Here is a 114,080-nt window from a genome sequence, read left to right on the forward strand (position 1 = left end):
CTCGTGCGAGCATCTCGTCCGCCTCGGCCGGCCCCCAGGTGCCGGCGGGATACTGCGCGGGCCTGCCGTTCTTGCTCCAGAACTCCTCGATCGGATCGAGGATCTTCCAGGACAGCTCGACCTCCTCCAGCCGGGGGAAGAGGTTGGAGTCGCCCAGCAGCACATCCAGCAGCAGCCGCTCATAGGCCTCCGGGCTGGACTCGGTGAAGGACTCGCCGTAGGCGAAGTCCATCGAGACGTCCCGCACCTCCATCGACGTCCCCGGCACCTTCGAGCCGAACCGCATGGTCACGCCCTCGTCCGGCTGCACCCGGATGACCAGGGCGTTCTGTCCCAGTTCCTGGGTCGCCGTGTGATCGAACGGTGAATGCGGGGCGCGCTGGAAGACCACCGCGATCTCCGTCACCCGGCGGCCCAGCCGCTTGCCGGTGCGCAGATAGAAGGGGACGCCCGCCCAGCGGCGGTTGTCGATCGCCAGCTTGATCGCGGCATAGGTGTCGGTCTTTGACCTGGGGTCGATGCCGTCTTCCTCGAGATAGCCGACGGCCTTCTCACCGCCCTGCCAGCCCGCCGCGTACTGCCCGCGCACCGTGCCCTTCGCCAGATCCTTCGGCAGCTTCACCGCGCCGAGCACCTTGGTCTTCTCCGCCGCGAGGGCATCCGCGTCAAAGGACAGCGGCTCCTCCATCGCGGTCAGCGCCAGCAGCTGGAGCAGATGGTTCTGGATGACGTCGCGGGCCGCGCCGATGCCGTCGTAATAGCCCGCCCGGCCGCCGATGCCGATGTCCTCGGCCATGGTGATCTGCACATGGTCGACGAAGGACCGGTTCCACACCGGCTCGAAGAGGGTGTTGGCGAAACGCAGCGCCAGAATGTTCTGGACGGTCTCCTTGCCCAGATAGTGGTCGATCCGGAAGACCTGCTCCGGGGAGAACACCTCGTGGACGATCGAGTTGAGCTCCTTGGCCGAGGCCAGATCATGGCCGAAGGGCTTCTCGATGACCGCACGCCGCCAGGAGCCGCCCTGCTGATCGGCCAGCCCGTGCTTCTTGAGCTGCTGCACGACCTTGGGGAAGAACTTCGGCGGCACGGAGAGATAGAAGGCGAAGTTGCCGCCCGTGCCCTGCGCCTTGTCGAGGTCCTCGATGGTCGCCTTGAGCTGCTCGAAGGCGTCGTCGTCGCCGAAGTCGCCCTGGACGAAGCGCATCCCCTGGCTGAGCTGCTGCCAGACCTCCTCGCGGAAGGGGGTGCGCGCATGCTCCTTGACGGCGTCGTGCACCTCCTGTGCGAAGTCCTCGTGCTGCCACTCACGGCGCGCGAAGCCGATCAGCGAGAAGCCCGGCGGCAGCAGCCCCCGGTTGGCGAGGTCATACACCGCCGGCATCAGCTTTTTGCGTGACAAATCGCCCGTGACGCCAAAGATGACCAGACCCGACGGCCCCGCGATCCGCGGGAGCCGTCGGTCTGCAGCGTCACGGAGCGGGTTCGCTCCGATCACACCGGACAAGGTGGGTCAGCCCTCCGACGGGGTGAGGCGCTCAAGCTCCGCCTCGGTCGACTTGAGCAGATCGTTCCAGGACGCCTCGAACTTCTCGACGCCCTCGTCCTCCAGCAGCTGCACCACGTCGTCATAAGAGATGCCGAGCTTCTCCACGGCGTCCAGATCGGCGCGGGCCTGCTCGTATGTGCCGCGCACCGTGTCGCCGGTGATCTCGCCGTGGTCGGCGGTCGCCTCCAGCGTGGCCTCCGGCATGGTGTTCACCGTGCCGGGCGCGACCAGCTCGTCGACGTACAGCGTGTCCTTGTACGCGGGGTCCTTCACCCCGGTCGACGCCCACAGCGGACGCTGGCGGTTGGCCTGCGCCTTGTCCAGCGCCGCCCAGCGGTCGGACCCGAACACCTCCTCGTACGCCTCGTACGCCAGCCGGGCGTTGGCGAGAGCGGCCTTGCCGCGCAGCTCCTTGGCCTCCGGGGTGCCCAGCGCGTCCAGCCGCTTGTCGATCTCGGTGTCCACGCGGGACACGAAGAACGACGCCACCGACTGGATCTTGGACAGGTCCAGGCCGCGCTCCTTGGCCTTCTCCAGACCGGCCAGGTAGGCGTCCATCACCTCGCGGTAGCGCTCCAGCGAGAAGATCAGCGTGACATTGACGCTGATGCCCAGACCGATCACCTCGGTGATCGCCGGCAGACCCGCCTTGGTGGCCGGGATCTTGATCAGTGTGTTCGGCCGGTCCACCAGCCAGGCGAGCTGCTTGGCCTCCGCGATGGTGGCCGCGGTGTTGTGGGCGAGACGCGGGTCCACCTCGATGGAGACCCGGCCGTCCTGCCCGCCGGTGGCGTCGAAGACCGGACGCAGGATGTCCGCCGCATCCCGCACATCCGCCGTCGTGATCATGCGGACGGCTTCCTCGACGGTCACCTTGCGCGCGGCGAGATCCGCGAGCTGCTGCTCATAGCCGTCACCGCCGCTGATCGCCTTCTGGAAGATCGAAGGGTTGGTGGTGACGCCCACGACGTGCTGCTCGTCGATCAGCTCGGCCAGATTGCCCGAGGTGATCCGCTTGCGCGACAGGTCGTCCAGCCAGATCGCGACGCCTTCGTCGGAGAGGCGCTTGAGTGCGTCTGTCATGAGAGTTGCATCTCCTAGTCCTTATGCAGAATGCGTATGACGCCGTCAGCGCGCGGCGGCCGCGATCGATTCCCGGGCGGCCGCGGCGACCGCCTCGGCAGTGAAGCCGAACTCGCGGAAGAGGACCTTGCCGTCCGCCGAAGCGCCGAAGTGCTCCAGCGAAACGATGCGGCCCGCATCGCCCACATAGCGGTGCCAGGTCAGGCCGATCCCGGCCTCGACCGCCACCCGCGCCTTCACCGAGGGCGGCAGCACGCTGTCGCGGTACCCCTGCTCCTGCTCCTCGAACCACTCCACGGACGGCATCGACACCACCCGGGCCGGGACGCCCTCGGCCTGCAGCTGCTCCCGCGCCGCGACCGCGAGCTGCACCTCGGAGCCGGTGCCGATCAGCACGACCTGCGGCTCAGCGGCCTGCCCGGACGGCCCTTCGGCCTCGAACAGCACATAGCCGCCCTTCGCCGCGTCCTCGTTGCGGTCATACGTCGGCACGCCCTGCCGGGTCAGCGCCAGACCGTGCGGGGCGCCGACGCCGAACTCCTTGGTGTAGCGCTTGAGGATCTCGCGCCAGGCGATCGCCGTCTCGTTCGCGTCCGCCGGGCGGACGATGTTCAGACCCGGGATCGCGCGCAGCGAGGCCAGGTGCTCCACCGGCTGGTGGGTCGGGCCGTCCTCGCCCAGGCCGATCGAGTCATGCGTCCACACATAGGTCACCGGCAGATGCATCAGCGCGGACAGCCGCACCGCGTTGCGCATGTAGTCCGAGAAGACGAGGAACGTGCCGCCGTAGATACGGGTGTTGCCGTGCAGCGCGATGCCGTTCATCACCGCGGCCATCGCGTGCTCGCGGATGCCGAAGTGGATCGTGCGGCCGTACGGGTCGGCCTCCGGCAGCGGATTGCCCTCGGGCAGGAACGACGACGTCTTGTCGATCGTGGTGTTGTTGGAGCCAGCCAGGTCGGCGGAGCCGCCCCACAGCTCGGGCACGACCCCGCCCAGCGCCTGCAGCACCTTGCCGGAGGCGGCGCGGGTGGCGATGGAGTGGCCGGTCTCGAACTCGGGAAGGGCGTCCTCCCAGCCCGCCGGCAGCTCGCCCGCGCGGATCCGGTCGAACGCGGCCGCACGCTCGGGGTGGGCGGTGCGCCAGGCGGCGAACGTCTTCTCCCACTCGCCGCGCGCCTCACGGCCGCGGTCCAGCGCCCGGCGGGTGTGCTCGATGACCTCGTCGGACACCTCGAAGTCCTGCTCCGGGTCAAAGCCCAGGACGCGCTTGGTGGCCGCGACCTCCTCGTCGCCCAGCGCCGAGCCGTGCGCGGCCTCCGTGTTCTGCGCGTTGGGCGCGGGCCAGGCGATGATCGAGCGGGCCGCGATGAACGACGGCCGCTCCGTCTCCTCCTGCGCCGCCTTCAGCGCCCGGTACAGGCCCGCCGGGTCGAGGTCGCCGTTGGGCAGCTGCTCCACGCGCTGCACATGCCAGCCGTAGGCCTCGTACCGCTTCAGCGTGTCCTCGGAGACGGCCGTCTCCGTGTCGCCCTCGATCGAGATGTGGTTGTCGTCCCAGAGCAGGACCAGATTGCCCAGCTTCTGGTGGCCGGCCAGCGAGGACGCCTCGGCGGCGATGCCCTCCTGGAGGCAGCCGTCACCCGCGATCACCCAGACGGTGTGGTCGAAGGGGCTCTCGCCCTGCGGCGTCTCCGGGTCGAACAGACCGCGCTCGTAGCGGGCCGCCATGGCCATGCCCACGGCGTTGGCGACGCCCTGGCCCAGCGGGCCGGTGGTCGTCTCGACGCCCGCGGTGTGGCCGTACTCCGGGTGGCCGGGGGTCTTGGAACCCCAGGTGCGGAAGGCCTTCAGATCGTCCAGCTCCAGCCCGTACCCGGCGAGGTAGAGCTGGATGTACAGGGTCAGAGACGAGTGGCCCGCGGACAGCACGAACCGGTCACGGCCGGTCCAGTCGGGGTCCGCCGGGTCGTGCCGCATCAGCTTCTGGAAGAGAACATACGCGGCGGGGGCCAGGCTCATGGCCGTACCCGGATGGCCGTTGCCGACCTTCTGTACGGAGTCCATGGCCAGGACCCGGGCCGTGTCAACGGCCCGCTGGTCCGATGCGGTCCACTCGAGGTCTGTGGTGGTCGGCTTGGTGCTCACCCTGAGTCAGGGCTCCTCTCCACATGTCGAATCCCGGCGGCTGAGGTCGCACCGGGCGCTGTCGAGCCTACCCTCGCCCGGGCGCTCATCCATTCGAGCGCCTGATCGGGCGCCGACGGCAGCCGATACGGGCATCCGTACTGCCAGAGTGCCGCCCCCCGCGGCGCTTCGCCTCCCGGCGGCCGGCGGGTGTGACAGCCGGCTTCCCGGGACGGACATCCGGTGCTGATGACACCGCGGCCATGGGCATGACCGTGTATACGCGCGGCGTGCGGATACCGCTCAACACGAGCCCACCCCGGCGGAGAACGGCATATGGGCAACGTCTAGAGTGGCGTGGTACGCGCAAGTCTTTACCGGGCCTTCACTCCCGGAGCTTGCTGGGATTTCTCTGTCAGGGGTGTGCGTGACGGCCGTCGAGTCCCGACCCGCAGGGGTCGTCTTGACTCCCAGCCCGGGGGGCCATCGGCCGTTCGGGGCCCGCGTCAAGGCATTCGTGGCGCTGACCAAGCCGCGGATCATCGAGCTGCTGCTGATCACCACCGTGCCGGTGATGTTCCTGGCCGCTCAGGGCGTACCGGACCTGTGGCTGGTGCTGGCCACCTGCATCGGCGGCTACCTCTCCGCGGGCGGCGCGAACGCGCTGAACATGTACATCGACCGCGACATCGACGCGCTGATGGACCGCACCGCGCAGCGCCCCCTGGTCACCGGCATGGTCTCGCCCCGTGAGGGCCTGGTCTTCGGCATCACCCTGGCCGTCGTCTCCACGCTGTGGTTCGGACTGCTCGTCAACTGGCTGTCCGCCGCCCTCGCACTGGGCGCGCTCCTCTTCTATGTCATCGTCTACACGATGATCCTCAAGCGCCGCACCGCGCAGAACATCGTGTGGGGCGGCATCGCCGGCTGTATGCCGGTGCTGATCGGCTGGTCCGCGGTGACCGACTCGATGTCATGGGCCGCCGTCATCCTCTTCCTCGTCATCTTCTTCTGGACGCCGCCGCACTACTGGCCGCTGTCGATGAAGGTGAAGGACGACTACGCGCGCGTGGGCGTGCCGATGCTCCCGGTCGTCGCCTCCAACCGGGCGGTGGCACGGCAGATCGTCGTCTACAGCTGGGTCATGGTCGCCGTCTCGCTGCTGCTGCAGCCCCTCGGCTACACCGGCTGGTTCTACACCGCGGTCGCCCTGGCCACCGGCGGCTGGTGGCTGTGGGAGGCACACGCACTCCAGGCGCGGGCCAGGGCCGGTGTCACCGGCGGCAAGCTCAAGGAGATGCGGCTCTTCCACTGGTCGATCACCTATGTGTCGCTGCTCTTCGTCGCGGTCGCCGTCGACCCCTTCCTGCGGTAGCGACGCCGGTGCGGGGCCGGGCGTGGCCCATGCCACCGCGCCCGGCGGTCGCCAACTGATCTACTCGTCGGTAGCATCCTGATTATGGAGACCCAGTCAGACGCCCGCGCCGAGCGCCGCGCGGCCAAGCTCGCCAAGCAGATCCGCGCGTTCGCCAAGCAGCACGGCGGCGCCGAGGGCCAGCTCGCCTATCTGGGCCAGATGGGCACCCGCATCGTGCTCGTCGGCGAGGACGGGGGGTGGGGGGACCTGGTTGCCCCGAGCCATGCGATCGCCCAGGCGGCGGCGGAGAAGGCCGGGATCACGATGCATGAGTCGTTCGACGGGGACTTTGCGGCGAAGGTGCGGACGGGGCCGTACGAGTGGACGAGGATGGCGGGCATCCAACTGGGCGGCCCGCCCAACGCCTGACCCGTCCCCTGGGGCTCCGCCCCCAGTTTCGGGAAGTGGGGGTCCCCCCAGGGCGTAGGGGGAGGGGCTGGGGAGCAACACCTCACCCCGGGCCACGCGTTAGGAGTGTGACAGCACGGCCCGCGCCCAGGAGCCCCGCATGATCGACGCCGCATCCGTGGCGAACCTCGTGGATCAGCACTGCCACGGCGTACTCCGCACCGAACTCGGCCTCGGCACCTTCGAGGCGTACCTCGGCAGGACGGCGGGCCCGCCCGCCCCGGGCACCACGTTCTTCGACACGCAGACCGGCTTCGCCGTACGGCGCTGGTGTCCGCCGCTGCTGGATCTGGAGCCGCACTGTCCCCCGGCCCGCTATCTCGCCCGCCGCCGGGAGCTCGGTGTGCTGGAGGCGGGACGGCGGCTGCTTCGGGGGAGCGGCATCGCCACCTATCTGGTGGACACCGGGCTGTCCGGGGACCTCAGCGGGCCGTCCGAGATCGCCGCGGCGGGCGCGGCCGAGGCGCGGGAGATCGTCCGCCTTGAGCTCCTCGCCGAACAGGTCGCCGACACCTCCGGCACGGTGGAGTCCTTTCTGGCGAACCTCGCCGAGGCCGTCCACGGCGCGGCGGCCAACGCGGTCGCCTTCACCTCTGTCGCGGGTATGACGACACCGCTGGCCGACGCACCCGAGCCCCCGGGCCCCGGCGAGGTACGCGGCGCGGCGGGCCGCTGGCTGGCCGGGCGCGCCGTCGGCGACCGCCTCGGCGACCCCGTCCTCGTACGGCATCTGCTGTGGATCGCCGTCGCCTCCGGGCTGCCGCTCCAGCTGCACGTCGGGGTGGCGGACCCGCTGGTCCTTTCCTCCTTCGCGGCGGCGACGGCCGGGCTCGGCACGGACCTCGTGCTGCTCGGCGGCTATCCGCACCACCGTCACGCGGCGCATCTGACGAGCGTCTTCCCGCATGTGTACGCGGATCTCGGCCCTGCCCTGGCGCACACCGGAGCCAGGGCGGCGGCCGTTCTGGCCGAGCTTCTTGAGCTCGCGCCGTTCGGGAAGCTTCTCTTCTCCAGCGGCGCCCGCGGGCTTCCCGAGCTCCATGTCGTCGGCGCCCGGAGCTTCCGCGAGGCGCTGGGCAGGGTGCTGGGCGGCTGGGTCGCCGAGGGGGCCTGGTGTCTGCAGGACGCCCAGCGGGTCGCTGCGATGATCGCCGAGGGCAATGCGCGCCGTGTATACGGCCTCGCGCCGGCGGCTCGGCTCCAGGACCCGGCCGTCTGCCGGGGCTGACCCGCGGCGGCGGAGGGCCGGACAGGAGCCGGTCACACGGCGCGGCGGCCTGGCAGTGGCAGGGACAGGGATGCCGGAGCCGGAGCCGGTCGTATGGCGGGGTGGCGGACGGCCCGGAGCCGGTCGGCGACGATCAGCGCGGGCGGGAAGCCAGGCCGGTCACCCTGGGCGGTTGGTGTGCGCGACCGGCGGCGGACCGGCTCGCGGCGGTGTCCGGCGTGCTCAGCCCGTCGACCGGAACGGCCACCTCCGGACGGCGGCCCGGCTCAGGCCCGTACGGCCAGCTCCCGCTCCTCCGGGGACGGAATCCCCGGGGCCGTGACCTCCCGCTCGCGCAGGCTGAGCGCCAGCCGCAGCACCGCGATCCACATCAGAGCCGAGCCGAGCATATGGGCCCCCACCAGCACCTCCGGGACGCCGGTGAAGTACTGGACATAGCCGATGCCGCCCTGGGCGAGCAGGACCAGCAGCAGATCGCGTGCGCGCGCACGGATGTCGTCGGGGGCGTCCGCCACCCGCAGCGCCAGCCACATCGCGGCCGCCAGCGCGCACACTGCCCAGGCCGCGGCCGCATGGACATGCGCGACGTCCGCCCAGTGCCACGGCATGCGCGGCACCTCGCTGCTGTCGCCCGCGTGCTTGCCCGAGCCGGTCACCGCGGTGCCGACGGCGATGAGCGCCACCGAGGCGACCACGATCGCCCAGGACAGCTGCCGTACGGGCTTCGGCACTCGCACCCGGGGCCTGCCGTCGCCCTCGCGGGTGCGCTGCCAGGTGATGACGGTGACCGTGAGCAGCCCGTTGGCCAGCAGGAAGTGGCCGGCCACCGTCCAGGGATTCAGCCCTGCCAGCACCGTGATGCCGCCGAGCACCGCATTGCCCATCACGATCCAGAACTGCGACCAGGCGAGCCTGCTCAGCCCCCGCCGCCGCGGCTTCACGGACCGCGCCGCGATGATCGTCCAGCCGACGGCCGCCGACAGCACATAGGTGAGCATCCGGTTGCCGAACTCGATCAGCCCGTGGATGCCCTGCTCGGGCGTGGTGAACAGGGAGTCGTCCGTGCACTTGGGCCAGGTGTCACAGCCGAGGCCGGAGCCGGTCAGCCGGACCGCGCCGCCCGTGACGATGATGACGACGCTCATCACGACGGCGGACAGCGCGGCGCGCCGGAGCGTCTTCGGGGAGGGCGTCCAGCGCTGGGCGATGAAGGCAAGAGGGGTCTGCACGGCCCTCATCGTAAGAGGGGGCTTGTGCAACCGTTCACGAGGGGTACGAGTCAGGCCAGTCGGATCATTCTGCGCCGGGCCCGGCGCGGGCCCGGCCCCGGACGCCCTGACTGTTCCCCGCTGTTCCTGTTCCCGCCATTCCCACCGGAACAGCCGCTATTCCCACCGGAACAGCCGCGCCGCCGCCCCCAGACCCACGGCCGCCCACACGGCCAGTACGCCCAGATCCGCCCACGGCAGCGCCGCGCCGTGCTGGAGCACCTCGCGCAGCCCCTCGGAGAGCGCTGAGATCGGCAACAGCCCGAGCGCCGAGGCGACCGGGCCGGGGAACTTGTCCAGCGGCACGATCACCCCGCCGCCGATCAGCAGCAGCAGAAACACCAGATTCGCCGCGGCGAGCGTGGCCTCCGCCCTGAGGGTGCCCGCCATCAGCAGCCCGAGCCCGGAGAACGCCGCGGTGCCCAGCGCGAGCAGCAGCAGCACGGAGAGCGGATTGCCCTCGGGCGACCAGCCGAGGCCGAAGGCGATGGCCGTCAGCAGGCCGATCTGCAGCAGCTCGGTGGCCAGCACCGAGAGCGTCTTGGCGCACATCAGCGCCCAGCGCGGGATGGGCGACGCACCGAGCCGCTTGAGCACCCCGTACCGCCGCTCGAAGCCTGTGGCGATGGCCTGTCCGGTGAACGCCGTGGACATCACGGCGAGCGCGAGCACGCCGGGGGTGAGGAAGTCCACCGGCTGGCCGCTGCCGGTGTCGACGATGTCGACCGTCGAGAACAGCACGAGGAGCAGAGACGGGATGATCACGGTGAGCAGCAGCTGCTCGCCGTTGCGCAGCAGCATCTTCGTCTCGAAGACGGCCTGCGCGGTGATCATCCTGCCGAGGGGCGCGGCGCCCGGCTTCGGTGCGTATGTGCCGGCGCTCATCCGCGCAGCTCCTTGCCCGTCAGTTCCAGGCTGTGCTCTCCCGGGGGACAACCCCCGGACCCCCGGTCGTCTTCGTCGTACCGCGCCGTCATCCGCGCAGCTCCTTGCCCGTCAGTTCCAGAAACACGTCTTCGAGGGTGTGGCGCTCCACGGAGATGCCGTCCGGCATCACTCCGTGCTGGGCGCACCAGGAGGTGACCGTCGCCAGCAGCTGGGGGCCGACCTCGCCGGTTATCCGGTAGGCGCCGGGGGTCAGCTCGGCGGCGGCTGAACCGTCCGGGAGGGCCTTCAGCAGGGAGCCGACGTCCAGCCCCGGCCGTCCGGTGAAGCGCAGGGTGTTTTCCGCGCCGCCGCGGCACAGCTCCTCCGGGCTGCCCTGGGCGATTGCCCGGCCGGCGTCGATGATCGCGACATCGTCCGCCAGCTCCTCGGCCTCGTCCATGAAATGCGTGGTCAGCACGGTGGAGACGCCGTCGGCGCGCAGTTCCCGCACCAGCTCCCAGGTTGCGCGGCGGGCCTGCGGGTCGAGCCCCGCCGTGGGTTCGTCCAGGAAGACCAGTTCGGGCCGGCCGACCACGGCCATCGCCAGTGCGAGGCGCTGCTGCTGCCCGCCGGACAGCCGCCGGTAGGCGGTGCGGCCGCAGGAGCCGAGGCCCAGCCGCTCGATCAGCGTGTCCACATCCAGCGGATGGGCGTGCAGCCGCGCCATGTGCCGCAGCATCTCGTCGGCGCGCGCGCCCGTGTAGACGCCGCCGGACTGGAGCATCACGCCGATGCGTGGCCGGAGCTTCGCCGCGTCGGCGACCGGGTCGAGGCCCAGCACGCGCACCGCGCCCCCGTCCGGGCGGCGGTAGCCCTCGCACACTTCGACGGTGGTGGTCTTGCCGGCGCCGTTCGGGCCGAGGACCGCGGTGACGGAGCCCGCGCGCACATCGAGATCGAGGCGGTCCACGGCCGTCTTCGTCCCGTACCGCTTGACCAGACCCCGGATCTCGACGGCGGACTCGCTTCGCATGCCGGGAAGTCTAGGCGGGGAGGAGCACCCGTCGGGCCATGGGGGCGAAGGTCCGCCGCCCACCGGTCCGTCCCCCGTCCGGGCGTCGGCATGAACGGAATCTTCGGTACCGGAAACAGCCCTCGTGCGGCCGCCGCCCCATGGTGCGCGATTCCGCTGGAATTCCTGGCGGAAGGCCAGGTCAAGGCCAGGTTACAGCCTATTGCGCGGTGATTTCGGACCGCCGGAAACCCCTTCCTCCTTAGGTAACCCTTAGTGACGAAGCGCACCGGCTCGCGCGGCCGACGCCGGTTGTCACGGTCAGAAGAATTACGCAACAATGGCGTTGTGAAAAACGGCGAGGCCAGGCGGGAGACACCGCAGGAGGAGCTCGCGGCAGGGGTGCGCTCGGACCATTCGACGCGCAACCGGGTCGCGCGGTCCATCCTGGACCACGGCCCGTCCACTGTGGCCGATCTCGCCGGCCGTCTCGGCCTCACCCAGGCCGCCGTCCGCCGCCACCTCGACGCGCTCGCCGCGGAGAATGTGGTGGAAGCCCGTGAACAGCGGGTCTACGGAGCACGCACACGGGGACGGCCCGCCAAGGTGTTCGCGCTCACCGACTGCGGCCGGGACGCCTTCGACCAGTCGTACGACGAGCTGGCCGTGGACGCCCTCCGCTGGATCGAGCGGACCGCGGGCGAGGAGGCAGTCGCCGCCTTCGCCAGGGACCGTGTCGCAGCGCAGGCCGAGGCGTACCGCAAGGCGGTCGACGAGGCCCCGCCCGAGGAGCGCACCCAGGCGCTGGCGAAGGCCTTGAGCGCCGACGGGTACGCTGCTACGGCGCGCAGCGCGCCCCACAATCAGCAGGGTGAGCAGCTCTGCCAGCACCACTGCCCGGTCGCCCATGTAGCCGAGCAGTACCCGCAGCTGTGCGAGGCGGAGACCGAGATCTTCTCCCGACTGCTCGGGACGCATGTGCAGCGACTGGCCACGATCGCCCACGGCGACGGGGTCTGCACCACGTTCATCCCCAAGACTTCATCCACAGCATCTGCAAGCACGGCCGGGAGGAACCCCGCATGACTCTCCCCACGGAGACTGCCCACCCCGAACTCGAGGGTCTGGGCAGGTACGAATTCGGCTGGGCCGACTCCGACGAAGCCGGTTCCGCTGCCAAGCGCGGCCTTTCCGAGGACGTCGTCCGCGATATCTCCGCGAAGAAGAACGAGCCGGAGTGGATGCTGAAGCTGCGGCTCAAGGGTCTGCGGTTGTTCGACAAGAAGCCCATGCCGACGTGGGGCTCGGATCTGTCGGGTATCGACTTCGACAACATCAAGTATTTTGTGCGGTCCACCGAGCAGCAGGCGGCCTCCTGGGAGGAACTGCCTGAGGACATCAAGAACACCTATGACAAGCTCGGCATCCCGGAGGCGGAGAAGCAGCGTCTCGTCGCCGGCGTCGCCGCCCAGTACGAGTCCGAAGTCGTCTACCACCAGATCCGCGAGGACCTGGAGGCCCAGGGCGTCATCTTCCTGGACACCGACACGGCGCTGAAGGAGCACCCGGAGCTTTTCAAGGAGTACTTCGGCACCGTGATCCCGGTGGGTGACAACAAGTTCGCCTCCCTGAACACGGCCGTGTGGTCCGGCGGATCGTTCATCTACGTCCCCAAGGGCGTGCACGTCGACATCCCGCTGCAGGCCTACTTCCGCATCAACACGGAGAACATGGGCCAGTTCGAGCGGACGCTGATCATCGTCGACGAGGACGCCTACGTCCACTACGTCGAGGGCTGCACCGCCCCGATCTACTCCTCGGACTCGCTGCACAGCGCCGTCGTCGAGATCATCGTCAAGAAGGGCGGCCGCTGCCGCTACACGACGATCCAGAACTGGTCGAACAACGTCTACAACCTGGTCACCAAGCGTGCCGTGGCCTACGAGGGCGCGACCATGGAGTGGGTCGACGGCAACATCGGCTCCAAGGTCACCATGAAGTACCCCGCCGTCTACCTGATGGGCGAGCACGCCAAGGGCGAGACCCTCTCCATCGCCTTCGCGGGCGAGGGCCAGCACCAGGACGCGGGCGCGAAGATGGTCCACATGGCCCCCAACACCTCCTCCAACATCGTCTCCAAGTCGGTGGCGCGAGGCGGCGGCCGCACCTCCTACCGCGGTCTGATCGAGATCGGCGAGGGCGCCCCGGGCGCCAAGTCCAATGTGCTGTGCGACGCGCTGCTCGTGGACACGATCTCCCGCTCCGACACCTACCCGTATGTCGACGTCCGCGAGGACGATGTGTCCATGGGCCACGAGGCCACCGTCTCCAAGGTCTCCGAGGACCAGCTCTTCTATCTGATGAGCCGGGGCATGAGCGAGGACGAGGCGATGGCGATGATCGTGCGCGGCTTCGTCGAGCCGATCGCCAAGGAGCTGCCCATGGAGTACGCGCTGGAGCTCAACCGGCTGATCGAGCTGCAGATGGAAGGCGCGGTGGGCTGACCGCCGGCTGCCGCCACCCCCTGACCCCAGGTCCCATCTGGCTCACCCCATGAGCCTGCGAGCGAGCCGAAGGGCGCGCCGGTGCCCGCCGGGCACGGCGTCCGGAGGCCACACGCACTATGAATGCAGAAAGTGAGCGCTAGGACAGCCATGGCTGAGGCTCAGAACATCCCGGCGGGATCCACCACCGCCGGCTCGATCGCGGTGGCCGCCGAGTCGACCGTCGCCACCCGGATGAGTGCGCCCCCGTCCTTCGACGTGGCGGACTTCCCGGTGCCGCACGGCCGTGAGGAGGAGTGGCGCTTCACTCCGCTGGAGCGGCTGCGCGGGCTGCACGACGGCACGGCTGTCGCCAACGGCGCCGGTGTCAAGGTCGTCATCGACGCCCCCGAGAGCGTCATCGTCGAGACGGTCGGCCGGGACGACGAGCGGCTCGGCACGGCCGGCACTCCCGTCGACCGCGTCGCCGCCCAGGCGTACAGCTGCTTCGAGCAGGCCTCGGTCGTCACGGTGCCCAAGGAGGCCGTGCTCACCGAGCCCATCCGGATCGCGGTCCACGGCGAGGGCGGCACCGCCTTCGCCCACCAGGTGATCGAGCTCGGCGCCTTCGCCGAGGCCGTCGTGGTCATCGACCACACCGGCGACGCCGTCCTCGCCGCCAATGTCGACTTCGTCCTGGGAGACGGCGCCAAGCTCACCGTCGTCACCGTCCAGGACTGGGACGACAAGGCCGTCCACTGCTCCCAGCACAATGCGCTGATCGGCCGGGACGCCTCCTTCAAGTCGGTCGTCGTCACCTTCGGCGGAGACCTCGTACGGCTGCACCCGCGGGTTGCGTTCCGGGACACCGGCGGCGAGGCGGAGCTCTTCGGCCTCTACTTCACCGACCAGGGCCAGCACCACGAGCACCGGCTGTTCGTCGACCACAACACCCAGCACTGCAAGTCCAACGCGGTCTACAAGGGCGCGCTGCAGGGCGACGACGCACACGCCGTGTGGATCGGCGACGTACTGATCCAGGCCGCGGCCGAGGGCACGGACACCTATGAGATGAACCGCAACCTCGTCCTGACGGACGGCGCGCGGGTCGACTCGGTGCCCAATCTGGAGATCGAGACCGGCGAGATCGTCGGCGCCGGCCACGCTTCCGCCACCGGCCGCTTCGACGACGAGCAGCTGTTCTATCTGATGGCCCGCGGCATCCCGGAGCACGAGGCCCGCCGTCTCGTCGTCCGCGGCTTCTTCGCCGAGCTGGTCCAGCAGATCGGCATCGACGATGTCGAGGAGCGGCTGATCGCCAAGATCGAGGAAGAGCTGGAGGCGTCCGTCGCATGACGTACGTACGCGCCTGCGGCCTGAGCGAGCTGGACGAGGACACCCCCAAGCGGGTGGAACTCGAGGGCACGCCGGTCTCGGTCGTCCGCACCGAGGGCGAGGTGTTCGCGATCTACGACATCTGCTCGCATGCGAACGTCTCCCTCTCCGAGGGCGAAGTGGAGGACTGCCACATCGAATGCTGGCTGCACGGCTCCAGCTTTGACCTCCGCACGGGCAAGCCCGACAGCCTTCCCGCGACGCAGCCCGTCCCCGTATACCCCGTAAAGATCGAAGGGGACGACGTGCTCGTCTCCGTCACCCAGGAGTCCTGAGGCACCCATGGCAACGCTTGAAATCCACGACCTGCACGTCTCCGTCGAAGCGGAGACCGGCCCCCGCGAGATCCTCAAGGGCGTCGACCTGACCGTCAAGCAGGGCGAGACCCACGCCATCATGGGCCCCAACGGCTCCGGCAAGTCCACGCTCGCCTACTCGCTGGCCGGCCACCCCAAGTACACGATCACCGGCGGCGCCGTCACCCTGGACGGCGAGGACGTCCTGGAGATGAGCGTCGACGAGCGCGCCCGCGCCGGCGTCTTCCTCGCCATGCAGTACCCGGTCGAGGTTCCCGGCGTCTCGGTCTCCAACTTCCTGCGCACCTCCGCCACCGCGATCCGCGGCGAGGCCCCCAAGCTGCGCACCTGGGTCAAGGAGGTCAAGGAGACCATGGAGCGTCTCCACATGGACCCCGCCTTCGCCGAGCGGAACGTCAACGAGGGCTTCTCCGGCGGTGAGAAGAAGCGCCACGAGATCCTCCAGCTGGAGCTGCTCAAGCCGAAGATCGCGATCCTCGACGAGACCGACTCGGGTCTGGACGTCGACGCGCTGCGCATCGTCTCGGAGGGCGTCAACCGCGTCCGCGAGAGCGGCGAGGTCGGCACCATGCTGATCACCCACTACACGCGGATCCTGCGCTACATCAAGCCCGACTTCGTGCATGTCTTCGCGAACGGCCGCATCGCCGAGTCCGGCGGCCCGGAGCTCGCGGACAAGCTGGAGGCCGAGGGCTACGAGGCATATGTGAAGGGTGGCGTATCGGCGTGACTGCACCCCGCCAGGGGCTCCCCGGCCTCCTCGACACCGAGGCGATCCGCAAGGACTTCCCGATCCTGGACCGCCGACTCCACGACGGCAAAAAGCTCGTGTACCTGGACAACGCCGCGACGTCCCAGACGCCGCGCCAGGTGCTCGATGTGCTGAATGAGTACTACGAACAGCACAACGCCAATGTCCACCGCGGTGTGCATGTGCTCGCCGAGGAGGCCACGGCGCTGTATGAAGGCGCCCGCGACAAGGTCGCCGCCTTTGTCAACGCGCCCAGCCGCGATGAGGTGATCTTCACCAAGAACGCCTCGGAGTCGCTGAACCTCGTGGCGAACATGCTGGGCTGGGCCGATGAGCCCTACCGGGTGGACAGCGAAACCGACATCGTCATCACGGAGATGGAGCACCACTCCAACATCGTTCCGTGGCAGCTGCTCTCGCAGCGCACCGGCGCGAGGCTGAAGTGGTTCGGCCTCACCGACGACGGCCGGCTCGATCTGTCCAATATCAATGAGATCATCACCGAGAAGACGAAGATCGTCTCATTTGTGCTGGTCTCCAACATCATGGGCACGATCAACCCGGTCGAGGCGATCGTCCGCCGCGCCCAGGAGGTCGGCGCGCTCGTCCTGATCGACGCCTCGCAGGCCGCCCCGCACATGGTGCTGGACGTACAGGCGCTGCAGGCCGACTTCGTGGCCTTCACCGGGCACAAGATGTGCGGCCCGACCGGCATCGGCGTGCTCTGGGGCCGGCAGGAGCTGCTGGAGGACCTGCCGCCGTTCCTCGGCGGCGGCGAGATGATCGAGACCGTCTCGATGAGTTCCTCCACCTATGCGCCCGCGCCGCATAAGTTCGAGGCCGGTACGCCCCCGATCGCCCAGGCCGTCGGCCTCGGCGCGGCCGTGGACTACCTCACCTCGATCGGCATGGACAAGATCGCCCAGCATGAGCACATCCTGACCGAGTACGCGGTCAAGCGGCTGCAGGAGGTCCCCGGCCTGCGGATCATCGGCCCGACCACGGCCGAGGACCGGGGCGCGGCGATCTCCTTCACGCTCGGTGACATCCACCCGCACGATGTGGGCCAGGTGCTCGACGAGCAGGGCATCGCGGTCCGGGTCGGCCATCACTGCGCACGGCCGGTCTGCCTGCGGTACGGAATTCCTGCGACCACACGAGCGTCCTTCTATCTGTACTCCACGCCGGCGGAGGTTGACGCCCTCGTCGACGGGCTGGAGCACGTCCGTAACTTCTTCGGATGAGGGGCTGCTGACCTTGAAGCTGGATTCGATGTACCAGGACGTCATCCTGGACCACTACAAGCACCCGCACGGGCGCGGTCTGCGGGATGGCGACGCCGAGGTGCACCATGTCAATCCGACGTGCGGCGATGAGATCACCCTCCGAGTGAAGTACGACGGTCTGCGCATCGCGGACGTCAGCTATGAGGGCCAGGGCTGCTCCATCAGCCAGGCCAGCGCCTCCGTGCTGAACGAGCTGCTGGTCGGCAAGGAGCTGTCCGAGGCGCAGAAGATCCAGAGCGTCTTTCTGGAGCTGATGCAGTCCAAGGGCCAGATCGAGCCGGACGACGCCATGGAGGAGGTGCTGGAGGACGCGGTGGCGTTCGCCGGCGTCTCCAAGTATCCGGCGCGGGTGAAGTGCGCTCTGCTGAGCTGGATGGCGTGGAAGGACGCGACCGCCCAGGCGCTGGGCGGGGGCGCCGAGACGTCCGATGACGCCGATGAGGCTGTGAGGAAGACGGCATGACCGAGAACGCAGGGGCCGCGGTGAAGCCGGCCTCCGAGGAAGAAGTCCGTGAGGCGCTGTACGACGTCGTCGACCCCGAGCTGGGCATCGACGTGGTCAATCTGGGCCTGATCTACGGCATCCACATCGACGACTCCAATGTGGCGACGCTGGACATGACCCTGACGTCGGCGGCGTGTCCGCTGACCGATGTGATCGAGGACCAGGCGAAGGCCGCGACGGACGGCATCGTCAATGAGCTGAAGATCAACTGGGTCTGGATGCCGCCGTGGGGCCCCGACAAGATCACGGACGATGGCCGTGAGCAGCTGAGGGCGCTCGGCTTCAACGTGTGACACGCGTTCTGGCGCGTGAAGCGGCCGTGCCCGCCGGACGAACCGTCCGGCGGGCACGGCCGTTTGCGTCGCTCGCCGTCATCCGGCGGGTTCGTGCTGGGCCCCGTGGGGCGCCTGGACCTCCTGGGCCGCCTGGGCCAGCGCGGGGGCCAGGTTCTCCTTGCGGATGCGCTGGTCGACGTAGAGCAGGCTGTTCACCAGCTGAGGGAAGATCGCTGCGGCGATCTGGCCGATCAGCGAGCCGATGGCGAACGTGATGAGGCCGACCGCCATGGCGGCGAGGGCCTGCGCCGGTGAGGCGTCGGGGTCCACGGAGGCGCCCGGCAGCAGCGTGGCGAAGCTGAACGGCAGCTGGATGATGTAGGCGGCCACCGCGGCCATGATCGCGGCCAGCAGTGAGATGCCGAAGATCCGCCACCAGTCACCGCGCACCAGCTGGGACGAGCGCCGCAGGGCGGCGACCGGGCTCTGCCGCTCCAGGACGGCCACAGTCGGGGCGAACAGGAACTTCACCCAGAGCCAGACCGACAGCGGAACGGCGGCGAGAAGCAGCAGGGGCAGCAGCGCCCATGCGGCGGTCGCGCCGCTCTGCGTGGCCGCGCCCGCCATAAGCAGGACGAAGCCCGTGGCATACAGCAGGAAGGGGACGGCGAAGACGGTCAGATTCCCCAGCAGGACGGCCCCCAGCACCGAGGGCAGCCGCCCCCAGGCCCGCCGCCACACCGCGCCGAAGATGACCCGGCGGCCGATCACGGCGTCCTGGAGCACGGCCGGGCAGGCCGCCGAGAGCAGCGCCTGGGCGAGCACCATCACGGCCACGCCGATGAGCCAGACGCAGACGAAGGCGACGATGAGCGGACGGATGTCCTCCCACGGCGGTTCCTCGTAGGCCGACGTGTTCACCAGGACGTCGACATGCTCGCTGACCGCAGCGTAGGCGAGCGCGACCACGCCCGCGAAGAGCGCGGCCGCACCTCCGTAGACCGCGAGGGCCATGCCGAAGAGCTGCTTCCAGCAGCGGCCCATCGTCGCGAAAGCGCCCCCGTATATATCGCCCATCCCCAGCGGTCCGAGGGGGATCACGCCCGGTTTGGGCGGCGGGGGCGGAGGCATCCAGCCACCGCCCCACCCCGGCGGCGGGCCTGCGTAAGGCGGATTCCCATAAGCCACTGATGTCTCATCCTCCCCTTGTGCATACGAACGGCACACCGTAGCGCTTGGTGTTCGCCGCGGGTTCCCGGGGGTGTCGACAGTTGTATGTACACCCGTACGCATCGATGTGTACGCTTGTACGCATGGGGATGGGATACGGACTGCTCGCCGCGGCGATAGCGGCGGAGGTGGCCGGCACGACGGCCATGAAATACAGCGACGGCTTCACCCGCCTATGGCCCTCACTGCTCACCGTGGCGGGCTACGGCCTGGCCTTCACACTGCTCGCGCAGACACTCAGAACGCTGGCCGTCGGGACGGTCTACGCGATCTGGTCGGGCGTGGGCACCGCCGCGGTCGCCGCCATCGGCATGATCTGGCTGGGCGAGTCCGCCGGACTGGTCAAGATCGCCGGCATTGCGCTGGTGATCGCCGGGGTCGTGGTGCTGAGTCTGGACGGAGCGCACTGATGGGCCGCCGCTATGACCCCGAGCGCCGCCAGCGCATCATCGACGCGGCGATCCGCGTCGTCGGGCGCAGCGGGATCGCCGGGCTCAGCCATCGCGCGGCGGCGGCCGAGGCGGATGTGCCGCTGGGATCGACGACGTACCACTTCCGCTCCCTCGACGAGCTGCTGGTCGCCGCACTGCGCCAGGCCAACGAGGGCTTCGCCGCGGCGGTCCGGGACAGCGGCGCCCTCGCCGACCCCGAGGCCGACGTCGCCGCGGAGCTCGCCCGGCTGATGGGGGAGTGGCTCGCCGGGGACCGTGCGGGCGCCGAGCTGGAATACGAGCTCTACCTGGCCGCCCTGCGCCGCCCCGCCCTGCGCCCCGTCGCCGCGGAATGGTGCCAGGGCGTCGCAGACACCGTGGCGCGCCGCACGGACGCGGTGACGGCGCGGGCGGTGGTGGCGCTGATGGACGGGATCTGTCTGCAGGTGCTGTTGACGGGGGCGGAGTATGACGAGGGGTATGCGGGGGAGATGTTGGGGCGGGTGCTGCGGGGGTGAGGTGGGGGCCCCTGGGGCTCCGCCCCAGACCCCGTTTTCCGGGGGCTCCGCCCCCGGACCCCCGCGCCTCAAACTCCCCCAGACGGAGTCTGAGGGAGGTGGCTGGGGGAGCTGTGAGGACAAGGCCTTCAGGCCGTACCGGGCGCGGCGGCGCGAAGCTGCCGCCTCCTGGGGCTGCGGGGCGGCAGCCCCTCCCCCCGAAGGGGGGTCAGGGGCGCGGAGCCCCCAGTTTCGGGAAGTGGGGGTCCCCTAACGCCCTGGGGGCGTAAGGGGAGGGGTAGGGGAAACGGCCCGCCGCAGGCGACCGGCCGGCCTCGTGGCGACCGGGAGGTGAGACCGGTTCGCCCCCGGCACCCGCGGCCGGTTAGGTTCATGGCATGACTGACTCGCCCGACAGCACCACAGCTCCACGCACCACCGGCGCCGTCGCCGCCGGACTCGCGACGATCACCCCCGAGGGCGCCGTCCTCGACACCTGGTTCCCCGCGCCCGTGCTCGCGGAGGAGCCCGGGCCCGCCGGGACCGAGCGGCTCTCGGCGGACCGGGCCGTCGAACTGCTCGGGGACGGCGCGGCCAAGGCGATCGGGCCCGACCCGCGCCGCGGCGTCGAGGTCGTCGCCGTGCGCACCGTCATCGCCTCGCTCGACGACAAGCCGCTGGACGCGCACGACGCCTATCTGCGCCTGCATCTGCTCTCCCACCGGCTGGTCCAGCCGCATGGGCAGAACCTCGACGGCATCTTCGGGCTCCTCGCCAATGTGGCGTGGACGAGCCTCGGCCCGGTCGCCGTCGAGCAGGTGGAGACCGTCCGGCTGAACGCCCGCGCCGAAGGGCTGCACCTTCAGGTGACCAGCGTCGACAAGTTCCCGCGTATGACGGATTACGTCGCCCCCAAGGGCGTGCGGATCGCCGACGCCGACCGCGTCCGGCTCGGCGCGCACCTCGCCGAGGGCACCACCGTGATGCACGAGGGCTTCGTCAACTTCAACGCGGGCACCCTCGGCACTTCCATGATCGAGGGCCGGATCTCCGCGGGCGTCGTCGTCGGCGACGGCTCCGACATCGGCGGCGGCGCGTCCACCATGGGCACTCTCTCCGGCGGCGGCAACGTCCGGATCGTCATCGGCGAGCGCTGCCTCATCGGCGCCGAGGCGGGCATCGGCATTCCCCTCGGCGACGAGTGCGTGGTCGAAGCCGGTCTGTATGTCACCGCCGGCACCAGGGTCACCATGCCCGACGGCCAGATCGTCAAGGCCCGGGAGCTGTCCGGCGCGAGCAACATCCTCTTCCGCCGCAACTCCGTCACCGGCGCGGTCGAGGCCCGCCCCAACAACGCGGTCTGGGGCGGTCTCAACGACGTGCTCCACAGCAACGACTGACCGTCGAGGGCTTGTCGCCACCCCATCGGGTGCCTCTGCGTGACCTTTCCTGTGATCAGCGGATGAACAGGTCAAGCGCAGAGGCACCTGCGTTTTCCGAGGACGGAGAGGCGATATGAAGCTCAGGACGACCGTTGTCGGCGCGCTCGCGGCCATCGCATCGCTGGCGCTGCCCGGCGCCGCCGCACACGCCGACGAGACGCACACCGACTCGCACAACGCGCCCGTCGTCGCGCTCCTCAACACCGGTCAGATCGACGACCCGATGGAGGACGTCCTGGAGCACGCCGCGATCCTGGGCTTCACCTACGTATTCGACTGAGCCAGCGCCTCATACGCTGCCAGCAGCCCGTCGGTCATCTCGCGGCCGGCGGGCCGCAGGGGTTCCCGCACCCCGCCCGACGGCAGCCCGAGCGCCCCGAGCAGCGCCTTCGCGGTGACCGTGCCGGGCAGCCCGGACGCCATCATCAGCTCCGTCAGCGGCAGCGCCAGCGCATGGAGCCGCCGCGCCCGCTCGTTGTCCCCTGTGTCATACGCGTCCAGCACGGCCCACAACTGCCGTGGCACGACATTGGCGACCGTGGAGACGAAGCCCGCCCCGCCCACGGCGTACAGCGGCAGGTTCAGCTCCTCGCACCCCGAGTAGTAGGCCAGCCCGCTGCGGGAGATGACCTTCGCGCTGCCCAGCAGGTCATAGGCGCAGTCCTTCACCGCGACGATCCTGGGGTGCTCCGCCAGCCGCAGCATCGTGTCCGGCTCGATGCGCACACCCGTACGGCCGGGGATGTCGTACAGCATGACCGGAACGCCCACGGCGTCCGCGAGCCGCAGGAAGTGCGCTTCCACCGCGTCCTGCGGCGGTCTGCTGTAGTACGGGGCCACCGCCAGCACCCCGTCCGCGCCCGCCGCCTCGGCCTGCCGCGCGAGCTCCAGCGTATGCCGGGTGTCCGCGGTGCCGACGCCCGCGATCACCGTCGCCCGGTCGCCGACGGCCTGCGCCACCGCCCGTACGAGCGTGGCCTTCTCTGCGTCGGACGTCGTGGGCGACTCACCCGTGGTGCCGCTCAGCACCAGGCCGTCGCACCCGCCGTCCACCAGGTGCGCGGCCAGCTTCTGCGCTCCGTCGGGATCGAGCGCGCCGGTGTCGTCGAACGGCGTGACCATCGCGCACAGGGCGCGGCCGAAAGGCCCGAAGGTCCCAGAAGAGGGGGAAGAGGCAATGGAGTCCATTCACGCAGTGTGACCGGCCCGGAGGGCAAGCTCCAGTGAGATCTGCTTCAGCCGATTGCTTAGCACCGCTACGCAGAACGCTCCCCCCGCCGGATCGAGCGGGTCGGCCTTTCCCCGTACGAGCGGTGCACGCCCGCGCTGAGCCTCAGCGCGGGCGTGCAGCGGCTCACGGCGCGGCCCTACGGGCGGAAGCGCAGCACCTGCGGGTCGTGGTCGCTGTTCTGGTCCGCGAACTCCGCGTTGATGTGCACGCTGTCGTAGCTGAAGCGGCGGATGGCCGGGCTGGTGAGGATCTGGTCCAGGACCTGGCTGTTGCCGTCGTACACGTACGAGTAGCGCTCCGAGCGCGGCAGGGAGGTGATCGCCGCGCAGAGCACCCCGCCGTCCGTCAGCGTCTTCGTCGTCTCCGAGAACTCGAAGTCGTTGATGTCGCCGACGACCAGCACACGGGCGGCGCGGTCGGCCTTGAGGAGGTCCTTGACGAAGGTGTTGACCGCCTTCGCCTGCAGGTGGCGCTCCACCTCGGAGGAACGGTTCGGCGGCTGGCGGTGGGAGGCCAGCGACTCATCGCCGCCCTTCGAGGAGAAGTGGTTGGCGATCACGAAGACCGTGCGGCCGCGGAAGGTGAACTCGCCGGCCAGCGGCTTGCGGCTGTTCTCCCAGGCCTTGTTCGCCGGGTCGATCCGGCCGGGGGAGTGGGTCAGGGCGACCTGGCCGTAGTCCTTCGTCACCCCGGTCGGGGTCGTCGCATCGCCGCCCGGGCGGTCGGTGAAGGACACCCGCTCCGGGTTGAAGAGGAACACCTGGCGGATGTTGCCGCCCGGCTGCCCGCCGTCCTTGTTGTTCTCCGGGTCGATGCCGCGCCACTCGTACGCGGGGCCGCCCGCCGCCTTGATCGCGTCCGTGAACTTCCTCAGCGTCTCCTCGGCGCCGACCGTGCCGTCGTTCTTCGGGCCGCTGTCGTCCTGGATCTCCTCCAGGGCGAGGATGTCCGGCGACGCGAGATTGCCGACGACCCCGGCGGCGAGCGCGTCGAACTTCTCCTGCGGGTCCGACGGGTCGAGGTTCTCCACGTTGTATGTGGCGACCGCGAGCTCACCGCGGTACTGCTTGCGGGTCTTCTCCCGCGTCAGACCGCGGTCCACGACCGTGCCGAGGGTGCGCGCGGCCAGCGTGTAGCCGCCGTACTGGCTGAAGTCCAGCGGTCCCTCGGTCCGGCCGGCCAGCACATCGCCGACGTTCGCCTTGGGGAACGGCTGCTCGGCGCGCGGGGTCAGCGACTGGATCTTCAGCCGGCCGGTGTTCTGGGAGGTGTACGAACCGTAGACGGTGCCGCCGCGGCGATTGCGGTGCTCGAACGGATTGACCGTCACCCACATGTCGGAGTACCGGCTGGTGGCCCCGACGACCCGGGAGGAGCCGATGCGTACGTTCATCCCCTCCAGCGACTCGTAGTAGTCCAGCGCATAGCGGTGGGGCCGCAGCGGCAGGTCGTTGATGCTGCCGTCCGCGGCCGGGTCGCCGGACGGGGCGTACGTCCACGGCACCGACCACAGGGAGATCACTTCGGGGGAGGGCACCGGATTGCCGGACGAGACGACGGTGACGGCCGGCCTGCTGATTTCGGTCAGCGACTGGTTGCCGGAGGACTTGCCGCCGGGGACGTACTCCGTGACGGTGCCGGAGACCGTCACACGGTCGCCCACCGCCACGGTCGGCGCGGAGCCCGTGTAGACGAACAGGCCCTCGCTGGTGGCGTCGTTGCCGTCGCCCTCGGCGTCCTGGAACCAGAAGCCCTTCGAGCCGTAGGTCCGTACACCTGTGACGATGCCCGGGACATCCGAGACCTGCTGCCCGGCGAGCGGGGATATCCGGGTGGTGCCCTGGATGTCGTGGATGCGGACGACCATGTCGTCCGAGGCGGCGGCGGAGGCCGGGGAGGAGCCGGCGAGCAGACCGGCGGCCAGCGCCGCGGCGACGACGGCCGAGAGCGCGGAGGGTCTCGGCAGGGCGGAGGAAGACATGCGAACTCCGGAGTGAGGGGTGGTCAGAAAGGCGGAGTGGAGCTGTGCGGTGGCTCTACGCGCGTCAATCTCTTGGCTGAGAAGGGTACTTGTCAAGGGTTGACAGGTGTATCCGCGATGACGCGTGGATGAACCGAGTCGCGGCCGGCGCGGCGACGGCCACCGGGGTCTGCCGCACTGCTCCCGGCCGCCCGCGGGCGAGCGCGGCGAAACGGGCGGGATTGCGTCTACGCTGGGGATCTCGCAGGCCCCGCCAGGATCCGTTCGCGTACGCGCCGAGGAGATCGACCAGATGCCCGAAGACCGCCCCACCCTGCCCCCGGTGCTGCTGCACACGGACGCGGAGCTCGCACGGGACGCGCTCGCCGCGCCGCTGCTCTCCAGGGCCGTACGGCTCGCCCGCTGGGCAGGTCCTGCGACGCGGGTCGGCGCGGGCGGCGAACTGATCGAGGAACAGCTCCCTGCGGCCGCTGGCGAGTTGGGGCTCCCCGCCGACCAGGACGGCGCGGCGCATGCGAGCGAGGCATGGCGCATCGCGGTCGACACCGGACTCGTCGAGGTCTCGGAGCCGGACGAGAACGCCGAGGACGAGGAGGCGGAGTACGGCGGCGCGAGCGCCGGGGAGAGCCTGGAGCTCGTCACCTCCGGCAGCCCCCAGGACGTGCTCGCCATCTGGCAGGAGGCCTTCGAGGCCGTGCACGCCGATGCCACCGCGCCCGTCCTGGACGACCTCGACGACATCCTCAGCGAGGACGGCGAGATCGACTTCTCGGCGCTGGACTGGGACCCGGAGGCGGAGACCGAGTTCCTCGACGGGGTCCTCGGGAACCTGTACCTCCTCACCGTCTCCGGCGGCGGCGCTGCCGAGGAGCCCGTGCCGCTGCCCGCGCTGGCCGCGTCGATGATCGTGCCCGACGACATGGGCGAGCCCACCGACGACGTCCTGGAGCAGGTGTCCGAGGCGATGATGCGGCTGGACGACCAGTTCCGGCTGTTCGAGCCGCTCGGACTCGTCGAATACCGGCCGGTGGACGAGGCGCTGCTGGCCGAGGAGGCCGGCGATGAAGCAGCCGTGCCGCCGGGGGACGAAGAGGACGTGTCCCGGTACGGGCTGGTCCGGCTGACACCCCTCGGGCTGTACGGCGTCCGGACCCGGATGCTGGAGGCCGGGGTGGACGCGCCGGCGGTCGGGGACCTGGCGGACAAGGACGCGGACGCGCTGCTCGACGGGCTGGCCTGCTACCCGGAGATGGCGGCGCGGGCGGAGACCGAGCAGTGGCTGGCGCGGCGCGGAGTCGGGGACGCGGCGGTCCAGCTCCTCGCGGCGGCCAAGGGCGCCGACGAGGGCGCTCCACTGCGCCGGCTTCACTGCCAGCAGGCGCTGACCCTCGTCGGCGCCCAAGCCGAGCCCGCGGTACGGGCAGTGCTGGACGACCCCGAACTGGGCGGGCTGGCGCGGGTGTGGCTCGCCGAACGCGGCGCGACGGATGTGCCGCCGCCGTCCGAGTCGATGGTCTTCTGGCTGGCCATCGACACCATCGCCGCGCAACTGGACGCGGAGGGCGAGCCGGAGGAACTCCAGGAGCTGGTGGAGGGCCTGGTCGGGCGGCACGGCGGGTTCTTCGAGCAGGCATGGCGGGTGGAGCATCCGGCGACGGCGGAGGTGCTGGAGGCGATGGGGAGGCTGCACGGGGACAGGAAGCTGGCGAAGGAGGCGCGCAAGGCGGCCTTCAAGGCCCGCTCCCGTCAGGCGTCCTGACGCCCCGGGCGTCCTGCGGGGCCGGGGTGCGCCCGGGGTTGCGGCTGCCCGTCCGTGCGGCACGCCCGTGGCCCGGGCCGGTGCCTTTCCCACCCACCCGCCCGTTTCCGGCACCTCGTCGGGTGCGGGCCGGGGCGCCCCGGGGGGCGCGGCTGCCCGTTCGTGCGGGTTGCCCGTGGCGGGGGCGGGTGCTTGTCCCTCCCGCTTTCCCCCTTCGCCCTGGGGGGTGGGGGGACCCCCACGTTTCCAGCACCTCGTCGGGTGCGGCGGGTGGGTGGGGGGTCCGGCACCCCGCCGGGTGCGGGTGAGGGGGGACTCGCATCCTGTCGGGTGCGGGGACGCCGGGGCAGTCGGCCCGTCTGGGGCGGAGGGGCCGTGCAGGGTCGCCCCCGCAGAGGACCGGCGGCAAGACCGGGGTGACCCTGACAAGGGCGGTCACGCCGCCGGCCTTGAGGAGGTGAGCCCGGAGGGGCCCCGACCACCCGAGGCGGGACAAGGCCCCGAGCCCCAGGGCACCCAAGGAACAGGCAACCCGCGCCGCGCAGGGGCCCCGGCGTGCCCAAGGGCCCGAGGAGCCCGTGCCCTGCGGAGGTCGGCGTGCTCAAGGGCCCGAGGAGCCCCGCGGTCTGCGGAGGTCGGCGTGCCCAAGGGCCCGAGGTGCCCGTGCCCTGCGGAGGTCGGCGTGCTCAAGGCCCCGAGGTGCCCGCGGTCTGCGGAGGCCAGCGGCCCGAGGTGCCCGCGGTCTGCGGAGGTGGGCACGCCCGGGGAACCCTCACGGCGCGAAGCGCCGCCAGGGGGTGTAGGGGGCGAAGCCCCCTACACCAAAAAGGGGCGGGTGGGTGGGGAAAGGCCCCGCGCCCGCGGAGGAGGGCACGCCCCGGCGACCCCCACGGCGCGCAGCGCCGCACAGGGGTGTGCGGGGCGAAGCCCCCACACCCACACAGGGCGGGTGGGTGGGAAAGGGCCCGCGCCCGCGGAACGGCGCGTACGCGCCGTCCGCACACGCCCGCCCCCCGCCACAATCCCCACCAGAAGTCCCCCGATGTCGGGCTTCGTTCAGGCGGCGTTTATACGCGAGCGCAAGGGTGACGCCCGACATCAGCCACGCTGGATGCGTCCCTCAGGAGACCTTGATGCCGCTCACCCGCAGGGAGTTCACCAGACAGTCCGCGCTCACCGGCACCGCCGTCGCCCTCACCGGCGCCGTCGGCTCGCTCGCCACCGCGCCCGGCGCCCTCGCCGCCGAGGAGGGCGACACCCTCGGCCAGGGCGTCGCCGACGACGGCTACGGCGACGGCTACGGCCACCGCTGCCGCCCCGGCTACGGCCCGCTCCTCCCCGACCCGGAGGGCATCCTCGCGCTGCCCGCCGGCTTCCGCTATGAGATCGTCACGCACAGCGGCGTCACCCGGCTGGAGTCCGGCGAGTTCACGCCCGCCAAGCACGACGGCGCCGCTGCCTTCGACGGCCCGCGCGGAGTGACGCTGCTGGTCGTCAACCATGAGCTGAAGGGCCCCCGGGACCGGTGGGAGCACCCCGTGCCGCTCACCGAGGGCCTGGTGTACGACCCGGCCGCGGCCGGCGGCTGCACCGTCGTGGAGATCCGCCGTGACGGCCGTACCGCCGAGTGGGTCGGCATCGCCGGCACCTCCACCAACTGCGCAGGCGGCGGCACCCCCTGGGGCACCTGGCTGACGTGCGAGGAGAACTCCGACCGCGCCGGCGAGAACGGCATGACCAGGGACCACGGCTATGTGTTCGAGGTGGACCCCTATGACCGCCGCGCCAACCGCGATCCCAAGCCCATCAAGGCGTTCGGCCGCTTCGACCACGAGGCCGTGGTCATCGACCCCCGCCGCGGCCACGCCTATCTGACGGAGGACGACTCCAAGCCGAACGGCCTGTTCTACCGCTGGGTTCCGCCGCGCGGCTTCACTCATCGCCGCGTCCGGCTGCGCGACCTCGCCGATGACGCGGGCGTGCTCCAGGCGCCCCGCTGCTTCGATTCGGGCGGCCGGTTCGTCGACGACCTCTCCCGTGCGGCCCGTATCGGCACGGTGTACGGGGTCGACTGGATCGACGTCCCCGACCGCGACGCCAAGGAGACCCCCGTCCGCGAGCAGTTCGGGGACGGTGAAGTGACTCGCGCCCGCAAGCTGGAAGGCATGTGGTGGGGCGACGGCGGCGCGTACTTCGTCTCGTCGTACGCCCGTGGCGAGAGCCCCGGCGAGCCGCACGACGGGCAGGTCTGGTTCTACAACCCGCGCCGCCGCACGCTCACCCTCAAGGTGCTGCTGGGCGTCAACGCGAACCGGGACGAGGACGGGGCGTTCGACGGACCCGACAACATCACGGTCTCCCCGTACGGCGGACTGGTCCTCGCCGAGGACGGCGAGGGCATCCAGCACCTGTTCGGCGCGACCGACCGCGGCCGCACCTACCCGATCGCCCGCAATGACCTCAACGACAGCGAGTTCGCGGGCGTCGTCTTCTCTCCCGACGGACGCACGCTGTACGCCAGCATCCAGGAGCCCGGCATCCTCCTGGCCATCACCGGCCCGTGGCGGCGTCACTCGCCCCGCCACTGAGTGTGCGCTGAATGTGCGCGGCCGGCCTCCTGCCGCCTGTCCCGGCGGCAGGAGGCCGACCGTGGCGCGCGCTCACCGGCCCCGGCGCGGGCTCACCGGCCGCGGCGCGCGCTCACAGGGCCTGGGCCGCCGGCTTGACCATGCCGCGGACGGTGCGCGACTTCACGAAGTCGCCCATCGCGGTCATCTCCCACTCGCCCGAGAACTGCCTGATCAGCTTGGCCATCATCACACCGGTCTGCGGCTCTGCGCTGGTGAGGTCGAAGCGGACGAGCTCCTCGCCGGTCATGGCGTCGATCAGCCGGCAGTACGCCTTGGCGACCTCCGTGAACTTCTGTCCGGAGAAGGAGTTCACCGTGAACACCAGGCCCGTCGCCTCCGCGGGGAGCCGGCCCAGGTCCACGACGATCACCTCGTCGTCGCCCGCACCCTCGCCCGTGAGATTGTCGCCGGAGTGCTTGACGGCCCCGTTGAGGATCGACAGCTTGCCGAAGTAGCAGCTGTCGAGGTGATTGCGGTTGGGGCCGTAGGCGATGACGGAGGCGTCCAGGTCGATGTCCTTGCCGCGGAACGCGGGCTCCCAGCCGAGGCCCATCTTCACCTGGGACAGCAGCGGCCGGCCGCCCTTGACCAGGGACACGGTCTGGTTCTTCTGGAGGCTGACCCGGCCCTTGTCCAGATTGATCTTCCCGGCGCCGGGCGCGGCAGCCCCGGCAGCCCCGGCAGCCCCGGCAGGCGTCGGGGCCGCGGCAGCCGCCGGGGGCGCCGAGGGCATCGGCGGGGCGGCCACGCGGGGGTCGGCGGCAGCCGGGGCGGCGGGGGCGGGCGGAGCCATCGGCGCGGCGGCCGGCTCCTCGTCGACCGAGACGCCGAAGTCCGTGGCGATGCCCGCCAGCCCGTTCGCATACCCCTGGCCGACCGCGCGCGCCTTCCACGCGCCGTTGCGCAGATAGATCTCGACAACGACGAGCGCCGTCTCCGCACCGAGCCGCGGGGGAGTGAAGGTGGCGAGCGCCGTCCCGTCGTCGGCGTTGCGGAGGGTGGCGGTGGGCTCGATGCCCTGGAAGGTCTGCCCTGCCGCGTCCGGGCTGGCGGTGACGACGATCTTCTCAATGCCGGGCGGCACCGCGGCGGTGTCCACGATGATCGCGTCGGGGGCCGCCCCGCCGCCCGAGCGGTAGGTGACACCGGGGCCCGTGGGCTGGTTGTAGAAGATGAAGTCGTCGTCGGAGCGCACCTTGCCGTCGGCGGTGAGCAGCAGGCCCGATACGTCGAGCCGCACCGGAGCGGCGACGTCCACCGCCACACGGGCGGCGGAGAGGGGAATGTTCGAGCCGGGGGTCATAGCTGTCATGCCAGACGTAACGAGCGAGACGCCTTTACCGTTCCATTGCCTTCGCCCCGTCCCGCCCGTCCAGCCCGCCGTCGTCAACCGGGCGTCGCCCGAATCCGCCTGCGCCGGGTGACGGTGAACCCGATGGTCCGCTCATCCGGCCATCCTCATGTGTGCACGGCCGTACAGCACGTGAATATCCTTCATCCCGTGGGTGGGAGCTCCTTCCGTACGGAAGATGTGGACGAGGCACGGGTGGAGATCGGCGACAAGTTCTACGCCACGTCCATCGACGTGCTCGGACGGGAACGGTCCTTCGCGGCCCGGTTCGACACCGTGCGCCTCGGGGCGCTGACGATGGGCGACTTCTCCTTCGACGCCGATGTGCGGCTGCGCTTCGGGGAACTGGGCCACTACCACGTCGACGCGCTGCTCTCCGGCTGCCTGGACTGGCGGCAGGGCGAGCGGAACACGGCCACGGCGACCGTCGACGAGGGTGTGTTCTTCGATCCGGCGGGCAAGGTGTCCCTGGACCGCTGGAGACGCGACTGCCGGGTCCTCGCGGTCAAGATCGACCCCCAGGAGCTGCGCAGCCATATGGAGCGGCTGCTCGGCCGCGCCCTGCCCGGCCCGCCGCAGTTCGTTCCGCGGATCGATCTCTCCACCGCCGCCGGGCGCGGCTGGGTGCGGCTGGTGCAGCGGACGGTCGAGGACGCCGCCCGGGAAGACTCGCTGCTGCGGCGGCCGCTCGTGGCCGCACCCTTGCAGGAAGCGCTGCTCAACGGCCTGCTGCTGGCCGCCGACCATCCCTACCGGGATGAGCTGGACCGCCCGCCGCCCGCTCTGCGGCCCGCACCGGTCAAGCGGGCCGTGGACGCCATCCACGAGCGCCCCGAGCATCCCTTCAGCACCGCGGAACTCGCCCAGATCGCGCAGGTCAGCGCCCGCTGGCTGCAGGAGGCCTTCCGCAGATACGTGGGGATGCCGCCGATGGCGTATCTGCGGGACGTCCGCCTGACGCGGGTGCGGGAGGAGCTGCGGCGCGGCGACCCCGCCGAGCTGAGCGTGAGCGATGCCGCCTGGCGCTGGGGTTTCGGCCACACGGGGCGGTTCGCCGCCCAGTACCGGGCGAGGTTCGGCGAGGCGCCCTCCCAGACGCTTCGGGCACGCTGACCGGGCCCGTGCACAGTTCGGTGCGTTTTCCGGACTGACTGTGCGCGGAACGGACCGCCTCCGGGAGCAAACGCTTCTAAGGTCCTGACCACGGGTGAGTGGCGTCGGCGCTACTCACCCTCGCCCCTCACCGCCCACTCGCCCGTGCGAGTGGGCGGTTCGGCGCGGGCGCCATGCCCGGCGGGCCCGCGCCGAACCCTTCAGCGTCCTGTGCGATCGGCGTCGTGTCCGTTCGGCGGCAGGGCCGTTCAGCGCAGTGCCGCCGCCATCGTCTTCTGCGCCACCGGGGCTGCCAGACCGTTGCCGCTGACCTCCGAGCGCGCCGCGCCCGAGTCCTCGATGAGCACCGCGACCGCCACCTCCTTGCCCGTCGTCGAGCTCTTCGCGTACGACGTGAACCAGGCGTACGGCGTCTTGCTGTTGTTCTCACCGTGCTGGGCGGTGCCGGTCTTGCCGCCCACCTCGGCCCCGGAGATCTTGGCGTTGGAGCCGGTGCCGTCCTCGACCACCGTCACCATCGCACTGCGCAGCTGCTCGGCCGTCGAGGAGGAGACGATCCGCCGTTCCTCGCCGTCCTCGTACGACTCAAGGGTGTCGCCGTCCGCGTCCACCACCTTGGAGACCATATGCGGCGCGGCCAGCACCCCGTCGTTGGCGAGGGCCGCGGACACCATCGCGATCTGCAGCGGGGTGGCGGTGACGTCGAACTGTCCGATGCCCGTCTGCGCCACCTGGTCCTTGCTCATGTCCGAGGGGTACACGCTCGGATAGGCGCGCACCGGCACATCCTGCTTCTTGTCGTTGAAGCCGAACTTCTCCGCCATCGCCGTCATCTTCTCCTCGCCCAGATCGGCGGCCAGCTTCGCGAAGACGTTGTTGCACGAGTACCGCAGCGCCGTGCGGAGGGTGGCGTTCTCGCAGGGCGCGGCAGGGTTCTCGTTGTTCAGCACCGTACGGGTGCCAGGCAGGGTGTACGGGTCGGGGCTGTCGGTCTGCTCGTCGACCGAGTCGTACAGGCCGTTCTCCAGCGCCGCCGCCGCGACCACCAGCTTGAAGGTGGAGCCGGGCGGCAGCGGCTGCCGCAGCGCCCGGTTGACCATGGGCTTGTCCTCGTCCGACTGCAGCTGCTGCCAGTTCTCGCCGTCCCCCGTGCCGGTGATCTTCGACGGGTCGTACGAGGGCGTGCTGACCATGGCGAGGATGCGCCCGGTCTTCGGGTCGATGGCGACGGCCGCGCCCTTCTTCTTCCCCAGCGCCCGGTACGCGGCCTTCTGCACCGCGGGGTCGACGGTGGTCAGCACATCGCCCGGCTCCTGCCGCTTGCCCGTCAGCGCGTCGACCGGGTTCTTCAGCCGGTTGTCGGTGCCGTCGAGGACCTCGCTGTAGATGCCTTCGAGCTGGGGCGCCCCGTACACCTGCGAGCTGAAGCCGGTGACGGCCGCATACAGCTCGCCTTCCTTGTATGTGCGCTTGTACGCCAGATCACTGCCGCTGGTCCTCTCCGAGCCGGTGACCGCGGAACCGGCCACGATGATGTCGCCCAGCGGCTGCGCATACTGCGCGATGACCTTCCGCCGGTTGTGCTTGTCGTCCGCGAGAGCGTCGGCCTGGTACGCCTGCACCCAGGTCGCCCGCACCAGCAGGGCGAGCACCAGCAGCAGACCGAAGACCGAAGCATGCCTGATCGTCTTGTTCATCGCGAAGACAAGGACGAGTGGCGCAAAGCGGTACGTTCCAGATGGCCGCTCTTCTCAGGAACTCTTCATCCGGGCTCCCCCCCCACGCGGCCTGCCCGGCCTTTCGCCAGTGGGGCGAGATTCAGCGGGGCGAGATATAGCCCGACTCATACGCGGCGATCACCGCCTGGGTGCGGTCCCGTGCGCCGGTCTTCGCGAGGACCGCCGCCACATGCGTCTTCGTCGTCGCCGGTCCCACACCCAGCTGCACGGCGATCTCCGCATTCGTCAGTCCGGTCGCCATCAGCCGCAGCACCTGGGCCTCCCGCTCGGTCAGCCGCGCCGCCCACACCGGAGGGGACGGCGCCCCGCCGTGTGTGTGCTCCGCGGCCAGCGACCGCAGCGCCGACGGAAACAGCAGCGAGTCGCTGCGGGCCACCAGCCGCACCGCCTGGACCAGCTCCTCCGCGGCGGCCCGCTTGAGCAGGAAGCCGGCCGCACCCGCGCGCAGCGCGTCGTACACATAGGAGTCGTTCTCGAAGGTGGTCACCACCACGATCCGCGGCGGCCCGTCCGCCAGCCCGGCCAGGATCTGCTCCGTGGCCCGGATGCCGTCGATCTCCGGCATCCGCACATCCATCAGCACCACGTCGGGCCGCAGCTCGCGGACCACGGAGACGGCTTCGGCGCCCGTCGCCGCCTCCCCGACGACCCGGAGGTCGTCCTCCGCGTCGAGGATGACCCGCAGCGCGGTGCGGACCATGCGTTCGTCGTCGGCGAGGACGACCCTGACCTCCCGCTGCTCGCTCATCGGCCGCGTCTTGCTCATCGGACGTGTCCCTTCAGGGGCAGCACGGCGGACAGCCGCCACACACCCTGTCGGGGCCCTGCCTCGGCGTGGCCGCCGAGCAGCGAGGACCGCTCGGCGATGCCGCGCAGCCCGCGGCCGCCCCCCGGGCGCACCGGGCCTGGCCTGCCGGGCAGCGGATTCTCCATCGTGATCTCCAGCTTCTCGTCGCCCACCACGACCGAAAGGGCCGCCGGGGCGGCCTGCGCGGGCCCGCCCGCATGGCGCAGGACGTTGCTCAGGCCCTCCTGGACGATGCGGTACGCCTCCCGGGAGACGGCCGCCGGGACGGCCGCCAGATCGCCCTTGGACGTCAGGGACACCGGCACCCCGCTGCGCGCGAGCAGCCCGTCGAGGGCGTCGAGTCCCGGCCCGGTCAGACCGCCGGCCGCCTCGGCCCCGCCGTCCCCACTAGCCCCGAAGTCCCCGCGGTCCCCGCTGGACCCGTCGTCCTCGCCCTGCCGCAACAGGCCCAGTACGGAGTCCAGTTCGCCCACCGTACGCCGTGCGGTGTCCTCGATCGCCGCCAGCGCCTCCCGTACGAACTCCACATCGCCGGGCGCGTCGCTGTCCAGGACCCGGCGCGCCGCGCCCGCCTGGAGGGTGACCGCGCTCAGCGCGTGGCCCACCGAGTCATGCAGCTCCCGGGCCAGCCGGTTGCGCTCGGCCAGTTCGGCCGCGCGCCGCTCGGCGGCCGCCAGCCGGTCCTCCGGGGTGGGGCCCAGCAGCAGCGGGGCCGCACGGGCCAGCAGCGCGCCCGCGGCCGCCGACCACGCGGCGAGCGCCAGCAGCATGGCGACCCCGGCGAGCGGGGCGAGGACCAGGGCAGCCGGCCGGGCCAGCATCTCGGGGGCCCCGAGCCAGTGCCGCACCGACCCCGAGAACGGCACGATCATCATGGAGACGGCGAACGGAGGCAGCGCCAGCGACGCCCCGCTGATCAGCGCGCCCACGCCGAAATGCAGCGTGCACCAGGCCGAGGTGCGCAGCCGTGCGGCCCGCGTGCGCGCGGGCCCCACCGCGCCGTCCGCGAACCGCTCCGGAGGCACCCCGCACAGGGGCCGGGCGACGGCTGCGGACAGCGGCCGGGCCATCGGGGCGAGGGCGGTGAGGGCGACGATCGGCAGCGCCGCGCCGTACGCGCCGAACTGCAGGGCGGCAGAGTTGTCGAAGAGGCCGCCGGCGCCGCTGAGCGGACCGACGAACACGGCCGCGAGCAGCCAGTACGGCATCAACAGCGCGCCGCCGAGAATCAGATGGACCCAGCGCAGCCTGGCCCGCCTGCCGAACAGCGCGCCAAGCGCCCGGCCCAGGGCGCTCACACCGTGCCGCGCCGCCGCAGCAGCGAGGCGATGCCGCAGGCGAACAGGATGCCGGAGATCATCTCCACAGCGTAGGCGACGGGCAGCAGCGCCGGCACTTCGCCGGACGCGTCCGCGACGGGCAGCAGTGCCGCCAGCGTGAGATAGCCGCCCCAGGCGCCGAGCACCGCCGACCCCACCCAGGCCGCGGCGAGGGCCGTGCGCACCCGCGCGCCGGGAAAGCGGCGGAAGGCGAGCGACACCGCCCCGCCGACGGCGAGCGCCGCGAACAGCGCACGGACAACCTCCAGCACCCGGAAGTCCGCGGTCCGGGAGGCGACCGTCTCCGCGGACAGCCCCATCTCGGCTCCCAGCGCCCACATCACATGCAGCGCCGCGGGACCGAGTGCGGCCAGTGCCCCGGCCGTGACGGCCGCGCGCATAAACGGTCCGGTCGTCGCGGACGGCAGCTCCCAGATCCGGCCCCGCCACACCCGGCTCCAGCGCGCCCGCGCGTACAGCGTGAACAGCCCGCCGAGGGCGAGGCCCTGGACGATGAAGCCCCCGTAGACGACGGCGAACACCCAGGAGTCGAGGAAGGCGGCGTCGGACGCCTCCTGCGCAGCCGTCGTCCCGCCGAGCGCGGCGACGGCGAGCTGAAGCGGAAAACCCACCATGATCGGGGCCAGCAGACCCGAGGCGGCCCATATGGGGGCCGCCAGCAGCCAGGCCCGCACCCGCAGCCCCCACGGCTGGGTGAGCAGCAGCGCCAGCAGCACGACGCAGGCGTCCATGAGGAGCGTGACGACATTGGCGACGATCATCGTGCCGCGGTGGTCCAGCAGAACGCTGCCGTCAGGGATGCCGATGCGGCTCCCCGCGATCCAAGCGGCCTTGAGCGTGACATAAGGGACGCAGGCGGCGATCGCGACGGCGCGCAGCACGACGGGCAGCCGGGCGGCCGCACCCGGGGCGTCCGGTGCTGTGGCGAACATGGTCGGTGTCATGCCTCCACGCTCCCGGGCCGGGCCCCGGCGCACCTCGTGCGCGGCGACGATCTCCCTCCCCCTTACGGGGGAGGAGGGCGTCCGCACCTCCCCGGCCGGGGCTCAGCCGTCGAGCGTCAGCACATACTCGTCGATCTCCTCGCCGCGGGCGTGCGCGAAGCCCCGGCCCTTCCCGGTGACGCGGAAACCGCACTTCGAGAGCACCCGCAGCGAGCCCGCGTTGTCGGCCGCCGCGCGCGCGTACAGCGGCCGCTCCGGCACCAGCTCCAGCAGCGCCCGCAGCGCGGCGGTCGCCACGCCGCGGCCCCAGTGGCCGCGGCCGATCCAGTACGTCACCTCACGCTCGCCCGGCGGCCCGTACACGGCGGCGTGCCCCGCGGGTACGCCGTCGGCCAGCACCGTGCGGTTGATGTCCCCGGAGGCGAGCACGCGTGCCCAGTGCGCGTCGAAACGGCCGCGGTCGGCCGGGTCCTCCGGTGTGAAGGCGGCCATCCGGGCGGCCTCCGGGTCCTGCATCTGCGCGAAGAACAGATCCAGGTCCTCCGCGCGCACCTCGCGCAGCGAGATCTCCATGTCACAGCCTCCTGGTGGCGAGGGTCAGCCGGTCCCGGGCGTCGAGGAGCGCGTCCTTGATCGTCTGCTCATGCGCGGGCGTGAGCCGTGCCGCCGGCACCGAGCAGCTCACCGCGTCGCGCGCGGGCGTGCGATAGGGGATCGCGACGCCGAAGCAGCGCAGCCCCACGGTGTTCTCCTCGCGGTCCACCGCATAGCCCTGCTCGCGGACCCGGTGCAGCTCCTCGATCAGCTGCTCGCGGTCGGTGATCGTGTTCTCGGTCACCGCCGCCAGCGTCTCCGGCAGCAGCTTGCGGACCTGCTCGTCGCCGTACGTCGCCAGCAGCGCCTTGCCCAGGGCGGTGGAGTGCGCGGGCAGCCGCCGGCCGACGCGGGTGAAGGGCCGCAGATAGTGCTGCGACTGGCGGGTGGCGAGATAGACGACGTCGACGCCGTCGAGCCGCGCGAGGTGGATCGTCTCCGCGGTGTCGTCGGAGAGCCGGTCCAGCGTGGTCCGGGCGGCCGCGACGACCTCGTCCCCGTCGATGTACGAGGTGCCGACCAGCAGCGCCCGTACGCCGATGCCGTACCGCGTGCCGGTCGCGTCCGTCTCCACCCAGCCCAGCTCGACCAGTGTGCGCAGCAGCATATAGAGGCTGGACTTCGGATAGCCGAGCGCCTCCTGCACCGCGGCCAGCGAATGCATGCCCGGACGCCCGGCGAAGAACTCCAGCAACTCCACCGTCCGCACCGCGGACTTGACCTGCGCCCCGCCGGAATCAGCCGCGACCATATCCCCCTCGCCCCTTCCGCGTTCACCACCAGGAACGCCGTTCAGCCTACCGAGCGGGGCGACTCCACGACGACGGTGCGCCGCAACCGCGGCCGCGCCTCCCGCGTCCCCCGCACCATGATCCGAAACGCGACCCCCGCCGACCTCGACGCCGTCGTCCGTACCCACGCCGAGGCCCGGGCCACGTACTACCGCGGACACATCCCCGACGAGCAGTTCGACAGCCCCGAGGCGCACGCCCGCAGCAGAGCGGCCTGGGAGACGGCCATCGCGCGCGGCGGCGTGCTGTGCGCCGAGCACGGCGGCGCGCTGGCCGGGGTCGCCGCGTTCCGGAAGCGGGAGCAGGGAGAGGGCATGACGCTGACACAGCTGCACGTGGCCCCCGCCCACTGGCGGCGCGGCATCGGGACGGCGCTGCACGACGCGTGCGTGAGCCGCTGGCGGACCGCCGGAGTGACGCATGCCCGGCTGGAGGTGTTCGAGCGCAATCTGCGGGCCCGGGCCTTCTACGCCGCGCACGGCTGGCTGCCGCATCCGCTGACGCCAAGCGCGGGAAACCACGTGGTGCTGACCCTGGCCGTCCCCGCGGCGACGGAGGAGATGTACTCCGGGGACAGCCGCTGAGCATGGAGGAGACACGGGGATATCCGGTTGACCGCAGGGGTACGGCGGCCAAGAGTGAGCGCATGGAGATCAAGGACGCCCGCGCTGAGTTCACACCCGAGTCGGTCTATCTGAACACCTCCACCTGCGGGCTGCTGCCGCGCCGCACGGTGCGCGCGATCGCCGCGCTGGCCGGGGAGCTGGCCGCCGGACGTGCGGCCGGGGCGGGGGACATGGCGGCCGTCGACGCGGCCCGCGGCTCCTTCGCGCGGCTCGTGGGCGTGCCCGAGGGCCGCGTCGCCGTCGGCGGCTCGGTCTCGGTCCATGTCGGGCTGATCGCCGCCGCACTGCCGTCCGGCGCGGAAGTCCTCCTCCCCGAAGGGGAGTACGCCTCCGTGATCACGCCCTTCACGGTGCGCGGCGACCTCAAGCTCCGCTACGCGCCGCTGGATTCGCTCGCCGAAGCCGTACGGCCCGGCACCCATCTGGTGGCCTTCTCGGCCGTGCAGTCCGCGGACGGCCGGCTCGCCGATCTGCCGGCGCTGCGGGCCGCGGCCGCCGCCTGCGGGGCCCGTACGCTTCTCGACGCCAGCCAGGCGGCCGGCTGGCTGCCGCTGGACGCCGGTGCCTGGGACTTCACCGTCACCGGCGGCTTCAAGTATCTCCTCTGCCCGCGCGGCGCGTCCTTCCTCACCCTCACCGAGGACGCCCAGCGGACGCTGACGCCCTTCCACGCCGGAACCTACGCGGCGGAGGACCAGTCGGGCAGCCTGTACGGGCCGGTGGAGCGGCTCGCCCGCTCCGCGCGCCGCTTCGACGAGCCTCCGGCGTTCCTGGCGTACCACGGTGCACAGCAGTCGCTGGGGCTGCTGGAGGAGATCGGGGTCGAGGCGGTGTACGCCCATGACACCGCGCTCGCCGGGCAGCTCCGGGAGGGGCTGCGGCGGCTGGGGCACGAGCCGCTGGGAAGCGGGAGCGGGCCGTCCGCGATCGTGGCCGTGCCGGGGCTCGGGCACCGGGCGCCGGAGCTGGCGCGCGCGGGCATCACCGCGGCGGACCGCTCGGGCTGTCTGCGGGTGTCCTGCCACCTGTACAACTCCGCCGCCGATGTGGACCGGCTGCTGGATGCGCTGTCCGGCTGACCGCCTGACCGGCGACGCTGCGCGCGGACGGGGCGGGCGCGCCATGGCGGGCGAAACAGGCGGGCGGTGCGCCGCGCACGGGGATGGCGCACCCTGCCTGCGGCCGTGCCCGCGCCCCGGCTCAGCCGCGGCGCTCCGGGCAGCCCGCCGCCTCCGGGCACAGATTGGCCTCGACCTTGGACAGCAGCCGGGCGAGCTCCGCGCGCTCGTCGGGGTCGAGGCCCGCGAGCGTGTACCCCTCCAGCTCGCCCCAGGCCGCGGTGACCTCGCACAGCAGCGCACAGCTGCTCTCCGTCGCCTCGACGAGGACCGCGCGGCGGTCCGCCGGGTCCGGGCGCCGCCGCACATGCCCGCTCTGCTCCAGCCGCTGCAGCATCTTGGTCACCGTGGACGGGTCGAGTTCGACCGCCTTGATCAGCTCGGACTGACGCACCGGCCCGGCCTCCCACAGGTGCATCATCACGAACTCCTGCCCCGGATACAGGCCCAGTCCCTTGAGCAGCCTGCCCGCGGCGATGCGATGGAGACGGGCGACCCGGCCGATGGCGTGGCTCACCGGTCCGCTGCCCGCGACCTGCGGCAGCATCCCGCAGGCAGCTCCCTGCTCCCCCTGCCGCCCCTGTGGTGTCGCGGACCTCATCGCGGGCCTCCCTGGCCTTTCGACCTCCTGTGACGTGCTTTCGTCAGTCTCCCAGAAAGAATAACTTGGCCGACCAATGAAGTCTGCTACAGTGGCCCGCGCGGCTTAATTGGCCGACCAATAATATGCCTTCACGGGAGTGCGCATGACTACCGCCTTCGACCCGATCGACCTCTCCGGCACACAGCTCGCCAACCGCATCGCCATGGCTCCCATGACCCGCAGCCGAGCCTTCGGCCCGGGGCTCACGCCGACGGAATCCGTCGTCACGTACTACGCCCAGCGCGCCTCGGCCGGCTTCATCATCTCCGAGGGCATCCAGCCGTCCGCGGTGGGCCAGGGCTACCCCGACACCCCCGGCCTGCACAGCGCAGAGCAGGTCGCCGCCTGGCGCAGGGTCACCGACGCCGTCCATGACAAGGGCGGCGTGATCTTCGCCCAGATCATGCACTCCGGCCGCATCGGCCATCCCGTCCTGCTCCCGGACGGCCTCCATCCCGTCGGCCCCTCCGCCGTCCCCGCCCAGGGCCAGGTCTACACCCACGACGGGCCCAAGGACTTCCCCACGCCCAAGGCGCTGACCTCTGACGAGGTGCGCGCCACCATAGGCGACTTCGCCGCGGCCGCCCGCAACGCCGTGGACGCGGGCTTCGACGGCGTGGAGATCCATGGCGCAAACGGCTATCTCGTCCACCAGTTCCTGGCGCCCGGCGTCAACCGGCGCACCGACGAGTGGGGCGGCTCTGCCGAGAACCGCATCCGCTTCGCCGCCGAGGTCGTCAAGGCCGTCGCGGCCGAGATCGGCGCGCACCGCACCGGGCTGCGGATCTCCCCGGCCAACCCGTACAACGACATGGCGGGCTCCGAGCCCGACGCCGAGGAGACGTACACCAGGCTCGTCGCCGCACTCGAACCGCTGGGGCTCGGCTATCTCCACATCATGGAGGCCGCGCCCGAACCGCGGGAGATGACTCTCGCCCTGCGCAAGCAGTTCTCGGGGACCTTCGTCCTCAACCCGGCGACCGAGGGGTTCACCGGGCCCGAGGCCCTCACGCTGATCGAGGACGGCGTCGCCGACGTCCTGGCCTTCGGAGCGCTGTTCCTCGCCAACCCGGACCTCCCGGCCCGGCTGCGGGCCGGCGGCCCGTACAACACCCCCGACCCGGCCACCTTCTTCGGCGGCGGCGATGAGGGGTTCGTCGACTACCCTGCGCTGACCGCCGTCTGAGCGCGAGAAGGGGCCGGTCCATCACGGACCGGCCCCTTCGTCTCAGGGCGTCAGCGTCTGCGCCTTCGACTGCCGCCGCGTCACCGCACCGGCGTGAAGTCCCGGGCCCCGATGAACTCCGGACGCCGCACCGGCGCCGCGAACGGCTCCACCGCCGCGTTCTCCACGCTGTTGAAGACGATGAAGACATTGCTGCGCGGGTACGGGGTGATGTTGTCCCCCGAGCCGTGCATGCAGTTGCAGTCGAACCAGGTGGCCGAGCCGGCCTTGCCGGTGAACAGCCGGATGCCGTGCGCGTCCGCGAACTTCGTCAGCGCCTCGTTCGACGGCGTGCCCGCGTCCTGCATCTGCAGGGACCGCTTGTAGTTGTCCTTCGGCGTCGCGCCCGCGCAGCCGAGGAACGTCCTGTGCGACCCAGGCATGATCATCAGGCCGCCGTTGGTGTCGTAGTTCTCGGTCAGCGCGATCGACACCGAGACGGTCCGCATGTTCGGCAGGCCGTCCTCGGCGTGCCAGGTCTCGAAGTCCGAGTGCCAGTAGAAACCGGACGCTCCGAAGCCCGGCTTCACATTGATGCGCGACTGGTGGACGTACACATCCGAGCCGAGGATCTGCCGGGCCCGGCCCACCACACGCTCATCGCGGACCAGACCGGCGAACACCTCGCTGATCTTGTGCACCTCGAACACCGAGCGCACGTCCTGGGACTTCGGCTCGACGATCGCGCGCTCATCGGCGCGCACCGCCGGGTCGGAGATCAGCCGCTCCAGCTCGGCGCGGTAGACCGCGACTTCGTCCTCGGTGATGAGCTGGTCGATGGCGAGAAACCCGTCGCGCTCATAGCCGCTGAGATCAGCCGGGGTAATCGGGCCGGGCGCGCCCGGCGCGGAGTAGACGACCGGGTCCTGGCGGGGGACGGTCACCTCGCTCGCGCCACGGGTCGGGTACAGATCGGTCAGTGCGGCGGCGGTCGCCATGGGTTCAGCCCTCCTCGGTCAGCAGCGGGTAGACGCCGTTCTCGTCGTGGTCCTCCCGTCCGGTCACGGGCGGGTTGAAGACGCAGACGCAGCGGAAGTCGGTCTTGGGGCGCAGGGTGTGCTTCTCATGCCCGTCCAGCAGATACATCGTGCCCGGCGCGATCCAGTGCTTCTCGCCCGTCTCGTCGTCGGTGAGCTCCGCCTCGCCCTCCACACACAGCACGGCCTCGACGTGGTTCGCGTACCACATCGACGTCTCCGTGCCCGCGTACAGCACCGTCTCGTGCAGGGAGAAGCCGACCTTCTCCTTCGCGAGCACGATGCGCTTGCTCTCCCAGGTGCCGGACGCCGATTTCACATGGCGCTCGGTGTTCTCTATGTCCTTCAGCGATCGGACGATCACGGTGTCTTACTGCCTTTCTCGTGCGTACGGGTGCAACAGGCGGTCGCGGACGGGCGGCCCGCTCGGCTGACCGGGGCGGACGCTCACGGCGTCCGCCCCGGTCGACGACATGCTGACGACATGCTCGGAACGGGATGGGAGGTCAGGCCGTCTCGCGGACGGCGCGCGCCAGGATGCGCAGGCCCTCGTCCAGCTCCTCCGGGCTGACGGTCAGCGGCGGCAGCAGCTTGACGACCTCGCTCTCCGGACCGGAGGTCTCCAGCAGCAGCCCCAGTTCGAAGGCGCGGGCGCAGACCGCCGTGGCACGCGCCTTGTCCTCGAACTCCACGCCCCAGACCAGACCGCGGCCTCGGAAGGACGCGCCGGACTCCGCGCCGCTCTCCTCGACGACGGACAGCAGGGCGCGCTCGACCTGCTCGCCGCGCGCCATCGTCTGCTTCTCCATCTGGCCGTCGGCCCAGTAGGCGTCGAGCGCGGCCGCGGCCGTGACGAAGGCGGGGTTGTTGCCGCGGAAGGTGCCGTTGTGCTCGCCCGGCTCCCAGATGTCCAGCTCCGGCTTGAACAGCGTCAGCGCCATCGGCAGGCCGTAGCCGCTGATGGACTTGGACAGGGTGACGATGTCCGGGCTGATGCCGGCGTCCTCGAAGGAGAAGAAGCCGCCGGTGCGGCCGCAGCCCATCTGGATGTCGTCGACGATCAGCAGCATGTCCTGGCGGTGGCACAGGTCCTGCAGGGCGCGCAGCCACTCGGCGCGGGCGACGTTGATGCCGCCCTCGCCCTGCACGGTCTCCACGATCACGGCGGCGGGCTTGTTCAGCCCGGAGCCCTGGTCCTCAAGCAGCCGCTCGAACCACAGGAAGTCCGGCACCTGGCCGTCGAAGTAGTTGTCGAACGGCATCGGCGTGCCGTGCACCAGCGGGATGCCGGCGCCGGCGCGCTTGAACGCGTTGCCGGTGACGGCGAGCGAGCCGAGCGACATGCCGTGGAAGGCGTTGGTGAAGGACACGATCGCCTCGCGGCCCTTCACCTTGCGGGCCAGCTTGAGCGCGGACTCCACGGCGTTGGTGCCCGTCGGGCCGGGGAACATGACCTTGTACGGCAGGTCACGCGGCCGCAGGATCACATTCTGGAAGGATTCCAGGAAGGCCCGCTTGGCCGCGGTGGCCATGTCCAGGCCGTGGGTGATGCCGTCGCGCTCGATGTAGTCGATCAGCGCGCGTTTCAGCACCGGGTTGTTGTGCCCGTAGTTGAGTGATCCGGCGCCGGCGAAGAAGTCGAGATACGTATGGCCGTCCTCGTCGTGGAGGTAGCTGCCCTGCGCGCGGTCGAACACGGCGGGCCAGCCGCGGCAGTAGCTGCGCACCTCCGACTCAAGGGTCTCGAAGACGCTCAGGGCGGGCGGGGTGATGGTCACAGCGGTTCTCCAGGGAGATGGGGGTGGTCTGGTCGGTGACAGCCGGTCATACGGGACGCGGCCGGACGCAAGGGGGCGGCCGGTCGCCCGGGGGCTGCGGTCAGACGGCGACGGGGCCGATGCGGTAGAGCACTTCGGGCTGGTGGGTTCCCTCGGGGAACAGCCCTCCGTCGAAGAGGACCTCACGCTCCAGGGGTGCGCCGTGACGCTTCGCATACGCGGTGAACAGCCGGTCGGAGGCGGTGTTGTCCGGAGTGACGGTCGTCTCGATCTCCTGGATTCCGTGCGCCTCGACGACCCTGGCGGTCAGCGCGTCCAGCAGCGTGCCGGCCAGCCCCTTGCCCCGGTGTGCCTGGTCGACGGCGACCTGCCAGACGACCAGGGCCTCGGGGCGGTCGGGGCGCACATAGCCCGTGACGAAGGCGATGGGCTCGCCGTCGGCGCCGCGCGCCACGACGGAGGTCGCCGCGAAGTCCCGACACCACAGCAGGTAGCTGTACGAGGAGTTGAGGTCCAGGACCTCGGAGTCGCGGGCGATGCGCCAGATCGCGGCTCCGTCCTCCACTCGTGGGGTGTCGATCTCCGTGAATTCGCTCGGGCCTCGTACAAGGTCTTCTTGTGCGGCGGTCATGTCCAGTAAATTTACCGAGCTAATTTTGAAATTGCATCGGGGGAAGGGGTTGGGCAGGGCGCGATGATGTGTTATCGCGCGGGCGCGAACTGGGCATGGTCACGCCATGAATATGTCAGTGTTTGCCCTGGAAATATGGGGTGAACCGGACTGGCTGTCGAGTAGGTCACACGTTAGTAACTGTCATGAGACCCGTCCGAATTATGGTTGCCGAACCTGACGGAACCTTGGTGTTTAGGATCGGAGAACCGGGGCAGAAGAATATGGGAAGCTGCCCTCAATAAACCGCTTTCGAATATTCGGGAATTCGCCCGGATTCTCGCTTGTGGGAAATCCGGAGAGGCAGCCGGGCCCGGGCTCGACCGGGGGAGCCCGGCCCCTCGCGCGGTCCTCGTACAGTGCAGGCATGAGCGATCACGTGGTGCTGCATGTGAAGGGGCGGGTGCTCGTCGGGCCCGAGGAGGTGCGCGACGAGCTGTGGGCGGTCGACGGCCGCATCACCTATGAGCGGCCGCGCAGCGCAGAGGCCGTCGTCGTCGAGGGCTGGGCGCTGCCGGGGCTCGTCGACGCACACTGCCATGTGGGCCTCGACCAGCATGGCGCGGTCGACGCCCCGACCAGCGAGAAGCAGGCCGTCACCGACCGGGACGCGGGCACGCTGCTGATCCGCGACGCGGGCTCCGCCGCGGACACCCGCTGGATCGACGACCGTGACGACCTGCCGAAGATCATCAGGGCGGGCCGCCATATCGCCCGCACCCGCCGGTACATCCGCAACTACGCCCATGAGATCGAGCCGGGCGATCTGGTCGCCTATGTCGCCCGCGAGGCCAGGCGCGGCGACGGCTGGGTCAAGCTCGTCGGGGACTGGATCGACCGGGAGGCGGGGGATCTGACCGCCTGCTGGCCGCGCGGTGAGGTCGAGGCGGCCATCGCCGAGGCCCATCGGCTGGGCGCGCGCGTCACCGCCCACTGCTTTGCCGAGGACTCGCTGCGCGATCTTGTCGAGGCCGGCATCGACTGCATTGAGCATGCCACCGGCCTCACTGAGGACACCATCCCGCTCTTCGCCGAGCGGGGCGTCGCCATTGTGCCGACGCTGGTGAACATCGCGACGTTTCCGCGGCTCGCGGCGGGCGGCGAAGCCAAGTTCCCGCGCTGGTCGGCCCATATGCGGGCGCTGCACGCCCGTCGGTACGACACCGTGCGCTCCGCCTACGACGCGGGCATCCCGGTCTTCGTCGGCACCGATGCCGGCGGCTCCCTGGCGCACGGCCTGGTGGCGGCGGAGGTCGAGGAGCTGGTGAAGGCCGGCATCCCGCCGCTTGAGGCGCTCTCGGCTACCACCTGGGGAGCGCGTGCCTGGCTGGGCCGCCCCGCGCTGCAGGAAGGCGCCCCTGCGGATCTGGTGGTGTACGACAGCGATCCGCGCGCGGATGTCAGGGTGCTGGCCGGGCCGCGGCGGGTGATCCTCAACGGCCGGGTGATCGGCTGAGGCGGCGGGGGCGACTGGCCGGCCGGTCCGCCGGTCGGCGCTGGGGGCGTCGGCTGCTGTTGACAGCCCGTGACCGTCTGCCGACGGCGCTCGTTTGAATACCTCTGAGTACCTCGCGGATGAGCCTGTTGCGCCTGTGAGGTCAACCGGCGTACCCCCTCTCCGCCGCCACAAGGGTGACCTGGGGGAACAGTCGTACCGGAGGAATCGAATACAAGTGCGGAAACCCTACTTTGGGGTGAACTCACGTCAGGTGTCTGTCGATTCACTCTCAGTGCGTAAAGATTCCGGTGTCTGACGTCGCTGCCGCCCCTGTGTCCCCAGGGGCGGCAGCGACACCGTTTCTCTTGTGGGGGTTCCACCGCTTTGAACAGCAACACCTTCCGGATGCCCGCCCGCCGCCGTGGCGCGACCCGTCGCCGTGCGACCGGCGTCACCGCGGCCGCCGTCGCCCTCGCCCTCGCGTCGGGGTCCGTCGTCCTCGCCGGTCCGGCGCATGCCTCCGGGGGCGAGTCGGACAAGGGCCGGGCGGCCGCGGTCGTGCTCCGCACCGACCTTGATGTGTCCCTGCTCGACAAGGCCGTCGTCCCGCTCACGACCACGCTCAACGAGGTCAAGGCCCCCGCCGGCGCCGAGAAGACCGCGCTGACCGCAAGACTCGACGGGGTCGACGAGGGCAGGCCCTTCCAGGTGCTGCGGTCGGACGTCGCCACCGCCAAGGCTGCCGCGGACCGGCGCCGGGCCGAGAGCTCCGTCCATCTCGCCCGCGCCCGGGTTCATGTGCCGGGCCTGCCGCTGCTGTCCCTGATCGAGATCCAGAAGGTCACCTCCAGGGCGGTGTGCGAGGTGGGAGAACACCCCGTCGTCGACTCGAACGTGCTGGGTCATGTGAAGGTCCTCGGCCAGAAGGTCACCCTGACCGCCGGCGGCCCGACGGACGTCGGCGTCCCCGGCGTGGGCAAGGTGACCCTCCAGCTGTCGAAGACCCAGACCACCTCCCACACGGCGGCCGCGACCGCCCTGGAACTCAAGGTCGCGGTGAACCCCCTCCGGCTCAACGTCGCCGACGTGCAGGGGACGGTCACCCTGGCCAAGGCGACCTGCGAGTCCCCCGGGCGGGGCGGCGGGTCCGGCGACGGCGAGGAATCGGAGCGGGCGGAGCAGCCGCAGCGGCCGCAGCAGCCCGAGGAGGGCGGGCGGCCGGAGGGGGATGCCAAGGCCGCGGAGTCCGGCACATCCGCCGGGACGACCGGCAGCGCGGTCTCCGTGCGGTCCGGACCCGTCCAGGCGGGCAAGGAGAACCTGGCCGCCACCGGGGGTGGCTCCGCGACGGGGTATCTGGTGGGCGGGGCGGTGCTGATGCTGGTCTTGGGGGGTGGGGGGCTTGGGCTCGCCCGTGCGAGGCGTGGCCGTGCGCAGCACTGAGGCGGACCTTCCGGGGGCTTCGCCCCCGGACCCCCGCGCCTCTAGCGCCGGCGGGGCTGGATGTGCTGGCTCCTGCGCCTCAATCGCCGGCGGGGCTTGATTTCAGGCCCCCACGCCCTCACTTCCCCAGCGCCTGGGTAAACCTCAGCAGATTGCCCGCCGGATCCCGGAACCCACAGTCGCGGACGCCATACGGCTGATCCATCGGCTCCTGCAGCACCTCGCCCCCCGCCGCCCTGATGCGCTCGAACATGGCGTCGCAGTCGTCTGTCGCGAAGATGACGCCCCGCAGCAGGCCCTTGGCCATCAGCTCCGCCATGGCCTGTCTGTCGGCCGGTGAGGCGTTCGGGTCGGCGACGGGGGGCTCCAGGACGATGTTCACATCCGGCTGCGAGGGGGAACCGACGGTCACCCACCGCATGCCCTCGAATCCGACGTCGTTCCGTACTTCAAGACCGAGTACGTCGCGGTAGAAGGCGATTGCCTTGTCGTGGTCGTCGACGGAGATGAAGCACTGCGAAAGCTTGATGTCCATGCTGCTCAGGCTACGGCCGGGCGGCGGGGCTCGCTTCTCCGTTCCTGACCGCTTTGTTCATGGCAGGCGCCGTTCTGACCGGCCGTGTGTGGATCTTGGCCATGCAGGCCGGGATGGCGGCGCTCTCGCCATGGTCCCGTGCCCGGTAGGCGCTCGGGGTCTCGCCGACGAGCTGGGTGAAGCGCGAGCTGAACGACCCCAGTGATGTACAGCCGACGGCGAAGCAGACCTCGGTCACCGTGAGGTCGCCGCGCCGGAGCAGCGCTTTGGCCCGTTCGATGCGGCGGGTCATCAGATAGCTGTACGGGGTCTCGCCGAAGGCGGCGCGGAAGCTGCGGGAGAAATGGCCGGGCGACATCAGGGCCTCATGGGCCAGCGCCGGGACGTCGAGCGGCTCGGCGTAGTCGCGGTCCATACGGTCGCGGGCCCGCCGCAGCCGGACGAGGTCGTCGAGATCCTGCCGTCTCACCCGATCAGTTTCCCACAGCACCCGGGGCCGGGGACGTCGAACGCACAACAGACCGATCCAGACCGATCAGGAATTGAGAAGCGCCGGTCACCGGGTCATGCCTAGCCTGGCCGCGAGCCGATGCCCGACGGCCGGACGTACGCTCGAATCCAGTTGGATCGAATCAGGCGATGAGTCAGGCGACATCGAGTCAGGCGACGCAGACGCACCACCGCGAGGGCGGGCCGCGTACCACAACAGATGGAGACAGGATGAGCATGGCCAAGAGGACGGACACACAGTCCCCTGAGCCGCACGCTGCCGACAGCCACGATCTGATCCGCGTGCACGGTGCACGCGAGAACAACCTCAAGGACGTCAGCGTCGAGCTCCCGAAGCGCCGGCTGACGGTGTTCACGGGGGTCTCGGGCTCGGGCAAGAGCTCGCTGGTGTTCGACACGATCGCCGCCGAGTCGCAGCGGATGATCAACGAGACCTACAGCGCCTTTGTACAGGGCTTTATGCCGACGCTGGCGCGGCCCGAGGTCGATGTGCTCGACGGGCTGACCACGGCGATCACCGTCGACCAGCAGCGTATGGGGTCCGACCCGCGTTCCACGGTGGGCACCGCCACCGACGCCAACGCCATGCTGCGCATCCTCTTCAGCAGGCTGGGCAAGCCGCACATCGGCCCGCCCGGCGCGTACTCCTTCAACGTCGCCTCCGTCTCGGCGAGCGGCGGGCTCACGGTGGACCGCGGCTCCGACAAGACCAAGACCGAGAAGGTCACCTTCAGCCGCACCGGCGGCATGTGCACGCACTGCGAGGGCCGGGGCACGGTCTCCGACTTCGACCTCACCCAGCTCTACGACGACTCCAAGTCGCTCTCCGAGGACCCGTTCACCATCCCCACCTACACCGGGGACGGCTGGGTGGTGCGGATCATCAGGGAGTCGGGCTTCTTCGACCCGGACAAACCGATCAGCAAGTACACCAAGAAGGAGCGGCACGACTTCCTCTACCGGGAGCCGACCAAGGTGAAGATCAACGGGGTCAACGTCACCTATGAGGGCCTGATCCCGAAGATCCAGAAGACCTTCCTGTCCAAGGACCGGGAGTCGATGCAGCCGCACATCCGGGCTTTCGTGGACCGGGCGGTCACCTTCGCCACCTGTCCCGACTGCGACGGCACCCGGCTCAGCGCGCAGGCCCGCTCGTCGAAGATCAAGAAGCTCAGCATCGCGGACGCCTGCGCCATGGAGATCAGGGATCTCGCCGCATGGCTGCGGGATCTCACGGAGCCGTCGGTGGCGCCGCTGCTCACCGCGCTGCAGCACACCCTCGACTCCTTCGTCGAGATCGGGCTCGGCTATCTGTCGCTCGACCGGGCGTCGGGCACGCTGTCCGGCGGCGAGGCGCAGCGCGTCAAGATGATCCGCCACCTTGGCTCCTCGCTCACCGACGTCACCTATGTCTTCGACGAGCCCACCATCGGCCTGCACCCGCATGACATCCAGCGGATGAACAAGCTGCTGCTGCGGCTGCGGGACAAGGGCAACACGGTGCTGGTCGTGGAGCACAAGCCGGAGGCCATCGCCATCGCCGACCATGTCGTCGACCTCGGCCCCGGCGCCGGTACGGCGGGCGGCACCGTCTGCTTCGAGGGCACCGTCGAGGGGCTGCGGACCAGCGGCACCGTCACCGGCCGCCATCTCGACGACCGGGCCGCGCTGAAGGACACGGTCCGCAAGCCAACCGGCACGATGGAGATCCGCGGGGCGTCGACGCACAATCTGCGGAATGTCGACGTCGACATTCCGCTCGGGGTGCTCTGTGTCGTCACCGGCGTCGCCGGCTCCGGCAAGAGCTCGCTGGTGCACGGGTCGATGCCGGCCGGCGCGGATGTGGTGTCGGTGGACCAGGGAGCGATCCGCGGCTCGCGGCGCAGCAACCCGGCGACGTACACCGGACTGCTCGACCCGATCCGCAAGGCGTTCGCGAAGGCCAACGGCGTGAAGCCGGCGCTGTTCAGCGCCAACTCCGAGGGCGCCTGCCCGCGTTGCAACGGCGCCGGTGTCATCTACACCGACCTGGCGATGATGGCCGGTGTCTCCACCGCCTGCGAGGACTGCGAGGGCAAGCGGTTCCAGCCGTCCGTGCTGGAGTACACCTTCGGCGGCAAGGACATCAGCGAGGTGCTCGCGATGCCGGTGACCGAGGCGGAGGACTTCTTCGGCGCCGGTGAGGCGCGCACGCCCGCCGCCCACAAGATCCTGCAGCGGCTGGAGGAGGTCGGGCTGGGCTACCTCAGCCTCGGCCAGCCGCTCACCACGCTCTCCGGCGGCGAGCGACAGCGGCTGAAGCTGGCCACCCATATGGCGGACAAGGGCGGCATTTACCTCCTCGACGAGCCGACCACCGGACTCCACCTCGCCGACGTCGAGCAGCTGCTCGGGCTGCTCGACCGGCTGGTCGACTCCGGCAAGTCGGTCATCGTCGTCGAGCACCACCAGGCGGTCATGGCACACGCCGACTGGATCATCGACCTCGGCCCCGGCGCCGGCCATGACGGCGGGCGCATCGTCTTCGAGGGAACACCCGCCGATCTCGTCGCGGACCGCTCGACCCTCACCGGCGAGCACCTCGCGGCCTACGTCGGCGGCTGACCGAGGCGTCGACGGCCCCTCCGCGCGATCGCGTCCTGTTCGGTGAGCGCGGAGGGGCCGCTCGGCCGCCGTGCGCCGTTCAGCAGCCCGCCATCGTCAGAGCTTGGTCGAGCGCCTGCAGAAAGCGGTTGGTCGTCGCCCGGTCCCGTACCGCCAGCCGCAGCCAGTCGGGCCCGAGCCCCGGGAAGGTGTCGCCGCGACGGGCCGCGAAGCCAAGGGCCCGCAGCTTCTCGCGCACCTCGGCGCCGTGCCGTACGCGGACGAGGACGAACGGCCCCTCGGCCGCCTGAACCGTCCGCACCTCCTCGAACTCCGCGAGGCCCGCCAGCAGATGCGCACGGTCGGCCGCGATCTGGTGAGCCGCCCGGGCGGCCTCCGCGAGGGCGTACGGCTCCATGCACGCCTCCGCTGCCGTCAGCGCGGGGGTCGAGACCGGCCACAGCGGCTGGGCCGCCGCCAGTTGCGCGATCGTGCCCGGCTCCGCCAGCACATAGCCGATCCGCAGCCCCGCCAGGCCCCAGGTCTTGGTGAGGCTGCGCAGCACCACGAGCCCCGGCACATCGAGCCGTCCAGCAAGCGCGGCCCGCTCGCCCGGGACCGCGTCCATGAACGCCTCGTCCACCACCAGCACGCGGCCGGGGCGGGCCAGCCGCACGAGGTGCTCGGCGGGGTGCAGCACGGACGTCGGGTTCGTCGGATTGCCGATCACCACCAGGTCCGCCGAGTCCGGCACCGCGGCCGGATCGAGCCGGAACCCGTCCTCCTCGCGCAGCAGCACCCGTTCCACCTTGTGCCCGGCGTCCTTCAGGGCCGCCTCCGGCTCGGTGAACTGCGGGTGCACGACAACCGGGTGGTGCGCCGTCAGCGCACGGGCCAGCAGGACGAACGCCTCCGCCGCGCCCGCCGTCAGCAGCACCCGCTCCGCCGGAACCCCGTGCCGCGCCGCGATCGCGGCACGCGCCCGCCGTCCGTCCGGATAGGCGGCAAGCGAACCGAGCGAGCCCGCGACGCGATCGCGCAGCCAACGCGGGGGAGTGCCCGTGCGCACATTGACCGCGAGGTCCGTCAGCCCGACGCCGTCGTCCCGCAGCTCCGCGTCGCCGTGATGCCGCAGATCGCAGACTTCGGCGTCGGCACCCAGCTGAAGCGGCTCGGGCCGGTACGACGACGATCTGACCTGTGAGGCCTGTGGGGGAGGGGAGGCCATGCCGTCTCCTTGAGGTGGGGGTGGAGGGCAGGGAGCGGGTGGGGGTGTGCCCGGCTGCCCTGACTGAAGAGGCTCCTGAGACAGTGGTGCGATGGTCCGGGGCGGCGTCGGCTCGGGGTCTCGCGTCGCCGGGGCGCCGACCGCCGTGTCCGTCATCTTCTCCCTGTGCGCACCGTCCACTCCGGGCCGCGCGGCCAGCTGGCTGGAATCCGCCGCCCGCGCACCCTCCGGACGCCGGCGTGCAACGGCGCATGTCACCTGTGGCCGACCGCCGTTTCGGGGCCGTGACCTGCGCTTGGGCACAATGAGCTCGCCGCCGCCCGCGAGCGCCGCCGCCTCCGCGACCGACCCGGCGCCCACGGAGGCGAGTGCCGCGGCTGACGGATTCGGCACCCTGACGCGGGCCAGCGCCGCCGCCGGGTAGGTCACCAGCGGCACACCGAGCCGCTGGGCCGCCCGTACGATCCCGTCCTCCTCCGCCTTCGCGTCGATCGTCGCGAGGGCCGTCACGTCCGCCGCCGACAGCCCCGCGGAGGCCAGCGCCTCGGCGATCGCGTCATGGACCTCCTCGGCAGGAGCGCCCCTGGACGCGCCGACGCCGACAGTCAGCGATGTGCGGTCCATGCGTCGGCTCCTCTCGTACGGCGGTCAGGATTGCGGGACAGGGATGCGGGACAGGGATGCGGGACAGAGTTGCGGGGCTGGGGCGGGGGTGGGCACAGGGCAATCGGGTGAAACACGGGCGTCGGCGACCCTGACGCGCTCCGCAGGGTCTCAACAGGCCCGTCGATCGGCTAGCAAAGCCCCATGGCGGTGTTCGTCGCGCTCGGCGCGTTTGCAATGACGCTGTTCGGCGGCTGGACGGCGCAGCGCGTCACCGACCGCAGGCATCTGGTGCTCGGCCTCGCGGGCGGACTGATGCTCGGCGTGGTCGGCCTCGATCTGCTGCCGGAGGCGCTGCGGGCGGCGGGCGGCGGAGTCTTCGGAGTCCCGCAGGGCCTGCTGCTCTTCGTCGGCGGCTTCCTCGCCGCGCACACCGTCGAACGGCTCCTCGCCGTACGCGCGCACGGCGGCCGGCCGGACCAGGGGCGCGTACCCCAAGTGGGACTGGCCGCCGCGGCGGCGATGGTCGGCCACAGCCTGATGGACGGCATCGCGATCGGCGCGGCCTTCCAGGTCAGCGGCGGCATGGGCGCGACGGTGGCCCTGGCCGTCATCACCCATGACTTCGCCGACGGCTTCAACACCTACACGCTGGCCAGCCTGTACGGGAACAGCCGTGCGAAGTCCCTCACGCTGCTGGTGGCCGCGGCGCTCGCGCCGGTGGCAGGCGCGACGTCCACCCTGCTGTTCACCCTCCCCGAGGAACTGCTCGGCAGCTATCTCGGGTTCTTCGGGGGCGTCCTGCTCTATCTCGCCGCCGCCGAGATCCTCCCCGAGGCGCACCACGACCACCCCGGTCGCTCGACGCTGCTGTGCACGGCGGGCGGCGTGGGCTTCATCTGGCTGGTGGTGGGCCTCGCCGAGTGAGGCGGAAAAGCCGGGGCTCATGGTCCGCACCGCTCGACGAATCTGCGCACCAGCCCCGGCGCCTGCGCCCAGTGCGTATGCACATAGCTCGCGTGCACACCCCGCTGTACGTAGCCCTCCACACGCCGCTCCGGCCGGTGCAGCCCCCACGCGGGCGTCGGCCCCGCGCCCGGTTCGAGCACCGTGCGGTGGAACTCGTGTCCGCGCAGCCGCGTCCCGGCCGCCGCCAGCACGCTGTCGCTCACCGCGACCGCCTCCCGGTAGCCGAGCGTGAGCCGCTGGGACATGCGCGCCTCGGCGTCCAGGACCCCGCACATCGGCCTGCCGTCCAGCTCCCGCGACAGATACAGCAGCCCGGCGCACTCGGCGGCCACCGGCGCGCCGGAGGCGGCCAGATCGGCGACCGCCTTGCGCAGCGGCTCATTGGCGGACAGCTCGGGGCCGTACATCTCAGGGAAGCCGCCGCCGATGACCAGTCCTGCCGTTCCCTCCGGCAGCTGCTCGTCCCGCAGCGGGTCGAAGGGGACCACGTCCGCGCCCGCGGCGGTGAGCAGTTCGGAGTGTTCGGCGTACGAGAACGTGAACGCCGCCCCTCCCGCCACCGCGACCACCGGCCGCGACGCCCGTACGCCCTGCGGCCGCGACGCCCCCTCCGGCCGCGTCCGCAGGCCCTCCGGCGGTGCGACCGCCGCCACCGGGTCCCACGCGGCCGCGGACAAGGACGGCGCGCTGCGTGCCAGAGCCAGCAGCGCCGGGAGGTCGCAGCCGGCCCGCACCTGCTCGGCCATCGCCCGTACCGCGTCGACCGCTTCCACCTGCCGCTCGGCAGCGGGCACCAGCCCCAGATGGCGGGAGGGCGTGTTGACCTGCGGCGCCCTGCGCAGCACCCCGAGCACCGGCGTGCCCGCCTCGTCCAGCGCGTCCCGCAGCAGCGCCTCGTGCCGGTCCGAGGCGACCCTGTTGAGGATCACCCCGCCCATCCGCACCCCGGGGTCCCACGAGGCGAAGCCGTGCGCCAGCGCCGCCACGGACCGCGACTGCGAGGAGGCGTCCACCACCAGTACGACGGGTGCGCCGAGCAGCTTCGCCACCTGCGCGGTGGACGCCAGCTCGCCCGCGCCCGCGGCGCCGTCGTACAGCCCCATCACGCCCTCGACCAGCGCCAGGTCGCAGCCGGCCGCGCCGTGCGCGAACAGCGGGGCGATCAGCTCCGTGCCGCACATGTACGCGTCCAGATTGCGGCCCGGGCGGCCGGCAGCGAGCGCGTGATAGCCGGGGTCGATGTAGTCCGGGCCCACCTTGTGGCCCGACACGGCGAGCCCCGAGGCGGCGAACGCGGCCATCAGGCCCGTCGCGACGGTGGTCTTGCCGCTGCCGGACGACGGCGCGGCGAGGACGAGCCGGGCGGTCACCGGGCCGCTGCCCTTCCGCCCGCCGCGTCTGCCGCGTCCGCCGTGCACGGCAGGCCCGTCATGCCTGCCGTGCTTGTCATGCTTGCCGTGTCTGCCGTGCTTACCATTCGATGCCCCGCTGGCCCTTCTGGCCCGCGTCCATCGGGTGCTTGACCTTCGTCATGTCGGTGACCAGATCGGCGAAGTCCAGCAGCTTCTGCGGGGCGTTGCGGCCTGTGATCACCACATGCTGGTTCCCGGGGCGGTCGCGCAGCACCTCGACCACCTCGTCCACGTCCACCCAGCCCCAGTGCAGCGGGTAGGCGAACTCATCGAGCACATACAGCCGGTGCGTCTCGGCCGCCAGCTCGCGCCTGACCTGCTGCCAGCCCTCGCGCGCCGCCTCCTCGTTGCTGAGCTGCGCATCGCGCTGCACCCACGACCAGCCCTCGCCCATCTTGTGCCAGGCGACGGCGCCGCCCTGGCCGCTCGCGCCCAGCACCTTGAGCGCGTTCTCCTCGCCGACCTTCCACTTGGCGGACTTCACGAACTGGTACACCCCGATCGGCCAGCCCTGGTTCCAGGCGCGCAGCGCGAGCCCGAACGCGGCCGTCGACTTGCCCTTGCCGATGCCCGTGTGGACCAAGACGAGGGGCCGGTTACGGCGCTGACGTGTGGTGAGACCGTCGTCGGGCACGACGGACGGCTGTCCCTGCGGCATTACGCGACCCTCCCGGCCGTGTCGGCTTCCTTTTTCAGATCCTCGCGGGCGTCCTTGACGAGCCCGGCGATCGCCTCGGCGCGCAGCTCGTCGAGCGCGACGGCCCTGCCGCCGAGATCCGCGGCCAGCCGCGCGGCGAGGCCGAGCCGCACCGGCCCCGCCTCGCAGTCCACGACGACCGAGGCGACGCCGTCCGCGGCGTGCAGGCCCGCGGCACGGCGCACCAGCGCCATCGCGTCCGCCCCCGAGCCCCCGCCGGCCCGGCCGCCGGAGGTCGCACGCCCATCGGTCACCACCACGAGCAGCGGGCGGCGCGCCGGATCGCGCAGCCGCTCCACACGCAGCACCTCGTGTGCCTTGAGCAGCCCGGCCGCCAGCGGAGTGCGCCCGCCCGTCGGCAGCGACTCCAGCCGGGACGCGGCGGTGTCCACCGACGACGTAGGCGGCAGCACCAGCTCCGCCTCCGTCCCGCGGAAGGTGATCAGCCCCACCTTGTCCCGCCGCTGGTAGGCGTCCAGCAGCAGCGACAGCACCGCGCCCTTCACCGCGCTCATCCGCTGCCTGGCCGCCATCGACCCGGAGGCGTCCACGGCGAACAGCACCAGATTCCCCTCGCGGCCCTCACGGGTCGCCTGCCGCAGATCGTGCCGGCGCACCACCAGACCGCGGCCGCTGCGTCCGCGCGCCCGCTGGTGCGGGGCCGCGGCCAGCAGCGTCGCCGGCAGATGCACCTTCGTCAGCGGCCCCTGAGGCTGCCGGGCACCGGTGGTGCGGCCCTGTTCGGTGCGCGCCCGCGACCGGCGCCCGGACGCGCCTTCGCCGAGCCCCGGCACGGTCAGCACCTTCGTACGAAACGGCTCACCGGCGCTCACCGCGCGCTGCTCGCCCGCGCCGACGCCCTCCTTGGGCCGGGGCTGGGCAGGCACCTCGGGTACCTCGGGATCTCCGGGCGCCTCAGACGTCGTGTGCCCCTCGGGCGCATCGGAGGTCTCCGGGGCCGCCGGAGGAGGGCCGTCCTGTGGCGGCTGCCCACCGCCTCCGCCGGGCCCGCCGGGACCGTCGTCCGGCCCCGGATCGCCGCCCTCGCCTTCCTCGTGCTCCCGCCCCCGGGGCTGCTCCCCCGGCTGCTCCTGCGGGGCGAACTCCTCCAGCGTCTCGTCGAGTTTGTCCTCGTCCAGACCGGGCGCGTCGAACGGGTTCCGCCGCCTGCGGTGCGGCAGCGCCAGCAGCGCCGCCTGCCGCACATCGTCCGTCGTGACCTCGGCCCGCCCGGCCCAGGCGGCCAGCGCCGTCGCCGTACGCGCCATCACGATGTCGGCCCGCATGCCGTCCACCTCGAACGCCGCACACGTCGCCGCGATCTGCCGCAGCGCCCCGTCGCCCAGCACCACGGACGGCAGCAGCGCCCGCGCGGCCGCGATCCGCTCGCGCAGCGCCTGCTCCTCGTCCGCCCAGCGCGCCGCGAAGGCCGCGGGAGCGTCGTCGTACGCCAGCCGCCGCCGCACCACCTCCACCCGCTGCTCGGGGTCGCGTGAGGCGCTGACCTCGACGGTGAGCCCGAAACGGTCGAGCAGCTGCGGCCGCAGCTCGCCCTCCTCCGGGTTCATCGTGCCGACGAGCAGAAAGCGGGCCGCGTGCCGTACGGAGACGCCTTCGCGCTCCACGTACGACGCGCCCATCGCGGCCGCGTCCAGCAGCAGGTCGATCAGATGGTCGTGCAGCAGATTGACCTCGTCGACGTACAGAATCCCGCGGTGCGCGTCGGCGAGCAGTCCGGGCTCGAACGACTTCACGCCCTCCGCCAGCGCCCGCTCGATGTCGAGCGCCCCGACGAGCCGGTCCTCGGAAGCCCCGACGGGCAGTTCGACCAGCCGCGTCGGACGCGAGACGCTCGCCCCGGGCTCGTGTGGCCCGTCAGGGCACTCCAGGTCGGGTGATTGGGGCGCACAGGAGAAACGGCAGCCTGGGACGACGTCTATGGCGGGCAACAGAGCTGTCAGGCCGCGCACGATCGTGCTCTTCGCGGTGCCCTTCTCCCCTCGGACGAGCACACCGCCGATGCCCGGTTGGACAGCGTTGAGCAGCAGACTCAGCCGCATGTCGTCCATGCCGACGACAGCCGTGAACGGGTAGGGAACCGAGGCCATTAACGGATACCCCTTTCGAGGGAACTGCTGCGAGTGGGTACGTATACACGGTCGCGACGAGCCACGATGGTCCCGTGGTCCCCGCCTTCGCGCGGGTGGTCCCGGCACTGCGAAGTCGACTGCCGTACGGGCTCTGTGGTCCCCGCGCACGCGGGGGTGGTCCTGCCGGGGGCGCTCACGGCGCCCCCGGCGGGACGAACGGCAACCCAACCAGCGGGCCTGACTCAATGAGCTTCCACAGCGCGTCCGTGTCCGCGTGCTCCTCGATCAGATCGCCCAGCCGGTCCAGCTGCTCCTCGCGCAGCGTGCCGAAAGCAGTGTCGGGAGCGGGGGTGAACCGCCGCCCCGCGGCCGCAGCAACCTCCCGCAGGAACGCCCGGCGGAACGCGTCGCTCTCCAGAGACCCGTGCCAGTGCGTACCCCACACCGCGCCGACCCGGCAGCCGTCGAGGAACGGCTCCCCGCCCAGCACCTCGGCGACGCCGTGGTGGATCTCGTAGCCCTCGACATGCTCCCCCAGCGCCTTGCCGGCCGGGCGCGCGAGTGTCTTGTCACGGGCGAACCGCACCCGTACGGGAAGCAGCCCCAGCCCTTCGACCTCGCCGGCCCGCGACTCCACCTCGTCCTCGATCCGCTCGCCCAGCGCCTGGAAGCCGCCGCAGATGCCCAGCACGGGACGGCCCTCGGCGGCGCGCCGGGCGAGAGCTTCGGCCAGCCCGCGCTCCCGCAGCCACGCCAGGGCGCGCACCGTCCCGCGGGTGCCGGGCACGATCACCAGATCGGCGTCGGCCAGCTCCTGCGGCCGGTCGGCGAAGCGCACCACCACGCCCGGCTCGGCCGCCAGCGCGTCCACATCCGTGAAGTTGGACATCAGAGGCACCGCGCACACGGCGACCCGCAGCAGGTCCTCGCCGAGCGGCGGCGCGACGGCCGACTCGCGCACCGCGCCCCGCAGGGAGACCCGCAGTCCGTCCTCCTCGTCGATGCCCAGGCCGTGCGCATAGGGCAGCACGCCGTATGTCCCGCGTCCCGTCAGCCCGCGGAGCATGTCGAGCCCCGGCTCCAGCAGCGTCACATCGCCGCGGAACTTATTGACGAGATAGCCCGCGACCAGCTGCTGGTCCTCGGCGGCCAGCAGCGCCGTCGTGCCGAAGAACTGGGCGAACACCCCGCCGCGGTCGATGTCACCGACCACCAGCACCGGCAGGCGGGCGGCCCGGGCGATGCCCATGTTGACGATGTCGGTGCGCCGGAGATTGATCTCCGCCGGACTGCCCGCCCCCTCGCAGATCACGGCTTCATATGTGCCCCGCAACTGCTCCAGGCACTCCACGACGGTCTCGCGCAGGGCGTGCTGCCGTTCCCCGTGGTAGCCGCGGGCGCTCATCTCGCCCACCGGCTTTCCCAGCAGCACCACCTGGCTGGTCCGGTCGCCGCCCGGCTTGAGCAGGACGGGGTTCATCAGGGCGGTCGGCTCGACACGGGCCGCCTGCGCCTGCATGGCCTGCGCCCGGCCGATCTCCGCACCCTCGCGGGTCACAAAGGAGTTGAGCGACATGTTCTGGCCCTTGAAGGGCGCGACGCGCACGCCCTGCCGGGCCAGCCAGCGGCAGATGCCGGCGGTGACGACGCTCTTGCCCGCGTCCGATGTGGTCCCCGCGACCAGCAGCCCGCCGCCGCGACGCCGTCCGCCCCCGGCCGTGCCGCCGTTCACGCTCCTGCTCATCTCATCCCCCCGCTCATGGCCTGGCCTTCCGCGCCCGTCGGACGACCGCGTCCGTCCCGATGCGAGCGGCCGCGCAGACCGCCAGCGTCAGCAGGCTCACCCGGCGCGAGAGCCGTACGGCGCGTTCGATGTCGGCGTACTCCACTTCACGGCCCGCCGCGTTGAGGACGGGCCGGTGCTCGACCCGGCCTCCGTACGACAGGACGCCGCCCAGCCGCACGCCGAGGGCCCCCGCGAACGCGGCCTCCACCGGGCCCGCGTTGGGGCTCGGGTGCTTGGCGGCGTCCGTGCGCCAGGCCCGTGCCGCGTCGCGGGCGTTGCCGCCGGCGAGCACCGCGAGGCCCGCGGTGAGCCGGGAGCCCGGCCGGCCGGCCACATCGTCGAGCCGGGCGGCCGCCCAGCCGAAGCGCCGGTAGCGCGCCGACTTATGGCCGACCATCGCGTCCAGGGTGTTGACCGCGCGGAAGCCGACGAGCCCCGGAACGCCCGCCAACGCGCCCCACACGAGTGCGCCGACGACGGCGTCTGAGGTGTTCTCGGCCACCGACTCGACCACGGCGCGGGCGATCTGGCGCTCGTCCAGGGCCTGCGGGTCGCGTCCGCACAGATGCGGCAGCCGCGCCCGGGCGGCTGCCAGATCGCCCGCCGCCAGCGCGTCGCCGATGGCCCGCGCCTCCCGCCCAAGCGACGTACCGCCCACGACCGCCCAGGTGGCGACGGCGGTCAGCGCGATATGCGCCGCCGCCGGGCCCTGCGCGGCCGCGGGGCGTCCCGTGCTGGCGGCGTATCCGGCCGCGACGGGGCGGCCGGCGTCCGCACCGGGCCAGGCCGCGACCGGGGAGTGGACCTTCCGTCGACAGGGAGCGCAGGCCGGCGGTGTGCGGGCCGGTGCTGTGCGGGCCGGTGCTGTGCAGGCTGCGCTGTAGGCGGCGCGCCATGGACGGTGACCGTCCCATGCCCGCGCCGCGCGGGCGAGCAGCACGCCCGTGACCACCGCGCCTCCGGCGCAGACGGTGGTGTGCAGTGCGCCCCAGCCGCGGTGGTCGCGCCAGAGCGCGCGCTCCACCGCGCCCGCAGCGCGCCCGAACGCGGCGACCGGATGTCCCCGGCGCGGATCGCCGAACAGCGCGTCTCCCAGGAGGCCGAGGGCCGCGCCCAGGGGGAACGCACGGTCGGCACGCACCGCTGAACCGCAGCCATGCATGGCGATATGTCCTCACTCAGGGTCCGCGCCCCGGCTTGACGTGAACGGCGGTGAGAGTTCCTGGCTCCCGGGGGCGGCTGGCGCCCCCGGTGACAGTGGCGGGACCGCGCCGGATTCGCACCGGCTTCCTCTGCTGCCGCCGTAGTTGGCCTCGGCAGTCCACCATGCCCGCGAAGGCCCGTCAACTCGCCTTGACCTGCGACGGGACAGTGTGCTGAGCCCCACATTCCGCGCGCGCGGCGGGCGTGCGAGGGGGCGCGCGGAGGGCATGCGACGGGCAAACGGCGGGCATGCGAAGGCCGGTTCCGGCGCCGGAGAAGGCGTCGGAACCGGCCGACGGGCGGTGTTGCGCGGGTGGGGCCCGGACCTCAGGCGACGATCAGCGAGATCCCGTACGCCACGGCCGCGGCGCACAGCGCGAAGCAGACGTACGCACCGGTGCGCGCCAGCGGTGCGGAACCGCCGTCCGCGGCGGCGGTCTCCTGCTTGCTCAGGCCGAGGATGCCCAGGGTGAACAGGCCCACGAGGGCGACGGTGGCGACGAGGCTCACGCCGAAGACGGAGCCGAGGGCTGCCCAGTCAATGCTCATTTTGTCTCGTGTCTTCCGTGAAGATCTTCCGTGGAGCCGCTCAGACGGCGGCGGAGCGCGCCGGCTCGGCGGGGGGAGCGGACGGAGCCGGGATGGTGGCCGACAGATCGGCCGGGGCGCCGGCGGGCGGCGGGGTGACGGCCGCGATCGCGGTGGTCACGACACCGGGCTCGCCGGCGCCGTCCGTGTCGCCGCTGCCCGGGGCGTCGACGTCGTTGACATTGGTGTGGTTGACCACCTGGCGGCGGGAGATGACCCAGATCGCGGCGCAGGAGGCGACCAGGAAGATCGCGACGGCGGCCACACCCCAGTCGCCCTGCCGGGCGACGAACTCCGCCACCGCGGCGACCAGGCCCGCGGCCGGCAGGGTCAGACCCCAGGCGACGAACATCCGGGTCGCGGTCGACCAGCGGACCACACCGCCCTTGCGGCCCAGGCCCGCGCCCATCACGGCGCCGGAGCAGGAGTGTGTGGTCGACAGGGAGAAGCCCAGGTGGGAGGAGGCGAGGATGACGGTGGCCGCGCTGGTCTGGGCGGCGAAGCCCTGCTGCGGCTGGAGGTCGGTCAGGCCCTTGCCCATGGTGCGGATGATGCGCCAGCCGCCGAGGTACGTGCCCAGCGCGATGGCGAGGCCCGCGGAGAGGATGACCCACATCGGGGGGTTGGAGCCGGGCGCGAGCACTCCGCCGGCGACCAGCGCCAGCGTGATGATGCCCATGGTCTTCTGCGCGTCATTGGTGCCGTGGGCGAGCGAGACCAGGCCCGCGGAGGCGATCTGGCCGTTGCGGTAGCCCTTGGCCTGGGCCTTGGGGGCGGTGTTCTTGCCGATCTTGTAGGTCAGCCGGGCGGAGAAGTACGCGGCGACGCCTGCCACCAGCGGGGCGGCTATCGCGGGGATCAGCACCTTGGTCACGACGACGCCGCCGTTGACGCCGCTGACGCCGATGGAAGCGATGGTGGCGCCGATCAGACCGCCCATGAGGGCGTGGGAGGAGCTGGAGGGCAGACCGATCAGCCAGGTCAGCAGGTTCCAGAGGATGGCGCCGACGAGCGCCGCGAGGATCACTTCCGGGGCGATGCCTGTCTCGTCGACCAGTCCCTTGGAGATCGTCTTGGCGACCTCCACCGAGAGAAACGCGCCGACGAGGTTGAGCACGGCGGACATGGCCACCGCCGTCTTTGGCTTCAGAGCGCCGGTCGAGATGGTCGTCGCCATCGCGTTGGCGGTGTCGTGGAAACCGTTCGTGAAATCGAACACGAGAGCTGTCACGATCACGATCGCGAGCAGCAGCGTGATGTGTTCCATTTACCCAGGCAATCTATTGGCGTCAGTGGCTGGCCGACTGTAAGTAACCTAGGTGAACGAAAGGTGAACTGAGCAGGGCTCCCTGGTGTCCGTGGCTTGTTCTGGCGTGCGAGATCGCGTATCTCCCTTTTCGATTCTGTCCGGCCAAATCCCCCGGGCACCCGAGCATGATCTGGGCATGCCCGAGCAGCCCCACGGGGGAAGGGCCGAGCGGGAAGGGCCGAGCGGGAAGGGCCGGGCAGCCCCGCCAGGGCCGCGCGGCCGCGGCCCGGAGAACGGCTGGCGAAGGCCTGATCGTGGACGTCCCTGACCCCCGCGGCCCCCGTCCGCTGGCAGCGCGGGGACCGGCTGCCGACACTGGAACGGTGCGCCCGGCTACCACGGCGGCAGCGGCCGCCACCACACTGATCGGCGTCGGAGCGGCCGCGGTCGCGGCCGGCCGCTACGCGAGCGCCGCCGTGCTCAGAGCGCCCTCCCGGCAGCCCCTGCCCGGCGACCCCCGGCTCACCGTCCATGCCACCGCCCCCGGCCAGGTGACCCTCACCCGCAGCCTGGCCTCGCTGCGCCCCGGCCTGTACGGCATCGAGGGCCCTGGCCTGCATGCCGTCGTGGGCCCCGTCCTCGACGGCGCCCGGCATCCCGTGGACACGGTGGTGCGCAGACTGGAGCGCGTCAGCCACGGCAGCCTCGAACCGGGCGCTCGGGTCCGGCTCACACCGCGTGTGCACAGCGGCGACCCCAGGAGCGCCCTCGGCCTGCCGTGCCGCGATGTCACGGTCCCCGGAGAGCTGGGCGGCCTGCCCGCGTGGTTCATCCCCGGCGCCCGCACCACCTGGGTCATCACCGTGCACGGCCTGGGCGCCACACGGGAACACCCCATGAACCTGATCCCCTTCCTGCACGCCCAGCGGCTGCCTGTCCTCGACCCCGCCTACCGCGGAGACGACGGCGCGCCCCGGCCCCCGGACGGCCTCGGACACCTCGGTGACTCCGAATGGCGCGACCTGGACGCCGCCATCCGCTACGCGCTGCACCACGGCGCGCAGCGCGTCATCCTCCACGGCTGGTCCACCGGCGCGTCGATGGCCCTCCACGCCGCCGCGCACTGCGCCCTGCGTGACCGGATCAGCGGACTCGTCCTGGACTCCCCGGTCCTCGACTGGGAGTCGACCGTGCGCGCCCTGGCCCGGGCCCGCAGAACCCCCGCCCCGCTGCTGCCGCTCGCGGTGCGCGCGGCCCAGGGCAGGACGGGGCTGCACGCGGACCGGCTGCGCTCCACCACCCTGCCGGCCGCCCTGCGGACGCCGACCCTCCTCTTCCACGGCCCCGAGGACGTCCTCGCGCCCTGGCAGCCGTCTCGCGAACTCGCCGCCCGCAATCCCGGACTGATCGCCCTCCACACCGTCCGCCACGCCCCGCACGCCGCCATGTGGAACGCCGATCCGGCCCGCTACGAAGAGGCCCTCCGGCGCTTCCTCACCCCCCTGATGTAACCGCTGATGTGACCATCCCCGTTGAGTAACCGCCTGCTCACCCGGCCACCAGGTCCGGCCGGGGGGATTCCGTTTGGGCTTTCGGGCCGTCAGCGGGAAGACTGCTCCCGTGACGTCCCGAAAGCCTGATGAGCAATTGGCGCGCAACTCCAGACTCCGTCTTGTCCGCCCGCGATCCCTCGCCACCGCACGACGGGCCGTGACGACCCGGCGCACCCGTCCGGCCCCCCGTCCGCCCGAGGGCACGCCGGCCCCCGCAGAGCTGGCCCGCCAGGCCAGGGCGGTGCTCGCGGACGCGGTGCGCATCGCCCGCTGGGCGGCCGCCGGACACGCGCCCGCTCTCACCGCCCCGCTCACCGACCGGGCGTCGCTGGAACGGGCCGCCGCCGCCCTGGAACTGACGCCGCTCCAGGTGCGGGCCGGATGGGACCGCGCACGCCTCGCCGGGCTGGTCGAGGTGCACGGCGACACCGTCCGCCCGGGCTGGCGGCTGCGTGCGTGGGACCGCGACGACATGGCCGTGCTGCGCGGCTGGGTCGCCCTCTTCGACGCCTGGTCACTGGCCCATCCGGCCCCCGGCGACGCGGCCCCCGCCGCCGTCGCGGAGGCCGTCGAGGCCGTGCCGCAGGTCCTCTCCCTCCTGCAGCTGTCCGCCGGCCCCGTGGCCATGCCCGCCCTGCTCGACCTGCTGCAGCAGCGCGTCGCCGAACTGCGCGAGGAACGCTGTGAAGTCCCCCTGCCCCCCGGTGAAGCGGCCCCGTGCGGCACGACCCCTGGGCATGCCGTCCCCGCGGATGCCGCCTCCGGGAATGTCCCCTCCGGGAATGTCCCCTCCGGGAATGTCCCCTCCGGGGATGCTGCTTCTGGGGGTGCGGCCCCCATCGCGACACCTTCCCTGACGCTCTCCTCTCTCCTCGACTGGGCCATGGAAGGCCTCTGTGCCGTCGGCGCCCTGACGCTGGATCAGGGCCAGGCCACCCTCACCCCCCTCGGAAACTGGGCGGTCTGGGTCAAACTTGAGCAGATCTGTGTCGCCGCCCAGAGCCCTGCGGGCAATATCGAGCAGTCGGCGGAGGACATGCTGCGCGGCTGCGCCCGTCTCACCCCCGGCCCGGCCCGCGATGAATACCGGGCCTGGCTGGCCGCCCGCCCCGTCTCCAGCGCCGTCGCCGAACTTCTCGCCGTCGCCCGCGGCGAGGACGCCCTGCTGCGCGGCCTCGCCTTCGAGGCCCTCCGCGTCGTCGGCGCACCCGCGGAACCGGATGTGCGCGCCGCTGCCGACGAGCCCTCACTCCGCCCCTACGCCCTGCTCTGGCTCGCCGAATACGAGGGCGTCGACCCCGAGGACGCGGCCGACGTCCTCACCCGTGAAGAGGCGACCTGGCTCTGGGTGGACACCGCGGCCGCCGTCACCGACCACGGCGAACCCCAGCTGCTGCTGCGCCATCTCGACTCCGCCGTCCAGAACACCGTCCCCGCGCTGCTCGAAGAAGTCCGCGCCGGGGGCCACCCGCGCACCGTGCAGGTCCTGGTGGCCCTCGCCGCCGCCCACCCGGACCCCGCCCTGGCCAAGGCCGTGCGCCGCGCCGCCTTCCAGGTGCACACCGGAGGCGCCTAGGAGTGCCCCCGGCGCCACGGGCCGCCCCCGGACCCGGGGGCGGCGGGAGGGACACTAGGACCCCGGCGCCTCCGGTGCCTCCGACGCCTCAGCCGCCGGCTCATAGGTGCCAAAGCTCCAGACATTGCCCTCCAGATCGCGCGCCATATAGTCGCGCGAGCCATAGTCCTGGTCTCTCGGGGCCATCACGATCTCCGCCCCCTGCTCCACGGCTCTCGCGTGATGGGCGTCCACATCGTCGACATGGACGAAGACGCCCGTCGGCCCGGCGTCCGCCATCAGCTTGTCGTACTCCCCGCCGGTCCCCTTGCTGCCCAGCATCACCATGCCGTTCCCGAACGTGAGCTCCGCGTGCACCACTCGGCCGTCCTTGTCCTCGTACACGGCGTGGCGGGTGAAGCCGAAAGCCTTGGTGAGCTGCTCGATCGCGGCGCTCGCATCCGCGTACAGCAGCGTCGGACAGATGCTCGGCGACTGAGCCATGACCATCACTCCTCGAAACGACGACCGGATCTGTGTGATCTGGCTCTCAGTCTGGCAGTCGCCACTGACAACGGCCCTCAGCCGTCGGCCTGTCGTGCTCCGCGTCCGCCTGCCGTGGCCCATCGGAGTGGTCGGCCGCGGGCGGAAAACCACTTGCGCCGCCCCGCTAGACTGGCCGGTATGGCAATTCTCCTTGTGCATTAGACGGCGTCGAAGCTCCCGCGCCCGTCCCTTCCGCCGTCCAACACCGCCCTGGAGTCTTTCCGTGATCACCGCCTCCGGTATCGAGCTGCGCGCCGGCGCGCGCGTACTCATCGAGTCCGCTACCTTCCGTGTCGCCAAGGGCGACCGCATCGGCCTCGTCGGCCGCAACGGAGCGGGCAAGACCACCCTCACCAAGTGTCTGGCGGGTGAGGGCATCCCCGCCGCCGGCGCCATCAGCCGCTCCGGTGAGGTCGGCTACCTCCCGCAGGACCCGCGCACCGGCGACCTCGACACACTCGCACGCGACCGCATCCTCTCCGCCCGCGGCCTCGACTCCGTGCTGCGCAAGATGCGTGAGAACGAGGACCGGATGGCGAACGGCAAGGGCGCCACCCGCGAGCGCGCCATGAAGAAGTACGAGCGCCTGGAGACGGAGTTCCTCACCAAGGGCGGTTATGCCGCGGAGGCCGAGGCCGCCACCATCGCCGCCGCGCTCGGACTGCCCGACCGGGTGCTCGGCCAGCCCCTGCACACCCTCTCCGGCGGTCAGCGCCGCCGCGTCGAGCTCGCCCGCATTCTGTTCTCCGACGCGGACACCCTTCTGCTCGACGAGCCCACGAACCACCTCGACGCCGACTCGATCCTCTGGCTGCGGGACTACCTCAAGACCTACCGCGGCGGCTTCATCGTCATCTCCCACGATGTCGACCTGGTCGAGACGGTCGTCAACAAGGTCTTCTACCTCGACGCCAACCGCGCCCAGATCGACGTCTACAACATGGGCTGGAAGCTCTACCAGCAGCAGCGCGAGGCCGACGAGAAGCGCCGCAGGCGCGAACGGCAGAACGCCGAGAAGAAGGCGGCGGCCCTCAACGCCCAGGCGGACAAGATGCGCGCCAAGGCCACCAAGACCGTCGCCGCGCAGAACATGGCCCGCCGCGCCGAGCGGCTGCTCGCCGGGCTGGACGAGGTGCGCGTCGGCGACAAGGTGGCCAAGCTCCGGTTCCCCGACCCCGCGCCGTGCGGCAGGACCCCGCTGTCCGCGGAGGGCCTGTCCAAGTCCTACGGCTCGCTCGAGATCTTCACCGATGTGAACCTGGCCGTCGACAAGGGCTCCCGCGTGGTCATCCTCGGCCTCAACGGCGCGGGCAAGACCACGCTGCTGCGGCTGCTCGCCGGCGTCGAGAAGCCGGACACCGGCGCGGTCACCCCCGGACACGGCCTCAAGCTGGGCTACTACGCCCAGGAGCATGAGACGCTCGACCCGGATCGCACGGTCCTGGAGAACATGCGCTCAGCCGCCCCGGACCTCGACCTGGTCGACATCCGCAAGACCCTCGGCTCCTTCCTCTTCTCCGGGGACGACGTCGACAAGCCCGCGGGCGTGTTGTCCGGCGGTGAGAAGACCCGGCTCGCGCTGGCCACGCTGGTGGTCTCCTCCGCGAATGTGCTGCTGCTCGACGAGCCGACGAACAACCTCGACCCGGCCAGTCGCGAAGAGATCCTCGGCGCACTGCGCACCTACAAGGGGGCGGTCATCCTGGTCACCCATGACGAGGGCGCGGTCGAGGCGCTGGAGCCGGAGCGGATCATCCTGCTGCCGGACGGGGTGGAGGACCTGTGGGGCGCGGACTACGCGGATCTGGTCGCCCTCGCCTGACCCGTGCCGCGGGACCTGCCCGACCCGTGCCGCGGGTCCCCGCCTGCCCATGCTGATCCTCTCCGGTCCGCGCTGATCCACTCCGTCTGGATCATTCGGCCTACGGGTGATCCATCATCTGAGTGAGGACCTCTCGTATCGCGGCGTGCCGACGAGCGGAGGCCCGCCCTCCAGCTCCTGGCCGCACTCCCGCTGGGAGCACGCCCCTGACCTGGCACTTCTCAGGGACTGCCGGCCGGATACCGGAATTCAGCAGACCGGAATCCCACCCTCCGGTCGTGATCGTCGCTTCCCTCCCGGCAAAGCCGTCGGCATTGACCTTGTCGAATGGGTGGCCAGGATGCCCATAAGGGGTGATCATGAGAGTTCAAAGGCGCACTTCCCATGAGGAGGCACGGGTGGCCGAGACTCTGAAGAAGGGCAGCCGGGTGACCGGCGCCGCGCGTGAGAAGCTCGCGGCAGACCTGAAGAGGAAATACGACAGCGGTGCGAGCATCCGGGCGCTGGCCGAGGAGACCGGCCGCTCCTACGGATTCGTGCACCGGATGCTCACCGAGTCGGGAGTCATTCTGCGCGGACGCGGCGGAGCGACACGGGGCAAGAAGGCCGCCTCGGCCTGACGGCTCGCGGCCCCTTCGGCCGACGGCGGTTCGGCGGTGACCTCGGTGACCACCCGGTCGGTCAGCCGACCGGACGGGTGGTTACTGTGCAGTCACTTAGTCTCTGCACAGGAGACTGAACCCGAACCGGAGGCGCTCCATGACTTCGCCCGACTCTGTGCTCGACAAGGACGGCGTACGGCTCACCGTCGAGGACGTGGTCGCCACGGTGACCCTGTCCAACCCGGACAAGCGCAACGCCCAGTCACCCGCACTGTGGCGGGCGCTGGTCGAGGCGGGGCGGTCGTTGCCGGGCAGCGTGCGGGTCGTCGTCCTGCGCGGCGAGGGCAAGTCCTTCTCCGCCGGGCTCGACCGGCAGGCCTTCACACCTGAGGGCTTCGACGGCGAGCCGTCCTTCCTCGATCTCGCACGGAGCGCGGACGCGGAGCTTGACGCGGTCATCGCCGAGTACCAGGAGGCGTTCACCTGGTGGCGGAGGAATGACATCGTCTCGATCGCGGCCGTACAGGGGCATGCGATCGGGGCTGGCTTCCAGCTCGCCCTCGCCTGCGATCTGCGGGTCGTGGCGCAGGACGTGCAGTTCGCCATGCGCGAGACCAGCCTGGGTCTCGTCCCCGACCTCACCGGCACCAAGCCGCTGGTGTCGCTTGTCGGCTATGCGCGCGCGCTGGAGATCTGCGCCACCGGCCGGTACGTCCACGCGGACGAAGCGGAGCGCACCGGCCTGGCCAATCTGGTCGTCCCCGGCGAAGAGCTCGACAACGCCGTACGCGACCTGACATCGGCGCTGCTCGCCGCCCCGCGCGACGCGGTGATCGAGACCAAGGCGCTCCTCGAAGGGGCCGCCTCCCGCACCTACGAGGACCAGCGCGCCGCGGAACGCGCGGCCCAGGCCCGCCGTCTGCGTGACCTGGCGGGCGTCACCGACTGACACATCCACCGCCGGACGACCGCCGCGACGACGCCCGGATGCCGCCCCGACGACGACCCGACAACCACCTGACGACCGCCGCGACGGCCTCCGTCAGCTCACCGCGCTGATCAGGACCGTCACCGGGCGGTCGTCCCCGAGGGCCCGCGAGGCCGCGGCACTCACCGCCCGCGCCACATCCAGGGCGCGGGCGTCCCGCGCCGTCGCCACCTCGACCCGGGCGTGGTCGGCGGCGATCTGCACGGCGTGGCCCAGCTCAGAGGTCAGACCCACCACGCCCGCAGTTCCGGCGACGGCGCGCGCCACCGGGTCCCCCTCCACCCGCCCGGCCAGATGGCGCACGGGCTCCCCCTCGGGGGGATGACCGGCGTCCGCCGCCTCGGCCGGCGTCCCGTCGAGCAGTTCCGTCACCGTCAGATCAGCCCGTACGACATCGAGGCCCAGCCGCTCCTCCGCGGCCGCGAGCAGCGCCGTCCGCAGCGCGGCGGCCAGGTCCGGCAGGGGCTGCCGGGGCCAGGCGGCGAACTCCGCCTCGATGCACAGCGGCTCACGCGGCAGCGCGCCCGGCGGAACGGGCCCCAGAGCAGCGGTGTCCCCGCCCGCAGAGCCCGCCGCACCCCCGCCCGCTGAGCCCGCCGCACCCGCGCCCGCAGAGTCCGGCGCGCCCGTGCCTTCCGACGGCGCGGCCAGTCCCAGCCGCAGCCAGGTCAGCCTGGCGTCCGGCACGGCCGCGGCCGCCTCCCGCCGCAGCACCGCATCGGCGGCACGCTCCACGATCCACGCCCCGCCCGAGGGCCCGCCCAGCGGAAGCAGCCTGCCGAGTCCGAGCACGTGGCGGACCCGCCGCAGAGCACCGGTGCGCAACGCGTCAGCAGAGGTCATTGCTCCAGCGTGCCGCATCACCGGCGCGTGAGCGGGCAACCCTGCTTAGTGTGGGCAGCGAAGGGTGGTCGCACAGCCCGGAAGGTCGCACAGCCCGGAAAGGACGACACGAGATGGCGGACATCCCAGAACGCGAGGTGGCGGCCTCGGGCGGCGAGCCCGGGAAGACGTCCGTGAGCAAGCGGGCAGCGGACCCCGGCAGCCGCGGCCGTACCACCATCGCCGACGGGGTGGTCGAGAAGATCGCGGGACTCGCGGCCCGCGATGTGCTCGGCGTCCACGCCATGGGCAGCGGTCTGTCCCGCACCTTCGGCGCGGTGCGAGACCGGGTCCCCGGCGGCCGATCCAGCGTCACCCGCGGGGTCAAGGCCGAAGTCGGAGAGGTGCAGACGGCGCTCGACCTGGAGATCGTCGTCGACTACGGCGTCTCGATCGGCGACGTCGCCCGCGAGGTCCGCGAAAACGTCATCGCCGCGGTGGAACGCATGACCGGACTGGAGGTCGTCGAGGTCAATATCGCCGTCACCGATGTGAAACTGCCCGAAGAAGAGGAAGAAGAGCCGGAGCCACGGCTCCAGTAGCTCCGGCGGAGGAGCTCGATATGAGCATGGCAGTGGTCGGCCTGATCGCCGGAATGGCACTCGGCTTCGCCGGGTACTTCGGCGGATTCGGCGCGTTCTTGCTGGTGGCCGCGTTGGGCGTGGTCGGTTTTGTGGCGGGCAAGTTCCTCGACGGGGATCTTGAACCCGGCGACTTCTTCCGCAGCCGCGACCGCGGCGGCCGGAGGCGGTGAGGCAGGGTGGCCGCCGCCGCACTCGCCAGGGTCCCGGCCGCCGAACGAGGGGCGACGACGATCGCGGACCGGGTCGTGGCGAAGATCGCCGCGCAGGCGGCGCGGGAAGCGCTCACCGAGCGGGCCCAGGGCGGTGCGCCGCCATGGGCCTCGGTCACCGTCCACCACGGCATGGCACGCGTACGGGTCACGCTGGAACTCGACTACCCCTCCGATCTCGGCGCACAGTGCGCGGCGGTGCGCCGCCGGGTCGTCCAGCGGGTGACCTCCCTGGCGGCCATGGACGTACCCGAAGTGGCCGTGCACATCGAACGGCTGCACTCCGCCCAGGTGAACGGCGCCGCGCAGGGGAGGCCCCGATGAGCGAACCGCCCCCGCTGCCGGAGCGGGCGTCCGGGGGCGCAGAGGACGCGATGGACGCGAGGCGCGCGGAGGACGCGGAGGACGCCGCACCCGGCCGCTTCTGGTCCGTACGCCGAGTGCCGGCCGCCCTGGCCGCGCTGATCGTCCTCGCCGCGGCGGGGCTGCTGCTGTACGACATCGCGGCGGTACGGGCCGACCGGCCGGCCATGCGCTGGCGGCGCGCCCTCGCGGAGGACCTTGCGACGCTGCGGCTGGACGAGACCCCGGTGCTCGCGGGCGCCGGGGCCGCGGTGGTGCTCGGCGTCTGGCTGATCGCGCTGGCCCTCACACCGGGGCTCCGCGCCGTCCTGCCGATGCGGCGCGTCGAGGGGATCGTACGGGCCGGGCTCGACCGGGACGCGGCGGCGCGGATGCTCCGCGACCGGGCGACGGAAGTGGCCGGGGTGCAGTCCGCACGGGTACGGGTCGGACGCACGAGCATCTCCGTGCGCGCCCGGTCGCACTTCCGTGAGCTGGACGAGGTACGGGCCGACCTGGACGCCGTGCTCGACGCGGGCCTGCGGGAGCTGGGCCTCGCCGTCCGGCCCGATCTGTCCGTGTACGTCGACCGGCCGTCGGCGCGGAATGCGAGGTGAGGCCGTCATGCTGAGGACCGTCAACAGGACCGTGCTCGGCCTGATCGGGCTGGCCCTGCTGGGCGCGGGCGGCGCGGTGCTCGTGGCGGGGGCCGGACTGCCGGTTCCTTCCTGGTGGCCGTTCTACGGGCCCGGCGATGTGCTGCTCAGCGAGGCGGACCGGGAGCGCTGGCGTGACCAGGGCTGGTGGTGGCCGGTCGTCATCTCCGTGCTCGCGGCCATCGTGCTGCTGGCCCTGTGGTGGCTGATCGCCCAGCTGCGGCGGCCCCGGCTGGCGGAGCTCCTGGTGGACACCGGCGACGGCGAAGGCGCGCTGCTCAGAGGGCGGGCGCTGGAGGGCGTGCTGGCCGGCGAGGCGGAGGCGATGGAGGGGGTGGGGCGGGCGGCCGTGGCGCTGACGGGCGACCTGAGCGAACCGGCGGCGCGGGTGACGCTGTGGGTGGAGCCGGAGGCCGTACCGGCGGAGGTGGTGGGACGGCTGGCGAGCGAGGTGCTCGGGCAGGCGGCGGCGTCGACGGGCCGCGCCACGTTGCCGGCGGAGGTCCGCCTCCACGCCGCCAAACGCACGCCGCACCGGGTCACCTGACCCCGAGAGGCCCCTGCGGCGCGGGGTGCGGCCCCCCGGGAGCACGGTCCTCCGCGGGTGCGGGTCGGGTTCTTAGCCCACCCTCCCGCCCGACTGTCCACCCTCGTGGGCGGGGGCTTGCCCGCGATCCCCGCACTCCGCAGGGTGCGGGCTTGCCTGAAGTCCCGCACTTCGCGGAGTGCGGGGTGGTCCTCGGGCTGCGGTCCTCCGCGGTGCGCGGGCGGGTGCGTGTCCCACCCTCCCCCTACGCCCTGAGGCGTGAGGGGAGGAGGAGACCCCAGCCCGACTGCCCACTCCTGTGGGCTAGAGGCTCGCCGCGAGTCCCGCACTTCGCGGAGTGCGGGGGTGATCCCCGGGCTGCGGTCCTCCGCGGGCGCGGGGCGGGTGCGTGTCTCTCTTGCCCGTCCGGTCAGGCGTCCCTCAGGGGGACTTGGCCCAGGGCCCCGCACTCCGCCGGGGTGCGGCCATCGGGAGGGCGGGTGGGTGGGAGGGGGCCCGGGGCTGGCCCCGGGAGGGTTAGAAGCCGCGGCGGGCGCCGCCGTCGACCGGGAGCATCAGGCCCGTCAGATACGACGCCGCCGGCGACAGCAGATACGCCGCCGCGCGGCCGAACTCCTCCGGCGTCCCGTACCTCCGCAGCGGCACCGCCGACTCGTTCGCCGCCCGCGCCCCCTCCGCATCGCCGGACAGCGCGTCCAGTTCCCGCACCCGGTCCGTGTCGATCCGGCCCGGCAGCAGGCCCACGACCCGGATGCCCCGCGGGCCCAGCTCGTCCGCGAGGGACTTGGCGAAGCCCGCCAGCCCCGGGCGCAGCCCGTTGGAGATGGTCAGGCCCGGGATCGGCTCGTGCACGGAGCCGGACAGCACGAAGCCGATCACCCCGCCCTCGCCCAGCTCGCCCGCCGCGACGCGCGCCATCCGCACCGCGCCCAGGAAGACCGTACGGAACGCCGTCTCCCACTGCTCGTCCGTGTTGTCCGCGGAGAACCCCGGCGCGGGGCCGCCCACGCTGATGAGCACGCCGTCGAAGCGCCCGAAGTGCGCCCGCGCCGCCGCGATCAGACGGTCCGCGGCCGATGGATCGGCGTTGTCGCAGGCGAGCCCCACCGCGTCCGGCCCCAGTCCGGCAGCCGCGTCGGCGACCGTCTTCTCGTCGCGGCCGCTGATCACGACTTTCGCGCCGTCTTCGACGAGCGCCCGCGCGGAGGCGTTGCCGAGCCCGCGCGACGCCCCCGTCACCACGTACACGCGGTCTTTGAGTCCAAGATCCATGGCTCTATCCTGCCGTCTCCTCCCGGGACAGCGCGATAGCCGTGTTCACCAGCGCGATATGGCTGAACGCCTGGGGGAAGTTGCCCAGCTGCCGGCGGCCCGCCACGTCGTACTCCTCGGCCAGCAGGCCGACGTCATTGCGCAGGGCGAGCAGCTGCTCGAACCGCTGCCGCGCCTCCTTCACCCGGCCGGTCATCCGCAGCGCGTCGGCGAGCCAGAAAGAGCAGGCGAGAAACGTTCCTTCGCGCCCGGGCAGCCCGTCCACCGCCACGCCCGCCGTGCTGTAGCGGCGGACCAGCCCGTCCTCGCCCAGCTCGGCCCGTACCGCGTCCACCGTTCCGATCACGCGCGGGTCGTCCGGGGGCAGAAAGCCCAGCCGGGGGATCAGCAGCGTGGCCGCGTCCAGTTCCCGGGAGCCGTACGACTGGGTGAAGGTGTTCCGCTCGGGGTCGTACCCCTTCTCACACACCTCCCGGTGCACTTCGTCCCGCATCGCGCGCCACCGTGCCGCGTCCCCGTGCAGCGCCGGATAGTCCTCCAGGGTGCGTACGGCACGGTCCGCGGCCACCCACGCCATCACCTTGGAGTGCACGAAGTGCCGCCGCGGGCCCCGCACCTCCCACAGCCCCTCGTCGGGCTCCCGCCATGTGGACTCCAGGAACCCCAGCAGGCTGAGCTGCAGACTCCAGGCGTGCTCCTCGGTGGTCAGGCCCGAGTCACGGGCCAGGGCCAGGGCGTCCATCACCTCGCCGTACACGTCCAGCTGCAGCTGGCTGACCGCCTCGTTGCCGATGCGCACCGGCGCGGAGCCCCCGTACCCGCCCAGCCACGGCACTTCCATCTCCGGCAGTCTGCGCTCACCTGCCAGTCCGTACATGATCTGCAGGTCCGCGGGATCGCCCGCCACCGCGCGCAGCAGCCAGTCGCGCCATGCCTTCGCCTCGTCGAGATAGCCCGCCGTCAGCAGGGCGCTCAGGGTGAGGGAGGCGTCGCGCAGCCAGCAGTAGCGGTAGTCCCAGTTCCGTACGCCGCCGATCTCCTCGGGCAGGGAGGTGGTGGGCGCGGCGACGATGCCGCCGGTGGGGGCGTAGGTGAGCGCCTTGAGGGTGATCAGCGAGCGGACCACCGCCTCCCGGTACGGCCCCTCGTGCCGGCAGCGCGCCGCCCACACGCGCCAGTCGTGCGCGGTGTGCTCCAGTGCGGCCAGGGGGTCGATCTGTTCGGGACGGGCCTTGTGCGACGGATGCCAGGTGAGGACGAACGCCACCGTCTCGCCTTCGCCGACCGTGAACGACGAGCAGGTGCTGTACTGCTGACCCCAGGTCTTGACCCGGGGTTCGCTGCGCAGCCACACGGAGTCGGGCCCCGCGATCGCCACCCGGCAGCCGTCCGCCCGCCGCATCCACGGCACGATGGACCCGTAGTCGAAGCGCAGCCGCAGCGTCGCGCTCATCTCGACGGAGCCGCTGACGCCTTCCACGATCCGCACCACATCCGGCGCGGCGTCGCGCTGCGGCATGAAGTCGACGACCTTGACGGTGCCGGTTCCGGTCTCCCACACGGACTCCAGGATCAGTGTGTCCGCCCGGTAGCCGCGCCGGGTGCAGGGGCCCGCGCCCTTCGGGGCGATCCGCCAGTGGCCGTTTTCCTCGTCGCCGAGCAGCGCGGCGAAGCAGGCGGCCGAGTCGAAGCGGGGCAGACACAGCCAGTCGATCGATCCGTCTCTGCCGACGAGGGCGGCGGTCTGGAGATCGCCGATCAGGGCGTAGTCCTCGATGCGTTGCGTGGTCGTCACGATCCGGCGTGTTCCCGCCAGGTGTGTTTGCTAAGCAGCGGCACGGCCGGCACGGCCGGTGCGGCGCCAGCGCAGGTGCCAGCGCGGTCAGACGGCGGCAGTCAGGTCAGACGGCGGTCGCGGCGGCCGGCCCATCGGCGTCGGCCCGGTCCGCCGCCGCCTCGCGGTCGCGCTTCTCCCGGCGCACCAGGATCACCCAGCCGACCGGCACGGCCGCGGCGAAGAGCCACCACTGGACGGCGTACGCCATATGCGCGCCGATCGACTGGTGGTCCGGCTCGGGGATCTGCTCCGGACGGCCGTTCGGCGGTGCGGGCCCGGTCTGCTCCAGATAGCCGCCGAGGACCGGGCGGCCCAGCCGCTCGGCCTGCTGCTCGCTGTTGATCAGCATGGTCTGACGGGGCGGCAGCCCGGCCAGATCCTTGATGCCGCTGGCCTGTGTGGTCTCGTCGGCCTTGAGCCTGCCGGTGACCGTCACCGTGCCCTTGGGCGGGGCCGGGACCGCCGGGTACGCCTTCTGGTCGGCGGCGGCCGGCACCCAGCCGCGGTTGACCAGGACGACGCGGCCGTCGTCGAGCACCAGCGGCGTGAGCACATGGAACCCGATCCGGTCGTCGGCGTTCGTGCGGCGGCGCACGACGACTTCGTCCTCGGCGTCGAATGTGCCCGTCGCGGTGACCCGCCGCCAGTAGTCGGCGCGGGGGACGGTGTGCCCTGGGGAGGTGAGCTCCGTCACGGGCACGGGCTCCGCGCGCAGATTCCCGGCGATCAGCTCGTTCTGCGCGACCCGGCGCTCATGGCGGTGCAGCTGCCAGAAGCCCAGCTCGACCATCGTGGGGACGAGGACGAGGGCGAGGAGGGTGAGGATCACCCACTGCCGGGACAACAGGAAGCGGTACACGCACTGACCGTACCCGCCGCTTCCCGCCGCCTCGCGGCCGGGTGCCGCCCACCACGCTCACACGTGGTCGACGATGCCCGCCTTGCCCTCCGCGCGGGCGCAGTGGGCTCCGCAGTAGAAGTGGCCGTCGGCCTCGACGCCCTGGCCGATGATCTGGACCCGGCAGTGTTCGCAGATGGGCGCCAGACGATGGACGGCGCAGGCGAAGCAGTCGAATACATGCACAGCTCCTTGTGCATGCACCTCGAAGGACAGGTGGTACTCGTTTCCGCAGACCTCGCAACGTGCCATGCGCGGCATGCTCCGTCCCCCGGCCGCCGCGGGCAAGGCTATGGCGGGTGGGTCGGTACGGCTGCACCCGACCGGCCCAGCGGCGGGTACGCGTCTTCGCCGGCCGGGTCCGCGGCCGGAGGAGGGCTGAGGGGCGTAGGCGATACCGCTGTCGCCGCCGGGCGGCAGGCCCAGTGGCCGGCCGCCCGGCGGCGACGTGCGTGCGGTCAGCAGCCGTTGCGCAGCCGGTCCCAGGTGACGGGGCCGATGATGCCGTCGACGCCTATGCCGCACCAGCTCTGGAAGTCGCGCGCCGCGCGATAGGTCGCCGGGCCGAAGGCGCCGTCAATGCCGCTGGCGCCCACTCCGAAGCCCCTCGCAACCAGGAGGCACTGCGCCTCACGCACTGTGTTCCCCTGGCTTCCCTGCCGGATCGTGGGGGGCGTCCGCCTGTTGTCATAGCCGCAGTACCACGCCTGGATCGCCGAATCCCCGGCCGGCGCCGCCTTCGTCGACGCGGGCGCGGGCGCGGCCGACGCGCTGCCCGCCGACAGGGCGGTGCTGCCGGCCATGAGCGAAGCGATGACCGCGGCCGAAGCCGCGAACCGCCGCGAAATCCTCATACCCACTCCTTCACTGTCAGGGCTGGTCGATTCTCGCAGCGCACGACCCTAGAGCTCGGGGGTGCCGCATGGTAGGGGACCCAGAGGGCGCTGGCTCATTACGGCCGTTGAGGCACACGGCCGTGGCCTGGGCGCATCGATCGCCAGCGCCTTGAGCGAGGGGCATGGTGCAGACCTGACGGCGGCGGGCCATTGGGCCGAAATGCGGCAGGCCAGTCCCGGCTAGTCCGCCGGGGGCGCCGCAGGCGCCACATCGCGCAGCAGCTGCGTGAAAGCGGCCTCGTCGACGACCGGGGTCCCGTACGAGCGGGCCTTGACCACCTTGGACGTGGCGGCGTCCGGGTCGTTGGTCACCAGCAGGCTCGTCAGCCGCGAGACGGAGGTGGCGATATGCAGCCCCGCCTCGATCGCACGGTCCTCCAGCAGTTCGCGGTCCACGGAGGTGTCCCCGGAGATCGCCACCCGCATGCCCTGCATCAGCGGCTTGCCCGGCTCATAGCGGCCCGGATTGGGATGGGGACAGGCGGGCCTTTTGCGCGAAGGCCGCCAACTGCGCTGCCCATATGAGCCGTACGAGCTGGGTGAGCCGTACGGGGGGTGTGCCGCGCCGCGCGAGCCGGGCGAAGCCTGGTACCCGATACGCGGTACGGCGGGGGAGTCGGACCACTCGGTCAGGGGACGGCACTCCAGCAGCGGCAGCCTCACCCCTGCGCGCGCGGCCGCATGCAGACTGGGCCGGAACGCCTCCGCGAGCACCCGCGCGTCGTCCAGCGCATGGTGCGCCCGCTGCTGTACGACGCCGAAGTGCGCGGCGAGCGACTCCAGTCGGTGGTTGGGCAGCGGCAGCCGCAGCTCCTTGGCGAGCGCGATGGTGCACAGCCGCTGACGGGTCGGGGCCGTGCGCTCGGCCCGCGCATACTCCCGGGCGATCATCGACCAGTCGAAGATGGCGTTGTGCGCGACCAGGACACGCCCGTCGAGCCGCTCCGACAACTCGCCCGCGATGTCGCCGAAGAGCGGAGCGCCGTGCAGCATGTCGCCGGTCAGCCCGTGAATCCACACGGGGCCCGGATCGCGCTCCGGGTTGACCAGCGTGTACCAGTGGTCCTCCACCTCGCCCCGCGCGTCAAGACGGTAGACGGCGGCGGACACTATCCGGTCATCACGGGCGAGTCCGGTGGTCTCCACGTCGACGACCGCGTATCCCTGCGGATACGCGTCCGGCCACGCTGTCGCTGCTGTCGTACGGTCGTCGAGCATGGTCCCAGAGAATACGGGCCGCCACTGACAGCGATGGCGGCCGCCCCTGTACACAATCGATCGCGGCCGCCCCATACCCGCAGCCGCCGCGCGGGTCGGTACCCGTCCGGCGACGCCGCCGGTGAGAACCTCCCCACGTGACCGAACCCACCCACGCAGAGGCCCATGGAGCGCTGGGCACCCGCCTCAACTGGCTGCGGGCCGCCGTGCTCGGGGCGAACGACGGCATCGTCTCCACCGCGGGCCTCGTCGTCGGCGTCGCCGGAGCGACCACCGACCGCTCCACGCTGCTCACCGCCGGGCTCGCGGGACTCATCGCGGGCTCCATGTCCATGGCGGCCGGCGAGTATGTCTCCGTCTCCACCCAGCGCGACTCGGAGAAGGCGGCACTCGCGGTGGAGCGCTGGGAGCTGCGCGAGCAGCCGGAGGAGGAGCTCGACGAGCTGACCGGGCTGCTCAAGGACCGCGGACTGAGCGAGGAAGTGGCCCGTGAGGCGGCCGAGCAGCTCACCGCACGCGATGCGCTGCGCGCCCACGCGCGAGTCGAACTGGGCATCGACCCTGACCAGCTGACCAACCCTTGGCACGCCGCGGCCGCCAGCTTCTTCGCCTTCACGGCGGGCGCGCTGCTGCCGCTGCTGGCCATGGTCCTCCCACCGGCCCCTGAGCGCGTCTATGTCACGGTCCTGTCGGTCCTCGCCGCCCTCACCCTCACCGGCTGGTGGAGCGCCCGCCTGGGGGCCGCCCCTCCCAGGCGCGCCATGGCGCGGGTCGTGGGCGGGGGAGCGCTGGCGATGGCGGTGACGTACGGGGTGGGGTCGCTGCTGGGGGCGGCGGGGGTTTAGCGGATCTAGCGGATGATGATCCGGCCGGGGGCGAAGCGGTCCAGGCCGATGAGCGGGGTGTCGCGGGTGGCGTGGATCGTGAGCTGTTCCATGCCGGCCAAGGGGGTGAGGTCGATCGCGGGCCCGCTGGATCGCATCCACAAGTGGAGCTCGGTGAGGGAGCGAAGCTCCCGCAGTGGGCTGAGGTCTTCGGGGAGTTCACAGTGCTCCAGCTGCAGCCGCTCCAGCCGGGTGAGTCCGCTGAGCAGCTCCAGCGCACAGGGGGCGACCTGCCAGAGCCTCAGTGTGCTCAGCCCGGCCAGACTGGGCGTACGGGACAGTTGTCTCAGCTGTGTGAGCCCGGACAGCCCGAGGGAGGTCAGGCCGGGCCAGCGCTCGACGCCGTCCAGGGACACATAGCGCAGCTGCCGGAAGAGCAGGAGTTCGGTCAGGTGCGCGCCGATCGGCAGCTCGCCGACGCTTTCGATGAGCAGGGGGTGATCGAGCGCCAGCTCTCGCAGGTCGGGCATTGCCTCAAGGGCTCGCACATCCACCTCCATGTGGACGTTGGCGAGCCACAGCCCTTCGATGCCGGGCCGGGCGAGCGGTGCGAGGTCGCGGACCTCTTGACAGTAGGTGAGCGTGACCTCTTTCAGCTGCGGAAGAGCCCTCAGGGGAGCAAGGTCGGTCAGTTGCCCGTTGTCGTGGATGTACAACTCCTTGAGGCCGTGAAGGGCGAGCAACGGCGTGAGGTCGGCATGCGGGCCTGTCAGACCGACACAGCGCGCGTGCGGGATGTGCCGCACGGCCTGGAACTGTTCCGGAGTGCTGATGGACAGAAAGCCGTCGTCCCATGCCCCGGCGGCCAGCACATCCCTGGCGTACGACTCCGTGTCGAAGGAGCTCCATGCACGGGAAACCTGGACGGCAACCCGCAGGCGGTCGTCCTCCCGGAACCGTGCAATGACCGCCAGCGCCGCATCCCCCTCAAAGCTCGCCGCCGTCCGCACCACCGCCTCCGCCGTCTCCTCCTCCAGCCCCTCCGGCCCCGGCAGCAGCTCCAGCACCAGCTCACCCGCCTTGGCCAACTCCACCGCCTCATCGAGCGACCGGGGCGGCACCAGCTCCTCCGTACGCCTCTCCACCTCCCCCCGCACCTCAGGGTCCAGCTCCGGCGCGTGTTCCAGACAGGCGGCCGCGAGCAGGACGAGCCGGTTGCGCAGCCGTGGTGCGCGGTCGGCGCGCCGGAGTATCTGGCGGAGCAGCCGGGTGCGTTCCTCCACGCGCGCGTGCCCCACCGCCATACGCACCACGTCGTCCCACTGGTCGTCGTGCGCGTTCTTCACCAGGACGCCGAAGTCCCGGGACTCGACCGCCGCCTTCGCGCCCAGATAGTCCTGGAAGGTGCGGTGTACGAAGTCGACGGCGCCCGGCACGGGCTCCCGGAGCAGCCCGCTGCGGATCAGCAGATGGGCGAAGACGTCCTCCGGCCCGCCGGACACCTGAGGCATGGCCGCAAGCCATTCCCCGAGCATCTCGACGGCCTCCGGGCGGGAGGCCTCCACCTGTCCGTTGCGGATCAGCCAGTACGCCAGTCGCTGGAGCAGGGCCGTCTGCTCGTCGCGGGTGAGGGACACGCCCTCCACGCACCCGATCTCCCGCTCCATGTCGCGGCGTACGAGCAGCATGTCGAGGGCCGCGTCGTACAGCTCCTTGCGGGCGCGCGGCAGATGCATGCGCCGGTCGCGGTTGAGCGCGCACAGCAGGGCGCACATCAGCGGATTGGTGGCCAGCCGCCCCAGGTCCCGCCGGGTGGTGACGGCCTGGACCAGGGACTTCTCATAGGTGTCGAGCAGCTCCGTGTCCGCCCGGTTCTCCCGGCGCGCCGTGTCATGCCAGTGGGCGATGAACGCCCGGATGTCCCGGCGGTCCATGGGGAGCAGCGAACGCTGCGCGAAGCCCTGGGAGGCCAGCCAGTCCTCCGGGACCGCGGACGGCCGGGTCGTCACCACATACCGCGCCTCAGGAAAGGCCGCGATCAGCGACTTCAGCCAGGTCTCCGTGCGATGGCGCAGCCGCGTCGGCACCTCGTCCACACCGTCGATCAGCACCGCCGCCCGCCCCGAGGACATCAGCGCGTCGACCCATCCCGCCGGAGCCGAGCCGTGCAGCGGCACCCCCGCCGCCCGTAAGAAGTCGTCCGGCAGCGGCAGGGCCTCCGACGAGGTGAAGGCGCGCAGCCTCAGCACAAACGGCACACACCGGTTCCAGTCGGCCAGCTCGACGGGGAAGGTGCGCCGGGCCGCGTTCAGGGCCAACCACTGCACCAGCGTCGACTTGCCGGAGCCCGCGGGGCCGCGCAGCAGCACGCGGTCCGACTCCATGAGCGCCTGCTCGGCGCTGACCGCGACCCGGACCGCGCGGTCGGGCAGTCCCGGCCCTTCCCGGTCGGTCACGCTCAGACTGATGTAGGCCGTGTCCAGCGGCCATTCGCTCGCCGACCGCCCCAGCGTCAGCCCGAACAGCTCCAGCCGGCCGTGCGTCGCGGCTATGTAGTCCGCGTACCGCTGTTCGAACTCCAGCGCCGCCGCTTCCGGCCGCCGGCCCGCAAGCCCCTCCACCAGCGTCTGCGTCCGGCCCGCCGCGCGGGTCTGTTCGACTGCCGCGCGCGCCGGGAACGACGGATGCGCGGTGAGCTGCTCGACCACATGGGCGCAGCACAGCGACAGCAGCTCCTCGTACAGATCCAGCGCCCGGTCGCTCAGCCCCGCCGCCGGGCTGTGCAGTTCGTCGCGGAGCCGCTCCGGGTCCAGGTCCAGCCGGAAGAGCCGGTCCGCGCCGATCGCGCCCGCCGCGGTGAAGCTGTCCCGCACCGCGTCGACCGCCGCCAGCCGCTCATGCTCGGGCAGTGCGGCGTACGACTGTGACAGCCGCGCGGACAGCGTCTTCGCCAGCCTGTCGGGTGAGGCCGGCCGGGGGAGGGGACGCAGCGGGCGGTCCACCAGGCCCGCTCCGGGGCGTGGGGCGAGCAGGGGCTTGACCGCCGTGCCCAGCACCGTGCCGACGAGACGGGCGACGACGACTTCCAGGCTCTGCACGGCAGTTGCCCCCCCGATGGTCTCCCGATGGCGCCCCCAGACGCGCTTTCCGAGGGGGATCGTATGCGCCGCAGGATGCCGCTGTTGGCAGAAGTCGCCAATGGTCGCTGACAGATAGTCTCGCATACTTGTCGGTAACAACCTCTAGTCGCAGCCCGGCATCCGCCTCTACGGTGCACGCATGCCGAACCTGCCCGATGTCGTGCTGTGGTCGATACCCGCCTTCGTGCTGCTCACCGTGGTGGAAATGGTGAGCTGCCGTCTCCACCCGGATGAGGACGCCGCCGGGTACGAGACGAAGGACGCCGCCACCAGCGTCACCATGGGACTCGGCAGTCTCGGCTTTGATCTGCTGTGGAAGATCCCCATCGTCGCCATCTACACGGCGGTCTATGAACTGACCCCCGCCCGGGTGCCCGTCGCCTGGTGGACCATTCCGCTGATGCTGCTCGCTCAGGACTTCTTCTACTACTGGTCGCACCGCGGACACCATGTGATCCGCATCCTGTGGGCCTGCCATGTCGTCCACCACTCCAGCCGGAAGTTCAACCTCACCACCGCGCTGCGCCAGCCGTGGACCTCGCTGACCGTCTGGCCGTTCTATCTGCCGCTCATCGCCTGCGGCGTACACCCCGCGGCTCTGGCCTTCTGCTCTTCGGCGAACCTCGTGTACCAGTTCTGGGTGCACACCGAGCGGATCGACAAGCTGCCGCGGCCCTTCGAGTACATCCTGAACACGCCCTCCCACCACCGGGTGCACCATGCCTCCCAGGGCGGCTACCTCGACCGGAACTTCGGCGGAATCCTGATCGTCTGGGACCGGCTCTTCGGCTCCTTCACCCCCGAGACCGAACGCCCCGTCTACGGGCTCACCAAGAACATCGACACCTACAACCCGCTGCGGGTCGCCACCCATGAGTACGCGGCCATCGCCCGCGATCTGAGGGCCGCGCGCAGCTGGCGCGAGCGCGGCGGGCGGCTCTTCCGCGGGCCGGGCTGGCAGCCGCAGCCCGTCCTCACGCAGCCGCAGCCGCCCCTCACGGAGCCGCAGCCCGCACCGCCCACGGCGCCGGACAGCGGCGGCGGCCAGACGGCGACGGCCCCGGAGCGGGTCGCATGACCGCACAGGGGCTCCCGCAGGCCCGGCGGCCTGACGCCTCGGCGCCCCCGGCCAAGGGCGCCGGCGGCACCCGGGAGTCAGCCGCCCGACTGCTGCTCACCGCCTTCCTCGCCGCCCTCGCCGCCGATCTGCTCTCGCTCACCCTCGGGTACGACACGGGCCACACCGCCGCCAAACCGCTCCTCATGCCGCTCCTGGCCGGGTACGCGGCCGCCCGCCATGCGCCCCCGCTTCTGATCGCGGCCCTGCTGTTCGGCTGGGGCGGCGATGTGTTCCTGCTGGGTGAGGCGGACTGGGCCTTCCTCGTCGGCATGGCCTCCTTCGCCGCCGGACATGTCTGCTATCTGCTGCTGTTCCGGCCGTATGCCCGCCGCACCCCCGCGACACCGGCCCTGGCCGCGGGATACGCCGCCGCCCTCGTCGTCACCGTCGCGTTCCTCTGGCCCGACCTGCCCGGCGAACTGCGCGTCCCCGTCGCCGGCTACTCACTGCTGCTCACCGCCATGGCGTGGCGGGCGAGCACGCTCGGACTGCTCGCGGGCGCGGGCGGCGCGCTCTTTCTGCTCTCCGACACCCTTATCGCGACGGGTGTGGCCGAATGGCCCCAGCTGCCCGCGCCCGATCTATGGATCATGCTCACCTATGGTGTGGCGCAGCTGCTGCTGACCAGGGGAGTGCTGACAGCCCGGCAGCGGCCACGGGACTGACACTCACCGACGGCTGACATTCACTGACGGCTGACATTCACTGTCAGCCCTCAGAGCCACTCCGGCGCATCCGCGCCCCACCGGCCCGACGGGCGGGCCCAGTTCGACGGGCCGTTGTCGAGCAGCACCGGCGGCAGAGCGTGGCGCAGCCGGCCCATCGGGCTGTCCGTCTCGGTGAGCCAGGGCTCCGGATCGTACGGCCGGGGCTCCTCACGCGGCGCGTCCTTCTCCAGGCCGTGCGTCAGCCACGCCGCCGTACGGGCCAGCGCCGCATCCACCAGGCGCGCGCCGCCCTCCTCGCACTGGTCCGTCAGCGCCCGCAGGACGCCCGCCGCGAGCAGATAGCCCGTCGCATGGTCCAGGGCCTGCGTCGGCAGCGCCCCGGGGGCGCCGGCGCCCGCGGCCTCGGTCACGGCGATGCCCGTCGCCGCCTGTACCAGGCTGTCGAAACCGCGCCGTGCGGCCCACGGCCCATACCGGCCCCACGCGGACAGCCGGCCGATCACCAGACCGGGACGGCGTTCGGCCAGCTCCTCAGGGGACAGTCCGGGCAGCTGCTCCAGCGCGCCCGGCCGATAGCCCAGCACCACCACATCCGCTTGCGCGAGCAGCTCCTCGAAGGCCCGGCGGTCGCCCCCGCTCCCGCCCCCGCGCAGATCGAGCAGCGTGGACCGCTTCCCCAGGCCCGTGTCGTTGTGGATGTCCTGGGACTCGGCAAGCCCGGGGTCGTCGACACGCAGCACGTCCGCGCCCAGCAGCGCCAGCGTGCGGGTCGCGATCGGCCCGGCCAGAACGCGGGTGAGGTCCAGCACCCGCAGCCCCGCGGCCGGTGACAGCGTCCCGTCCGCGAGCCGTGCAGACCCCGCAGGACTCCGCCGCGGGCCGCCGCCCAGCCGTTCGACCGTCAGCAGCGGGCGCTTCGCGGACAGCGTCCCCTGCTCATGCGCCGCCCACTCCTCGGGGCTGCGCACGGCGACGGCCAGTCCGCCGGCCGCGTACACCGTCTCCTCGACCTCCAGCGCCCGCCGTGCCGCCAGCTCCGCCCCGACGGCCTCCGTCTGCGCCTGCGCATCCGTATCCGTATGCGCGTTCGGGCGGTCCGGCAGGCCCAGCGCCGTCAGCAGCCGTGCCCGGTGGTGCGGATAGTTCGCATGCGTACGGACCCAGCCGTCCGCCGTCCGCCAGAACCGTGACAGCGGGGCGAAGGCCGCCGGGGCGACGCCGTCCACCCGGACCAGCCGATCGCTGAGAAAGGCGGCCGTCACCGCGCCGTCGTCCACCCGCACTCCCGGCACGGAGCCGCCTTCAGCCCGCCGGGCGGCGAACTCCGCCGCGGCCAGCGAACAGCCGGCCACGGCCGCCCGCGCCAGCTCCATGACGGGCAGCGCCGACGGCAGCGCCCCCTCGCCTTCGTACCGGACCCTGCTCAGCAGCGCGGGATCCCCACCGAGCGCCTCCCACACCTGAGCCGTGCCCCGCGCACGCGCCGGTGCGCCAGAAGTGTCAGTCATGCACGCACTATGGCACCCGGTGCCACCGCGGCATGCGGAAGGGCCGGGCGCGAATGCCGCGCCCGGCCCCTGCCCTGACGGGGTGCTACCAGCGCACCGCGTCCAGCGCGTCCACGATGCCCGAGCCGTAGAAGCCGTTCTTGAACGTGCTTCCCTCGCACACCGCGTCGACCGTGCCGTCGCCGTTGATGTCGTACGGGTTGGTGCACGCCTTGTCGTCCGCCTGGAGCGACAGCAGCGCCTTCACGATCCCCGGTGTGGCATACGGGTGCTTCGACTTGATCAGCGCCGCGACGCCCGCGACATGCGGCGAGGCCATCGACGTACCGCCCTTGTAGCCGAAGCCGCCGCCCGGCAGCGTGGACAGGATCAGGCCGCTGGTGGCCGGGGCCTCCGGCGGCTGGTAGCTGGTCCTGTCCCCGCCCGGAGCGGAGATGTCGATGACGCCGTTGCCGTAGTTGGAGTACGACGCCTTCAGGTTCTTCGCACCCAGCGCCGAGACCGTCACGACCCCCGGAATCTGGGTCGGGATGTCCAGGCACTCACGCGGGTTGATGACCCGCTCGGTCGGCGTGGTGTCGTTGGGGCTGGTGGTGTCCGTCAGCTCGTCGGCCGCCAGGTCCATACGGGAGTTGCCGGCCGCGGCGACGTTCACCGCGCCCTTGCGCTCGGCGTACCGCGCGGCCCGGGAGACCGCCTCGACCAGGGCCTTCTGGTCCTCGTCGTTCTTGCAGTTGAACAGCCACGGGTCGGTGTAATAGCTGTTGTTGGTGACATCGACGCCATGCTCGGCGGCCCAGACGAAGCCGCAGACCACGGCCTCCGTGTAGAAGAAGCCGTCCGGCTGGGAGACCTTGATGCCGGAGACCTTCACGCCCGGGGCGACGCCCGTGATGCCGTAGTCGTTCTTCGCGGCGGCGATCGTGCCCGCGACATGCGTGCCGTGGTCCGACTCGTCGGGGCCCGGACGCCAGGCGCCGTCGGCCGTGTTCGGCACCCCGCCGACACAGCTCACGGACGCCTTGCGGTCGAAGTTGGGCGCCAGGTCCGGGTGGGTGTCGTCCACGCCGGTGTCGATGACGGCGACCGTCACCTTGCTGCTGCCCAGCGTCTTCTTGTGCGCCTGGTCCGCCTTGATGGCGGGCAGGTCCCACTGCAGGGGCTCCAGCGGGTCCTGGCCGTCCTCGGCCTTCGCCGCCGCCTCCTTGGCCTCCTGCGCGCTCAGCGGCTGCTCGGCCTCGATGGCCGTGTCCCCCGCGGACTGAAGCGGCGCGGTGCGCGTGGCCCCCGCCGACTCGACGCCCCTGGCCTTGCGGATCGTCTCGGCGAAGTCCGGGTTCTGCGAGTGGACGACGATGACGCCGATCTGGTCGTAGGCGTACACCACCGTTCCGCCGGCCTTGGCTATCGCCTTCTTCACGGACTTGGCCACGCCGTATCCGCGCTTCACGTTCACGACGTACGACAGTTTCTCGCCGGAAGTCGACACCGCCGCGGGCGATGTCGCGTCCACCGGGGCGGCGGTCGCCGCGCTGGTGGGGAGGAAGCCGAGTGAGGCCGTGAGCGCCAGGCCGACGGGGAGCGCGAGAGCACGCTGCCGCCTGGATCCCAGATGAGCCATGGGTTCTCCACATCATCGGTCAGAACCGCCCAGACACCCCTGTGCGAATGGGCGGGTACATGACGAAGGAAGCTATCGCCGATCATGCCCGCGCATCAATGACTTACGGCAAATCCGGTAACAAAAAGGCCGGTGCTGAACCGGTTCTCTTCGCTCTCCGTGCCGTTGACAGGGGGACGACAACATCACCCCACCCCCCACTGTGAGGTCCCCCTTGTCCGTCCCCACCACACCCGCGTCGCGAGGAGATTCCGTGGCCACCGATGCACCGCCGCCCCGAGCCGGCACGGACGCCGGCGCCGCCCAGCCCACGACGGAGGCGTTCGCCGAGGTGCAGCAGAGCGCTCAGTTCGGCGAACTGCGCCGTGCGTACCGCTCCTTCGCCTTTCCGCTGACGGTCGGCTTCATCGCCTGGTACCTGCTGTACGTCCTGCTGTCCAACTACGCCGGCGGATTCATGGGCGTGAAGGTCTTCGGCAACGTCAACGTCGCCCTGGTCTTCGGCCTCGCCCAGTTCGCCACCACATTCCTGATCGCCTGGCTGTACTCACGGCATGCCGCGGCCAGGCTCGACCCGAAGGCCGAGGCCATCAAATCCCGTATGGCGGCCGAGTCCCGCACGGAGGCTGACGCATGACCCACACGCTCCGCCACATGGCGGCCTCTCACCCTCTGGCGGCCTCCAGCGGCGCCTCCGAGCACCGGCCCCTGATCATCTCGCTGTTCGCCGCCTTTGTGATCGCGACGCTGTTCATCACGGTCTGGGCCGGCCGCCAGACCAAGGACGCCGCCGACTTCTACGCCGGCGGACGCCAGTTCACCGGCTTCCAGAACGGACTGGCCATCTCCGGCGACTATATGTCCGCCGCGTCCTTCCTCGGCATCGCCGGCGCCATCGCCCTGTACGGATACGACGGCTTCCTGTACTCCATCGGCTTCCTGGTCGCCTGGCTTGTCGCCCTGCTGCTGGTCGCCGAACCGCTGCGCAACTCGGGACGCTTCACCATGGGCGACGTCCTCGCCTACCGCATGCGCCAGCGGCCCGTGCGCACCGCCGCGGGCACCTCCACCATCGTCGTCTCGATCTTCTATCTGCTCGCCCAGATGGCGGGAGCCGGCGTCCTGGTCTCCCTGCTGCTCGGCATCACCAGCGACGGCGGAAAGATCGCGATCGTGGCGCTGGTCGGCGTACTGATGATCCTTTATGTCACCATCGGCGGAATGAAGGGCACCACCTGGGTGCAGATGGTCAAGGCCGTCCTGCTGATCGCGGGCACCCTGCTCATCACCTTCCTGGTGCTGTGGAAGTTCGACTTCAACATCTCCCAGCTGCTCGGCGCCGCCGCCGACCGCAGCGGCCAGGGCGCGCAGTTCCTGGAGCCGGGCCTGAAGTACGGCGTGGACGGCATGACGAAGCTGGACTTCATCTCCCTGGGCATCGCCCTCGTCCTGGGCACCGCGGGGCTGCCGCACATCCTCATCCGCTTCTACACCGTGCCCACAGCCCAGGCCGCCCGGAAGTCCGTCAACTGGGCCATCGGCATCATCGGCGCCTTCTATCTGATGACCATCGCCCTCGGCTTCGGCGCCGCGGCGCTCGTCGGACCCGAGGAGATCAAGGCGTCCAACCCCGCGGGCAACACCGCGGCACCGCTGCTCGCCCTGCATGTCGGCGGGGTGGACTCGGCCGGCGGAGCGATTCTGCTCGCGGTGATCTCGGCGGTCGCGTTCGCCACCATCCTCGCCGTGGTCGCCGGCCTCACCCTCGCCTCCTCCTCGTCCTTCGCGCACGACATCTACGCCAATGTCATCCGCAAGGGGCAGGCCGATGAGAAGGAAGAGGTCCGCGCGGCCCGCTGGGCGACGGTCTTCATCGGGGTCGTCTCCATCGCGCTGGGCGCGCTGGCCCGTGATCTGAACGTCGCCGGGCTGGTCGCCCTCGCCTTCGCGGTCGCCGCCTCGGCCAACCTGCCCACCATCCTCTACAGCCTGTTCTGGAAGAGGTTCACCACCCAGGGCGCGCTCTGGTCGATCTACGGCGGTCTGCTCGCCTCCGTGACCCTGGTGCTGTTCTCGCCGGTCGTCTCCGGCAAGGCGTCCTCCATGTTCCCGGACGCCGACTTCGCCTGGTTCCCGCTGTCGAACCCCGGCATCATCTCGATCCCGCTGGGCTTCCTGCTCGGCTGGCTCGGCTCCGTGCTGTCCAAGGACGAGCCGGACGCCGGAAAGTACGCGGAGCTGGAGGTCAAGTCCCTCACCGGCATCGGCGCCCACTGAGACGGCGTGTCCCGCACGGCCTTGTCGCAGACGCCCGTCGTAGGGATCTACGACAAGGCCGTGCCGCTCATCGTGAGAATCGCGCCACGTGGTTGTCACAGGTGTGCCGTAGGCTCAAAGGAGTCCTGATCGTTCATCCGGGGGACCGCCGTTTGGGAGGGGGCCTGCCGTGCTCATCGACACCTATGGCCGAGTGGCCACCGACCTGCGGGTCTCACTCACCGACCGGTGCAATCTGCGCTGCACCTACTGCATGCCCGAGGAGGGCCTGCAGTGGCTGGCCAAGCCGGATCTGCTCACCGACGACGAGATCGTCCGGCTGATCCGGATCGCCGTCACCGACCTCGGCGTGACCGAGGTCCGCTTCACCGGCGGAGAGCCGCTGCTGCGGCCGGGGCTCGTCGGCATCGTGGAGCGGTGCGCCGCCCTGGAGCCCCGCCCCAGGATGTCCCTGACGACCAACGGCATCGGGCTGCAGCGCACGGCGGAGGCGCTCAAGGCCGCTGGCCTGGACCGGGTCAATGTCTCCCTGGACACCCTCCGGCCCGATGTCTTCAAGACCCTCACTCGCCGTGACCGGCATCAGGACGTCCTGAAGGGCCTCGCCGCGGCGCGCGCCGCCGGGCTCACCCCCGTCAAGGTCAATACGGTGCTGATGCCGGGGCTCAATGACGACGAGGCCCCCGATCTGCTGGCCTGGGCCATGGAGCATGACTACGAGCTGCGCTTTATCGAGCAGATGCCGCTGGACGCCCAGCACGGCTGGACGCGCGACGGAATGATCACCGCCGGTGACATCCTCGCGTCCCTGCGCACCCGCTTCACCCTCACTCCCGAGGGCGACGACGAGCGGGGCTCGGCCCCCGCCGAGCGCTGGGTCGTGGACGGCGGACGGCACCGTGTGGGCGTCATCGCCTCCGTCACCCGCCCGTTCTGCCGGGCCTGCGACCGCACCCGGCTCACCGCCGACGGCCAGGTCCGCACCTGCCTCTTCGCCCGCGAGGAGACGGATCTGCGGGCCGCGCTGCGTTCGGACGCCCCGGACGAGGAGGTCGCCGCGATATGGCGGCAGGCGATGTGGGGCAAGAAGGCCGGCTCCGGGCTGGACGACCCGGCGTTTCTGCAGCCTCAGCGCCCGATGTCAGCGATCGGCGGCTGAGCCGGAGCCCTGTTGCCCCTGTTCCCGCTGCTGCCACTCCGCCAGGGTGACCACGTCCTTGAGGAAGCCGCGCAGACCGAGGAACTGGGACAGATGCTCCCGGTGCTCCTCGCAGGCCAGCCAGGTCTTCCGCCGCTCGGGGGTGTGCAGCTTGGGGTTGTTCCAGGCCAGCACCCACACGGCGGCCGTGCGGCAGCCCTTCGCGGAGCAGATCGGTGTCTCGTCAGTCACTCTCGTGTCCAGATGTTGCACATGAACGACGCCGAGCAGCCACGGGGGGAGCTGCCCGGCGTCGGTCTGTCGCTCCGACGGGGGATGCGGAGCGCGTAGGAAGTATGTCACGGGGAAGGGGCTGCGGTGCACCGGAACGTCATGATTGATCTGAGCTTTTCCTGAGCTTTGCAGCACCGCAATGTGCGCCATGGCCGCTCCGGGTCAGCTCAGGCCGCTTCCAGGGGCTATGTGCTCCTGCTGCTGCGCTGCGGGCCCGGCGGGCGCGTCCGCGGCGGGTACGCGGCTGTCCGTCCGCTCCGTCCCGCCGTCCGGTTCGGCCCGTTCCGCCTGCTCGGTCTGCTCAGCCCGCTCGGCCGATTCGGCGGGCCCGAGCATCGGCCGGGACGGGGCGGACACAAAAGTCGACGGCAGGGAGGGCGTGCTCTCCCGGCCGGCGTTGGCGATCACCACGGCGACATAGGGCAGCAGAGCCCCGAGCACCAGCGCGACGATCGCCACATGGCGCTCCACATTCCACAGAGCCGCCGCGAGGATCACCGCGACGGTGCGCACCGACATGGAGATCACATAGCGCCGCTGGCGGCCGCGCACATCCTCGGCCAGCCCCTGCCGGGCTCCCGTGATCCGGAAGACCTGTGCTCCGCCCTGCTTCCGCGTCACGTTCCACCACCCGCTTTTCCCTGGCGGCCGCGCCCCGGCCGCTCCCGGGTCCCGCCGCATCCGCTGCCGGGGCCCTGCTGTGTCCACCGTACGCCCGGGCTCCCACGGCCAGGAGACCGGGGCCGGACTGCCGTTGAGTGTCCGCTCTGCGCCGCGGCGGTCGACGCCGTACTGCAGATGGCGCGCCCGGCATGCGCTGTTCGGCGGACCACCCGAGACTGGCCAGGTAGTCGGGCGGTGCCCGCGCAGAGCGGACACACGGCAGCGGTGCGAGGAGGCAGCCATGGGCTGGTTGTGGGCGATCATCGTGGGACTGGTGCTGGGCCTGATCGCCAAGGCGCTCATTCCCGGCAAGCAGCACAGCCCGCTGTGGCTGACGACCCTCTTCGGCATGGCGGGAGCGGCCGCCGGCAACTGGATGGCCATGGGCCTCGGCATCGACGAGACCCGCGGCATCGACTGGGGCCGCCATGCCCTGCAGCTCGGCGCCGCGATCGTGATCGTCCTGCTGGGCGACATGGCGTACACGGCGGCCCGCCGCAACAAACAGCGAGTCTGAGCCGGTCAGCGCCGGTCAGCAGGACGGCGGCGGGTCAGCCCACCGGCGCGGCGGCCCGGTCAGCCCGGGCCGCCCTTCCGGCGGCGGCTCAGCCCTCCGGGGCCACCTCGATGGCCGCCAGGTTCTTCTTGCCGCGGCGGAGCACCAGCCAGCGGCCGTGGAGGAGGTCCTCCCGCGCCGGGACGGCGTCCTCGGCCGTGACCTTGACGTTGTTCACATACGCACCGCCCTCCTTGACGGTGCGGCGTGCGGCGGACTTGCTCGGCGTCAGGCCGACCTCCGCGAACAGGTCCACGACCGGGGTCAGCTCGGCAACCCGCGCATGCGGCACCTCCGAGAGCGCCGCCGTCAGCGTCGCCTCGTCGAGCCCGCCCAGCTCGCCCTGCCCGAACAGCGCCCTCGACGCGGCGATGACAGCCGCGCACTGGTCGGCCCCGTGCACCAGCGTCGTCAGCTCCTCGGCCAGGGCACGCTGCGCCGCCCGCGCCTGCGGACGCTCCGCCGTCTGCTTCTCCAGTTCCTCAAGCTCCTCACGGCTCTTGAAACTGAGAATCCGCATGTACTGGGAGATGTCCCGGTCGTCCACATTCAGCCAGAACTGGTAGAACGCGTACGGCGTGGTCATCTCCGGGTCCAGCCAGACCGCGCCACCCTCGGTCTTGCCGAACTTGGTGCCGTCCGACTTCGTCATCAGCGGCGTCGCCAGCGCATGCACCTCCGCGTCCGGCTCCAGGCGGTGGATCAGATCCAGACCGGCCGTGAGATTGCCCCACTGGTCGCTGCCGCCCTGCTGGAGCGTGCAGCCGTACCGCCGGTACAGCTCCAGGAAGTCCATGCCCTGCAGGATCTGGTAGCTGAACTCCGTGTAGCTGATGCCCTGTTCGGACTCCAGACGGCGGGCGACGGAGTCCTTGGCGAGCATCTTGTTGACCCGGAAGTGCTTGCCGATGTCCCGCAGGAACGCGATCGCGGACAGCCCGGCGGTCCAGTCCAGGTTGTTGACCATGACCGCGGCGTTCTCGCCCTCGAAGGACAGGAAGGGCTCGATCTGGGCCCGCAGCCGCGTCACCCAGTTCGCGACGGTCTCCGGGTCGTTCAGCGTCCGCTCCGCCGTCGGCCGCGGGTCGCCGATCTGCCCGGTCGCCCCGCCCACCAGCGCCAGCGGCTTGTGCCCGGCCTGCTGGAGCCGGCGGACGGTGAGCACCTGCACCAGATGCCCGACGTGCAGGCTCGCCGCCGTCGGGTCGAAGCCGCAATAGAACGTGACGGGACCGTCCGCGAGCGCCTTGCGCAAAGCGTCCTCGTCAGTGGACTGGGCGAACAGCCCGCGCCACTTCAGCTCGTCGACGATGTCCGTCACGGTTCTCGGTCTCCTCGGAGTGAGTGTCTTGTCGCAGTGGTGGATCACATCAGGTGTGCGTGGATCTGAGCCCAGTCTATGGGGGCTCCGCAGGGCTCAGATCCCCTGGCTGACGGAGCTCATATTGAAGTCCGGCACGCGCAGCGCCGGCATCGCGGCCCGGGTGAAGTAGTCGCCCCATTCGCGCGGCAGCGTCTTCTCGCTCCGCCCGGCCTCCGCGGCCCGCGACAGCAGGTCCACCGGCGACTCGTTGAAGCGGAAGTTGTTGACCTCACCGACCACCTCGCCGTTCTCGACGAGATAGACGCCGTCCCTGGTCAGCCCCGTCAGCAGCAGCGTCGCCGGGTCCACCTCGCGGATGTACCACAGACAGGTCAGCAGCAGCCCCCGCTCCGTGGCCGCCGCCATCTCCTCCAGCGAGCGCTCGCCGCCCCCGTCCAGCACCAGATTGCCGGCCGCCGGGGTCACCGGCAGCCCGGTCAGCCCCGCGCTGTGCCGGGTGGTGATCAGATGCGCCAGCTTGCCGTCCCGGATCCAGTCCGTCGCCGTCAGCGGCAGACCGTTGTCAAACACCGACGCGTCGTCCCCCGACGCATGCGCGATCACAAACGGTGCGGACTCCAGACCAGGCTCATGCGGATCGCTGCGCAGGGTGAGCGGCAGCTCGGACAGGGTCTCGCCGACCCGCGTCCCGCCGCCCGCCTTGGAGAAGACGGTACGGCCCTCTGCCGCGTCGCGGGCCGACGACGACCAGAACTGGTAGATCAGCAGATCGGCCACCGCGGTGGGCGGCAGCAGCGTCTCATACCGGCCGGCAGGCAGCTCCACACGCCGCTCGGCCCAGCCGAGCCGCTTGCCCAGCTCCGCGTCCAGGGCGATCGGGTCCACATCTTTGAAGTCCCGCGTGGCACGGCCCGCCCATGCGGAACGGGCGCGGTCCGGGCTCTTGGCGTTCAGCTCCAGCGTGCCGTTGGGCTGGTCGTGCCGCAGCCGGATGCCCGTCGAGGTGCCCAGATAGGTCGAGGTCAGCTCATGGTTGGCGAAGCCGTACAGCTCACGGCCGCCCGCGCGGGCCCGGGCGAACGCCTCACCCAGCGCGGGCGCGAAGTCCGCGAACACGCCGGACGACGTCTCGGCGGGGGCGTCGGTGAAGTCCGGGGCCGACGGCGCCCCCGCAACCAGCGGCTGGGCGTCCTCGGCCGGCCCGGCGCCGCGCGCGGCCGCCTCCGCGGCACGCACCAGCGGTTCGAGATCGTCCGCGGTCACCGCCGACCGGGACACCACCCCGGAGGCGACCCCCTCGGCCCCGTCGACGGTCGCCACGACGGTGAGGGTGCGTCCGCGGGTGACGCCGTTGGTGGTCAGGGCGTTGCCCGCCCAGCGCAGATTGGCCGAGGAGTGCTCATCGGCGATCACCACACAGCCGTCGGCCGCGGACAGCTCCAGGGCCCGCTCGACGATCTCGTACGGCTTGCTGACACGGCTCATCGACCGGCCTCCTGCGTCGTGTTGAGACTGTGCTTGCCCGGGGGGCGGCCCCCGGACCCCCGGCAGGTTCCGTGGCGCGCGCTCACCGCCCCGCCTCCTGCGTCGTGTTCAGGATGTTCACGCCCCGGAACAGGGCCGACGGGCAGCCGTGGGAGACCGCGGCGACCTGGCCCGGCTGGGCCTTGCCGCAGTTGAACGCGCCGCCCAGGACATATGTCTGCGGGCCGCCCACCTTCTCCATCGAGCCCCAGAAGTCCGTCGTCGTCGCCTGGTACGCGACGTCCCGCAGCTGCCCGGTCAGCCGCCCGTTCTCGATGCGGAAGAAGCGCTGCCCGGTGAACTGGAAGTTATAGCGCTGCATGTCGATCGACCACGAGCGGTCGCCGACCACATAGATCCCCCTCTCCACGCCCCCGATCAGGTCCTCCGTCGACAGACCTCCGGGATCGGGCTGCAGCGACACATTGGCCATCCGCTGCACCGGCACATGCCGGGGGGAGTCCGCGTAGGCGCAGCCGTTGGAACGGCCGAGACCCGTCAGCTTCGCGATCCGCCGGTCCAGCTGGTAGCCGACCAGCGTGCCGTCCTTGACCAGATCCCAGGACTGCGCCTCGACGCCCTCGTCGTCGTAGCCGATCGTCGCGAGCCCGTGCTCGGCGGTCCTGTCACCCGTCACATTCATCGCCGAGGAGCCGTACGCCAGCTTCCCCAGCTGGTCGAAGGTGGCGAACGAGGTCCCCGCGTACGCCGCCTCATAGCCCAGCGCCCGGTCCAGCTCGGTGGCGTGGCCGATCGACTCATGGATGGTGAGCCATAGATTCGACGGGTCGACCACCAGGTCGTACCGGCCCGCCTCCACGCTCGGCGCGCGCATCTTCTCCGCCAGCAGCGAAGGGATCTGCTCTAGCTCCGCGTCCCAGTCCCAGCCGGTGCCGGTCAGATACTCCCAGCCGCGCCCGACCGGCGGCGCGATGGTGCGCATCGAGTCGAACTCGCCGGTCGTCTCGTCGACGGCGACGGCCGTCAGCTGCGGATGCAGCCGCACCCGCTGCTGGGTGGTCACCGTCCCCGCCGTATCCGCATAGAACTTGTTCTCATGGACGGTCAGCAGGGAGGCGTCCACATGCGCCACCCCCTCCGCCCGCAGCAGCCGCTCGCTCCACTCGGCCAGCAGCCCCGTCTTGTCCTCGTCCGGCACGGTGAAGGGATCGACCTCGTACGAGGAGATCCAGGTCTTCTCCGCGTGCACCGGCTCCTCGGCGAGCTCCACCCTCCCCACGTCGGAACCGGCCGCCGCGATCACCTTGGCGGACAGCTTCGCCATGGCCACCGCCTGGCCCGCGACCCTGGCGGCCGCGTCCATCGTCAGGTCCACCCCCGAGGCGAACCCCCACGCGCCGCCGTGCACCACCCGCACCGCGTACCCGAGGTCGGTGGTGTCGGCCGACCCGGACGGCTTGGCGTCCCGCAGCCGCCAGGCGGCGCTGCGCACCCGCTCGAACCGGAAGTCGGCGTGCTCCGCCCCGAGCGCACGGGCCCGGGCGAGCGCGGCGTCGGCGAGCGCACGCAGCGGCAGCGCCAGGAATGTCTGATCGATCTCATGGGGCACAGCGGCCCTCCCCTTCTCACCGGGCGACGACAAGGCGACTACAACCCGCAGTGAATCATGCGGTGCCCACCGTCACGTCGGCCATCGCTTTCCGGGGATTGCACCGCCCGGCCGCGCAGGCGCGCCTCCCCCGACCGATCCGCCCGGGCCGACCGGACCGCCCGCGACTGTAGGGATCCAACAGTCGCCGCAGGAAGGCGCTGTCAGGGCCCGATTCCTCGTACACGCTCCGGTACCGATAGTTTCTGTCGGTATCAAGACCGCTATCGAAAGGGTGATCCGTTGAGTCGCTCGGTTCTCGTCACCGGAGGAAACCGGGGCATCGGCCTCGCCATCGCCCGCGCGTTCGCCGAGGCCGGCGACAAGGTCGCGATCACCTATCGGTCGGGTGAGCCTCCGGAGGAGCTGGTCAAGCTCGGCTGTCTGCCGGTCCGCTGCGACATCACGGACGCCGAGCAGGTGGAGCAGGCCTACAAGGAGATCGAGGACAAGCACGGTCCCGTGGAGGTGCTGGTGGCCAACGCCGGCGTCACCAAGGACCAGTTGCTGATGCGGATGTCCGAGGACGACTTCACCTCCGTACTCGACACCAACCTCACCGGCGCGTTCCGCGTCGTGAAGCGCGCCAACCGCGGCATGCTGCGCGCCCGTAAGGGCCGTGTCGTGCTGATCTCCTCCGTCGTCGGGCTGCTCGGCTCGGCAGGGCAGGCCAACTACGCCGCCTCCAAGGCCGGCCTGGTCGGCTTCGCCCGGTCCCTCGCCCGTGAGCTGGGGTCGCGGAACATCACCTTCAACGTCGTCGCGCCCGGTTTTGTCGACACCGACATGACCAAGGCGCTCAGCGACGAGCAGCGCGCGGGCATCGTCTCGCAGGTGCCGCTCGGCCGCTATGCGGAGCCCGGGGAGATCGCCGCCGCGGTGAAGTTCCTCGCTTCCGACGACGCCTCGTACATCACTGGAGCCGTCATCCCGGTTGACGGCGGATTGGGCATGGGTCACTGATCACATGAGTGGAATCCTCGCCGGCAAGCGCATCCTCATCACCGGTGTGCTGATGGAGTCCTCCATCGCCTTCCACACCGCGAAGCTGGCCCAGGAGCAGGGTGCGGAGATCATCCTGACGGCCTTCCCCCGGCCCACCCTGACCGAGCGCATCGCCAAGAAGCTCCCCAAGCCCACCAAGGTCATCGAGCTCGACGTCACCAACGAGGAGCATCTGTCCCGCCTCGCCGACCTGGTGCGCGAGGAGCTCGGCAGCCTCGACGGCGTGGTGCACTCCATCGGCTTCGCGCCGCAGGACGCACTCGGCGGCAACTTCCTCAACACGCCCTTTGAGTCCGTCTCGACCGCGATGCACGTCTCGGCGTTCTCGCTGAAGTCGCTGACGATGGCCTGCCTGCCGCTGATGCAGGAAGGCGGCTCGGTCGTCGGCCTGACCTTCGACGCGCAGTACGCCTGGCCGCAGTACGACTGGATGGGGCCGGCGAAGGCGGCGCTGGAGGCCACCTCCCGCTATCTCGCCCGCGACCTGGGCAAGCAGAACATCCGCTGCAACCTGATCTCCGCGGGGCCGATCGGCTCCATGGCCGCGAAGTCCATCCCGGGCTTCTCCGATCTGGCGGACGTCTGGAACCACCGCTCCCCGCTGGAGTGGGACCTCTCCGACCCCGAGCCGGCCGGCCGCGGCGTGGTCGCCCTGCTGTCGGACTGGTTCCCCAAGACGACGGGCGAGATCATCCACGTGGACGGCGGCCTGCACGCGATCGGCGCGTAGGCGCCCCGAGAGGGCGCGGGGCTGTACCGATGTGCGGCTTCCCCGCGCCCCAAAGGGGCATAGGGGCCGCGGGTCTGTGTCGATGTGCGGCTCCGCCGCGTGGGCGCGACCAGCCACGATGTGCCTGCACGTGCGTGACGGCCTGCATGCGTCCGCAGGAGTCTGGGGCTGTGTCGCTGTGCGGCTTCGCCGCGTGGGCGCGACGGGCCATGGCGCGCCCGCGCACGCTCGGCGGCGCCGGTCGCGGCACTTCCTGCGGCGCTGAACCCGGCCGTACGGCCCCCACGCCCCGTTTCCCGCCCTCCGCGGGGCGCGGGGCGTCGCCCGTTCGGCCCACCGGGGCGCGCGCCGCACCCCGGGGCCGTACGACCCTGAAAGGGCATTCCCCCTTGTGGTGCCGCCGCGACGAAAGGCGCTCGCGTCCTCGTCGCAGTACAGCCGAGGAGGTCCTGCTTGTGCGCACGAACTGGCGCTCCGCCTCCATACTGGCCACGGTCACGGTCCTGCTGTGGGCTACCCCGACCGCATCCCAGCCGCACCGCCGGATCTCCCAGCCGGCCGCGCAGCCCTCCTCCCGGGCCGCGGAGACACAGCCCACCCTTCCCCGCCCCGTCTACCAGGCCGAGTGCCGGCTGGCCGTCGAGGGCTCGCGGGCCACCGCGTACTGCCACAATCCGTATCCGCAGGCCGATCTGGTCCGGCTGCACATCGAGTGCGAACGCTGGTGGGACATCGACGTCGACACCGCTCCCGTCGAGCTCGGCGCGGCCGGATACGCACAGCTCACCAGCCGCTGCTGGAAGGAGATCCGCTCCGCCTGGGTCAGCCACCGGCCGGCGGCGCCGTCCGCAGGCACATAAACGGATAGCTCCCCGCCTCCGCGGCCGCCGCCTCGCCGTCGCCGCCGCGGACCGCCTCGACCAGCCGGGCGTGGTCCATGTGGTTCTCCGGGCGCAGTTCGCCGCCCACATCCCCGCGCAGCCAGTCGCGCAGCAGATCGCCCAGATCCGCATAGAGCTCCGTGAGCACCTCGTTGTGCGAGGCGGCCACCACTGCCAGATGGAAGGTGGTGTCGGCGGAGACGAAGCGCTCCGCGTCCCCCGCGGCCCATGCCTCTTCGCGGCGGGCGAGCAGGGTGTCCAGCTGCTTCAGGTCCTTCTCGGTGCGCCGCTCGGCGGCTAGCCGTGCCGCCGAGGATTCCAGGGTGGAGCGCAGCTCGGCGATATGCCGGGGGTCGGCGTCGGCGAAGCGGCGGTGCATGACCCCCGCGAGTTCGCTGGTCGCCATGACATACGTCCCCGAGCCCTGGCGGATGTCCAGCAGGCCGTTGTGAGCGAGCGCCCGCACGGCCTCGCGCACGGTGTTGCGGGCCACGCCGAGCTGCTCGACCAGCTCGGGTTCGGTCGGAATCCGCGAGCCCACGGGCCATTCGCCCGACGTGATCTGGTTCCGCAGCTCGGCGATCACCTGATCCGAGAGTGCGGAACGCCGGGGTGAGCTCAGCGCCATCGTGTCGCTCCTTCTGCGAGCCGTGAGGGCAGGTCGGCGATTGGACAACCAATCATCCCATGATTCTATGATGGGCGTCATGCCCGACGAGACCGACACCCGGATCCAGACAGAGACACGCACGCAGCCCCGGCCACCGGCCCACGACCCGAGTCTGCGCGAGGACGCCTCCCGCGCGGCGGGCTACGCCACGGCCGGTTCCGATACGCAGCCCTCCGTCTGGGTCGCCCGGCTTGTCATGGCCGGCATCGTCCTCGCCGCGCTCAACCTCCGGCCCGCCATCACCAGTCTCGGCGCCCTCCTCGAAGAGGTCCGCGTCGGGCTGCATATGAGCGGCAGCGTCGCCGGACTGCTCACCTCGGTGCCGACGCTCTGCTTCGCGGTCTTCGGCATCGCCGCGCCGCGGCTCGCCCGCCGCTTCGGCCCCGGCGCGGTCGTCTGCGCGGGCATGGCCGCGATCGCGACGGGACTGGCCGTCAGGCCCTTCGCCGACGCCACCCCCGCCTTCCTCGCCGCCAGCGCCCTCGCCCTGATGGGCATCGCCGTCAGCAACGTCCTGATGCCGGTGATCGTCAAGCGGTACTTCCCCGACCGCATCGGCTCCATGACCGGGCTGTACTCCATGGCCCTGGCCCTCGGCACCTCCCTGGCCGCAGCCGTGACCGTCCCCATGACCCAGGCCCTGGGCGGCAGTTGGCGTGCGGGCCTCGGCATCTGGGCCGTGCTCGCCGCCGCCGCCGTACTGCCCTGGCTCGGGCTGGTCCGCGACCGCACGCCCGGCGCCGGAAGCCGGTACGGCTCCGAAGGCGCCCGGCGCGCCGATGAGGCGGCCGACGGGCCTGCCGCGGCTCCCCGCGTCATCCGCAGCCGCACCGCCTGGGCGCTCGCGGGCTTCTTCGGGCTCCAGGCCACCGGCGCGTACATCACCATGGGCTGGATGCCGCAGATCTTCCGTGACGCCGGGGTCTCGGCAGGCACGGCGGGGCTGCTGCTGGCCGTCACCATGGCCATGGGCGTGCCGCTGGCGTCCGTCATCCCCCGGCTGGCCGCCCGGATGCGGAACCAGGGCCCCATCGTCGTCGTCCTCGCCCTGTGCGGGCTCACCGGCTACCTCGGGCTCTTCCTCGCGCCCGCGGCAGGGGCCTGGGCCTGGGTGCTCCTGCTCGGCGTCGCCAACTGCGCCTTCCCGCTCGCCCTCACCATGATCGGCATGCGGGCCAGGACCGGCGCCGGCGTCGTACGGCTCTCGGCGTTCGCCCAGTCCGTGGGCTATCTGATCTCCATCCCCGGGCCGACCCTCGTGGGCGCGCTCTACCAGCACAGCGGCGGCTGGGGGCTGCCGCTGGCCCTGATGGCGGGGCTGACGCTGCCGCAGATGGCCGTCGGGGTGCTGGCCGGCCGGGACCGGACGGTCGAGGACGAATGCTGAGATGCGAGACTGGCGTCATGCCTGTTCTCGACCCGAATCCGCCCCAGGGCCAGAAGAAGCTCCTCATGGTCTTCGGCGTGATGCTCGCCATCACCGTCGTCATCGGCGTGATCGCCTCCATCGCCGCGCCCTGACCGTGACGCCCTGACCGCGACGTCCTGACCGTGACGCGCTGACCGCGACGTCCTGACCGCGATGGCCGCCGCGCCGCTGCCGCGGCCAACTGACCTCCGCGACGCCGTGCGGACGGCCGCCCCGGACCCGACGGGGTAGGGCTGGCACCCCTGTCCCCTAGGGGGCAGGACTCAGGGTCAAGTGGGTGGGTTGCCGGATGGGCCGGCCGCAGTGTGATCCGTACGTTGGATGCAGTTCCCCACCACTGCACCCCGAGATCTACGGAGGCGGCCATGTCGGCCCATGCGCACATCAGGACCCGCCGCCCCCGCACCCGTCTCCGTAGCCCCCGCGTCCCCCATGTCCCCGGCATCCCCCGTATCACCCGCGCCGGCCGCAGGCCCATAGTCCTGGGCGGCGCGGACGCCCGGCTGCCGTGGTGGGCCCTCGCCCTGCCGCTGATCGCCTTCGTCTGCCTCCTCGCGCTCATCTTGGACGGAGGGCGGGCGGAGGCCGCGGGAGACCCTGCCCTCGGCAGACTCCTTGAGCACATACGGCAGACGTTCACCGGCTGACGGCCCCGATGATCATCGTTCACCCGTCACGGGGGAGGTCGTCAACACCCTGCGCCCCGTGGCGCGTTTCATGCGAAGCTGGGACGCATGAGCGTCGCAGAACTCCGCAGGATTGTCCTCTTCCGGCATGCCAAGGCCGACTGGCCACAGGTGTCCGACCACGAGCGACCGCTCGCCGAGCGGGGCCGCAAGGACGCCCCGGTCGCCGGGCGCAAGCTGGCGGACACCGGCATCTCCTTCGATCTGGCCCTCTGCTCGACCGCCACCCGGACCCGTGAGACCTGGAAGCTCGCCGTACAGGAGTTCCCGCGCCGGCCGAAGACCGTCTATGAGGAGCGGGTCTACGAGGCGTCACCCGGTGAGCTGATCGCCGTGCTCAACGAAATCCCGGACGATGTGCAGAACGCCCTCCTCATCGGCCACAACCCCGGGGTGCAGGGCCTCGCCGAGATCCTCTCCTCGGCATCGGAGGGCGACGCCGGCGAGCGGATGGCCCACCGCGGCTTCCCGACCTCCGCGTTTGCGGTGATCTCGTTCAGCGGCGCCTGGAAGTCGCTGGAGCCCGGCGTCGGCACGCTGGTCGACTACTGGGCGCCGTCCAAGTAGCCGGTCCGCGCCCCATCGGCGCGGAACAGGCCGAGTCCCGGCGCCGGGGCGGCGCCGGGACTCGGTTCGCTCAGCCGGGGACCGGCCCTGTCGGCGTGTGCGTCCGGCTCCGGCCCTCGCGCGGCTGAGTTCGCATCGTGGGCGGCTCAGTCCCCGTCGACGTCCGCCGCCTCGACCTCTTCGCGGGTGATGCCCAGCAGATACAGCACCGTGTCCAGAAACGGCACATTGACCGCGGTGTGCGCGGCCTCGCGGACCACCGGCTTCGCATTGAAGGCGACGCCCAGACCGGCCGCGTTCAGCATGTCCAGGTCGTTGGCGCCATCGCCGATCGCCACGGTCTGCGCCAGAGGCACGCCCGCCTCCGCCGCGAACCGGCGCAGCAGCCGCGCCTTGCCCGCACGGTCCACGACTTCGCCGACGACCCGGCCCGTGAACTTCCCGTCCACGATCTCCAGTGTGTTCGCCGAGGCGAAGTCCAGCCCGAGGCGATCCTTCAGATCATCGGTGACCTGGGTGAAGCCGCCCGAGACGACGCCGACTTGGTAACCGAGCCGCTTGAGCGTGCGGATCAGGGTCCTGGCGCCCGGAGTCAGCGTGACCTCCGTGCGCACCTTCTCCACGACGGACGCGTCGAGCCCGGCGAGCAGCGCGACCCGGGCGTGCAGCGACTGTTCAAAGTCCAGCTCACCCCGCATTGCGGCGGCGGTCACCTCGGCGACCTCCTTCTCACAGCCTGCGTGCGCGGCAAACAGCTCGATGACCTCGTCCTGGATGAGCGTCGAGTCGACGTCCATCACCACCAGCCGCTGTGCCCTGCGGTGCAGCCCGGCGGAGACCACGGCCACATCGACGCCGATCTCCGCGGCCTCGGTGGCCAGGGCCGTGCGCAGCGGTTCGGTCTCCACACCGGAGATATCGAACTCCACGGCTGTGACGGGGTACTTCGCCAGCCGGAAGATACGGTCGATATTGCCGCCCGCGCCGGTGATCCTCGCCGCTATGGCGGCGGTGGACTCCGCGGTGAGCGGGTGCCCCAGCACGGTGACATGGGAACGGCCGCTGCCGCGCGGCCGGTTGTCGCCGGTGCCGGAGATGATCTCAGCCTGGAGCTGGAGGGAGTCCGCCCAGCTGTGCACGGTGGCGCGCAGCTCGCCCTCGGCGGTCGCACCGCCGGCCGGTGCCGTGACCAGTGCGCACAGCATCAGGCGGCCGCGGGCGACGACCTGCTCGATGTCGACGACCTCGACGGAGTAGGCGGCGAGGGTGTCAAAGAGGCCGGCGGTGATGCCGGGACGGTCCTTCCCGAAGATTTTCACGAGAAGGGTGCGTGCGGCTGGGGTCTGCGATGCGCTCATGGTGTTTCCACCGTATCGGGCATACGGGCGACCGACCTCCCCCGTCCCGCCACCCGGACAGCCCCGGACCACATTGTCCCCCGCCGTTTCCCCGGACTTCCACGACGGTTCCCGCACCGTGCGCCTTCCGGGCCCGGCCCTTGGGCGCGCCGGTCCCCGCGGGGGCGCGGGCCCGCGCGGACAAGGCCCCGCACCCCGGGCGCGCCCGTTCACCCACTCCCGCGTCCGCGCCCGTCCCACCTCCCCGGCAGCCGCAGATACGGGTTGGTGTCCGGGTTCGGCGCCCGGTACGAGGGGGCCGACGGCTGGTACGGCCCCGGAGCGTCCGGGGCCGTACCGCGGGGCTCGCCCCGCATCAGGGCGTACACCAGCAGCCCCCCGGCCGCCCCCGCCCCGGCGCCCCACATCGCGCCCAGCAGCGCTGCCACCCCGATCGCCCCCCGCAGCGAGACCTCCGCGCCCACGGTGTCGATGCCCAGCACGGACAGCGACGCGTCCACCGACACTCCCGTCAGCCACACCAGCAGCGCCAGCCCCGCCCCTGCCGCCAGTCCAAGCCGCAGCGCCGTACGTGCGGTGAAACGGAGTGCCGAGCAGCCCCACGCCTCCGCGCCCCAGGAGCGTTCCGCCGCCAGGACCCCCGCGCAGAGCATCGCCACGCCCGCCGCGACGGCGAGCAGCCACACCCGGCCGTCCAGCTCGGCCAGCCGGCCCACGGTCACCGGGCCGGTGGACCCCGAAGAGACCAGCAGGTCGTCCAGCGGGTGCGGCAGCACCCGCTCCAGGCCACCGGTCACCCGGCCCTCCCAGGGCACGAAGAGCCCGAGCGACAGACCGACCCACACGCCGTTCGGCGCGCCGAGCACGGCGGCTCCGGCGATCCGTCCGGGGTTCTCGTCGCCGATCGCCGCGTACCCCGCCGCCGCGTACCCGGCGAGCACCGCCGTCAGCGCGACCGTCACCGCCGCCGACACCGCGGGCCGCACCTTCCGCACGGCCTCCCACATCGCGCCCCGCGGCAGCGGGGTGCGGCGCGAGGCCAGCAGGGCGAGCGTCAGCACGCCGAGGACCCATACCGCCGCGCCGGCCAGCGAGTCCGCCGTGTTGACGCTGTAGCCCACGGCGGCCTCGGCCGCCACCCGCTCCCCGGCCCCGCCGGGGAGCAGATCGCCCACCACGGGCAGGTCCACGGAGGGGACCTCCACCTCCAGACCGTCGATGGTGACGACGTCGTGCCCCGCCCACGCCAGCCCGCCCGCTGCCGTCACGAAGAGCACCGTCACCGCGGTCGCGCGGGCGAACAGCTCCCGCGCCGCCAGATGCACGGCGTACGGCCGCACCCTGCGCAGCGACCGCAGAAAGACGTACGCGAGGAGCACCGCCCCGACCAGCCCCACCCCGAGTGGCGTGATATCGACGGCTGTCCGCGCCTGCGCGCCGCCGTCGATGCCGAAGGCGGACACATCGCCGGTCGGCGTCACCGAGCCGCCGATCGCGAGCACCACCGCGGCGGCGGTCATCGGCCCCAGCGCGGCGGTCGCATCGGCCCCCAGCAGATGCAGCCCCAGCGCCGCCGCACCTGCCATGCCCGCCAGCGCCCAGCTCACCGCGGCGACCGCCGACAGCAGTACGCTGCCCCACCGCACCGAAGGCGTCCGGCGGCCGGTGTCGTCGTTTGTGCCAGAGTCCATCCGGACCCCCCGATCCCCCCACTGGGATTTGACCCAGTTGTCCCCAACTGCGCATGATCCATGCGCAGTCATGGGTTCTCATCACTCTCCGGGGGAGTTTCTCCCCCGTCAACGGCCATCCCGAACAGGCTCTTCACAGGCCCGGCTTTCGGTTGGGGGACCGGGCCTGAAATAGTTCCCCCCGATGTTCGCCATCCCTAGACTCCCTGTGATGGGGGTCACTCGGGGGACAACTAGTGGGGCATGGAGTGCCGGAACTCGTACTGGAATTGAACGGAAGGACCTGGACTCTCGATCCGTCCAGGACATACACCCTGGGACGTGATCCGCAGGGCGATCTGGCGGTCGAGGACGCCAGGGTCTCGTGGCGGCACGCCACCCTCAGCTGGGGCGGCCGCAGTTGGGTGATCGAGGATCACGGCAGCACCAACGGCACCTATGTGCACGGTCAGCGGATCCATCAGATGGAGATCGGCCCCGGCACAGCCGTGTACTTGGGCAACGCCACCGACGGCCCGCGGATGAGTCTGTCCGCCGCCGCGCCCGCGCAGCAGGCGCCCGCGCCGGCGCACGCACAGGCGACACAGGCGGCCCCGCCCCAGCAGCAGGGCTGGCAGCAGCCGCCCCCTCAGCAGCCGGCGCAGCACCAGCCGCAGCATCGGGCGGCGCAGCACCAGGCCCCGCCCCACCAGTGGCAGCAGCCTCAGCAGCACGCCGCCGCTGCCGCCGCGGCGGCGCAGCATCAGGTGCCGCACCAGCAGTCGGGCCACGCAGGGTCCGGCGCCGCCGCGGGGGCGCCGCCGGTCTACGGCGACCGCAGCCCGACCACGTTCCACCAGCTCGCCCTCGGCCGTGTGATGCGCATCGGCCGTGCGCTGGAGAACGAACTGGTCGTCTCGGACCTCCAGGTCTCGCGCCACCACGCGGAGTTCACGGCCACGCCGGACGGCCGCTTCGAGATCCGCGACCTCGGCTCCCACAACGGCACGTATGTCAACGGCCAGCCGATGGCCAAGTCCTCCTCCGTCGTCATCGGCCCGAACGACATCGTCGGCGTGGGCCACTCCGCCTTCCGGATCGTCGGCGACCGCCTGGAGGAGTTCGTCGACACCGGCGAGGTCTCCTTCTCCGCCCGCCATCTCACGGTGACGGTCGACGGCGGCAAGCAGATCCTCAAGGACGTCAGTTTCGGCGTCCCGGAGAAGTCGCTGATCGGCGTCATCGGCCCGTCGGGCTCCGGAAAGTCCACGCTGCTCAAGGCGCTCACCGGCTACCGGCCCGCCGACCAGGGCGATGTCCTGTACGACAACCGCAGCCTCTACAAGCAGTTCGCCGAGCTGCGCCAGCGCATCGGTCTGGTCCCGCAGGACGACATCCTGCACAAGGAGCTGACCGTCCGCACCGCCCTGAGGTACGCGGCCAAGCTCCGCTTTCCCGGCGACACCGCCGCGGCGGAGCGCGAGGCCCGCATCGACGAGGTGCTGCGCGAGCTGAAGCTCGACATCCACAAGGAGAAGAAGGTCACCGCCCTCTCCGGCGGCCAGCGCAAGCGCGTCTCGGTCGCCCTGGAGCTGCTGACCAAGCCTTCGCTGATCTTCCTGGACGAGCCGACGTCCGGCCTCGACCCGGGCATGGACCGCGATGTCATGCAGCTGCTGCGCGGTCTCGCCGACGACGGGCGCACCGTCCTCGTCGTCACCCACTCCGTGGCCGAGCTGGCGCTGTGCGACAAGCTCCTCGTCATGGCCCCCGGCGGCTCCGTCGCCTACTTCGGCCCGCCCGACGAGGCGCTGAACTTCTTCGGCTACAGCACCTGGGCCGATGTGTTCTCCGCCTTCGAGAACTACCGCGACTACGACTGGGCCGGACGCTGGAAGGGCTCACAGCACTACCAGCTCTACGCCGCGGACATCGACGCGGTCGCCGCACAGTCCGTAACGATGCCGCCCGCCCAGGCGATGCGCCCGCCGAAGCCGCAGGGCTGGTTCGCCCAGCTGTGGACGCTGATGCGCCGCTATGCCTCGGTGATCGCGTCCGACAAGGGCTTTATGGCCCTGATGGTGATCCTGCCGGCCGTCCTCGGCCTGGTCTCCGTCGTCATCCCGGCGGACTTCGGCCTCGCCCCGCCCACGCCGCCGAGTAAGTTCAACGGCGACGCGGGCACGATCATGCTGATCCTCGCGGTCGGCATGTGCTTCTCCGGAGCGGCCAACTCCGTACGAGAACTGATCAAGGAACGGGTCATCTATGAACGGGAACGGGCCACCGGTCTGTCCCGGTCGGCCTATCTGATGTCCAAGGTGATCGTTCTCGGTCTGATCACCGCGCTGCAGGGCGTGATCATCTGCGGCATCGGCTTCGCCAGCCGCGAGCTGCCGCCCGAGGGCCTGGTCATGCCTCCGGCCGTCGAGATCTGCCTCGTCGTCATCGCGCTCGGCTTCACCTCGATGATGTTCGGCCTGGTCATCTCCTCGCTGGTGAAGACCGCAGAGAAGACCATGCCGCTGCTGGTGATGTTCGCGATCGTCCAGGTCGTCTTCACCGGCATCCTGTTCCAGGTCTACGACTCGCCCGGCCTGGAGCAATTCGCCTGGCTGATGCCGTCCCGCTGGGCCATCGCCGGCGCCGCCACCACGCTCGACCTGTCCCGGCTGATGCCGCCGTGGGACCCGAAGAACCCCACCAACTTCGACCCCCTGTGGGAGCCTGCCGCGGGCCAGTGGGGCCTCAACCTCACCATCCTGCTCGCCATCGGCGTGATCTGCGGCATCGCCGTCGCCCGTCTGCTGCGCCGCCACGAGCCCGAGGTGATGCGCAAGTAACCCGCCGTCCGACACACATGCTGCACGCCGAAGGGCGGCACCCCTGCTCGGGGCGCCGCCCTTCGGCACAAGCGGCGTCGGCGTGGAGAGGCGACGCCGCCTGCGTCCGCTCAGTTCGCGTGCCTCTCTCCGCTCGCCTGCTCAGTTCGCCTGCTCAGTCCGCCGCTCAGTACGGGCCGTTGACGTTGTCGATCGAGCCGTACCGGTCGGCCGCGTAGTTGGCGGCCGCGGTGATGTTGGCGACCGGGTCGTACTGGCTCTTGGCCGTGCCCGGGACGTGGTACGCGTCGAACGTCGGCTTGATGACCTGCAGCAGGCCGATCGAGGGAACGCCGTTGCGCGCGTTGATGTCCCAGTTGTTGATGGCGTTCGGGTTGCCGCTGGACTCACGCATGATGTTGCGGTGCAGACCCTCGTATGTGCCGGGGATGCCGTGCTTCTTCATGATGGCCAGGGACTCGCGGATCCAGCCGTCCAGGTTGTTGGCGTAGACCGGCTTGCGCTCGGCGGCGCGGCTGGCGGCCTGCTCCTTCTTGCGCTTCTCGGCGGCGGCCTTCGCCTTGGCCTTCTTCTCGGCCTCGGCCTTCTTCTTCGCCTCAGCCTTGGCCTTGGCCTCCGCCGCGGCCTGCTCCTTGGCCAGGCGGTCGAAGACCGACTGCTGCTCGGTGATGCTCTTCTGCATCAGCGGGGCCGTCTCCGCACCCGCAGTCCACGCCACCGGGGCAGCCGAGAGCTCCTTCGTCTGGGCGCCGGCGGAGGCGTTGCCCGGGACGAGCGAGAACGCGAGGGCGGCGGCGCCGACAGCGGCGACACCGGCGATCGAGAACTTGTGAGTCTTCTTCAGGCGACTATGGCCGGGCGTGGACGCAGACATGCAGACGTACCTCTTCGAATAGCGCGGGGGGTCGCAACATGCCGGGCGGCATTCCGCTCATCGGCGGCGACCGGACGCAATTCTTAGCGGCCGCAAAAACCTGTGGCAAAGGTGTGACGTACGATGCGGGATAGTGGATCAGGGCGTACGAAAGACGCCCTTTTCCGGCTCTGGCCCCCGCTCACATCGTCTTTATGTCTCCACTAGCGCACTTCGTAAGTGATGTGCGTCCTATGCGCGGGCTCACATCGAGCGTGTAACAACCTCACCGCCTGTTGCGTCAGCAATTCAAAGGGTGAGGAGTGTCATCCCGCAGTATGAGGTGGCTGTCGCCGAACTCATGCCAGAGATAGAGATGCTCCAGCGCCTCGGTATAACCGCGCCACAGCGCCTGACGGCCCGCGATCGCCTCCAGCATCAGCAGATGCGAGGCCGCGGGCTCGTGCAGCCCGGTCAGCAGCCCGTCCACCGCCCGCACCCCGCGCCCCGGCGTGATCACCAGATCTGTCCAGCCCGACGCCGCCCGCACCACGCCCCGGCCGTCCACCGCCGTCTCCAGCGCCCGCACCGCGGTCGTCCCCACCGCCACCACACGCCCGCCCGCCGCCCGCGCGGCGTTCACCAGCCACGCCGTCGTCGCCGGCACCTCGAAGCGCTCCGGATACGGCGGCTCATGCGCCTCCGCCGACGCCACCCCCGTATGCAGCGTGACCGGAGCGAACTGCACCCCACGGCTCACCAGCTCCGCCACCAGACCCGCCGTGAAGGGCCGCGCGGCCGACGGCATCTCCGCGGAGCCCGAGCCATCGGGGGAGGGCAGCGCGAACACCGTCTGATACGCGCTGAGCGGCTGGTCCCGCTCCGTGTACCCGTACCGGATCGGCCTGCCGTGCCGGCGCAGCAGCCGCTCCACATCCACCGGAGCATCCGCCCACCACAGCCGGTCGGCCCCCGGCGCGAGCGGCCGGCGCAGCACCAGCCGCGCCCCGCCCCGCAGCCGCACCACCGCCCCCGCCGGGCCCCCGGGGCGCGGCACCGTGCTGCCCGAGCCGTCGGGCGTCCGCAGCTCCACCGCCCACCGCCCGTCCTCGCCCCGCGTCGAGAAGTGCACCACCACCGGCTCCCCGCCCGCCTGCTCGACGCCCACGCGCGCGTCGACGGCCGCCGGCAGCGTGGGCGAGGTATTGACCACCAGCACATCGCCCGCCCGCAGCTGCCCCGGCAGCTCGCGGAACACACGGTGCGACACCTCCGCGCCCCGCGACACCAGCAGCCGCACATCGTCACGGCCCGCGCCGCGCACCTCCGGCGGCACCCGGGCCGACAGCTCCGGCGGCACACTCAGCGATTCCAGCGTCCCCAGCACCTTCGCCACCCCTCTCACACCTCCCTGGCTCACCGTGCGTCCAGCAGCGCCCGCGCCGTGTGCCGCCCGCTCGCCGGCCGCCCCTCCAGCAGCCGCAGAAACCCCGGTACGACCGACTCCGGCGCCGGCCGCGGATCACGGTCGTCCGGCACGGCCGCCGCATACAGCTCCGTCGCCATATCGCCCGGGTCCACCGACCACACCCGCAGCCCCGGCTCCTCCACGGCCAGCACCGCCGCCAGCTGGTCGAGCGCCGCCTTCGACGCCCCGTAACCGCCCCACGTCTCATACGCCTCAGCCCCGGCGTCCGAGCTGACCGCGATCACCGCGCCCGCCGCGGACGCCCGCAGCAGCGGCAGCGTCTGCTGTACGAGCCCCAGCGCGGCCACCACATTCGTCTCCAGCGCACGCCGCAGCCCCGCGAGCGGCAGCCCCTCCAGCCGCACCAGCGGCTCCGCACCCAGCGCGCTCGCGTTGCTCACCAGCAGATCCAGACCGCCCAGCCGCTCGGCCGCGGCCGCCAGCTCCGCACGGTGCGCCCCGTCCGTGACATCCCCGGACAGCGCGGTCACCCGCACCCCGTGCTCCCGGGCCGCGCCCGCGCTCTCCTCAAGTGGTCCGGCTGACCTGGCGTCCAGCACCAGATCCCAGCCACGCCGCGCAAGCGCCCCGGCAAGCGCCCTGCCCAGTCCCTTCGAAGCCCCCGTGATCATCGCGACAGGCATGCCGTCCATCCCCTTCCACGCCCCGATTGCTGTGACGGACCCAGCCTCGGCCCGCCGCACCGGCCTTCGCCTCGTCCCCCGGCCCCGATCCGGCAGGGCACTTCGGCCTAGGCCCGCAGCCCCAGCCGGCGGCCGTCCCCAGGCGGATACGGACTGTCACACCCCGCCGGTACGGTGAACTCATGAGCGATCGATCCAGCTCCGGCCTCGCCGCCGTGAGCACCGCGCTGCTCGCCATGAGCAGACATCTGGAGGTGCGCGACGTCCTGAAGACGATCGTCGCCTCGGCGCGCGAGCTCCTCGACGCCGAGTACGCAGCCCTGGGCGTGCCCGACGACCACGGAGGCTTCGCCCAGTTCGTGGTCGACGGCGTCAGCGACGCCCAGTGGAAGGCGATCGGCCCGCTCCCGCGGCAGCACGGCATCCTCGCCGCGATGCTCCACGAGGCGAGGCCGCAGCGGCTCGCCGATGTCCGCAGGGATCCCCGCTTCGGGGGCTGGCCCTCCGCCCACCCCGATATGTCCGACTTCCTGGGTCTCCCCGTCAAGGACGGCGACGAGATCATCGGCGCGCTCTTCCTCGCCAACAAGCGCTGCCCCCGCCCGCCCGGCGGGGACGGCTGCGGCTTCACGGAGGACGACGAGGAACTGCTCTCGATCCTCGCCCAGCACGCGGCGATCGCCCTCACCAACGCCCGGCTGTACGAGCGCAGCCGCGAACTCACCATCGCGGAGGAGCGCTCCCGGCTCGCCCATGAGCTGCACGACGCGGTGAGCCAGAAGCTGTTCTCCCTGCGGCTCACCGCACAGGCGGCGGCCGCGCTCGTCGACCGCGACCCGGTGCGCGCCAAGGGCGAGCTGAAGCAGGTCGCCGAGCTGGCAGCCGAGGCCGCCGACGAGCTGCGCGCCGCGGTGGTGGAGCTGCGCCCCGCCGCCCTCGACGAAGACGGTCTCGTCAACACCCTGCGGACGCAGATCCACGTCCTCGACCGCGCCCACACCGCCCGGGTCAGCTTCGACAGCAGCGGCATCCGCGCGCTGCCCGCCTCCCAGGAGGAGGCGCTGCTGCGCGTCGCCCAGGAAGCCCTGCACAACGCCCTGCGCCATGCGGAGGCCGACGAGGTCCGGGTGGCCCTGGTCCGCCGCGACGGCGGCACGCTGCTCAGCGTCACCGACAACGGCAAGGGGTTCGACCCGAAGGCCGTGCGCCGAGCCGGCCGCCATCTGGGACTGGTCTCCATGCGGCACCGCGCCGGCGGCGTCGGCGGCAGACTGACCGTGCAGTCGACGCCAGGCACGGGCACGACGATCGAGATGGAGGTCCCCGGTGGGTGAAGACAAGAGGGGCAGTGCGGAGCACTTCGGCAGAAGGGCGGCGGTG

General features: G+C 71.5%; 104 protein-coding genes and 1 riboswitch (1 of these 105 cut by a window edge). Of the genes, 51 read left to right on the forward strand and 53 right to left on the reverse strand.

Features of this window, described 5'->3' with window-relative positions; translation table 11 throughout:
• The 3 genes in view from zwf to tkt are tightly spaced (at most 45 nt apart) and all read right to left on the reverse strand, a layout consistent with a single transcriptional unit that may run on beyond the window.
• Positions 1-1,498: the 5' portion of a glucose-6-phosphate dehydrogenase gene (gene zwf / locus OF819_RS01225; protein ID WP_267241355.1), read on the reverse strand. Its footprint begins 26 nt before the window's first position; the window shows 1,498 of its 1,524 coding nt (coding positions 1-1,498); the start codon lies at positions 1,496-1,498; its stop codon lies off the left edge, out of view.
• 15 nt (positions 1,499-1,513) lie between these two features.
• Positions 1,514-2,632, reverse strand: a complete 1,119-nt coding sequence (tal, locus tag OF819_RS01230; RefSeq protein WP_267241356.1) for a transaldolase — start codon at positions 2,630-2,632, stop codon at positions 1,514-1,516.
• Positions 2,633-2,677: 45 nt separating this feature from the next.
• Positions 2,678-4,780 carry a transketolase gene (tkt, locus tag OF819_RS01235; protein ID WP_267241357.1) on the reverse strand — a complete coding sequence of 701 codons (2,103 nt, stop codon included), beginning with the start codon at positions 4,778-4,780 and terminating at the stop codon, positions 2,678-2,680.
• A 406-nt stretch (positions 4,781-5,186) separates the two neighbouring features.
• Between tkt and OF819_RS01240 the strand changes: the two genes are divergently transcribed.
• The 3 genes from OF819_RS01240 to OF819_RS01250 all read left to right on the forward strand — a co-directional run bounded on the left by OF819_RS01240 (position 5,187) and on the right by OF819_RS01250 (position 7,812).
• On the forward strand, positions 5,187-6,134 hold the full coding sequence (locus OF819_RS01240; RefSeq protein ID WP_267241358.1) for a heme o synthase: 948 nt from the start codon (positions 5,187-5,189) through the stop codon (positions 6,132-6,134).
• An 84-nt stretch (positions 6,135-6,218) separates the two neighbouring features.
• The gene (locus OF819_RS01245) at positions 6,219-6,545 is read left to right on the forward strand and encodes a hypothetical protein (RefSeq protein ID WP_267241359.1); all 327 of its coding nucleotides are present in this window, start codon (positions 6,219-6,221) and stop codon (positions 6,543-6,545) included.
• A 139-nt stretch (positions 6,546-6,684) separates the two neighbouring features.
• The gene (locus OF819_RS01250) at positions 6,685-7,812 is read left to right on the forward strand and encodes an amidohydrolase family protein (RefSeq protein WP_267241360.1); all 1,128 of its coding nucleotides are present in this window, start codon (positions 6,685-6,687) and stop codon (positions 7,810-7,812) included.
• Between the two features lie 266 nt (positions 7,813-8,078).
• Here OF819_RS01250 and OF819_RS01255 read toward each other — a convergent pair whose 3' ends face one another.
• The 3 genes from OF819_RS01255 to OF819_RS01265 all read right to left on the reverse strand — a co-directional run bounded on the left by OF819_RS01255 (position 8,079) and on the right by OF819_RS01265 (position 10,980).
• A complete protein-coding gene (locus OF819_RS01255) occupies positions 8,079-9,050 on the reverse strand; it encodes a COX15/CtaA family protein (RefSeq protein WP_267241361.1) in 972 nt (323 codons plus the stop codon).
• 147 nt (positions 9,051-9,197) lie between these two features.
• Positions 9,198-9,965, reverse strand: a complete 768-nt coding sequence (locus tag OF819_RS01260) for an ABC transporter permease (protein ID WP_267241362.1) — start codon at positions 9,963-9,965, stop codon at positions 9,198-9,200.
• Positions 9,966-10,053: 88 nt separating this feature from the next.
• Entirely contained in the window at positions 10,054-10,980 is a 927-nt protein-coding gene (locus tag OF819_RS01265) for an ABC transporter ATP-binding protein (protein ID WP_267241363.1), read from the reverse strand.
• 327 nt (positions 10,981-11,307) lie between these two features.
• Here OF819_RS01265 and OF819_RS01270 point away from each other — a divergent pair, with 327 nt between their 5' ends.
• From OF819_RS01270 to OF819_RS01305, 8 genes are all read left to right on the forward strand, one after another.
• The gene (locus tag OF819_RS01270) at positions 11,308-12,045 is read left to right on the forward strand and encodes a helix-turn-helix transcriptional regulator (protein ID WP_267241364.1); all 738 of its coding nucleotides are present in this window, start codon (positions 11,308-11,310) and stop codon (positions 12,043-12,045) included.
• Positions 12,042-13,463 carry a Fe-S cluster assembly protein SufB gene (sufB, locus tag OF819_RS01275; RefSeq protein ID WP_267241365.1) on the forward strand — a complete coding sequence of 474 codons (1,422 nt, stop codon included), beginning with the start codon at positions 12,042-12,044 and terminating at the stop codon, positions 13,461-13,463. The genes OF819_RS01270 and sufB overlap by 4 nt, the downstream gene beginning before the upstream one ends.
• Before the next feature lie 150 nt (positions 13,464-13,613).
• On the forward strand, positions 13,614-14,798 hold the full coding sequence (gene sufD, locus OF819_RS01280) for a Fe-S cluster assembly protein SufD (protein ID WP_267241366.1): 1,185 nt from the start codon (positions 13,614-13,616) through the stop codon (positions 14,796-14,798).
• Positions 14,795-15,112 (forward strand): non-heme iron oxygenase ferredoxin subunit, encoded by a 318-nt coding sequence (locus tag OF819_RS01285; protein ID WP_267241367.1) that lies wholly within the window; start codon positions 14,795-14,797, stop codon positions 15,110-15,112. The genes sufD and OF819_RS01285 overlap by 4 nt, the downstream gene beginning before the upstream one ends.
• 7 nt (positions 15,113-15,119) lie before the next feature.
• Entirely contained in the window at positions 15,120-15,884 is a 765-nt protein-coding gene (gene sufC, locus OF819_RS01290; RefSeq protein ID WP_267241368.1) for a Fe-S cluster assembly ATPase SufC, read from the forward strand.
• Positions 15,881-17,149: a cysteine desulfurase gene (locus OF819_RS01295; protein ID WP_267241369.1), complete on the forward strand. Its 1,269-nt coding sequence runs from the start codon at positions 15,881-15,883 to the stop codon at positions 17,147-17,149. Before sufC ends, OF819_RS01295 begins: the two co-directional genes overlap by 4 nt.
• 13 nt (positions 17,150-17,162) lie before the next feature.
• On the forward strand, positions 17,163-17,654 hold the full coding sequence (sufU, locus tag OF819_RS01300; RefSeq protein WP_267241370.1) for a Fe-S cluster assembly sulfur transfer protein SufU: 492 nt from the start codon (positions 17,163-17,165) through the stop codon (positions 17,652-17,654).
• Positions 17,651-17,989 carry a metal-sulfur cluster assembly factor gene (locus OF819_RS01305; protein ID WP_267241371.1) on the forward strand — a complete coding sequence of 113 codons (339 nt, stop codon included), beginning with the start codon at positions 17,651-17,653 and terminating at the stop codon, positions 17,987-17,989. The genes sufU and OF819_RS01305 overlap by 4 nt, the downstream gene beginning before the upstream one ends.
• A gap of 78 nt (positions 17,990-18,067) precedes the next feature.
• Here OF819_RS01305 and OF819_RS01310 read toward each other — a convergent pair whose 3' ends face one another.
• Positions 18,068-19,072 carry a glycerophosphoryl diester phosphodiesterase membrane domain-containing protein gene (locus OF819_RS01310; RefSeq protein ID WP_267241372.1) on the reverse strand — a complete coding sequence of 335 codons (1,005 nt, stop codon included), beginning with the start codon at positions 19,070-19,072 and terminating at the stop codon, positions 18,068-18,070.
• Between the two features lie 212 nt (positions 19,073-19,284).
• Here OF819_RS01310 and OF819_RS01315 point away from each other — a divergent pair, with 212 nt between their 5' ends.
• From OF819_RS01315 to OF819_RS01330, 4 genes are all read left to right on the forward strand, one after another.
• The gene (locus OF819_RS01315) at positions 19,285-19,611 is read left to right on the forward strand and encodes a DMT family transporter (RefSeq protein WP_267241373.1); all 327 of its coding nucleotides are present in this window, start codon (positions 19,285-19,287) and stop codon (positions 19,609-19,611) included.
• Positions 19,611-20,150, forward strand: coding sequence for a TetR/AcrR family transcriptional regulator (locus OF819_RS01320; protein WP_267241374.1), 540 nt, complete (start codon positions 19,611-19,613; stop codon positions 20,148-20,150). The genes OF819_RS01315 and OF819_RS01320 overlap by 1 nt, the downstream gene beginning before the upstream one ends.
• A gap of 377 nt (positions 20,151-20,527) precedes the next feature.
• A complete protein-coding gene (dapD, locus tag OF819_RS01325; RefSeq protein ID WP_267241375.1) occupies positions 20,528-21,529 on the forward strand; it encodes a 2,3,4,5-tetrahydropyridine-2,6-dicarboxylate N-succinyltransferase in 1,002 nt (333 codons plus the stop codon).
• 115 nt (positions 21,530-21,644) lie between these two features.
• The gene (locus OF819_RS01330) at positions 21,645-21,851 is read left to right on the forward strand and encodes a hypothetical protein (RefSeq protein WP_267241376.1); all 207 of its coding nucleotides are present in this window, start codon (positions 21,645-21,647) and stop codon (positions 21,849-21,851) included.
• Here the strand turns inward: OF819_RS01330 and dapA are convergent.
• Entirely contained in the window at positions 21,836-22,759 is a 924-nt protein-coding gene (gene dapA, locus OF819_RS01335; RefSeq protein ID WP_267241377.1) for a 4-hydroxy-tetrahydrodipicolinate synthase, read from the reverse strand. The genes OF819_RS01330 and dapA overlap by 16 nt on opposite strands.
• A gap of 179 nt (positions 22,760-22,938) precedes the next feature.
• A complete protein-coding gene (locus OF819_RS01340; protein ID WP_267241378.1) occupies positions 22,939-24,783 on the reverse strand; it encodes an endonuclease/exonuclease/phosphatase family protein in 1,845 nt (614 codons plus the stop codon).
• A 292-nt stretch (positions 24,784-25,075) separates the two neighbouring features.
• Here OF819_RS01340 and OF819_RS01345 point away from each other — a divergent pair, with 292 nt between their 5' ends.
• Positions 25,076-26,542 (forward strand): hypothetical protein, encoded by a 1,467-nt coding sequence (locus OF819_RS01345; protein ID WP_267241379.1) that lies wholly within the window; start codon positions 25,076-25,078, stop codon positions 26,540-26,542.
• Between the two features lie 1,133 nt (positions 26,543-27,675).
• Positions 27,676-29,130, forward strand: a complete 1,455-nt coding sequence (locus OF819_RS01350; RefSeq protein ID WP_267241380.1) for an alkaline phosphatase PhoX — start codon at positions 27,676-27,678, stop codon at positions 29,128-29,130.
• Between the two features lie 112 nt (positions 29,131-29,242).
• Here OF819_RS01350 and OF819_RS01355 read toward each other — a convergent pair whose 3' ends face one another.
• Positions 29,243-30,484 (reverse strand): TerD family protein, encoded by a 1,242-nt coding sequence (locus OF819_RS01355; protein ID WP_267241381.1) that lies wholly within the window; start codon positions 30,482-30,484, stop codon positions 29,243-29,245.
• 189 nt (positions 30,485-30,673) lie between these two features.
• On the opposite strand from OF819_RS01355, the gene OF819_RS01360 reads away from it, so the two are divergent.
• On the forward strand, positions 30,674-31,636 hold the full coding sequence (locus OF819_RS01360; RefSeq protein WP_267241382.1) for an AraC family transcriptional regulator: 963 nt from the start codon (positions 30,674-30,676) through the stop codon (positions 31,634-31,636).
• Between the two features lie 248 nt (positions 31,637-31,884).
• On the opposite strand, the gene OF819_RS01365 is transcribed toward OF819_RS01360, so the two are convergent.
• The 6 genes from OF819_RS01365 to OF819_RS01390 form a co-directional block, all read right to left on the reverse strand.
• Positions 31,885-33,333 (reverse strand): peptidoglycan D,D-transpeptidase FtsI family protein, encoded by a 1,449-nt coding sequence (locus tag OF819_RS01365; RefSeq protein WP_267241383.1) that lies wholly within the window; start codon positions 33,331-33,333, stop codon positions 31,885-31,887.
• A 121-nt stretch (positions 33,334-33,454) separates the two neighbouring features.
• On the reverse strand, positions 33,455-34,141 hold the full coding sequence (locus OF819_RS01370; protein WP_267241384.1) for a response regulator transcription factor: 687 nt from the start codon (positions 34,139-34,141) through the stop codon (positions 33,455-33,457).
• On the reverse strand, positions 34,138-35,481 hold the full coding sequence (locus OF819_RS01375) for a sensor histidine kinase (protein ID WP_416370445.1): 1,344 nt from the start codon (positions 35,479-35,481) through the stop codon (positions 34,138-34,140). The genes OF819_RS01370 and OF819_RS01375 overlap by 4 nt, the downstream gene beginning before the upstream one ends.
• Positions 35,478-36,467 carry a hypothetical protein gene (locus OF819_RS01380; protein ID WP_267241385.1) on the reverse strand — a complete coding sequence of 330 codons (990 nt, stop codon included), beginning with the start codon at positions 36,465-36,467 and terminating at the stop codon, positions 35,478-35,480. Before OF819_RS01380 ends, OF819_RS01375 begins: the two co-directional genes overlap by 4 nt.
• 102 nt (positions 36,468-36,569) lie before the next feature.
• Positions 36,570-37,040: a GNAT family N-acetyltransferase gene (locus OF819_RS01385; protein ID WP_267241386.1), complete on the reverse strand. Its 471-nt coding sequence runs from the start codon at positions 37,038-37,040 to the stop codon at positions 36,570-36,572.
• A 1-nt stretch (position 37,041) separates the two neighbouring features.
• Complete coding sequence (locus OF819_RS01390; protein ID WP_267241387.1) at positions 37,042-37,812, reverse strand: IclR family transcriptional regulator; 771 nt, start codon at positions 37,810-37,812, stop codon at positions 37,042-37,044.
• A gap of 117 nt (positions 37,813-37,929) precedes the next feature.
• On the opposite strand from OF819_RS01390, the gene OF819_RS01395 reads away from it, so the two are divergent.
• Both OF819_RS01395 and OF819_RS01400 read left to right on the forward strand, forming a co-directional pair.
• Positions 37,930-38,436, forward strand: a complete 507-nt coding sequence (locus OF819_RS01395; RefSeq protein WP_267241388.1) for a GNAT family N-acetyltransferase — start codon at positions 37,930-37,932, stop codon at positions 38,434-38,436.
• 62 nt (positions 38,437-38,498) lie between these two features.
• The gene (locus tag OF819_RS01400) at positions 38,499-39,557 is read left to right on the forward strand and encodes an aminotransferase class V-fold PLP-dependent enzyme (RefSeq protein WP_267241389.1); all 1,059 of its coding nucleotides are present in this window, start codon (positions 38,499-38,501) and stop codon (positions 39,555-39,557) included.
• Between the two features lie 121 nt (positions 39,558-39,678).
• Here OF819_RS01400 and OF819_RS01405 read toward each other — a convergent pair whose 3' ends face one another.
• Positions 39,679-40,197, reverse strand: a complete 519-nt coding sequence (locus OF819_RS01405) for a MarR family winged helix-turn-helix transcriptional regulator (RefSeq protein WP_416370446.1) — start codon at positions 40,195-40,197, stop codon at positions 39,679-39,681.
• 145 nt (positions 40,198-40,342) lie between these two features.
• Between OF819_RS01405 and OF819_RS01410 the strand changes: the two genes are divergently transcribed.
• Positions 40,343-41,425 (forward strand): alkene reductase, encoded by a 1,083-nt coding sequence (locus tag OF819_RS01410; RefSeq protein ID WP_267241390.1) that lies wholly within the window; start codon positions 40,343-40,345, stop codon positions 41,423-41,425.
• A gap of 80 nt (positions 41,426-41,505) precedes the next feature.
• Here OF819_RS01410 and thpD read toward each other — a convergent pair whose 3' ends face one another.
• From thpD to ectA, 4 genes are all read right to left on the reverse strand, one after another.
• The gene (gene thpD, locus OF819_RS01415; RefSeq protein WP_267241391.1) at positions 41,506-42,402 is read right to left on the reverse strand and encodes an ectoine hydroxylase; all 897 of its coding nucleotides are present in this window, start codon (positions 42,400-42,402) and stop codon (positions 41,506-41,508) included.
• A 4-nt stretch (positions 42,403-42,406) separates the two neighbouring features.
• On the reverse strand, positions 42,407-42,805 hold the full coding sequence (locus OF819_RS01420; RefSeq protein WP_240135835.1) for an ectoine synthase: 399 nt from the start codon (positions 42,803-42,805) through the stop codon (positions 42,407-42,409).
• Between the two features lie 142 nt (positions 42,806-42,947).
• Positions 42,948-44,219 carry a diaminobutyrate--2-oxoglutarate transaminase gene (gene ectB / locus OF819_RS01425; RefSeq protein ID WP_267241392.1) on the reverse strand — a complete coding sequence of 424 codons (1,272 nt, stop codon included), beginning with the start codon at positions 44,217-44,219 and terminating at the stop codon, positions 42,948-42,950.
• A 100-nt stretch (positions 44,220-44,319) separates the two neighbouring features.
• The gene (ectA, locus tag OF819_RS01430) at positions 44,320-44,850 is read right to left on the reverse strand and encodes a diaminobutyrate acetyltransferase (protein ID WP_267241393.1); all 531 of its coding nucleotides are present in this window, start codon (positions 44,848-44,850) and stop codon (positions 44,320-44,322) included.
• A 406-nt stretch (positions 44,851-45,256) separates the two neighbouring features.
• Here ectA and OF819_RS01435 point away from each other — a divergent pair, with 406 nt between their 5' ends.
• Complete coding sequence (locus OF819_RS01435) at positions 45,257-46,345, forward strand: amidohydrolase family protein (protein ID WP_267241394.1); 1,089 nt, start codon at positions 45,257-45,259, stop codon at positions 46,343-46,345.
• Positions 46,346-46,711: 366 nt separating this feature from the next.
• Positions 46,712-47,770, forward strand: a complete 1,059-nt coding sequence (locus OF819_RS01440; RefSeq protein ID WP_267241395.1) for an SCO1860 family LAETG-anchored protein — start codon at positions 46,712-46,714, stop codon at positions 47,768-47,770.
• A gap of 118 nt (positions 47,771-47,888) precedes the next feature.
• Here OF819_RS01440 and OF819_RS01445 read toward each other — a convergent pair whose 3' ends face one another.
• Both OF819_RS01445 and OF819_RS01450 read right to left on the reverse strand, forming a co-directional pair.
• Positions 47,889-48,305, reverse strand: coding sequence for a VOC family protein (locus tag OF819_RS01445; protein WP_267241396.1), 417 nt, complete (start codon positions 48,303-48,305; stop codon positions 47,889-47,891).
• Between the two features lie 10 nt (positions 48,306-48,315).
• Positions 48,316-48,774, reverse strand: a complete 459-nt coding sequence (locus OF819_RS01450) for a helix-turn-helix transcriptional regulator (protein ID WP_267241397.1) — start codon at positions 48,772-48,774, stop codon at positions 48,316-48,318.
• 251 nt (positions 48,775-49,025) lie between these two features.
• Here OF819_RS01450 and OF819_RS01455 point away from each other — a divergent pair, with 251 nt between their 5' ends.
• Positions 49,026-51,419 (forward strand): excinuclease ABC subunit UvrA, encoded by a 2,394-nt coding sequence (locus OF819_RS01455; protein WP_267241398.1) that lies wholly within the window; start codon positions 49,026-49,028, stop codon positions 51,417-51,419.
• Positions 51,420-51,498: 79 nt separating this feature from the next.
• Here the strand turns inward: OF819_RS01455 and cobC are convergent, their stop codons facing one another.
• A complete protein-coding gene (cobC, locus tag OF819_RS01460) occupies positions 51,499-53,250 on the reverse strand; it encodes an Rv2231c family pyridoxal phosphate-dependent protein CobC (protein WP_267241399.1) in 1,752 nt (583 codons plus the stop codon).
• 183 nt (positions 53,251-53,433) lie between these two features.
• Here cobC and OF819_RS01465 point away from each other — a divergent pair, with 183 nt between their 5' ends.
• On the forward strand, positions 53,434-54,156 hold the full coding sequence (locus OF819_RS01465) for a ZIP family metal transporter (RefSeq protein WP_267241400.1): 723 nt from the start codon (positions 53,434-53,436) through the stop codon (positions 54,154-54,156).
• Between the two features lie 17 nt (positions 54,157-54,173).
• Here the strand turns inward: OF819_RS01465 and OF819_RS01470 are convergent, their stop codons facing one another.
• From OF819_RS01470 to OF819_RS01500, 7 genes are all read right to left on the reverse strand, one after another.
• Positions 54,174-55,568, reverse strand: coding sequence for a cobyrinate a,c-diamide synthase (locus OF819_RS01470; protein ID WP_267241401.1), 1,395 nt, complete (start codon positions 55,566-55,568; stop codon positions 54,174-54,176).
• A gap of 100 nt (positions 55,569-55,668) precedes the next feature.
• Positions 55,669-56,268, reverse strand: coding sequence for a cob(I)yrinic acid a,c-diamide adenosyltransferase (cobO, locus tag OF819_RS01475; protein ID WP_267241402.1), 600 nt, complete (start codon positions 56,266-56,268; stop codon positions 55,669-55,671).
• A complete protein-coding gene (locus OF819_RS01480) occupies positions 56,268-58,415 on the reverse strand; it encodes a putative cobaltochelatase (RefSeq protein ID WP_267241403.1) in 2,148 nt (715 codons plus the stop codon). Before OF819_RS01480 ends, cobO begins: the two co-directional genes overlap by 1 nt.
• Before the next feature lie 175 nt (positions 58,416-58,590).
• Positions 58,591-60,141: a cobyric acid synthase gene (locus OF819_RS01485; RefSeq protein WP_267241404.1), complete on the reverse strand. Its 1,551-nt coding sequence runs from the start codon at positions 60,139-60,141 to the stop codon at positions 58,591-58,593.
• A gap of 13 nt (positions 60,142-60,154) precedes the next feature.
• The gene (gene cbiB / locus OF819_RS01490) at positions 60,155-61,324 is read right to left on the reverse strand and encodes an adenosylcobinamide-phosphate synthase CbiB (protein WP_267241405.1); all 1,170 of its coding nucleotides are present in this window, start codon (positions 61,322-61,324) and stop codon (positions 60,155-60,157) included.
• Positions 61,325-61,399: 75 nt separating this feature from the next.
• A riboswitch (cobalamin riboswitch) is annotated at positions 61,400-61,477 on the reverse strand.
• Between the two features lie 236 nt (positions 61,478-61,713).
• Positions 61,714-61,935, reverse strand: coding sequence for a hypothetical protein (locus tag OF819_RS01495; protein WP_267241406.1), 222 nt, complete (start codon positions 61,933-61,935; stop codon positions 61,714-61,716).
• Positions 61,936-61,975: 40 nt separating this feature from the next.
• Positions 61,976-63,241, reverse strand: coding sequence for an inorganic phosphate transporter (locus OF819_RS01500; RefSeq protein WP_267241407.1), 1,266 nt, complete (start codon positions 63,239-63,241; stop codon positions 61,976-61,978).
• A gap of 365 nt (positions 63,242-63,606) precedes the next feature.
• On the opposite strand from OF819_RS01500, the gene OF819_RS01505 reads away from it, so the two are divergent.
• A complete protein-coding gene (locus OF819_RS01505; RefSeq protein WP_267241408.1) occupies positions 63,607-64,734 on the forward strand; it encodes an alpha/beta hydrolase in 1,128 nt (375 codons plus the stop codon).
• Positions 64,735-64,843: 109 nt separating this feature from the next.
• A complete protein-coding gene (locus OF819_RS01510) occupies positions 64,844-66,352 on the forward strand; it encodes a hypothetical protein (RefSeq protein ID WP_416370447.1) in 1,509 nt (502 codons plus the stop codon).
• Between the two features lie 54 nt (positions 66,353-66,406).
• On the opposite strand, the gene OF819_RS01515 is transcribed toward OF819_RS01510, so the two are convergent.
• Positions 66,407-66,835 carry a VOC family protein gene (locus OF819_RS01515; RefSeq protein WP_267241410.1) on the reverse strand — a complete coding sequence of 143 codons (429 nt, stop codon included), beginning with the start codon at positions 66,833-66,835 and terminating at the stop codon, positions 66,407-66,409.
• Between the two features lie 265 nt (positions 66,836-67,100).
• On the opposite strand from OF819_RS01515, the gene OF819_RS01520 reads away from it, so the two are divergent.
• The 3 genes from OF819_RS01520 to OF819_RS01530 all read left to right on the forward strand — a co-directional run bounded on the left by OF819_RS01520 (position 67,101) and on the right by OF819_RS01530 (position 70,250).
• Entirely contained in the window at positions 67,101-68,699 is a 1,599-nt protein-coding gene (locus OF819_RS01520; RefSeq protein WP_267241411.1) for an ABC-F family ATP-binding cassette domain-containing protein, read from the forward strand.
• A 398-nt stretch (positions 68,700-69,097) separates the two neighbouring features.
• Positions 69,098-69,319 carry a helix-turn-helix domain-containing protein gene (locus tag OF819_RS01525; protein WP_240135813.1) on the forward strand — a complete coding sequence of 74 codons (222 nt, stop codon included), beginning with the start codon at positions 69,098-69,100 and terminating at the stop codon, positions 69,317-69,319.
• Positions 69,320-69,458: 139 nt separating this feature from the next.
• Positions 69,459-70,250, forward strand: a complete 792-nt coding sequence (locus OF819_RS01530) for an enoyl-CoA hydratase/isomerase family protein (RefSeq protein WP_267241412.1) — start codon at positions 69,459-69,461, stop codon at positions 70,248-70,250.
• Positions 70,251-70,343: 93 nt separating this feature from the next.
• Here the strand turns inward: OF819_RS01530 and OF819_RS01535 are convergent, their stop codons facing one another.
• Entirely contained in the window at positions 70,344-71,132 is a 789-nt protein-coding gene (locus OF819_RS01535; RefSeq protein WP_267241413.1) for a hypothetical protein, read from the reverse strand.
• Between the two features lie 113 nt (positions 71,133-71,245).
• Between OF819_RS01535 and OF819_RS01540 the strand changes: the two genes are divergently transcribed.
• From OF819_RS01540 to amaP, 5 genes are read left to right on the forward strand one after another with little or no spacing between them, the layout of a single operon-like run.
• The gene (locus OF819_RS01540) at positions 71,246-71,713 is read left to right on the forward strand and encodes an Asp23/Gls24 family envelope stress response protein (protein WP_267241414.1); all 468 of its coding nucleotides are present in this window, start codon (positions 71,246-71,248) and stop codon (positions 71,711-71,713) included.
• A 20-nt stretch (positions 71,714-71,733) separates the two neighbouring features.
• Complete coding sequence (locus OF819_RS01545) at positions 71,734-71,925, forward strand: hypothetical protein (RefSeq protein ID WP_267241415.1); 192 nt, start codon at positions 71,734-71,736, stop codon at positions 71,923-71,925.
• A 6-nt stretch (positions 71,926-71,931) separates the two neighbouring features.
• Positions 71,932-72,288 (forward strand): hypothetical protein, encoded by a 357-nt coding sequence (locus OF819_RS01550; RefSeq protein ID WP_267241416.1) that lies wholly within the window; start codon positions 71,932-71,934, stop codon positions 72,286-72,288.
• A complete protein-coding gene (locus tag OF819_RS01555; RefSeq protein ID WP_416370448.1) occupies positions 72,285-72,923 on the forward strand; it encodes a DUF6286 domain-containing protein in 639 nt (212 codons plus the stop codon). The genes OF819_RS01550 and OF819_RS01555 overlap by 4 nt, the downstream gene beginning before the upstream one ends.
• 7 nt (positions 72,924-72,930) lie before the next feature.
• A complete protein-coding gene (gene amaP, locus OF819_RS01560; RefSeq protein WP_267241417.1) occupies positions 72,931-73,509 on the forward strand; it encodes an alkaline shock response membrane anchor protein AmaP in 579 nt (192 codons plus the stop codon).
• 516 nt (positions 73,510-74,025) lie between these two features.
• On the opposite strand, the gene OF819_RS01565 is transcribed toward amaP, so the two are convergent.
• The 6 genes from OF819_RS01565 to OF819_RS01590 form a co-directional block, all read right to left on the reverse strand.
• A complete protein-coding gene (locus OF819_RS01565; protein WP_267241418.1) occupies positions 74,026-74,781 on the reverse strand; it encodes an SDR family oxidoreductase in 756 nt (251 codons plus the stop codon).
• Between the two features lie 4 nt (positions 74,782-74,785).
• A complete protein-coding gene (locus OF819_RS01570; protein ID WP_267241419.1) occupies positions 74,786-76,576 on the reverse strand; it encodes a glycoside hydrolase family 15 protein in 1,791 nt (596 codons plus the stop codon).
• Positions 76,577-76,682: 106 nt separating this feature from the next.
• The gene (locus OF819_RS01575) at positions 76,683-77,477 is read right to left on the reverse strand and encodes an SURF1 family protein (protein WP_267241420.1); all 795 of its coding nucleotides are present in this window, start codon (positions 77,475-77,477) and stop codon (positions 76,683-76,685) included.
• 57 nt (positions 77,478-77,534) lie between these two features.
• Positions 77,535-77,768 carry a hypothetical protein gene (locus tag OF819_RS01580; protein WP_267241421.1) on the reverse strand — a complete coding sequence of 78 codons (234 nt, stop codon included), beginning with the start codon at positions 77,766-77,768 and terminating at the stop codon, positions 77,535-77,537.
• 206 nt (positions 77,769-77,974) lie between these two features.
• Entirely contained in the window at positions 77,975-78,370 is a 396-nt protein-coding gene (locus tag OF819_RS01585; protein WP_267241422.1) for a peptidoglycan-binding domain-containing protein, read from the reverse strand.
• Between the two features lie 222 nt (positions 78,371-78,592).
• Positions 78,593-79,630: a DEDDh family exonuclease gene (locus OF819_RS01590; RefSeq protein WP_267241423.1), complete on the reverse strand. Its 1,038-nt coding sequence runs from the start codon at positions 79,628-79,630 to the stop codon at positions 78,593-78,595.
• Between the two features lie 137 nt (positions 79,631-79,767).
• On the opposite strand from OF819_RS01590, the gene OF819_RS01595 reads away from it, so the two are divergent.
• On the forward strand, positions 79,768-80,475 hold the full coding sequence (locus OF819_RS01595) for a VIT1/CCC1 transporter family protein (RefSeq protein ID WP_267241424.1): 708 nt from the start codon (positions 79,768-79,770) through the stop codon (positions 80,473-80,475).
• Positions 80,476-80,480: 5 nt separating this feature from the next.
• Here OF819_RS01595 and OF819_RS01600 read toward each other — a convergent pair whose 3' ends face one another.
• A complete protein-coding gene (locus OF819_RS01600; RefSeq protein WP_267241425.1) occupies positions 80,481-83,552 on the reverse strand; it encodes an NACHT domain-containing protein in 3,072 nt (1,023 codons plus the stop codon).
• Positions 83,553-83,733: 181 nt separating this feature from the next.
• On the opposite strand from OF819_RS01600, the gene OF819_RS01605 reads away from it, so the two are divergent.
• On the forward strand, positions 83,734-84,672 hold the full coding sequence (locus OF819_RS01605; protein WP_267241426.1) for a sterol desaturase family protein: 939 nt from the start codon (positions 83,734-83,736) through the stop codon (positions 84,670-84,672).
• A complete protein-coding gene (locus OF819_RS01610; RefSeq protein ID WP_267241427.1) occupies positions 84,669-85,379 on the forward strand; it encodes a lysoplasmalogenase in 711 nt (236 codons plus the stop codon). The genes OF819_RS01605 and OF819_RS01610 overlap by 4 nt, the downstream gene beginning before the upstream one ends.
• Positions 85,380-85,429: 50 nt before the next feature.
• Here OF819_RS01610 and OF819_RS01615 read toward each other — a convergent pair whose 3' ends face one another.
• Entirely contained in the window at positions 85,430-86,890 is a 1,461-nt protein-coding gene (locus tag OF819_RS01615) for a CoA transferase (protein ID WP_267241428.1), read from the reverse strand.
• A gap of 85 nt (positions 86,891-86,975) precedes the next feature.
• Positions 86,976-88,511, reverse strand: coding sequence for a S8 family peptidase (locus OF819_RS01620; protein ID WP_267241429.1), 1,536 nt, complete (start codon positions 88,509-88,511; stop codon positions 86,976-86,978).
• A gap of 253 nt (positions 88,512-88,764) precedes the next feature.
• Here OF819_RS01620 and OF819_RS01625 point away from each other — a divergent pair, with 253 nt between their 5' ends.
• The 3 genes from OF819_RS01625 to moaA all read left to right on the forward strand — a co-directional run bounded on the left by OF819_RS01625 (position 88,765) and on the right by moaA (position 91,947).
• Complete coding sequence (locus OF819_RS01625) at positions 88,765-89,148, forward strand: DUF485 domain-containing protein (RefSeq protein ID WP_267241430.1); 384 nt, start codon at positions 88,765-88,767, stop codon at positions 89,146-89,148.
• A complete protein-coding gene (locus OF819_RS01630; RefSeq protein WP_416370449.1) occupies positions 89,145-90,788 on the forward strand; it encodes a cation acetate symporter in 1,644 nt (547 codons plus the stop codon). The genes OF819_RS01625 and OF819_RS01630 overlap by 4 nt, the downstream gene beginning before the upstream one ends.
• Before the next feature lie 169 nt (positions 90,789-90,957).
• Complete coding sequence (moaA, locus tag OF819_RS01635; protein WP_267241431.1) at positions 90,958-91,947, forward strand: GTP 3',8-cyclase MoaA; 990 nt, start codon at positions 90,958-90,960, stop codon at positions 91,945-91,947.
• On the opposite strand, the gene OF819_RS01640 is transcribed toward moaA, so the two are convergent.
• Both OF819_RS01640 and OF819_RS01645 read right to left on the reverse strand, forming a co-directional pair.
• Complete coding sequence (locus OF819_RS01640; protein WP_267241432.1) at positions 91,930-92,178, reverse strand: hypothetical protein; 249 nt, start codon at positions 92,176-92,178, stop codon at positions 91,930-91,932. The genes moaA and OF819_RS01640 overlap by 18 nt on opposite strands.
• Positions 92,179-92,382: 204 nt before the next feature.
• Entirely contained in the window at positions 92,383-92,901 is a 519-nt protein-coding gene (locus OF819_RS01645; protein ID WP_267241490.1) for a DUF3099 domain-containing protein, read from the reverse strand.
• Positions 92,902-93,124: 223 nt separating this feature from the next.
• On the opposite strand from OF819_RS01645, the gene OF819_RS01650 reads away from it, so the two are divergent.
• Positions 93,125-93,400 carry a GlsB/YeaQ/YmgE family stress response membrane protein gene (locus tag OF819_RS01650; protein WP_267241433.1) on the forward strand — a complete coding sequence of 92 codons (276 nt, stop codon included), beginning with the start codon at positions 93,125-93,127 and terminating at the stop codon, positions 93,398-93,400.
• Positions 93,401-93,488: 88 nt separating this feature from the next.
• On the opposite strand, the gene tyrS is transcribed toward OF819_RS01650, so the two are convergent.
• The 3 genes from tyrS to OF819_RS01665 form a co-directional block, all read right to left on the reverse strand.
• On the reverse strand, positions 93,489-94,760 hold the full coding sequence (gene tyrS, locus OF819_RS01655; protein ID WP_267241434.1) for a tyrosine--tRNA ligase: 1,272 nt from the start codon (positions 94,758-94,760) through the stop codon (positions 93,489-93,491).
• Positions 94,761-94,856: 96 nt separating this feature from the next.
• Positions 94,857-96,248, reverse strand: a complete 1,392-nt coding sequence (locus tag OF819_RS01660; protein WP_267241435.1) for a metallopeptidase TldD-related protein — start codon at positions 96,246-96,248, stop codon at positions 94,857-94,859.
• Positions 96,249-96,330: 82 nt separating this feature from the next.
• The gene (locus tag OF819_RS01665) at positions 96,331-97,857 is read right to left on the reverse strand and encodes a TldD/PmbA family protein (protein WP_267241436.1); all 1,527 of its coding nucleotides are present in this window, start codon (positions 97,855-97,857) and stop codon (positions 96,331-96,333) included.
• Between the two features lie 282 nt (positions 97,858-98,139).
• Between OF819_RS01665 and fabG the strand changes: the two genes are divergently transcribed.
• From fabG to OF819_RS01680, 3 genes are all read left to right on the forward strand, one after another.
• Complete coding sequence (gene fabG, locus OF819_RS01670) at positions 98,140-98,859, forward strand: 3-oxoacyl-[acyl-carrier-protein] reductase (RefSeq protein ID WP_267241437.1); 720 nt, start codon at positions 98,140-98,142, stop codon at positions 98,857-98,859.
• 4 nt (positions 98,860-98,863) lie between these two features.
• On the forward strand, positions 98,864-99,631 hold the full coding sequence (gene fabI, locus OF819_RS01675; protein WP_267241438.1) for an enoyl-ACP reductase FabI: 768 nt from the start codon (positions 98,864-98,866) through the stop codon (positions 99,629-99,631).
• A gap of 455 nt (positions 99,632-100,086) precedes the next feature.
• Entirely contained in the window at positions 100,087-100,491 is a 405-nt protein-coding gene (locus OF819_RS01680) for a hypothetical protein (RefSeq protein ID WP_267241439.1), read from the forward strand.
• On the opposite strand, the gene OF819_RS01685 is transcribed toward OF819_RS01680, so the two are convergent.
• The gene (locus tag OF819_RS01685; RefSeq protein WP_267241440.1) at positions 100,454-101,140 is read right to left on the reverse strand and encodes a FadR/GntR family transcriptional regulator; all 687 of its coding nucleotides are present in this window, start codon (positions 101,138-101,140) and stop codon (positions 100,454-100,456) included. The genes OF819_RS01680 and OF819_RS01685 overlap by 38 nt on opposite strands.
• Positions 101,141-101,219: 79 nt before the next feature.
• Here OF819_RS01685 and OF819_RS01690 point away from each other — a divergent pair, with 79 nt between their 5' ends.
• From OF819_RS01690 to OF819_RS01705, 4 genes are all read left to right on the forward strand, one after another.
• Positions 101,220-102,569, forward strand: coding sequence for a CynX/NimT family MFS transporter (locus OF819_RS01690; RefSeq protein WP_267241441.1), 1,350 nt, complete (start codon positions 101,220-101,222; stop codon positions 102,567-102,569).
• A gap of 17 nt (positions 102,570-102,586) precedes the next feature.
• Positions 102,587-102,703: an SGM_5486 family transporter-associated protein gene (locus OF819_RS01695; RefSeq protein WP_267241442.1), complete on the forward strand. Its 117-nt coding sequence runs from the start codon at positions 102,587-102,589 to the stop codon at positions 102,701-102,703.
• Positions 102,704-102,976: 273 nt separating this feature from the next.
• Entirely contained in the window at positions 102,977-103,258 is a 282-nt protein-coding gene (locus OF819_RS01700; RefSeq protein ID WP_416370450.1) for a hypothetical protein, read from the forward strand.
• An 87-nt stretch (positions 103,259-103,345) separates the two neighbouring features.
• Entirely contained in the window at positions 103,346-103,864 is a 519-nt protein-coding gene (locus OF819_RS01705) for a SixA phosphatase family protein (protein WP_267241443.1), read from the forward strand.
• A 146-nt stretch (positions 103,865-104,010) separates the two neighbouring features.
• On the opposite strand, the gene serB is transcribed toward OF819_RS01705, so the two are convergent.
• Positions 104,011-105,222 carry a phosphoserine phosphatase SerB gene (gene serB, locus OF819_RS01710; RefSeq protein ID WP_267241444.1) on the reverse strand — a complete coding sequence of 404 codons (1,212 nt, stop codon included), beginning with the start codon at positions 105,220-105,222 and terminating at the stop codon, positions 104,011-104,013.
• A 209-nt stretch (positions 105,223-105,431) separates the two neighbouring features.
• Entirely contained in the window at positions 105,432-106,913 is a 1,482-nt protein-coding gene (locus OF819_RS01715; RefSeq protein ID WP_323748884.1) for a streptophobe family protein, read from the reverse strand.
• Positions 106,914-107,149: 236 nt separating this feature from the next.
• Between OF819_RS01715 and OF819_RS01720 the strand changes: the two genes are divergently transcribed.
• Positions 107,150-109,735, forward strand: a complete 2,586-nt coding sequence (locus tag OF819_RS01720) for an FHA domain-containing protein (RefSeq protein ID WP_267241445.1) — start codon at positions 107,150-107,152, stop codon at positions 109,733-109,735.
• A gap of 166 nt (positions 109,736-109,901) precedes the next feature.
• On the opposite strand, the gene OF819_RS01725 is transcribed toward OF819_RS01720, so the two are convergent.
• From OF819_RS01725 to OF819_RS01735, 3 genes are all read right to left on the reverse strand, one after another.
• Positions 109,902-110,609 carry a transglycosylase SLT domain-containing protein gene (locus tag OF819_RS01725; protein WP_267241446.1) on the reverse strand — a complete coding sequence of 236 codons (708 nt, stop codon included), beginning with the start codon at positions 110,607-110,609 and terminating at the stop codon, positions 109,902-109,904.
• Between the two features lie 280 nt (positions 110,610-110,889).
• On the reverse strand, positions 110,890-111,984 hold the full coding sequence (locus tag OF819_RS01730) for an S-adenosylmethionine:tRNA ribosyltransferase-isomerase (protein ID WP_267241447.1): 1,095 nt from the start codon (positions 111,982-111,984) through the stop codon (positions 110,890-110,892).
• Positions 111,985-112,004: 20 nt separating this feature from the next.
• On the reverse strand, positions 112,005-112,700 hold the full coding sequence (locus OF819_RS01735; RefSeq protein WP_267241448.1) for an SDR family NAD(P)-dependent oxidoreductase: 696 nt from the start codon (positions 112,698-112,700) through the stop codon (positions 112,005-112,007).
• A gap of 182 nt (positions 112,701-112,882) precedes the next feature.
• Between OF819_RS01735 and OF819_RS01740 the strand changes: the two genes are divergently transcribed.
• A complete protein-coding gene (locus OF819_RS01740) occupies positions 112,883-114,034 on the forward strand; it encodes a GAF domain-containing sensor histidine kinase (protein ID WP_267241449.1) in 1,152 nt (383 codons plus the stop codon).
• The last annotated feature ends 46 nt before the right edge of the window (positions 114,035-114,080 follow it).

It is taken from the genome of Streptomyces sp. PR69, from assembly GCF_026420845.1.
Classification (GTDB): domain Bacteria; phylum Actinomycetota; class Actinomycetes; order Streptomycetales; family Streptomycetaceae; genus Streptomyces.

Bases quoted from the DNA above. Each gene is read 5' to 3' on its own strand.
- sufB (WP_267241365.1), top strand. From the start codon at position 12,042: ATGACTCTCCCCACGGAGACTGCCCACCCCGAACTCGAGGGTCTGGGC.
- dapD (WP_267241375.1), top strand. From the start codon at position 20,528: ATGACTGACTCGCCCGACAGCACCACAGCTCCACGCACCACCGGCGCC.
- OF819_RS01495 (WP_267241406.1), bottom strand. From the start codon at position 61,935: ATGAGCATTGACTGGGCAGCCCTCGGCTCCGTCTTCGGCGTGAGCCTC.
- OF819_RS01500 (WP_267241407.1), bottom strand. From the start codon at position 63,241: ATGGAACACATCACGCTGCTGCTCGCGATCGTGATCGTGACAGCTCTC.
- OF819_RS01650 (WP_267241433.1), top strand. From the start codon at position 93,125: ATGGGCTGGTTGTGGGCGATCATCGTGGGACTGGTGCTGGGCCTGATC.
- OF819_RS01330 (WP_267241376.1), top strand. From the start codon at position 21,645: ATGAAGCTCAGGACGACCGTTGTCGGCGCGCTCGCGGCCATCGCATCG.
- sufD (WP_267241366.1), top strand. From the start codon at position 13,614: ATGGCTGAGGCTCAGAACATCCCGGCGGGATCCACCACCGCCGGCTCG.
- OF819_RS01480 (WP_267241403.1), bottom strand. From the start codon at position 58,415: ATGGCCTCGGTTCCCTACCCGTTCACGGCTGTCGTCGGCATGGACGAC.
- OF819_RS01465 (WP_267241400.1), top strand. From the start codon at position 53,434: ATGGCGGTGTTCGTCGCGCTCGGCGCGTTTGCAATGACGCTGTTCGGC.
- OF819_RS01585 (WP_267241422.1), bottom strand. From the start codon at position 78,370: ATGAGGATTTCGCGGCGGTTCGCGGCTTCGGCCGCGGTCATCGCTTCG.
- OF819_RS01630 (WP_416370449.1), top strand. From the start codon at position 89,145: ATGACCCACACGCTCCGCCACATGGCGGCCTCTCACCCTCTGGCGGCC.
- OF819_RS01705 (WP_267241443.1), top strand. From the start codon at position 103,346: ATGAGCGTCGCAGAACTCCGCAGGATTGTCCTCTTCCGGCATGCCAAG.
- OF819_RS01285 (WP_267241367.1), top strand. From the start codon at position 14,795: ATGACGTACGTACGCGCCTGCGGCCTGAGCGAGCTGGACGAGGACACC.
- OF819_RS01690 (WP_267241441.1), top strand. From the start codon at position 101,220: ATGCCCGACGAGACCGACACCCGGATCCAGACAGAGACACGCACGCAG.
- amaP (WP_267241417.1), top strand. From the start codon at position 72,931: ATGCTGAGGACCGTCAACAGGACCGTGCTCGGCCTGATCGGGCTGGCC.
- OF819_RS01695 (WP_267241442.1), top strand. From the start codon at position 102,587: ATGCCTGTTCTCGACCCGAATCCGCCCCAGGGCCAGAAGAAGCTCCTC.
- OF819_RS01555 (WP_416370448.1), top strand. From the start codon at position 72,285: ATGAGCGAACCGCCCCCGCTGCCGGAGCGGGCGTCCGGGGGCGCAGAG.
- fabI (WP_267241438.1), top strand. From the start codon at position 98,864: ATGAGTGGAATCCTCGCCGGCAAGCGCATCCTCATCACCGGTGTGCTG.
- OF819_RS01605 (WP_267241426.1), top strand. From the start codon at position 83,734: ATGCCGAACCTGCCCGATGTCGTGCTGTGGTCGATACCCGCCTTCGTG.
- OF819_RS01305 (WP_267241371.1), top strand. From the start codon at position 17,651: ATGACCGAGAACGCAGGGGCCGCGGTGAAGCCGGCCTCCGAGGAAGAA.
- OF819_RS01320 (WP_267241374.1), top strand. From the start codon at position 19,611: ATGGGCCGCCGCTATGACCCCGAGCGCCGCCAGCGCATCATCGACGCG.
- OF819_RS01725 (WP_267241446.1), bottom strand. From the start codon at position 110,609: ATGTCTGCGTCCACGCCCGGCCATAGTCGCCTGAAGAAGACTCACAAG.
- OF819_RS01345 (WP_267241379.1), top strand. From the start codon at position 25,076: ATGCCCGAAGACCGCCCCACCCTGCCCCCGGTGCTGCTGCACACGGAC.
- OF819_RS01620 (WP_267241429.1), bottom strand. From the start codon at position 88,511: ATGGCTCATCTGGGATCCAGGCGGCAGCGTGCTCTCGCGCTCCCCGTC.
- OF819_RS01610 (WP_267241427.1), top strand. From the start codon at position 84,669: ATGACCGCACAGGGGCTCCCGCAGGCCCGGCGGCCTGACGCCTCGGCG.
- cobO (WP_267241402.1), bottom strand. From the start codon at position 56,268: ATGCCGCAGGGACAGCCGTCCGTCGTGCCCGACGACGGTCTCACCACA.
- OF819_RS01535 (WP_267241413.1), bottom strand. From the start codon at position 71,132: ATGACCTCTGCTGACGCGTTGCGCACCGGTGCTCTGCGGCGGGTCCGC.
- OF819_RS01445 (WP_267241396.1), bottom strand. From the start codon at position 48,305: ATGGACATCAAGCTTTCGCAGTGCTTCATCTCCGTCGACGACCACGAC.
- OF819_RS01455 (WP_267241398.1), top strand. From the start codon at position 49,026: ATGAGCATGGCCAAGAGGACGGACACACAGTCCCCTGAGCCGCACGCT.
- OF819_RS01245 (WP_267241359.1), top strand. From the start codon at position 6,219: ATGGAGACCCAGTCAGACGCCCGCGCCGAGCGCCGCGCGGCCAAGCTC.
- OF819_RS01530 (WP_267241412.1), top strand. From the start codon at position 69,459: ATGACTTCGCCCGACTCTGTGCTCGACAAGGACGGCGTACGGCTCACC.
- OF819_RS01355 (WP_267241381.1), bottom strand. From the start codon at position 30,484: ATGACAGCTATGACCCCCGGCTCGAACATTCCCCTCTCCGCCGCCCGT.
- OF819_RS01255 (WP_267241361.1), bottom strand. From the start codon at position 9,050: ATGAGGGCCGTGCAGACCCCTCTTGCCTTCATCGCCCAGCGCTGGACG.
- OF819_RS01580 (WP_267241421.1), bottom strand. From the start codon at position 77,768: ATGGCACGTTGCGAGGTCTGCGGAAACGAGTACCACCTGTCCTTCGAG.
- OF819_RS01410 (WP_267241390.1), top strand. From the start codon at position 40,343: ATGACTACCGCCTTCGACCCGATCGACCTCTCCGGCACACAGCTCGCC.
- OF819_RS01540 (WP_267241414.1), top strand. From the start codon at position 71,246: ATGGCGGACATCCCAGAACGCGAGGTGGCGGCCTCGGGCGGCGAGCCC.
- OF819_RS01340 (WP_267241378.1), bottom strand. From the start codon at position 24,783: ATGTCTTCCTCCGCCCTGCCGAGACCCTCCGCGCTCTCGGCCGTCGTC.
- OF819_RS01435 (WP_267241394.1), top strand. From the start codon at position 45,257: ATGAGCGATCACGTGGTGCTGCATGTGAAGGGGCGGGTGCTCGTCGGG.
- OF819_RS01615 (WP_267241428.1), bottom strand. From the start codon at position 86,890: ATGACTGACACTTCTGGCGCACCGGCGCGTGCGCGGGGCACGGCTCAG.
- OF819_RS01405 (WP_416370446.1), bottom strand. From the start codon at position 40,197: ATGAGGTCCGCGACACCACAGGGGCGGCAGGGGGAGCAGGGAGCTGCC.
- OF819_RS01735 (WP_267241448.1), bottom strand. From the start codon at position 112,700: ATGCCTGTCGCGATGATCACGGGGGCTTCGAAGGGACTGGGCAGGGCG.
- tal (WP_267241356.1), bottom strand. From the start codon at position 2,632: ATGACAGACGCACTCAAGCGCCTCTCCGACGAAGGCGTCGCGATCTGG.
- OF819_RS01385 (WP_267241386.1), bottom strand. From the start codon at position 37,040: ATGGAGATCTCGCTGCGCGAGGTGCGCGCGGAGGACCTGGATCTGTTC.
- OF819_RS01365 (WP_267241383.1), bottom strand. From the start codon at position 33,333: ATGAACAAGACGATCAGGCATGCTTCGGTCTTCGGTCTGCTGCTGGTG.
- OF819_RS01390 (WP_267241387.1), bottom strand. From the start codon at position 37,812: ATGGTCGCGGCTGATTCCGGCGGGGCGCAGGTCAAGTCCGCGGTGCGG.
- OF819_RS01515 (WP_267241410.1), bottom strand. From the start codon at position 66,835: ATGGCTCAGTCGCCGAGCATCTGTCCGACGCTGCTGTACGCGGATGCG.
- OF819_RS01645 (WP_267241490.1), bottom strand. From the start codon at position 92,901: ATGCGGCGGGACCCGGGAGCGGCCGGGGCGCGGCCGCCAGGGAAAAGC.
- serB (WP_267241444.1), bottom strand. From the start codon at position 105,222: ATGAGCGCATCGCAGACCCCAGCCGCACGCACCCTTCTCGTGAAAATC.
- sufC (WP_267241368.1), top strand. From the start codon at position 15,120: ATGGCAACGCTTGAAATCCACGACCTGCACGTCTCCGTCGAAGCGGAG.
- OF819_RS01380 (WP_267241385.1), bottom strand. From the start codon at position 36,467: ATGACACCGACCATGTTCGCCACAGCACCGGACGCCCCGGGTGCGGCC.
- OF819_RS01545 (WP_267241415.1), top strand. From the start codon at position 71,734: ATGAGCATGGCAGTGGTCGGCCTGATCGCCGGAATGGCACTCGGCTTC.
- OF819_RS01700 (WP_416370450.1), top strand. From the start codon at position 102,977: ATGTCGGCCCATGCGCACATCAGGACCCGCCGCCCCCGCACCCGTCTC.
- OF819_RS01685 (WP_267241440.1), bottom strand. From the start codon at position 101,140: ATGGCGCTGAGCTCACCCCGGCGTTCCGCACTCTCGGATCAGGTGATC.
- OF819_RS01315 (WP_267241373.1), top strand. From the start codon at position 19,285: ATGGGGATGGGATACGGACTGCTCGCCGCGGCGATAGCGGCGGAGGTG.
- OF819_RS01350 (WP_267241380.1), top strand. From the start codon at position 27,676: ATGCCGCTCACCCGCAGGGAGTTCACCAGACAGTCCGCGCTCACCGGC.
- thpD (WP_267241391.1), bottom strand. From the start codon at position 42,402: ATGGCGACCGCCGCCGCACTGACCGATCTGTACCCGACCCGTGGCGCG.
- OF819_RS01250 (WP_267241360.1), top strand. From the start codon at position 6,685: ATGATCGACGCCGCATCCGTGGCGAACCTCGTGGATCAGCACTGCCAC.
- OF819_RS01265 (WP_267241363.1), bottom strand. From the start codon at position 10,980: ATGCGAAGCGAGTCCGCCGTCGAGATCCGGGGTCTGGTCAAGCGGTAC.
- OF819_RS01370 (WP_267241384.1), bottom strand. From the start codon at position 34,141: ATGAGCAAGACGCGGCCGATGAGCGAGCAGCGGGAGGTCAGGGTCGTC.
- OF819_RS01485 (WP_267241404.1), bottom strand. From the start codon at position 60,141: ATGAGCAGGAGCGTGAACGGCGGCACGGCCGGGGGCGGACGGCGTCGC.
- OF819_RS01740 (WP_267241449.1), top strand. From the start codon at position 112,883: ATGAGCGATCGATCCAGCTCCGGCCTCGCCGCCGTGAGCACCGCGCTG.
- dapA (WP_267241377.1), bottom strand. From the start codon at position 22,759: ATGGACTCCATTGCCTCTTCCCCCTCTTCTGGGACCTTCGGGCCTTTC.
- OF819_RS01660 (WP_267241435.1), bottom strand. From the start codon at position 96,248: ATGAGCCGTGTCAGCAAGCCGTACGAGATCGTCGAGCGGGCCCTGGAG.
- OF819_RS01395 (WP_267241388.1), top strand. From the start codon at position 37,930: ATGATCCGAAACGCGACCCCCGCCGACCTCGACGCCGTCGTCCGTACC.
- OF819_RS01590 (WP_267241423.1), bottom strand. From the start codon at position 79,630: ATGCTCGACGACCGTACGACAGCAGCGACAGCGTGGCCGGACGCGTAT.
- OF819_RS01400 (WP_267241389.1), top strand. From the start codon at position 38,499: ATGGAGATCAAGGACGCCCGCGCTGAGTTCACACCCGAGTCGGTCTAT.
- OF819_RS01715 (WP_323748884.1), bottom strand. From the start codon at position 106,913: ATGGACTCTGGCACAAACGACGACACCGGCCGCCGGACGCCTTCGGTG.
- ectA (WP_267241393.1), bottom strand. From the start codon at position 44,850: ATGACCGCCGCACAAGAAGACCTTGTACGAGGCCCGAGCGAATTCACG.
- OF819_RS01260 (WP_267241362.1), bottom strand. From the start codon at position 9,965: ATGAGCGCCGGCACATACGCACCGAAGCCGGGCGCCGCGCCCCTCGGC.
- OF819_RS01565 (WP_267241418.1), bottom strand. From the start codon at position 74,781: ATGGATCTTGGACTCAAAGACCGCGTGTACGTGGTGACGGGGGCGTCG.
- cobC (WP_267241399.1), bottom strand. From the start codon at position 53,250: ATGGACCGCACATCGCTGACTGTCGGCGTCGGCGCGTCCAGGGGCGCT.